We start from the raw sequence: 115,343 nt of genomic DNA on the forward strand, positions 1-115,343 counted from the left end.
AGCTTTTATGGCATAATAATTAATTGATGAAGTAACAATGTCCATTATGGAGTCAACTGCTGAAGTGACAATGACCAGTGAGTTTATCATAAGCCCGGTTACAAGTTTGATTACAGCCAGAGTACCTGCCACAAAAGCTGAAGTGAGGGCGGCTCCCGTTTTTCTGGTCACTTTTTATCCTTTTTTAAGCGCATTTCATCAAAATGAAACCAGTTATCAAAAAGACCGAAAAGTGCAACTACAACCAGCATAAAAGGTTCGGAAAATATTATAATATAGACTAAAAGCCTTAAAAAAACGAAAATATTGAACTTCTGCATGAAAAAATTTACCAGGTCGAGCCCCTGAAAAAAGAACAATGTCGAAAATATTACGGTTGAATTGTAGGAAATCATTTTTAGCGTGGTGGTTTCAGTTAAAATAAGAAATCCACCCACTAAGAAAGGTATTATCAGGATATCAGGAACTTTGAACAGCTTTATGGGCAGATTCCTGAACTTATAGGCAAAGTTTCTGCTGACAAAGCTCAAAAGTGAAGTGTATGAGTAGCTTAAGCAGGGCAGCAGGAAGATTCCAAGTTGTGCAATTTTCTCTTTATTGTTCGAAATATAAGCAATGTATCCGCGCTCTTCCAGAGGGACATTGTTTTGCTGAATTTGCTTCGATATTGCGTCAATATTTTGCACTATTGCATCATGAAGCATCTGTCTGTATTCCGGCAGAGCCAGCAGTGCTATCACTGTGACAATTAAAACAGGTATTCCGGAGGTGATTACCGGGTACAGTTTTTTCTCTGTTACAGTGTCATAATATAGCAGCAACGCAGGTACAGCAACGATCAGTATAAAATAAAAGGCAATTATTGGGCTGTAAAAAGCTGCTATAGCTAATGCGACTAAATTATATGCATCGCTCTTCTTATCTCTGTCTGTTCCATTTAGGTAAGTAATCACTATAAGAGGAAGAAAAAAAGTCAGAATAAAACCTATCTGCGGAGAAAAAACATTCGATGTAAATAAAAGCAGAGCGATTAATGGTAAAAGTCTGAACGGAATGTAAGAATATTTTTTGAAAAAATTCTGAGACATATCTTTTATTAAAAAAAGGCAGGCGAATTCAGCCCGCCTTTCGTTATATTATCTGTTCAACGTGTAGGGAAGAAGTGCAATATTTCTTGCCGTTTTTACTGAAGATGCCAACATGCGCTGATGTCTTGAACATGTTCCCGTCAGCCTTGAGGGCATGATTTTTCCCCGTTCTGTGATATACTGTTTAAGCAGTTTAGTATCTTTATAGTCAATATCCAGTTTATCAGCACAAAATTTACAAACTTTTTTTCTTTGAAATCTTCTTCTCATTGCCATTTTGTATATTCCTCCTTATAAAGTTTTAGAAAGGGATGTCGTTTTCATCCATTGTATCATTGCCGGAATAATTATCCGTAATCTGTGAATTTTCAGAAGATGCAGTTCCTTCAGATCTGTTGCTCTGACCGGAAGGGCGGGATATCATTTGGATGTTTTCTGCAACTATCTCATGCTTGCTTCTTTTTACACCATCCTGCTCCCACGTTCTGAAGGTCAATCTTCCTTCTACCAGCAGCGGCATACCTTTGGTTACATATTCTCCGGTAATTTCGGCGAGTCTTGCAAATGCAGATATATCAATGAAGAGGGTTTCATCTTTATACTCATCACCGCTTTTGTATCTTCTGTTAACTGCAAGACCAAACTTAGCAACCGGCGTTCCTGATCCTGGAATATACCTCACTTCCGGATTTCTTGTCACGTTACCAAGTAAGATGACTTTATTTAAGAACCCCATATTTTATTCCTTCTCTTTAGTATTCTCTTCTTTCGGTGGATTTTCTTCGGCTGTTGGAGTCTTTTCTTCAGCCGCCTCTACATTTTCTTCCTTAGGAGCGTTTTCCTCTGTGTCTTTGGGGCTCCCTTTTCTCGCTCTCTCTTTTTTCTCTTTTTCGTCAGATTTCTTTTTCAGTTTGAATTTTTTGCCGTCGATTCTTACCAAAGCTTGTCTTAGGACGTTATCATCGTATTTGAAACGTTTTTCCAGTTCCTGAAGAACCGGTGTGTCTGATTTGAATTGAATGAGGAAATAGAGACCTTCTTTGTGTCCTTCAACTTCATAGGCCAATCTGAGTTTGCCCCATGCCTCAGTGTTTACAATTTCTCCGTTTTGCTTCTTAATAAGCTCCTGATACTTTTCCGATAACTCCTGTGCATCCTTTAGGGGCAGCTCAGGGTTAACAAGTAATACCGTTTCGTACAAATTCATTATACATGTTCCTCCTTTTGGATTAATAGCCGAACACTTTATGCGCACAGCAAGGTAGTTGATTTTGATAACAATTTAATTTATATATGTCAACTGAAATGTTGGTTTAACTTGACGGTGTAGGGATTTTATAATTGAGAGAAGGTTTGCATAAGCGCTTTGCTTCAGATAAGTATTTTAAGAGACTGGATATCTGTCTTTCCGAGAACTTTGATATATCAAGGTCATTCAGCTCAGAGATTGTCAAAGATGGACGTGTTTATCTAAATAGCAATGAAATTAAAAAGGCATCTGCTTCTGTACAAGAGGGAGACGTTCTGGATATTTACTTCCCGGAAGAAAAAGAAAAAATACAATTGAGACCAGTGGATTTAAACCTGAGAGTAGTATATGAGAATGAATGGTATGCTGTGGTTGACAAACCGGCCGGAATCGCCGTGCACCCCTCAGAGTCAAATAATAACATTACTTTGGTAAATGCTTTGCTCTATTCACTGGAGAGTGTTGCAAGCGAGGGGGAGGGAGACGACAGACCAGGCATTGTACACCGTTTGGATAAAGACACATCAGGCTTGTTGATTGTTGCAAAAACATTTGATGCCAAGAAAAAGCTTCAGGGGCTTTTTAAAAATAGAAAGATCAGTAAAAAATATATATGCATATGCGCTGGAAATCCTATTGAAAATATCTATGAAATAGAAAATATGGTGGGTAGACACCCTGTGACAAGATATAAAATGGCGGTTTTGAAAGAAGGCGGGAGGTTTGCAAAAAGCAGGGTTGTGGTTATGGAGAGGTATGAAAGTGCGTTTAAGGCTGAAGTGAAGATTTTTACAGGAAGAACCCACCAGATTCGGGTACATATGGCGCATCTCGGTTTTCCAATTATCGGGGACAGTCTGTACGGCGGCAAAAAAGCCACAGGCTACCCTATACAGAGGCAGGCTCTTCACTCATTCAGCCTGAGTTTTTTCTGCCCCTTTGAAAGAAAAGAGGTTTATTTTGAAGCTGAGCTGCCTGCAGATATGAAAAAACTGTTAAATGTGTTGGCTGAATGAAAGACGTGATGCAGTTTTACATGTTGAGATCTTTTAATGGCTTAGGAAAGCACCCGATTTTGCGATCATATATTGTGTATTCCTATGAACAAAATAGGCAAATGAAATAACTATTGAATAATTTTATATTGTTGTGCTAAAACGATGTTTATTGTTGACAGGGCATGAGCGGTGTGTTAAGAAATGCATACTGTATACAAAATACAGAGGTGATATTATGAGTCCTTATTTACCAATAGTAATTATGCTTTTTGCGGCAGCTTTGATCGGCATTATCAGTATGGTGGTCGGGGTACTTATACGTCCCAGCAAACCAGACGAATCGAAGCTCAGTGTTTATGAATGCGGGATGCCCGAGTTTAGTGACGCCAGGAAACGTTATAATGTACGTTTTTATGTCATTGCCATGTTGTTTGTAATATTCGATGTGGAGCTAGTGTTTTTGTTTCCATGGGCCGTGGCTTTTGATAAAGTCGGCCTGCTTGGACTTACTTCGGTTTTCGTGTTTCTGATTATACTGATAGTAGGTTATTTCTATGACTGGAAAAAAGGAGTGCTGGAATGGGAGTAATGGAGCATAAGTTTTCGGATAATATTTTAACCACATCTGTTGACGGACTGGTCAACTGGGCAAGGCGTTCTTCGTTGTGGCCTCTGACTTTTGGGCTTGCTTGTTGTGCTATTGAGATGATGGCTACAGGTGCTGCCAGATATGACCTTGACAGGCTCGGAGTTATTTTCAGGGCCACCCCGAGACAGTCGGATGTTATGATTGTTGCAGGTACTGTGACAAGAAAGATGGCACCCGTTCTCAGGAAGGTTTACAATCAGATGCCTGAGCCGAAATGGGTTATTGCTATGGGAAGCTGTGCCACAAGCGGTGGGATTTTTGATACATATGCAACTGTTCAGGGAGTTGATGAGATAGTACCGGTGGATTTTTACATTCCCGGATGTCCTCCCAGGCCTGAGTCTCTTCTGGATGCTATTGTTGCACTGCAGCAGCAAATTAAGACAGAAAAAATACTCAGGAAATAGTGGGGTGTGATATGAATTTTGAGGATATAAAAAAGAAAGTAGGGGCAGAATTCCCTGAAGATGTTACTTTCAGCGAAAAGCATGGTTGCAGATTTTTGGACACAAAGCCTTATGCTTTTAAGAAAGTTTTAAATTTTTTGAAAGATGGATGTGATTTTGAATATCTTGTCGATGTTGTTGCTGCACATTGGCCGAAAAGAAAAGAGAAATTTGATGTAATATACAATGTGTTTTCCATAACAAATAAAATAAGAGTTTTTGTGAGAGTGAAAATTGAATCTGATTCCCTGGAAACAGTAACGGATCTCTGGAAGTCAGCACTGTTTCTTGAGAGGGAGCAGTATGATCTGGTCGGAGTGCGTTTTGAGGGGCATCCGGATTTACGCAGAATACTTATGCCTGAGTACTTTGAGGGTAACCCTTTGAAAAAAGATTACCCGCTTAAAGGGCGTAAATGGTTTAATGACGTAGATGAGCAAAATCTCGGCATAAGCTTTAGTAAATAAGTTTGGGAGTTATGCTATGCAGAATACAGAAGTGAAAGATAGAGAACAAAAACAGGTTAGCGAACTTATTACTGTTAATATGGGTCCTCAGCACCCCAGTACTCACGGGGTTTTAAGGCTGGTTGTGGATCTCGACGGTGAGACAATCGCGGATGTAAGGCCGGATATAGGTTTTCTTCACAGGGGTGTAGAGAAACTGGCAGAAAACAGAACGTACCACCAATTCATCCCTTTGACAGACAGGCTGGATTATCTTTCCCCACTTTCCAACAATCTGGGTTACTGTCTCGCTGTTGAAAAGTTTTTTGATGTTAAAATACCTGAGAGAGCGGAATATCTCAGGGTTATTCTGGCTGAACTGTCCCGTATAGTAAGCCACCTTGTATGGATAGCTACCCATGCTCTTGATATAGGCGCTATGACCGTTTTTATCTATGCTTTCAGGGAAAGGGAGTATGTTCTCGATCTTTTTGAGATTGCAACAGGTCAGAGGATGACCAGCTCCTGGATGAGAGTGGGAGGAATCAGAGACGATGTGCCTGAAGAGTTTTTTAAGAGGCTGGGTAAATTTGTTTCGATTCTCGATGAAAGGGTTGATACATATGAAAGATTACTTACCAAAAATAGAATTTGGCTGAAAAGAACAAAAGGAATTGGATATCTCTCAAAAGAGGATGCTCTTAGTTATGGTGTGAGCGGCCCTATTATGAGAGGCTCCGGTATAGATTTTGACTTAAGAAGGGACGAACCATATGGTATTTATGACAGGTTCGATTTTGAGGTACCCGTGTATGAAGACGGGGACGTATATGCCAGATACCTTGTTCGTCTGAAAGAGATCAGGGAAGCAAAGAAAATCATAAAACAGGCTATGGAGGGTATTCCTGAAGGACCCACCATGACTGATGATCCCAGGGTTGCTTATCCTTCACATGAAGAAGTTTATGAGAAGATGGAAGCACTTATCAGAAGATTTTACATAGTTTCGAAAGGCTTTAAACCGCCCAAAGGGCACACATACGGATGTGTCGAAGCTCCTAAAGGTGAGCTCGGTTACTACATAATTAGTGACGGGGATGCGAAACCCTATAGATTAAAGATCAGGGCACCCTCGTTTGTTAACCTGGGAGCATTGCCTGAAATGTCCAGGGGGTATATGCTTGCCGATCTTGTGGCGGTTATAGGCAGCGTAGATATTGTACTTGGTGAGATAGACAGGTAAAAGGAGGCATTTATGGATGAAAATGCTGTAGCTGAAGAGCTTGATCTTTCTAAAATAGATAAAATTTGTGAAAAATATAAAGGTAAAAAAGGTTCGACAATACCTGTATTACAGGCTGTTCAGGAAGAGTACGGATACCTGTCCAAAGAAATGCTCGAAAGGATGGGTGATGTTTTAAATGTATCACCTCATGAGCTTTATGGTGTGTTAACATTTTATGCACAGTTTTATACTAGTCCCCGTGGCAAGTATGTGATAAGAGTCTGCAGAGGAACCGCATGTCATGTTAAAGGTTCCGGCAGAATTTCCGAGGTTGTTAAAGAAGAGTTTGGAATAGGGGACGGAGAAACAACTGAAGATTATGGTTTCACTCTTGAAGAGGTTTCCTGCATAGGTGCCTGTGGTATGGCGCCTGTGATTATGGTTAACGATAAAACGCATGGAAATTTAACACCTGAAAAATCCAGAGAAATTTTTAAAGATTACGCAGAAAAATTTAAAGAAGAAGAATAGGGGCAAGTTATGAGTGCTGTTAAATCAGACATAATAGAAGTGCATATTTGCACAGGGACGGCAGGTGTTGCATCCGGTGCTTATGAAGTTATGGATGCATTCAATGAGGTTTTTAAAAGCAAGAATGTCCCTGCAATTGTCAAGGAACGGGAGTGCAAAGTAAAACAGACAGGCTGCCGGGGGCTGTGTGAGCGCGATGTGCTTGTGGATATTTATCTACCCGGCGAAGAAGCTGCTACGTACGAGCATGTTACTCCGGATATGGTTCAGACGATAGTTGATGAGCATATTGGAGAAGGCGAACCTGTAAAAAAATGGGCGGCCAAAAAGAGTTATTACGATTTCTATAGATTGCAGAAACGTTATGTACTTAAGGACTGTGGCGTTGTAGACCCTGAGGATATAGATGACTATATTCAGCTCGGTGGTTATGAGGCAATAACTAAAGTAATCAAGGAAATGTCTCCTGAAGATGTTATTGAAGAGGTTAAAAAAGCCAATTTAAGAGGACGCGGGGGCGGTGGCTTCCCTTCCGGTCTTAAGTGGACTTTTTGCCGGAAATCACCCGGGGATCATAAATATCTTGTTTGTAACGCAGATGAGGGGGACCCCGGTGCTTTTATGGACAGAAGTATTATAGAGGGAAATCCCCATGATGTTATCGAGGGTATGCTGATTGCCGCATATGCCATAGGCTGTAATGAAGGATACATCTACTGCAGGGCTGAGTATCCGCTGGCTATAGCCCGTGTGAAAAAAGCGCTCAAAGTGGCTGAGGAGCGAGGCTATCTCGGTGATAATATACTGGGCACTGACTTTAATTTTAAGCTTCATCTTAAAGAGGGGGCCGGTGCGTTTGTATGTGGTGAAGAAACAGCTTTGCTGGCATCAATTGAAGGTGAAAGAGGGATGCCCAGGCCCAGACCTCCTTTCCCGGCTGTGAAAGGCTTATGGCAGAAACCAACTAATGTTAATAATGTTGAGACCTTTGCTAATCTGCCGATGATAATACTTAACGGAGCTGACTGGTATACGACAATCGGTACTGAAAAATCCAAAGGGACAAAGATATTTGCACTCAGTGGAAAAGTCAAAAGTACAGGACTCGTGGAAGTTCCTATGGGGATTACAGTAAAAGAGCTTATATATGATGTGGGCGGAGGTATCCCCAAGAAGCGTAAATTCAAGGCTGTTCAAATGGGCGGACCTTCCGGCGGATGTCTGCCTGAGGATTTGCTCGATACACCGATTGACTATGATTCATTGACAGCAGCCGGTGCTATGATGGGCTCAGGCGGTGTTGTTGTAATGGATGAAACAAATTGCATGGTTAATATTGCCAAGTTCTTTCTGACGTTTACGCAGCGTGAATCCTGCGGCAAATGCATACCCTGTAGAGTCGGAACCAAGACAATGCTCGATATCCTGGAGCGTATAAGTGACGGTAAGGGCAGAGAAGGCGATATTGAGCTGTTGGAAAGTTTAGCTGAAGACATTAAGATTTCATCACTTTGTGGTCTTGGACAGACAGCCCCGAATCCTGTTTTGACCACTATCAGGTATTTTAGGGATGAGTATGAAGCCCACATATATGATCAAAAATGCCCTGCCAGGGAATGTCCTGAGCTTATAGAGTTTGTTGTTATAGATGAAAAATGCAAAAAGTGCGGGATATGCTATAAAGTATGCCCGGTTGATGCTATTTCCTGGGAGAAAGGGAAAGTTGCTTATATAGATAAAGAGAAGTGCGTTAAATGTCGTGAGTGTATTGTTAATTGTCCATTTAATGCAATAGACTAACCGGAGAGGAAGAGCTATGCTAACCCTTACAATAGACGGAATTGAGGTTAAAGTAAAAGAAGGTTCCACAATTCTTGATGCTGCCAAAGAAGCAGGTGTGGATATACCGCTTCTTTGCCATCATAAAATGCTGCATCCTTTCGGTGCCTGCCGAGTGTGTCTTGTGGAAGTGGAAGGCAGCCCAAAACTCATGACTGCCTGTACAACGCCGGCAGCCGATAAAATGAACATTTTTACACAGACTGAGAAATTGCAGAGGGTGAGAAAAACTGCTATTGAGCTTCTACTCATTAACCACCCACTCGATTGCCCTGTTTGTGATAAGGGTGGCGAGTGCACGCTGCAGGACTTGACATTTGAGTTTGGTATAAATGATGAGCGTTTTGATGCTGAGCCTAACGATACTCCCGTGGATCATTCAAATCCTTTTATTGAAAGAGATATAGACAGGTGTGTTTTATGCGGAAAGTGCGTAAGAATTTGTGATGAAGTCGTTAACATACAGGCAATCAGCTTTCAGAACAGGGGCACGGATACTATAATCGGAACCTCGTTTGATCAACCGTGGCATTGTGAATACTGTGGTCAGTGTATGAGTGTTTGCCCGGTCGGATCACTTAATAACAGGGTATACCTCTTTAAGAACAGACCGTGGAATTTGGAAAGCACTTATTCTACATGTGGCTTCTGTTCATGCGGCTGCACTGTTGTTGTAGATCATCAGGACAATGAAGTATTCAGAATTTCCGAAGATCCGGAAGCAGGTATAAACCACGGTTTTCTGTGTGCCAAAGGCAGGTTTGGGTTCGAGCTTTTTAACTCAACCAAGCGCAAAAGCAAACCTATGATAAAAGGGAAATCCGGTTTTAGCGAAAAAGAATACACCGATGCTATTGATTTTAGTGCTGATAAAATTGTAAAAATAAAGGAAGAACACGGTCCGGAGTCTATTGGTGTGATTGTTTCACCGAGACTTACCAACGAAGAAGCTTTTCTGGCTCAGAAATTCGGAAGAGATGTTATCGGCACAAAGAATATTTATTCATTCGAAACAGCAGATGCCCTTCCGGAAGGAACTTATGAAGATGTGGAAAACAGTGATTATATATTGGTGCTTAATAATGATGTAACCGAATCAAATCCAATACTGGGACTAGCCGTAAGACGTGCTGCAAGGCACAACCCGGCGAAACTTAATGTTTTCTACAGTAAATATACTGCCTTAAGAAGGGTTTCCAGTGAATTTATCAAAGATAACCCGAAGAAAATTTATGAGGAAATTGATGATTTGGTTTCCACAGTAGAGAGCGGAAAAGGTAACTATAAAGCGATGGCTGAAGAGCTTAGCAAAGCTGAAAAACCTGTGGTTATTTATGATCCGTATGCAAGAAAAGATATAGAATTTGCCAAAAGGCTGAAAAACTCTGTGAATAATCTCATAACAGTGCCATGCAAATGGAAAAATAACTCTCAGGGCATAGCTGACATGGGATGTGTTAACGGATTGAAGCCAGGATACAAAGAGGCCGAAAAAGGCGAAGGCCTGAGAGAAGCTCTGGAAACAGACAAATTAAAGGCACTTATTGTTTTTGGTGAAAATCTTGCAACAAAAGCTGAATTCAAGGATCTCACAGGTTCTTTCAAAAAGTTAGATTTTGTAATGGTAAGTGACCCGTTCTTCAGTGAATCTGCCGAATTGGCAGATGTTTATCTGCCTGTGGCTACTTTTACCGAAAAGGATGGCAGTTTTACCAACCTGGAAGGTCGTGTTCAGCAGATTTTTAAAGCTGTGGAAAAGGGGTTACCAACGGATGCTGATATAATAGGTGATTTATCCGCTAAGTTGTCAAAGGAACTGCCGAGGGATATTGAGTCCGTAAGAGATATGATTAAAAAAGAAAATAAACTATACTCTTCAATAAATTTTGACGGTGAGGTAATAAGTTATCCATACTTGTTTGCAGAAGACATAAAAGATGAAAAGATGGAGCTTGCCAGTACCGGTAAATATTATCTGGCTCCCGCTTCGCTTAGACTGCATTCCGGTTCATATACGAGACATTCACCTGATTTATCCAAAGTATATAGTGAGGCAATGCTTGAGATAAATCCGGAGGATGCAAAAGCGTTGAATGTTGAAGAAGGTGAATACCTCGCTGTTAAGGTGGGTGATATGACCCGTAAATATAAGGTTAATATTGATAAACATGTGGACAAGGGAACTGTTTTTCTCCCGAACGACTATAATGAGACGGCGGCGGTATTTCATAAAGGACGCTATCTCAAAGTGGACCTGGTTAAACACGAGGCATAGCGCTTAAATGCGCCGGGATTAGAGATTTAAGTATTTAATATAAAAATTTTAACGAGGTTAGCTATGCTAATTGATGTGGTTTTGATATTAATCAAAATTTTACTTGTAATCACAGTACTGTTACTCGGTGTTGCCTATATGACATGGGCAGAGAGAAAAGTAGTCGGGCATATGCAGGTAAGGCTCGGTCCTACGCATGTGGGATGGAAAGGTCTTTTGCAGCCTATTGCAGATGGTCTGAAACTGGTGTCCAAAGAAGATGTTGTCCCTACAATGGTGGACAAACCGGTGTACATTCTTGCTCCGCTTTTAAGTCTTATTCCTGCTCTTGCCGCGTTTGCGGTGATCCCCTTTGCCGATAAATTTATGTTTATGGGAAGGGAAATGCAGCCTTATATTACGGATGTCAATATTGGATTGTTATATGTTCTGGCGATTTCATCTGTGGGCACTTACGGAATAATCATGGCTGGTTGGGCTTCGAATTCAAAATATGCTCTGCTTGGTAGTCTTAGATCTTCAGCACAGGTTGTCAGCTACGAAACAGCTATGGGGCTTGCGCTTGTCGGCCCGGTATTGCTTGCAGGAACACTTAGCCTCAGGGAAATCACTCTGGCGCAGGGACAGACTGTATGGTTCATTGTCCCCCAAATTGTTGCTTTTGTGGTTTACCTCATTTCTGCTGTGGCTGAAACAAACAGAGCTCCTTTTGATTTGCCGGAAGCGGAAACAGAAATTGTAGCCGGCTTTCATGTAGAGTATTCAAGTATGAAATTTGCTCTGTTTTTCCTGGCTGAATATGCCAACATGTATGTCGTTTCCTCCATTGCTGCAATTGTTTTTCTTGGAGGATTCAGCGGACCTGTTCTGCCGGGATTCATATGGTTCGTGCTGAAAGTTTTGCTGTTCATGTTTTTCTACCTGTGGCTGAGAGCTACATTCCCGCGTTTACGTTTTGATCAGCTTATGCATCTTGGTTGGAAGGTGCTGATACCTGTTGCTCTTGCTAATATAGTGGTAACGGCAGTAATAGTTTACATTGTGAGGTAAGGAGTTGGCTATGAAAAATATATTTAACACAATATTATTTACTGAAATGCTGCAGGGGATGGGTGTCACACTTAAACATTTTTTCAAGAAGCCCGTTACTTATAAGTACCCTTATGAAGCGACGCCTATTTTTCCGAGATTCAGAGGTTTGCACTATATGAAGACTAACGAGAAAGGTGAATCTTTGTGCGTGGGATGCTACCTCTGCGAAGCAGTTTGCCCTTCGGATTGTATTCATATAGAAACCGATGCCGGTCCGAAAGGCGAGCGTCTTGTAAAAAAATATGAACTTGATTTAGCAAGGTGTATATACTGTGGATTCTGTGAGGAAGCCTGTCCAGTGGATGCTATACATATGGGTAACAGATTTGATATTGTACAGTCCAGAAGAGATACATACACAGTAAACATGAAATATTTGGTACAAAATTATAAAGGAGAATAGATTATGGAACAGTTGGCATTTTACGTACTCGCATTTGTAGCGATAATTTCAGCCCTGTTCATGATTACACGGATTAACCCGGTACACTCGGCACTGTGGATGCTTTTGACGTTTTTTGCCGTGGCTGGGATATTTGTGCAGCTTAATGCTGAATTTATCGCGGCAATCCAGGTGCTCGTTTATGCGGGTGCAATTTTGGTTTTGTATTTATTCGTTGTAATGCTACTGAATCCGAAAAGCCGCGGATTTATCAAAGTGCCTGTAAGGTACACATTAGGCACACTAGTGGCTCTTGTGGTGGTTATCCAGATTTTTGCCACACTCCGAAGCACTAATGTCATCGGAAAGCAAGGAACTATAACCCCTGAAATCATGAAAGAATCCGGAAATGTGTTTCTTTTTGGTAAAGAGCTGTTTACCACTTATCTGGTGCCTTTCGAGGTATCATCAATATTGCTGCTTGTGGCAATGATCGGGGCCATAGCCCTTGCGAAAAAAGATTAAGGGGGAAGGCGATGTTATTGCAGCATTATTTGATATTAAGCGCGGTATTGTTCGGGATCGGTATCACCGGCGTGCTTATACGAAGAAATCTGATTGTTATGTTTATGTCAATGGAACTAATGCTTAATGCGGTCAACATAAATATGGCTGCTTTTTCCAAATATTTACATGCAATGAGCGGACAGATATTTATCGTTTTCATTATGTGCGTAGCGGCTGCTGAGGCGGCAGTAGGTCTTGCATTAATTATTTCACTTTTTAGGAACAAACAGACGATAAATGCAGATGAGTTTAATTTAATGAGTAAATAGGAGAGGAAAATGATTGAGTTAGGGATACTATTAGGACCTCTTGCAGCAATAATTATAAACGCCTTTTTCGGTAGGCTTTATTTGAAGGAGAAAGCAAGTTATGTATCCATTGCAGGTGTACTCATATCACTTGTGCTCTCCATTCTGACTTTTGTGAGAGTTGCCGGCGGATATCACCTCGATACAGTTGTATACGAATGGGTAATAGCCGGAAATATACACATACCGTTTGGAATTCTTATTGACCAACTAACGGCGATTATGCTTATAGTCGTGACCTTTGTAAGTACAATGGTTCATATCTATTCTCTAGGCTATATGCATCATGATCCTGGTCACTGGAGATTCTTTACATATCTTTCCATTTTTACATTATCGATGCTTATTCTGGTACTTGGCAACAATTTCCTGATGCTTTTTGTTGGCTGGGAACTTGTTGGTCTTTCATCATACCTACTGATCGGTTTTTGGTTTCATAAAGACAGTGCAGCTGATGCCAGTAAGAAGGCTTTCGTGGTCAATAGAATTGGTGACTTCGGTTTTTATATAGGACTATTACTGGTTATAATTACATTTAACAGTCTCAGTTACAGCGACGCATTCAATATCCATGCGATAGAACAGGCAAAAGAGATAACTTATCCGATATTCGGCATCCAGATGAGTCTTCTGGATATAATGACTTTTGGACTTTTCTGCGGTGCAATTGGAAAATCTGCTCAATTTCCCCTGCATGTATGGCTGCCGGATGCTATGGAAGGTCCTACTCCGGTTTCAGCATTAATACACGCAGCTACAATGGTTACAGCCGGTGTTTACATGGTAGCACGCTGTAATCCTCTTTTCGCTCAGGCTGAGGTTACCAGTGTAATTGTAGTGTATGTGGGTGCAATTACAGCCTTTTTAGGGGCAACAATCGGTTTGACACAGTTCGACTTCAAAAGAGTACTGGCTTATTCAACAGTCAGCCAGTTAGGATATATGATAATGGCTGCAGGTGCGGGAGCATATGTGGCGGCAATATTCCACCTGTTCACACATGCATTCTTCAAAGCTCTGCTCTTTCTCTGCTCAGGTAGTGTAATGCATGCTATGCAGGATGAACTGGACATCAGAAAGATGGGCGGGCTTATTAAGAAGATGCCTATTACCGGCTATACCTTTTTGATTGGATGTATTGCAATAGCAGGTATTCCACCGCTTGCAGGCTTCTGGAGTAAAGACGAAATTCTTGCTATGACCTTTTCCGCTGATTTTAAGTTTGCATGGTTTATCGGTGCAGTGGTTGCTTTTATGACTGCATTTTACATGTTTAGGCTTTGGTGGATGGTCTTCAAAGGTGAACCAAGGGATAAGCACCTTTACGATCATGCTCATGAATCACCGTCTTCAATGACAGTACCGCTTATTTTGCTTGCGATACTTTCGGTTGTTGTGGGTGCTATATTCGGATATCCGCTTGAAAACGGTTACATACATTCTTTCCTCGGACCGGTACTTACACCGGCTCATGCCGGAGCACATCATATGAGTGCTGCACTTTCAACCGGCTTGATGATTTTATCAATTGTTCTTGCAGCAGCAGGTATATATGTATCGTATCTTTATTACATTCAAAAACCCGAACTGCCCGGTAAAACGGTTAAAGCCTTTAAGCCGGTGCATAACTTCTTTTACCGTAAATGGTACTTTGATGAAGTGTATGATGCAGTTATTATCCAGCCGATTGTGCTTATTTCAAGATTCCTGTGGAAAGGATTCGACAACAATGTGATAGATTTTATAGTGAATGGTGTCGGATGGATTGCAAGATCACTGGGAAGCTTTCTCAGGATTATTCAGACCGGCCGTATGCAGACTTATCTGTTCACAATGGTGCTGGGTGTTGTGATTTTACTATCAATATTTTATATGGGATATTAGGGGGAAGGTCATGATAGATAACATTTTGACTACACTTATATTTTTCCCGCTTCTGGCTGCATTTCTGATCTTTTTGTTCTTCAGAAGCGGAAAAGCCACAATGTGGGCTACTTTTGTGGCCAGCGTTATTGAACTGATAATGACAATGCCCCTGATGTTTAACTTTAACAAGGGGACTGCAGCTATGCAGTTTGTTGAAAAAGTAGACTGGATTCCGGCTTTTGGTATTCAGTATTATCTTGGCGTTGACGGTATATCAGTACTAATGATTTTTCTTACAACTCTTCTTACAGCGATTGCAATACTGGGGTCTTTTACGTATATACAAAAAAGACAGAGAGAATTTTACCTTTCCATGCTGGTATTAGAAACAGGTATGGTAGGGGTTTTTCTTGCTCTTGACTTCTTTCTCTTTTACATCTTCTGGGAAGCAATGCTTATTCCCATGTATCTGATAATCGGTGTATGGGGCGGCCCAAGACGTATATACGCTGCAGTTAAGTTTTTCCTATATACATTGGGCGGTTCCCTGTTGATGATGCTGGCAATTATTGCACTTTACTTTAAACATGGTGCTATTACCGGAGTATATACATTTGATATCTTACAAATTGCATCTGTTACTTATCCCGCTGAATTTCAAATATTTGTATTCCTGGCGTTTTTCCTTGGGTTTGCTATTAAGGTTCCCATGTTCCCGTTTCATACATGGCTTCCGGATGCACACGTGGAGGCTCCAACAGCCGGTTCAGTCATACTGGCAGGAGTACTGTTGAAAATGGGTACTTACGGCTTTCTGCGTTTCTGCCTCCCCATTACGCCTCTTGCGTCAATAAAATTTGTTCCATTGATTGCAACACTTTCCGTAATTGCAATTATTTACGGTGCATTAGTGGCAATGGTGCAGGATGATATCAAGAAACTTGTGGCGTATTCTTCAGTCAGTCACATGGGTTTTGTTACATTGGGAATTTATGCCTTTAACCCTGCCGGAATTGAAGGTGGCATACTTCAGATGTTTAACCATGGGATAATTACAGGGGCCCTTTTCCTTTTGGTGGGGCTTATTTACGAAAGAACTCATACACGTATTATCAACGAATACGGTGGTATTGCTGCGAAAGTGCCGGTATTTGCGACATTTTTTCTTATTTTTACTATGGCATCAGTAGCTCTGCCGAGTATGGGCGGTTTTATTGGTGAATTTCTCATACTGGTTGGTAGTTTTCAGGCATTTTCAAATTATGCGATAGTAGCTACAATCGGTGTTATTTTTGCAGCAGTTTATATGTTGTGGATGTATCAGCGGGTGTTTTTCCACAAATTGAACCCAAAATGGGAGAAACTGCTGGATGTGAATGTCCGGGAAGTAATATATATGGCACCGTTGATTATACTGGTGTTCTGGGTAGGTCTATATCCGGAAACTTTTACCTCATACATGCATGAGAGCGTGGCAAAATTGGTTGAAAATATCCAAGCTGTTAAAGTAGCGATGAAATAAGGAGGAGATAATGGGTCAAAGTATAATTGCGATTATGCCTGAAGTTCTGATGACTTTTTTTGCAATTGGCCTTCTGGTTATAGATTTGGTTGCAAGTGATGAGAAAAAGTCAGGCATAGCATATTTCGGAATAGCCTTTATATTGATAACACTATTATTAACAATACCGGTCAGCGGATTCAAGGTAGTTGGTTTTGACGGAATGCTTGTCTGGGATTCTTATGCTTATGCATTTTTTGTAGTATTCAGCATAGCTTTTATACTTGGTTCCTTAGGTGCTGTGGACTATATGAAAAGACTTGGTATTAATAAAGGTGAATATTACATAATTATGTTCCTTAGTATCATAGGGATGCTGTTTATGGTCAGTGCAACTGATTTGACCATACTCTATCTTGGAATGGAGACAATGGCTCTTTCAATGTATATTATAGCCGGATTTAATAAATGGAATATGAAATCCAATGAATCCGGAATAAAATACTTTATTATCGGTGCATTTTCATCAGCTATATTTCTATTTGGTCTATCCTATGTATATGGATACACAGGCAGCACAAAATATGCTGAAATTGCACAGATGATATCAGCAAACGGTCTGGATCACTTAAGCTTGAAACTTGGTTTGGTAATGATGCTTGCCGGTCTCGCATTCAAAATCTCGGCTGTTCCTTTCCATATGTGGGCTCCTGATGTTTACTCAGGTGCACCTACACCAGCTACAGGATTTATGACTGTAGCACCTAAGGCTGCAGCTTTCGGCGCTCTTATTAGATTTATCTGGGTAGCTTTAGAGCCCGCTACAGCTTCATGGCAGCTGTTTTTCAGTATATTAGCTGTTCTGACTATGACTTACGGTAACCTTGTTGCTATAGCCCAGAACAATGTTAAAAGAATGCTTGCTTATTCAGCTATTTCTCATGCTGGTTATATGCTTATAGGTGTTGTGGCTGCAAATGATTTGGGATATCAGGCGATAGCACTGTATATGATTATATACGGCTTCATGAATATAGGAGCTTTTACAATTCTGGCTCAGATGAAGAATAAGGGCGTTATTGAAGATGAAAGGCTGGAAAGTTTTGCAGGTCTGTCTAAGAGTAATCCTCTGACGGCTCTGGCTATGCTGTTATTTATGTTTTCACTTGCGGGCATTCCTCCTCTGGCTGGGTTTATAGGTAAATTTTATATTTTTGCCGCTGCGATAAAGAGCAATTTTGTGTGGCTGGCTATTGTCGGTGTACTGAACAGTGCTGTAGCATGCTATTACTACATGCGTGTCACAATCTTCATGTATTTTAAAGAGCCTGAATACGAGGTTGAAGCTGACTTACAACCAGCAGGTGCCATTGTCACTTTTGTTGCCACTGTTTTTGTTATACTTATAGGAGTCTTCCCAACATTCTTTGTGAATTTAGTAAAGAATATGGTAATATAGTAAAAAAGGGTGTGATATAATGGCTGAGATAACGATTAAGAAAGCACTTGAAGATGCTAAAGAGAAAGAGATTCTGGCTTATGAATTTTACAAAAAGCTGGAAAACATAGTGTCAGACTTGGGTGCAAAATCCATAATAAGAGAGCTTGCCGAGGAAGAGGTCAAACACAAAGAATTTATTGAAAAAGTTATTGAAACCGGAAAAATCGATGAATTTACGATGAATACCAAATGTTATTATACTGACCTGGGTATTTCCAAAATAGTAATTCCTGAGGTCATTACGGAGGATTTGTCTGTACAGGATGTTCTCAGAATTGCAATGAAACATGAAGATAATTCCAGAATATTTTATGAAAAAATGGCTGAACGCTTTAAAGGGGAAGAAGCCGAGGAAGTTTTTCAAAAACTGGCAGTTGAAGAGTCATGCCACAGAAATAATATACAAGAAATTTATGACAATATAATACTTAGTGAGAATTAAAAAAGCCGGCTTAAGCCGGCTTTTTTATTATCTACCAAAATATCGTGAGAATCAATGTCCAATACTTATATTAATATAACAGTATCAAAGTATATCAAAATTTTTACAAATTATTTCATATAAGTCCAACAATGCATCTTACATTGATTTTGAACTCAAAAAAAATTATAAATTAATATATGAGACTTTTGAATAACTCTATTTGCCATGCTGAATTTATTTCAGCATCTCGTATTATCAATAAGTTATGAGACCCGAAACAAGTTCAGGGTGACAACATCCCAAATATTCAAAAGTCTCTATATTCTAAATGGGCACCGGAGGAAATTATGAGTGAATGTATCAGTATAATCGGTGGTGGAAGCTGGGGAACTGCTCTTGCTGATCTTATAGCCGGCAATGGATACGAAGTGACTGTTTTTGCTAAGGAAAAAGAGGTTGTTGAGGGTATAAATAAAGATAATGAAAATGGTCTGTTCCTTGCGGGGCACAAACTGCACAGTAGTATTAAGGCAGAGGCTTTGGAGAAAATTAAGGAGAGTAAAGTCCCCAGAGCTGTTTGGGCTGTACCAACGCAATTCAGCAGGGATGTAGCAGCTATGGCACTGCATGCACTTGAAAACAGCTCAGTAATGATTGCAACAAAGGGAATAGAAATAAGTACCGGTGAGCTGATATACGATATTTTGAATGAAGAGCTAAACAGTAACCTTACGATTTTGTCAGGACCCTCCTTTGCTAAAGAGGTTGCCGCTAAAAAGCCGACTGCAGTCAGTATAGCATCAAATGAAGAAACGGAGAGAATTTACTGGCAAAAGGTGGTCTCAAACACATTCTTCAGGGCTTATACTTCTGAAGATGTTATTGGTGTTGAAGTCGGTGGAGCAATCAAAAATGTCATTGCTATAGCTACCGGCATATCAGATGGATTGGGATTTGGGCTTAATGCGAGGGCTGGTCTGATTACCAGAGGTTTGGCTGAGATAACCCGCCTGGGGCTTTCACTTGGGGCAAAACATGAAACGTTTATGGGGCTGAGCGGCATGGGTGATCTTGTTCTAACAGCCACCGGTGATTTAAGCAGGAATAGAAATGTAGGGCTGAAGATTGCAGAAGGCTTGAGCTTAACAGAAATAACGGAAAACATGAAGATGGTGGCTGAAGGTGTATATACTGCTAAAGCAGCACATTTTTTATCAGATAGAATAAAAGTTGATATGCCGATTACAAAAGAGGTTTATAAAATATTGTATGAAAATAAAAAACCTTACCAATCAGTGATGGACTTAATGAGCAGAGACCTTAAGTCTGAAAGTGTAAAATAACATAAATAATATTTGAGAGGTTATATATGATTAATCTGATTCTTTGTGGAGGAAGCGGGACACGGCTGTGGCCTCTGAGCAGAAAACATCTGCCAAAACAGTTTGTTAAAATTTTTGATGGAGAATCGCTTTTTCAGAAAACAGTAAAAAGGAATATGCATCTCTGTGACGAGCTGTTCATAATTTCCGGTGAAAACCAGTATTTTCTTGCGGTGGATCAACTTGAAGAACTTGATATTTTAAAAAATAAAAAAGTCAGGTTTTTTCTGGAATCGGAAGGGAGAAACACAGCGCCTGCAATTGCATTAAGCTGTTTTGATATGGATCCTCAGGAAACTGTATTAGTTTGCCCGTCAGATCACATAGTCTCCGATCCCGATGTATATGAGCAGGCTGTTGCCCGGGCAGCGGAGCTTGCGGAGGACGAAAATCTTGTTACTTTCGGAATTTCTCCTTCATATCCTGAAACAGGATACGGATATATACAAGCAAAGGGTGAAGATGTCAGAGCATTCAAAGAAAAGCCTGATGCTGCGACTGCCCAAAAATACTTAAAAAGCGGAGATTATTTATGGAACAGCGGAATGTTCTGTTTTAAATCCAGCACTATTCTTAAAGCGATGGCTAAACACGCCAAAGATATTTTTGAAGCCAGTGAAAATGCATACAATAACAGATCAATAATTGGAGAGAATCAGTTTAAAATAAAAAAGAAAGACATGCAGAGTATTCCGGCTGAAAGTATAGATTATGCAGTTATGGAACGGACTGATAATGTTAAGGTAGTCTACGGAGAGTTTGGCTGGAATGATGTTGGAAGTTTTAAGTCATTGTTTGATCTGTCTGAAAGGGATATTGTAAATAATGCAGTACTGAATCTTCAAACTGAAAAAGCCTTGGAACCGGTGGTGATAAACGCCCGCAATAACCTTATAATAAACAATAAAAGGCAGATTGCGATAATAGGGGAGGACAATCTCGTGGTGGTGGACACAGATGATGCTCTGCTTATTGCCAACAAGTCGGAAAGCCAGAAGGTTAAAGAGATTGTTAACCAGCTAAAGGAAAGAGGTTCTGAACTCGCAGAAATTCACAAAACGGTCATAAGGCCATGGGGGTCATATGCGATACTTGAGGAGGGTCCGCAGTATAAAATTAAAAAGATTACAGTAAAAGCTGGTAAACGCCTCTCTCTTCAGAAGCATTTCCACAGAAATGAACACTGGGTGGTTGTGAGCGGAACGGCGAAGGTAACTCTGGATGATGAAGTTTTTCTGCTGAGGCAGAACGAATCCACATTTATTAAAATGGGAGCTGAGCACAGGTTGGAGAATCCCGGCAATATAGAATTGGTCATAATTGAATCGCAGGTGGGGGAGTATACCGGTGAAGATGATATCGTCAGAATCGAAGATGATTTTAAAAGGAACGAATAATAATTATTTTTTCCAAAAGTACGGAGTAAAGATTATTATAAATGAATAAAGCTCTAACCTTCCGGCAATCATTGCAAAGCTTAAGACCCATTTAATGTAGCCGCTGAAACCGGCATAATTGTCCATAGGCCCGGCTGAGCCGAATGCGGGACCTATGTTGCCGATAGTTGCAAGAGAGGCGGTGAGTGAGGTCATAAGGCTGTTACCGCCAGAGGCAACTATAACTGTTACAATAATATTTGTTGCTATATAAAGAAAAAAGAATCCCGATACTGCATAAACGATGTCTTTTTTAACAGGCATCTTGTTTAATTTGATTGTAAATATACCGCGGGGATGCAATAAAAATTTCATTTCATTCAAGGACTGCTTAAAAAGAAGCAAAATACGAACTACTTTGATTCCACCGGCGGTTGAACCTGAACAACCTCCAACAAACATAAGTGAAAACAGAATTATTTGGGACAAAAACGGCCAGGATTCGTAATTATCAGTGACAAAGCCTGTTGTTGTTATAAAACTAAGAGCTTGAAAAATGGCAAGTCTGAAAGATTCTTCTCCGCCTGACTCAAAATTATAATACAAATTCAAAGTAACGATCACAGTTGAAGTGAGAATAATAATTATAAAAGCTTTTATTTCGGAATTATTAAAAATATTTTTAAAATTGCCTGTAATTAAATTAAAATGAAGCGCAAAGTTCGCACTGGCAAGAAACATAAAAAAGGCTATCACATACTGAATAAAAGGTGAGCCGTAGTGGGCTATGCTGTTCTGTTTGGGTGAGAAACCGCCGGTTGACAGGGTGGAAAATGTATGGGTAACGGAATCAAAGAAAGTCATGCCGCCAAATACAAGCAAAACAATAAGTACAACTGTCAGTGATAAATATATAAGCCATAAATATTTAGCAGTAGTGGTAATGCGGGAGGAAATTTTATCCACAGATGGGCCTGGAGCTTCAGCTTTGATCAGTTGTAGCCCCCCGATACCCAGCAGAGGTAGAATTGCAACAGTCAGAACAACAATTCCCATTCCCCCGAGCCATTGTGTTAAAGACCGCCACATCAAAAGTGATTTGGGCAAGCTTTCTATATCCCCTAAAATTGAAGCACCTGTTGTTGTGAATCCGGAAGCAGTCTCAAAAAAAGCGTTGGTAAACTGCGGAATATCACCGCTTAAATAAAAAGGCACAGCCCCGAAAAAAGAAGCTGTGATCCATGCAAGGCTCACAAGTAGAAAGCTTCCTTTTGTTGATAATATTTTTTGATTTGACTTTTTGTTTAGGAGTAAAAATAACAGGGAGATGGAAACAATTATTATAATGGTTATTTGAAAAGACTTGAACGCAGAGATTTCATTGTAGTAAAGAGAGGTCAAACTGCACAAAAACATAAAAAAAGCGAGTATGAGCCAGATTACACTAAGTGTTTTGAATACAAGTGAAAATCTCATAAGCCTATTTTGATATAAATTCTTCGATTTTGTCTATTGCACTTTTCTTTGCGAAGAGAATCAAGTTGTCACCTTCATCCAAAATGAAATTGCCGTCAGGAATAATATTTTTATTGTTTCTGTTTATTGCAACAATAAGAGAATTTTTAGGTAAAGCGAGATTTTTTATGGGAACATTTTTGTGTTTGCTTTTTGGTTGGATTGTAAATTCTATAATCTCGGCTTTACCGTCAAAAAGGCTGTAGACACCCTTAATATTGCCTTTGCGTATATGTTTTAAAATAGCATTTGCCGAACTGATTTTCGGGCTGATAGTTGAGTCTATGCCAAGTTTTGCCGCCATATTCAGATAATTGACTTTGCTTACAAGCGAAATTGTTTTTTTTATGCCACTCTCTTTGGCATAAACAGATGTTAAAATATTAAGTTCTTCATTATCGGTAACCGATAGCATCAGGTCAAAAGAACCGAGATCCTCTTCATCAAAAATACTCTCGTCAGATATATCTGCATGTATAACTGTAATATCCGGTATCTGTTCTGCAATTTGTTTGCATTTGTTATAATCTTTTTCGATCAGCTTTACATTTTTATCTATAGAAGCCAGATATTCGGCTACAAATTTTCCAGTTCTTCCCCCGCCTACGATAACAATGTGCTTCAACCGCTTAAATATTACACCGGATTTGGAGAGAAATCTGTTCACCCCGACCCTTTCTCCGGTAACAAAAAGGTGATCGCCTTCATAAACTTTTGTATCCCCTTTGGGAATGATGATATCATTTTTTCGCAGGATGCCGGTAATCAGGTATTCTTCGCTTATTTTTTGTCTTATATCTTTTACGCTTGCCCCGTTTAGAATGGAATCCTTGTGAATGAAAAGGTCCCGAAGCTGCAGGTTTCCGCTTTCAAAAGTTGTGGTGCCTGCGGTCACGCCCTGTTGAATAGTATTTACTATCGAACGGGCTGCCTCCAGTTCAGGATTTACTACAAAATCAACACCTACATAATTATTCTGGAGAAGATTACTTCGTGAGTAGTCAAGACGTCTTACACGAGCTATCTTGGTTTTAAGCTTAAGCTCACTGGAGACCAGAAAACATGTAATGAGGTTGACTTCATCTGAGTCGGTTACTGCAATAAAAATATCATCCTTCTCTATATCAAGAGATCTGATAAGATCCATGTCCGTGCCTTCACCTTTGACTACCATGCAGTCAAGATGAGTCTGGGCATATTTCACTTTATTGATATTTTTGTCTATCAGGACAACGTCTTTGTTTTCCTTTATCAGCTGCTCAGCAAGGTGATAACCGACTTCGCCTGCTCCTACTACTATTACTTTCATTTTTAACTCTCAAAAACAATATTTGATGGAATCTTATAATTTAATATTAATACACCGATTTTGCAAATTATTTTGTCTCCGGTGTTAACTTAAGTTCATAAGATATCTTAACAGCTTGGCGCAAAAAAGCCAGGTTTTATGAAGAGGGAGATTATTATATCTTTTATAACCAAATTTCAACAAGTTTTTTACTATTGATTTTTAATATCAACAGCTTTATTTGTAAATGACTGTTTATGAATGAATTATTCTTTATTGGACTACTTATTATAATCGGTTATTTTGCCGGTCTGCTTTTGGAAAAAGCAGGAATTCCTAAAATCATAGGATATATTGTCACCGGCGTGATTTTCAGTCCGTATACTTTTGAATTTGTCCCTGAAAATATATTAAGAAGTACAAGCCCTTTAATAGATACCTGCCTGGGATTTATTATATTTGAAGTGGGCGGCTCACTTAAATGGTCTAAACTTAAAAATTATAAAAAACAGCTTGTCAATATATTACTTTTTGAAAGTTTAACCACCTATATATTAATTATTTCTGTACTTGTTGCAGCAGGCTATATTTTTGCGGATCTTTTCACAGTTGAGTTTCTGTGGATCTTTATCCTTGCGCTTTTGTTAGCCCCCATGGGAGCTCCCACAGATCCCACTGCAACTTTTGCCATTATTCATGAATACGGTGCAAAGGGTAACGTTTCAAATACAATTATTGAAGTGGCGGCACTGGATGATGCAATGGGCGTTTTTTTGTTCAGTTTGTCAACCAGTGCAGCTTTTATATTGGCAGGAGACAGCGGCAGCAGCATAAGTATCTCCTTGTTAAAAGCCTGTTATACGATTATGGGAGCCCTGGGGTTTGGATTCCTGTGCGGATGGTTAACGCGAAAAATAAGTAATTTTTTAAATATAAGAAATGAAGGGCAGTGGATAGTTTTGCTGGCAGCGTTTATAATCTTTACTTTTGGCTTATCATCAATGCTCGGACTGGACGAAATTCTTGCTGTGATGGCTTTTGGGGCTTATACCACTAATTTTAACGAGCAGCAGGAGCAGATATTTAATATTATAGAGCGATATACGGAAGAATTGATTATTTTGTTTTTTTTCTTATTGTCCGGTTTACACATAGACATAACGGCAATAGCAAATGCAGCCCCTATTATCGGGATTTTTGTGATTTTCAGAATATTGGGTAAATATTTTGGTGCAAGAACAGGGGCGTACTTCGGCGGTGCTCCGAAGGAAGTGAGGAAATGTATCGGTGGCGGACTTTTGCCTCAGGGAGGTATCGTTATCGGTTTGGCACTGATGATATCTCAGGATCCTGCGTTTGCTGTAATATCTGATACTTTGCTGGCAACAGTTATGGGCAGTACTGTTTTAAATGAAATTATAGGTCCTTTTGGTGCTAAGACAGCCTTAAAAAAAGCAGGTGAAATTTAAGCAAATTGAATGTGTTTATAACATTTAATCAATAAATTTCGTAAACAGCGACTCGACCGTCAAGGTTGGCGTTTCTTAATGGAATTTTGCGTGTCGTTCTAAGCCCCACACTTTTTATCAGCTCCCTTCTGCCAAAATATATATAAGCTGTCGAACCTTTACAGTTTTGTTTCAGGAAATCACCCATCTGCTTGACAAAATCTTCCATTCTCAAATTTTTACCGATACGTTTTCCATAGGGCGGATTTGTGACTATTGTTTTATTCTGAAGTTTTAAGTCTCTGAAATCGGAATTTTGTATTTCTATATTTTCTCCATTGGGAAGAGCGGAAAGATTTTGCCGGGTGAATTTGACAGCCGTTACATCTATGTCATAACCGCTTATTAGATTTTTGTCCAAAGGTTTTATGTTTTCACTGGCATTCTTTTTTATTTTTTGCCAAACACTATTGTCAAAATCGGGCATATGCATAAATCCGAAATGCTTTCTCAGATATCCTGCAGGTATATTACAGTGCTTGATTAACGCCTCAGCCAGGATTGTACCCGAGCCACACATAGGATCAATCAATGGTTTTTCACCATCCCACCCGCTTATATCTATCAGAGCGGCTGCCACATTTTCCATCATGGGCGCTTCTACTGCATTTTTTCTGTATCCTCTTCTGTGAAGAGAGCCGCCTGAAGTTTCCAGACTGAGAACAGCTTTATTGTTGTTGATTAGTATATGAAACCATACATCAGGAGTCTTGGGGTTGACGTCGGGGCGTTCGCCATACTTTTTTCTGAACTGATCGACAATTGCATCCTTAACACACAAACCAGCATATTGGGAATGGTTTATAATACTGCCGGCAACGTTTGCAAAAACGGCAAATGTATCATGCAAATCCATGAAATCACTGAAATCGATTTTTCTGACAGTATTGTAGAGATATCTTGTGCTGTGGCAGTCAAAACTGATTAAAGGTGCAACAATCCTGGTTGCTATTCGTGTATAGTAATTGATTTTATATAGAGTTTCAGGGCTGGAGGTGAAAAAAACGCCTTTGAAAGATTTCTCTATATCTTTTGCACCAAGTTTTTCTGCTTCTGCCGAAAAAAATTCTTCCAGCCCCTCGGCAGTTTGTGCAAAATATCTGTTGGTTTTCTGATATTGATACATTATGTCTCCTTGGAAAGACGGTGATGTTATAGTCTACAGGAAAAATTGTCAATATTTATACTGCTCTGCCGCTACGTTGTTTTTCAGTAAAAAAACATTTTCTGAAAAAAAGTCTTGCACAATGTATAATATGGTGTATTATACACATCAAAGTAGTACAGAAGTATTTAGAAGCGTGCTGTATTCTTTCTGGATACGGTTTCTTGTTTTCGATTAACTTCCACTACTCAAATAAAATATCCCGGAAAGGGAACGAGAGGTTATGTTATGGAATTAGGAACAGTCAAATGGTTTAGTGATGCAAAAGGATTTGGATTCATCACAAAAGAAAATGGTGATGATGTGTTTGTTCACTATACCGCAGTGCAAAAAGACGGATTTAAAAGCCTTAGTGAAGGCGAAAAGGTTCAATTCGAAGTTGAAAAAACACCAAAAGGTGCTTCAGCTGTAAACGTTCAGGAAGTATAAACCTATTTAATTCTAAAAAAGCACAAAGCCCCGTCTTTATAAGGCGGGGCTTTTTATTTTCTCTTTTAATTTCATGATTTTTCTGTAGGAATTTTCAATATTTTCTTTATCTACGACTTTATTCTTAACCGCCTGCTTCAAAATTGATATTACTTTGTTTGGAAGATATTTATCCGGATTAAAGTAATTGGCAAATATCAGAATGTCACATCCGGCATTTACTGCTTTTATGACAACCTCTTCCATGGAATAATATCTGCTCAGAGCTTTCATCTGTAAATCGTCAGAAATTACTGCACCGCCAAAGCCGAGCTGTTTTCGTAAAATATTGCCGATAATTTTCTGTGAGAGGGTTGCAGGATATCTTTTATCTAAGTGCCTGTTAAACAGGTGCCCTACCATAACGCTGTCAGCCAAATTATCTTTTATGAGGCTCTTAAAAGGTTTTAGCTCATTCTCCGACCATGTTTCTGTTATGTCAGTAATACCTTTATGACTGTCTTTAAGAGCACTGCCGTGTCCCGGGAAATGTTTTAAAGTGGTTAATATATTAAATTCGTGATGGGCTGTGATAAATGCTCGGGCATATTTTATCACTGTATGAGGGTTTTTAGAGAAGCTGCGCTCCAAAGCTCCGATAGCGGGGGAGTTTTCGTTAATATTAAGATCAACCACCGGCGCCAGATTGAAATTAATCCCTGTTTTTTTTAGCTGGGAAGCCATCTTTTTGTACTGTTTTAAAGCTTTATTTGTTGTCAGCATATCGGCTGTATCTTCCGCAGTCTTGTAATCAGTGAAACCGTTTGTTTTACTAAGTCGCTGTACATTGCCGCCTTCCTGGTCGACTGCAATAAACAATGTCTCTGAGGAAATATTCTGCAAATAGGAAGTGAGCTGTTTAATCTGGGAAGGGGAAGTTATATTTCTTTTCAAAAGCAAAATACCGCCCACCCGTTTTTCTTTTATCTGTTCTGCAACTGTTTCTGTCCATCCGTTATTTACCGCTGTTCCTTTAAAACCGATCATTATCATCTGGCCTATCTTTTCTTCAAGAGTTACTGCAGAGGCATTAGAAGTAATGGTAAAAAACAGCAATAAAAGTAATCGTATCATATTCACACTCTGACTTTTTTGTTTTCAGCTGCATTATAGATTAATATTTTTATCCGGTAAAGATAAGCTGACGTCACCCCATTTTTCGCAGTGCAAATATTTTTCAATGTAATTTGCACGCATTTCACAGCCGAAACTCGAAACTACTGCCGCTAACCGCCTACACCCTCCTCTCATAATTGTTTTTATTTGCAGATAGTTATCCACTTTGCATTCCAACACAGGGTGTGACCGCTAACCGGCAGTACGTTTCTCTAGCACCAGCCGAAAGGCTGGTAAATATGTGGAACACATTCGACATCGGCTGCTTCATTTGTGCAAATTACATTGAAATCAGTGTCATGTTAACTAAGTATATGTAAAACAATATTTTTATATAATTTTTGGGGTGATATCAATAAAGATAAGCCCTTGTAAATTCTTTTTTAATTCGTTAGCCTTGGATAAAACAAAACACAGGAGCAGTAATATGAGCAATAATTCTCCGGAAAAGATTATTTATTCGATGAACAGGGTGAGTAAAAGATATCAAAATAAGGAAGTAATTAAAGATATTTCCCTGTCGTATTTTTATGGGGCTAAAATCGGCGTAGTCGGTTTGAACGGTGCAGGCAAAAGTACTGTTCTTAAAATTATGGCAGGGGTCGATAATGATTTTGAAGGCGATGTTTCCATTTCACCCGGCTATTCAATAGGCTATCTTGAACAGGAGCCGGAGCTGGACAAATCCAAAACAGTGAAGGAAATTGTCAGTGAGGGAGCCGGGGAAGTGGTTGATTTGTTAAATGAGTTTAATGAAGTAAGTGAAAAATTTGCAGAACCTATGTCTGATGATGAGATGAACGACCTCATCACAAGGCAGGGTGAGCTGCAGGAACAGCTGGACAGGCTGGACGGCTGGGATATAGATTCAAAGCTGGATATGGCTATGGACGCTCTCAGGTGTCCTCCGCCGGAAACTCCGGTGGATGTTATATCAGGCGGGGAAAAAAGAAGGGTTGCGTTATGCAGACTCCTTTTGCAAAAACCTGACATTCTTCTCCTTGATGAGCCCACTAACCATCTGGATGCGGAAACGGTAGCATGGCTTGAACAACATTTAAAGCAGTATCCCGGTACTGTTATAGCAGTTACCCACGACAGGTATTTTCTGGACAATGTGGCTGGCTGGATACTGGAACTGGAAAACGGTTACGGTTTGCCCTGGAAAGGAAATTACTCCTCCTGGCTTGAACAGAAACAGGAAGAGTTGCGCCAGAGCAAAAAGAAAGAAAGTGAGAGGCGGAAGACTCTGGAGCGTGAACTTGAATGGATTCGGATGTCAAAAAAAGGAAGACAGTCCAAATCCAAGGCAAGAATCAATTCATATAATGAACTTCTCACTCAGGACAGCAGTGTAAAATCGAAAGATATGCAGATATATATTCCTCCCGGCCCCCGTCTTGGTGATGTTGTTATCGAAGCTGAAGATGTGAGCAAGGTTTATGATGACAGAATTATTTTTGAAGGGATGAGCTTTAAAATGCCAGCCGGGGGAATTGTCGGCGTAATCGGTCCTAACGGAGCAGGTAAAACCACTCTTTTTAAAATGATTACCGGTAAGGAAGAACCCGACAGCGGCTCTATAAAAGTCGGAGACACTGTAAAACTTGCATATGTTGACCAGGAAAGGGATACACTGGAGCCTTCCAAAACCGTTTGGGAAATTATTTCCGAAGGCAACGATGTCATGAATCTGGGTAATGTTGAAGTCAACAGCAGGGCATATGTGGCAAAATTTAATTTCTCCGGAGCAGACCAGCAAAAGAAAGCAAATATGCTTTCCGGGGGAGAAAGCAACAGGGTCCACTTAGCATGTGTTCTAAAAGAAGGAGCAAATGTTCTTTTATTGGATGAGCCGACAAACGATCTGGATGTAAATACTATGAGGGCGCTTGAAGAAGCTCTGGATAATTTTGCCGGGTGCGCCATTGTGATTAGTCACGACAGGTGGTTTCTTGACAGAATTGCCACCCATATCCTTGCTTTTGAAGGGGACAGCAGTGTCGCATGGTTTGAAGGCAATTATTCGGAATATGAAGAGGACAGAAAGAAACGTCTTGGAAACGATGCACTGCAGCCTAAAAGGGTTAAGTACAGGTATCTTACACGTTAATTAGTGCTTAGTTAAGGATTGTAGTAAAAATAAGGGTTGAAATAGTTGCAACACAACAAATCGCCTGAAATATTTAAAGAACGTGAAAGGGTATATTTTGCAACCTTCTTAAATCTCACGAATTTGTAAGAATAATATCGTATCCGGGTATTTCAATCCTTTTAATTCCGTCTTTAGTTAATATGAGACGCACTTTGTAAGAAGAATGTTCTTCATCGGACTTGAACTCGATTACCAGATTGACGTGATAGACTTTGGATGCTGTAATCTTTTTCATGCCTTTTTCGAGAGTGTGCAGAGTAACTGAAGGGTCATCCATCTTTCTGATAAAATGATTGACATTAAATCGGATAATGTCGTTCAGACCTTCTATTTTGTCATTAAATGATTTTAAGATTTTTTTGTTGTTTAATTTTATCTTTTTCTCGTATTTCATTATATCTTCGCCGGTGTACCATGTGGAAAGACTGCTGTCTGCCTTTTGCAGTCGGGTCTGGAGAATTTTTTCGGGGATTTGGTTTTTATTAATAAATCTTACCCGCTCTTTATAAAATCCAAAAAGATTGTAACGTTCAGGGTCGTATATTTTATTTCTGAAATCAAAAACTTTCCTGAAAAATAGTTTGTTTTCAAATATTTGCCTGAACAAATCCTTTATCCTGTCCTTAAACATATAACTGATTACTAAGGCTACGAAAAAGGACAGAGTGAAATTTCCGTATTTTTTCTGAGACAAAAAAGCCACGGTTGTAGCAAAAATCATTGCTATACCTGCTGCTATTGCATAAAGAAAATGCCTGAATTCCACCGCATCCTCTCTTCTTTTTTGAAAAAGAAAGAGTATGTTATAAAAATATTTTTTGAATACCGAATATTTGTAAATTAATTCTTCATTTTTTGAGTCGTCTTCTGATGCGTATGACATTCCCCGGAGTTTTCTGTACTCAATTTCATTGTTGATCATGTTTAGAATTTGGGCATTGATGTCAGATTTATTTTTCGATAAAAAGTCATAGATTCTGAATATATACATTACTGTTAACAGACTGCTGTATTCATCGGTAAATATAAGCAAATCTTTTAAAGGCTGCTGGTTTGTGTTTTCTGTAAAGGCAGGTAATTTCTTAATTTCATGCCTGAAAGCTTGTATTTCTTTGACTAAATTGTTTATGTTTTCATTGCTGTAATGATTTTTTTTTACTTTTTTAGCAAAATCTCTCAAATATGCCCGATATGAGCATATGGTTATTTTGAGTTCGTAGTTTATGTATCCGAAGTGTTTATCAATATTATCTTTTTTTAAATTCATAGAGTTAATTATACTTTTTATTCTTTCAGTTAAATCCGGCAGACTGCTTTTAGGAGTTATTAATCTTACATATCCGTACAAATCTTCGAAAAACTGACTGTTTGAATAGTTATATCTGTTTATCCCCAAATTATTCGGCAGAAAAAAATACAGATTAATATCGTATTCGGTCTTTTTCTTTTTATGATTAATGAGGTAACCCAGTTTTATCTCAAATTGGTTTCTGTCGTGAATTCGTATGAGCTCTTCTATATTCATCAATGCCCCTTATTATTGTTCTGCTTTAAAAGATACTTCCAATATAATATTTTTCTCAGATATTACAACATCATGCAACAGTTTGCTGGATAGGGACTTATTTTAGAAATCTTTTACATTGACTTAAAGTTGTGCTTGTCTATTTTACGGTAAAGCTTCTGTTTGCTATTTAAGCAGGTTGGTGTTATAAGCTATCGGTCAAAAAATTATAAAGAAGGTAAAAAGTAGAATGAGTAAACGTAAAGTAAATGAGAAAATAAGAAATATTGCAATTATTGCACATGTTGATCATGGTAAGACTTCACTGGTTGACAGTCTGTTTAAACACAGCGGACTGTTCAGGGAAAATCAGGATGTGGACGATAGAATTATGGATAATATGGATCTTGAAAAGGAGCGGGGGATCACCATTGCCGCCAAGAACTGTTCCGTGTTTTGGGACGATGTTAAAATAAATATTATAGACACTCCGGGGCACGCTGATTTCGGCGGAGAAGTTGAACGTGCACTCTCTATGGCTGACGGAGCAATTCTGCTTGTGGATGCGTCTGAAGGCCCCTTACCTCAGACAAGGTTTGTGCTGCAAAAAGCTTTTACTGCCGGACTTAAGATGATGGTGGTGGTAAATAAAATTGACAGGAAAGATGCAAGGGTGGACGAAGTTCTGGATGAAATATATGAACTGTTCTTCGATCTTGATGCAAATGATGAGCAGATAGAGTTCCCGGTTGTTTACGCTGTGGGAAGGGATGGTATTGTTAAAAATGAAATGAATGAGCCAGATGGTAATATGGGTATTCTTCTGGATAAAATTGTAGATGAGATGCCGGGTGCTGAATATGAAAGTGATGAGATCCTGCAGATTCTTGTATCAGATCTTGGTTATTCCGATTATCTTGGCAGACTTGCCATAGGAAAAATTTTTAACGGCACTATTAATAATAACGAACAGCTTGTCTGTATCGGGGCGGGCGGTGAAATAAAACCACTTAAAGTAAGTAAGCTGCAGGCCTATGAAGGATTGTCGCTGAAAGAAGTAAACCGTGCTGAAATGGGAGATATTGTTTTAATATCAGGAGCCGATGAGATAAGAATTGGCGATACGATAAGCAAAAAGGATGCTCCAAAAGCTCTGAAAAGAATCAAGGTGGACGAGCCGACTGTTTCCATGAAATTCAGTGCCAACACATCTCCCATGGCAGGTAAAGAAGGCAGTATTGTACAGGCCAGCAAAATTTATGAAAGGCTTTATAAAGAGACATTGAGAAACGTCGCGATAAGACTTGAAGAAACAGATGACAAAGATGCCTTCCTTGTGAAAGGGAGAGGAGAATTTCAACTGGCAATTCTCATCGAAACCATGAGAAGGGAAGGATTTGAGCTTTCAGTGGGCAGACCTGAAGTTATAGTAAAAAAAGATGCAAACGGCAAAGTTCTCGAGCCGGTGGAACATCTCTTTGTGGATTGTGATGAATCTTTTGTGGGTGTTGTTACAGAGAAACTCTCTCTGCGAAAAGCGAGAATGTCTAACTTGGTAAACAGGGGCAGCGGCCGCGTCAGAATTGAGTTTTATATTCCTTCCCGGGGACTCATCGGTTATCGTGACGAGTTTTTATCAGACACAAAAGGGACAGGGGTTCTGAACTCATATTTACATGATTATGAGGAATTCAAAGGGGACATTCCTACACGTTTTACTGGTTCGATAGTTGCCGACAGGAGAGGCAAAGCTGTACCTTATGCCCTTTTTCATCTTGAACCCAGAGGCAGACTTTTTATAACACCCGGAACGGAAATTTATGAAGGTATGATAATTGGGGAATACAATAAAGCAGGTGATCTGGATGTGAACGCCTGCAAGGAGAAAAAACTGACTAATGTCAGAGCTGCGGGCAAGGATGACAATATTCTCCTAAAACCTGTGTCTCCGTTGACACTTGAGCAGGCTATACACTTTATTGCAGAGGATGAGATGGTGGAGGTGACGCCGCAGTCAATAAGATTAAGGAAGTCTTTTCTCCCTTTTCAGAAACGCCAGACGTTGAAATCGAGGAAGCTAAATAATAATTAATGTAACTCAGGTTTCTGGTAGAGCTCTTCTTTGTCGATAAGCTTCAGCCACCCCTTTACGATACGGTATATTAACCATATGTTTGCTGCTGCCAAAATTACAAAGCCTATACCTACCGGGATTAAGATCCCGCCGAGAACTGTCCATAATAATGTATACCAGAATGATCGTATCTGCCATTTTATGTGTGATGCCAACCAGGTATTTTCTGCATCCCCGCGTTTTACATAATCGATAATAACGGCAATGATCAACGTTATTCCGAAAACAAAATAAACAGCCTGAAGTATATAAACAACGTTAATAACAGTTTTCAACCGGCGCAGCTTTTCAGTATCACCGGTTTTTTCCATACTTTCAACTTCGCTCATTTTGCCCTCCGGAAATCTGTATGGCTTTTTTTGATAAGAATAACACGGATAATAAATTTTAACAACAAACTGAATTTCATTTTGCACCGAGAGTTTCGTGTATGTGTACTACTTATGTAAAACTCTTAAAACCGTGCATCTAAATTTAAAATACTAAATAAAGCTTCGCACTTAATTTGGTCAATGCGAAATCGAGCACTTAAATTCTTAAGTGCTCGGCTGTGGCAATTTCAAAATAATATAAAAAGAGAGATTATCTTGTTGTTGTAACTCCTCGCAAAGACTTATAATATGCGCAAGTGCGAAACTTGAATATTAATTTGTTTTGATAACCCCTTTTAAATCAAAGTTGTAAGTGGTATATTTTATCTATGAAGAAGGTTTTATATCTCTGGCTTTTGTTTTTTTTCATGGGATTTGTTATGATAAATTTTCCTTTTCTCCTTATTTTTGACAAATTTCAGCTTATTTTTAATATCCCTTTAATTTATTATTATCTGATAATAGGATGGCTGTTTTCGATACTGATAGTGTATGTGTTTGTTAAAAAAATAGACAGAGACGAAAATGATTAGTCCGCCTGTTCTGGCAAGTGTGACATTCAGTTATCTTATTCTACTGTTTGTTGTAGCGTATTATTCTGAGAAAATTTATAAAAATAATCCTGCATTCCTGAACAATCCTTATGTGTATACGTTAACTCTGGCAGTATACTGCACCAGCTGGACCTATTATGGTTCTGTGGGAAGGTTTACTACTCACGGGATTGAGTTTCTGGCAATTTATCTGGGGCCTACTCTTGTAATTTTTACGTGGTGGTTTCTGCTCCGGAAAATGGTACGGATTTCTGAAGAGTACAGCATAACATCATTGGTGGATTTCATCAGTTTCAGATATGGGAAATCCAATATCCTTGGTATTGTTGCGGCTATATTTTGTTTACTGGGAGTTATTCCTTATATTTCTCTGCAGTTGAAATCTATGAGCGATACCATTCAGATAATGCTCGGATATGAGCTTGTCAGAGAGGCTAATATTTTTAAAGACGAATCGTTTTACGTAGCCCTTTTTATTGCCATTTTTTCAGCTGTTTTTGGTACGAGGCATTTTGGAGATAAACGTAAACACCCTGCCTTAGTTGGTGCAATTGCCTTTGAATCGATTCTCAAACTGTCCATTTTTCTGCTGGCAGGATTTATGATCACCTTTGTGATGTTTAATGGTGTTTCCGACATCTTCACACAGATGATAAATAATGACAATATCGAGGTTCAAAGAAAGTTTTATTCCCTTGCCACTATTCAGGGAGCAGCCGCTTCACCCTCCGAGTGGCTGGCTGTGATTCTTATGAGTATGATGGCTGTAATGTTCCTGCCAAGGCAGTTCCACATGGCTGTTGTGGAAAATCTCAATGAGCGTCATATACCCAAATCAATGTACTTGTTTCCATTGTATCTTTTTCTTATAAATCTGTTTGTAATACCTATTGCTTTTGCGGGCATAATTATTTTTCAGAATTCGGGTAATGCCGATTATTATTCTTTAACGATATTTTTAAAAGAAAAACAGTTCTTCTGGGCAATACTGGTATATCTGGGCGGAATAGCTGCCAGTACAGGAATGGTTATTATTGCTTCGGTCAGTCTTGGGACGGTGTTTGTGAACAATATACTTTTACCGTTTTTCGTCCGTATTCTTGTTAGAAAAAAGATCGGCTCTATTCTTATTAATTTAAAAAGACTTATGATAATTGTGATTATTCTGCTTGGATATTTGTATTATTATTTTGTGGGCAACTCATTTTCACTTGTGAGCCTCGGTCTTACATCTTTTGCGGCGGTAACTCAACTTGCTCCGATTATTATATGCGGCATGTTTTTCAAAACAGTAAATGAAAAAGGTGCAATTGCCGGGATTATTGCAGGATTTGTGATATGGTTTTACACACTTATTATTCCATTTGTTGTAAAAGCCGGGCTTCTGCCTGACAGTATTCTTTACGACGGGTTATTCGGAATATACCTGTTTAATCCGACAGCCTTATTCGGGCTTTCCGGGTTTGATATGTGGTCGCATTCACTTTTCTGGAGTCTGCTTCTTAATATTATCTTCTTTTTCGGAGTTTCCATATTTTCAAAACAGAGTGAATCGGAAAAAGAAACCGCTACAGCATGCGTGGAAGCACTGAAACTGGAGCGATTTATCAGGTCCAAAGCGGTGATTTCGGGACTTGGTGTGGATGATATGCAAAATATTCTGAAAGATTTCTTTGGTGAAAAATATGCTGCTAATAAAATCGATGAATATCTTGAATCCATTGATAAAAAGCGTGGTGAACTGAATGCTTTTGAAATTACAGAGATTAAGTCATTGACTGAAAAATATCTGTCAGAAGCTGTTGGACCGGGTGCCGCCAGACTGATTTTAAATTCATATATGGATATGATCGGTTCAAAGGAACAGAAAGTAATGGATGTGTTTAAGGATCTTGTTTCACTGAGTGTCACAGAATCGCGGGAAACACTCATAAAAAGATTATCAGAGCTTAATCTCCTGCTTGATGTTTCAAAGGTTTTTGCCGGAGTGGGAGATTTGCAGTCAAAGATTGACAGAGCACTTTCACTTATCAAGGAAACATTCCGTTTTGACCTTGTAATTCTGAGAAATATCAGAGAGGAAAAGCTTGTTGCTGTATCTTATGTGGGTGATATGACCGGAGGGCTTATTTCCAGTTACAGGGTACTTGAGCCTGAGCATTCTTATATAGGAAAAGCTGTAAAACTTAGAAAGCAGTTTGCTGTTAATGATATAGACCATATAGAGCTGAATCAGTTTTCTTCTGAGTTAAAAAGACACGGTATAGTTTCTTTCTGTCACACCCCTATTATTATCGGGGGCAGGTTGCAGGGGATGCTTTCATTTTTCTCAAAGGAATATAAAGGGCTATTTACGGATGAATTCCTTGATCTTCTGCAGAGTGTTGCAAACCAGATGGGTTTTTTGATTGATAACAGTAAACAGACAGAGCAGCTTATAAAGATGCGCGAAATTTCCAAAGAGCTCCAAATTGCCAAAGAGATACAAAACTCACTCCTGCCGGATAAATTTCCTGAAGTAAGAGGACTTAAGGTTGATGCAACCTGTATTTCTTCTGAATATGTGGGTGGGGACTATTTTGATTTTTTCAATGTTACGGAAGACGGTTTTGATTTTGTTGTGGCTGATGTTTCCGGGCATAATATTGCATCCGCTCTTGTCATGTCCGAAGTGAGAAGTCTTATAAAAAGCATTGTAAACAGCAGAGGAGAGTTATCTCCTGCGGAAATTCTCGGACACATTAACAGGGGAATGTACGATGATTTGGCAAAACTGGAATTCATCATTACCATGATTTATATGAGAGTGGATACAAAGAACAATAGGATTATATATGCCAATGCCGGTCAGAACCCTCCTATAATATGTGACAAAGGTAAAGAAGCTTATGAAATTACCGGCGGAGATCCGCTTCTGGGGGTATTTTCCGAGTATTCATTCAAAGAATTTACGGTTGAGCTGAAAGGTAATGAAACAATTCTTGCTTATACCGATGGCTTAACGGATACACAGAATATTTATGGAGATTTTTTCGGTATTGAAAATCTGAAAAAGACACTATGCGGAGTGATGTTTAAAGACCCCTCTGAACTTAAGTCATATATTCTGGATACACTCATTGAATTCAGGGGAGACAGAGACCAGACGGACGATGTAACCATGGTTGTGATAAGTCTTAAATGATTTTAACTTCCCAGCCCCATTATTACTGCTGATACAATTATACACAGCACTGTAAAAGAAAAAATAATCATAGGAATATCTTTGGCTATCAAGAAAAAGAAGGTTAAATATATCAAACTGGCTACCGGGGTAAAAATTATCACCAGAAGTGCGCTGTACAATGTATCTGTGGGATTCATTGAAAAAAGTCCGTTGAGAATGGGGAGAATATCAACCGATGAGTAGGTTTCAATGGATGTATGCAGTAAAAGCATTTCAATCAAAGCCAAAACAATAAGAAGAAGACTCAGAACTGTTCCGTATGTGAGAATTTTTGACGTAGTAATATGAACTTTTTTCATTATTAACCCAGCGACCTTATAAGCATCTGAATTGCCACAAAAACTATGAATATCAAAAATATGTTCTTTATTGTAGCATCTTTTATTTTGCCGACTGTTCGAGCCGAAATATTTGAACCAAGAACCACTCCAATAACCATCATACCCGAAGGCAAAGGCTGGACATAACCCGATTTAAAATATATCAGAGCTCCTGCCGAAGCAGTCATGCCTATCATAAAATTACTTGTGGCTGTGGCTGTTTTCATAGGTAACTTAGACACAGCGTTCATTGCCGGTACTTTGAAAATACCCCCTCCAAGCCCCATCGAACCGGAGATCAAGCCTGCAAAACCTGACAGAAGTGTGGTTAAAGGAATATTTTTTGCTTTGTAAGTTACATAATCCTTCTTTTGGGTATCGTAAAACTTTGCCTGAAATACTCCGGAAGTGTCTTTTTGTTGATATTCCATAACATCTTTGGCTCGGGTTCCTTTGTAAAATAAGAATGCCATTATCAAAAGGAAAATGGAAAATGAGAGCATAAGAGGTTTTTCAGGGAGATTTGTACTGATTAAGCCGCCTGCAACAGCACCGGCAGCTGTAATCATTTCAAGATATATACCAAGGCGTATATTTACCAGTCCTTTTAGGACATTTACAGAAGCTGCACTTGAGCTTGTTGCAACAATTACTATAAGACTGGTTGCAATAGCCGTATGTATGGGATAACCGAATACTATCACCATTACCGGAATAATTAAAGCTCCTCCGCCGATTCCCAGCAGAGCGCTGAGAAAACCTACGCAGATTCCTGTAAAAACAAGAGCAAAGGCTGTAATCATTGCTGAAGATTATAGGAGAAATGCTGTAAAGTCAATGTGTATAGCTGTTTTACCTTCCCATTTTTTATTGTGTACACAAATTTATCGGTTTTCGACCGATGCTAGCAGTGCAAATATTTTTCAATGTAATTTGCACGCATTTCGCAGCCGAAACTCGAAACTACTGCCGCTAACCGTCTACACCCTCCTCTCATAATTGTTTTTATTTGCAAATATTTATCCATATTTACATTCCAACACAGGGTGTGACCGCTAATCGGCAGTACGTTTCTCAAACATCGGCTGCTTCATTTGTGCAAATTACATTGAAATCAGTGTCATGTTAGCTAAGTATATGTAAAACAATACTTTTATATGATTTTTGAGGTGATGCCAGACAAGACCAAAATATGTTTCAACAACTGATGTGGCCAATGTTTTTTGAACTTTTTGTGCGGTAAAACCAACTTATATTCAGGCAATTTTATTTTGCATGGTTTTATGAAACATGTTAAAGATATGTATAATATTATTGAAACGAGGTTTAATATGAAAAAGATCATTACGATATTTCTGCTGATTTTGCCGGTCATGGCTTTTGCCAGATTTGAACCGGTTATAAAAGATATTGATGCGTTCTTTGCCGGCAAAAGCGGTTATATTATAGAGGTTTCTTCCGATGAGGTTTATACTGATCTTACTGCAGAAGATGGTGCTTATCCGGGGAAAGTGTATAATGTTTATAGAGAATCTGAAGTCATCAAGCACCCTATTACAGGGGAAGTTCTTGGAAAGAAGAAAGAAAAGGTCGGAAAGATAAAGATAGATAAGTTGTTTGAGAAATACAGTACAGCTGATATTGTGAGCCGGGAAAAACCTTTTAAAAAAGCGGATCTTGTTATGGTTAATCCCCCTTTTGATGTTTCGGTTACTTTTGAGAATTTTGGTCAGCGATTGCAGCTTTTGTTAAAACAGGAGATGAGTGGTGCCAAAAACATTAGAATATCTGAAAACCCTGAATATGGCATAAAATTCATTCAGGATAAACAGGGTGGGATTACCGCTGACATTTACGCAAATCAGCAGGAAATCAGATCTTTTTACTATGCAGATATTGCTGCAACTGCAGAATCCGGCAAATCCTCCACAGTGGATTTGCTTAGAAGCAGCCCGATAGATGCTGAATATAAATCCATTGCAGTGGGAAATATTTATAAAGACAATTTTGATTATATTGTTGCTGCCGGGGATGAAAAGATTGATATTTACAAGTTTAAAGCCAAAGGCTTTGCCCGTGCAGATGAGATAAAAGGTGACTTTGATGAAATTGTCAGTATTGAAGTAGCAGACCTGAACAAAAACGGACATGATGAAATATATGTATCCAATATTTCAAATACACGGTCGATAAAATCGATGATATTCGAGTATTCGGCAGAAGAAGGGAGATTTAAACTTCTTAAATCGGATATTCCGTTTTTATTCAGAACAGGTCTTGTAAATGACGAAAAGAAAATCTTTTGCCAGCGTGTTTCATATAAGGGCGAGTATTATGGCAATATTTATGAATACGCATTTGATACCGGTTTCCACAGAGGTGAATCCATACCGAACACTTCCGAATTTGGTGTGTTTGGATTTGGAATGGGTAATATCGACGGTGATAAAAAGTTGGAAAACTTTTACGTCGACGATGATTATAATCTGGAAATATACGAGTCCGGAAAGAAAATCTATGAAAGTAACGTCCGTTTTGGTGATACACCAAATTATTTTGTGATTTCTGAAGAGATAAAGCAAAAGCTCAGCAGTGAAGATTATGCGGACAAACCTTTTGAATTGGCGAAATACAAAAATTATCTGAAAGGAAGGGTTTTTGTTACTAAAGATAAAGTGCTTTATATGATTAAAAATAAGCCTTTTGCCAGTTTTCTTCCCAACTTTGATAAGTTTACCGATTCCCAGTTCGGCGGTTACAAATGGGAAGGCAATATGCTTCGGAGAGTGTGGGAATCTGATGTTTTTAAGCCGGTTATAGTGGATTATTATTTACAGGAGCGTTTCGGCAAGGTTTATGTTTTTCTTCTTCGCACATACAGCGGAGGGCTGTTCGATGGGGAAAAGAGTGAGCTTATATATATGGAAATTAAATAATTTTTCAAATTTTACATTAGGATTGGATAGCGATAAATGATTTAATATGTTTTGATATTTGGATTTTCTTGACATTTTAAATATCGCTTAATAATATTCAATAGCACAAAAATATATCCGTTTTTTTTAAACGATACAGGAGCATAGCTTTATGAAAATTGCATATAATCTAAAATCCTCAAATGAAAGAAGAAATAATCAGTTGAAGCCTGAAAAAACTCTTCCCTTTGGACAGCTGAGAACTGACCATATGTTCCTTATGGATTATAAAGATGGTGAGTGGGAAAATGCCCGTATCGTGCCCTATTCTGATTTCAGTATTTCACCAGGTGCTACTGTTTTGCATTATGCACAGTCCATTTTTGAGGGTGCGAAGGCATTTATGCATGAGGATGGAGAGATTTATACATTCAGGTTTGACAAAAATGCAAAAAGATTAAATAAATCTGCCGGTGTTTTGTGTATGCCTGAAATCCCCGAGGATATCCAGATGAAGGCTGTTCATGCACTGATTGATACGGACAGATTGTGGTTTCCAGTGCAACAGGGAGCTTCACTTTATATAAGACCTTTTGTTTTTGGCACACAAGATTCACTTGGCGTGTTTCCCAGCTCGTCTTATACTTTTGCAGTAATTCTTTCTCCAAGCGGACCGTACTATCCCCAAGGCTTTACTTCTCCAATAAAACTATTGATAACTAAAAAGTATCATCGTGCTGTTCCCGGAGGCACAGGGCATGTAAAAGCTTCCGGCAATTATGCTGCCTCACTTCAGGCTGGCGAATATGCCTACAAAAACGGTGCCAATCAGGTATTGTATCTGGATCATACAAATACTTATATCGATGAAGCCGGTTCCATGAATCATTTTCATATTAGCCGTAATGATAGTGTTGTTATTCCTGAGTTTACAGACACAGTCCTGCGTTCCATTACTTCCGAGTCTGTCATAGAATTGCAAAAAAGACTTCAGCTGGATATTGTCCAAAAACGGGTTAAGGTGGATGATTTTATTTCAGAAATTAAAAACGGTGATATTAAAGAAGCCGGTGGATTCGGCACAGCAGCTGTGGTCTCAGCTGTTGGGGAATATCTGCTTGAGGACGGAGGTAAGCTGACAGTGGGCAACGGCGAAGTGGGCGAGATTACCAAATACATCTATGATTTATATACAGGAATTCAGACGGGCAAATATGAAGCGCCTGAAGGCTGGCTTCAAAAGGTGGAAAGAAATATCTAACGGTTATCCAGTATATATTTATAAACCTGTCCCAATGAAATCCCCCCATCATTTGGGGGGATATTTTTATGGATATAAACGTTGAAACCGTTTTTCTGCAGAAGTTTTTCCGATTTTTCCAAAAGATATATATTCTGAAAAACGCCGCCGCTTAAAACAACACTTGTGCATCCGCTTTGCTGCCGGATTTTGCTGCATATATCTGTTATCATCATTGCTACACTGTTGTGAAATTTCTTTGATATGACTCCGGGATGAAGATCTTTATCAAGGTCGTGCAGCATTCCTTCAAAGAAATTTTTAAAGTCAATTTCGTCTTTCTTTAAATCCCACGGATAGTATTCGGATGCTTGCTTATCTTTAATTATATTTTCCAAAAGAATAGCGGTGAAACCCTCGTACTCATTTACTGTTTCGCCGGTCAAAAGAGTTCCGGCAGCCTCAAAAAGCCTGCCTGCGCTTGAAGTGGGGATACTGTTGAGTTTTCTGTCTGTCATCTTTTTTATCAGAGTTATCTCATTTTGCCGGATTAAAGGTGTAATTTTATCGATATGCTCATTTAACAGATTCATCTGATGCAGATAACCTGTAAGCATGCGGACAGGATGTTTTGCTGCAGAGTCCAGGCCCGGCTGAAGATAATTTTTCAGATGAAATTGCCTGCTGAGACTTTTTTGGAGAAGAAAAAACTCACCACCCCAGATGCTTCCGTCACTGCCCAAACCGGTTCCATCAAATATAACGCCTATAACATTGTCTGTAATACCGTGTTCAGCCATGCATGAATATAGATGCGCATGGTGATGCTGTATGGTTACAATTTTTCCTGTACAGATTTTTTTGGCAAATTTTGAAGAAAAATAATCCGGATGGAGATCTGTCAGCAAAATTTCAGGTTTGAGGCCGAAAAGTCGCTTCATCTTTTCATAAACCTCTTTGTAAAAATCTGTTGTTTTGCTGTTGTCAAGGTCTCCTATGTATTGACTTGTGAAAGCGTAGTTGTTTTTTGCCAGTGTAATGCTGCTTTTAAGATGGGCTCCCATTCCCGCAATGCACAAATGTGTCTTCTCAGGCAAGATAACAGGGAGAGGCGCATACCCCCGTGCTCGTCTGAGCATATACTCTTTGCTTCCGGCCGTTGTGATGACTGAGTCGTCTACTCTGGTGTGAATTGGTCTGTTATGGGTGAGAAAATTTTTGCTGAAATGAGATAATTTATCGTATGCTTCCTGCTCATTTATACAGATGGGCTCATCCGCCAGGTTGCCGCTGGTTGCTACTATAAAGTCCGTTTTCAGATAATTGAAAAGAATGTAATGAAGCGGCGTGTAAGCTTTCATAATGCCGATTTTCTCCCCAGAAGGATTTATGAATCCCGATACTGGGAGTTTACCCCAATTTTCTATAACAATAGGTGCAGAAGGTGTATCAAGGATTTTGATGGTTTTTTGGCTGTCAATGCTGATATGTTTTCTCAATGTATCGGCATCTTTTACCATTAAGGCTAAGGGTTTGTTTTTTCTGTTTTTTAGTTTTCTGAGTTTTTTTGCTGCCTTATCATCAGCGGCGTTGCAGATGATCTGATAGCCTCCGAGACCTTTTAAATTGAGAAGTTCGCCTTCATTTATTATCGCGGCAGCAGCTTTAAAAGCATTCTCACCTGCTTGCCCGTTTAACATGATCTGAGGACCGCAAACATGACAGCAGACAGGCTGAGCGTGATATCTGCGGTCGAGAACATCTTCATATTCGATCAGACACGATTCGCACATCTGAAATTCCGCCATTGTCGTTTTGGATCTGTCATAAGGTATGTTTTTAATGATGGAATATCTCGGTCCGCAGTTTGTACAATTTGTGAATGGATACCTATAACGTTTGTTGTCAGGTTCAGAAATATCTTTTATGCAGTCAAAACATATAGACAGATCAGGAGGAATTGCCGTCAGTCCTTCGGAGTGTTCTGATTTTCTGATTTTAAATTCTGAATAATTGGTATTTTCGCACTGTTTATACTCAATATCTCTTATTATTGCTCCAGCCGGGGATAAATCTTTAATATCCCGGCAAAAAAGCTCTAATTGATTTATAGTGGCATCAGATACAAGAATTTCCACACCGTTTTTCGTATTTTTGACAAAACCGTTAAAATTATATTTTCTGGCAAGTTTATAGATAAAGGGTCTGAATCCTATTCCCTGAACTACACCTTTTACAATTATTTTAAATGACTGTTTAGCCAAAAAATTCCCCGCATGCAGCCTTCACGGCTGATTATTATTGCAATTGTTTCAACAATTATCTATTAATGAATTAATATGTCCATTATCAATTTAAAACGATTTGAAGATAAATACAAATATTTATTGGGTGAAAAGTTCAGCGGATTTCACGAGGCTTTACAGCTGCCGCCCTTGAAGTATTTTAGAATCAATTCTGTCAGAAATATTAATTATTTAAAAGAGCTGAACGACAGGGGAATTAAATATTTACCCGACCGTTATTTTGGTGATTTTTACAAATTAACGGATGATATTCCTGTTTCTGATACGATAGCTTTTTTAACCGGAGGCATATACATACAAAACCCCTCGTCAATAATACCTGTGGATATGCTTTCCCGTGCTTTAAAAAACAATGAGGAGCCCGTTTTACTGGATATGTGCGCTGCACCCGGCGGGAAAACTACCGGTCTAAGTGAAAAAATTGCCCGAAGAGGCTTGATTGTGGCAAATGAGGTTTCCAAATCCAGATTAAAATCACTTCATTTCAATCTGGAGAAATACGGTGCATGGAATGTTAAAACCACTTCTGTCGATGGAAGGGTGGTTGGAAAAATGTTCCCAGAAACTTTTGACGGCATTCTTCTTGATGCACCGTGCAGCAATGAAAATAAAATATTCAGGAATCCTGAGGTCAGCCGGAATTGGTCTGAAGATTTAGTGAAAAAAATGCAAAAGCTGCAGACTGAGTTGATTTTTAGCGCTTATGAGGCTCTGAAGCCTGGCGGCGTTTTGGTGTATTCCACCTGCACTTTTTCCGTTGAAGAGAACGAAGGTGTGATCAAAAGCCTTTTAGACAAATACCAGGATATCGAATTTATCAGGTTTGAGGCTGATTTTGCATATAAGGGACTCAGCGGGGATGGGCGAATTGATGATAATGTATTTCGAATTCTTCCCGAAATAGAAAATATGAAAAATAACATGCAGCGAACCACTTATGACGGATTTTTCTCTGCTGCTTTAAGGAAACCGGGGGCAATGCAGCAGAAGGCCAGTAGAAAAGAGTCAAAAAACAAATATACTCAAACTTTTCAGAAATTTTTTAATAAAGAACTGCCACCGGGGGTGTTTAGAGAAGTAAAAGGTTTGATTTTTATGGAGAATAACATTGATCCCGGCATAAAATTTTTCAAAACAGGCTTAAAATCGGGAAAATTTGCAGGAGATGATATTGAGGTTTCTTCACAGTTTTTATGGGAATTCGGTTGCTCGGCAAAGGAGCCTTACATAGTAAGGCTGAGTATCGATGAAGCCGATAATTACCTTAAGGGCCATGATATCAATAAAGTACCTCCGTTAAAAGGGAATAATCTGTTTGCATTTTATGACAACTTACCTGTGGGAACCGTTAAGGGAGTTAACGGCAGACTGAAAAATAAGCTAGACAGATATTTTCTGTACGGGAAATAAGTGTTTTGTCACACTTCCAGCTTATCCGCTATTTCGGATAATGATTTTATAACGAACTCAATATGCCCGTCCTTATCCACATCAAGTTCTATTATTCCTTTTTCAATATCGTCTCTATTGACGCCTTTTGCGAACGATTTATCCTTTAGCTTTTTCTTTACGCTTTTTGTTTTTACATTCTCGATTTTTCTATCAGGTCTCACGTAAGCACATGCCATAAGAAAACCGCATAGTTCATCCACAGCAAAAAGTGTTTTTGCCATGAGCGATTCCCTTTTAACATCTGTATAGTCAGCATGAGATAGAACAGCATCGATAACATCCTGAGGATAGCCGTTGTTTTTAAGTATTTCAGCACCTTTAAACGGATGCTGGTCAGCAGAAGGATACTGTTCGTAGTCAAAATCGTGCAGCAGACCGGTGATACCCCATTTTTCAACATCCTCACCGAATTCTGAAGCATATGAGCGCATAGCCTGCTCCACAGCATAAGCATGTTTTAACAGGGAATCGGATTTTGTATATTCTTTTAAAAGTTTTTCGGCATCTTCTCTTGTTTTCATGTATTCCTCCTTTTAACCGCTATTATTATAATACCGCTTATAATCATAACAAAGCTTGCCACATGCGGCGCTCTGAACATCAACATCATAAGATCATCAGCCCTGAAAAATGAAACAAAGAAACGTATAATACCGTAAAATATTAGATAAAGTCCGGTTATGAAACCTTTACCGATATTGTCGTCATTCTTCCAGAAGTAAATCAGTATAGATGCAAATATAACATTCAGAATCATTTCATAAAAGAATGTCGGGTGTACAGCCAGTGTGCCGAATTCCTGGTATGCCGGCGGGTTGTATTTTGGAGGAAAGCTGATCCCCCATGATACATATTCCTTTAACTCATACATCTTTCCCTGAAAATTGATAAAGATTTCCTTATTCTTATCAATCATTGCTGCCAGTTTGTTCATCCCTTCAGGAGTGTTTGACAGATTCAGCGTATTTAATACTTTTTGCCAGAATTCAGGAAAAATGTTTTGCATTCTGAAAATAATGGAAGGAGGTGTTATTACAGGTACTCCGTGAGCTTCTCCGTTGGCGAAATTTCCAAATCGCCCTATCCCCTGTCCCAGCAGTAAAAAGGGAAGTATTATATCACCAAATGTGAACAGTTTTATTCCATAGTGTTTTCCAACCAAATATGCAGTAATAATTCCACCTATGATCCCACCGTGTATTGCCAGACCGCCGTGCCATATTGCAATGATTTCCGAGGGAAACTGCGAGTAATACTCCCATTTGAACAGAACATAGTAAATCCTTGCCCCTAATATACCCCCCAGGAAAGCAAAAATAACAATATTTTCCGTGTAATTGGGATTTATTTGCATTTTCTTGCTTTTTTGGCGTGCAAAGTACAGTGCAATTAAAACGGCTATCAGATACATTACGCTGTATACACGGATCTGAAAACCACCGATTTCAAAAAGATATGGAAACATTTAGCTTTCCTTTGCTCCTCTTCTGGAAGCTGTTATTATAGCGGCAAAAATCAGTATCATACCTGCCAGCTGAAATATACCCAGCTTTTCTTCAAATATAAAATAAGCAAGAATGGATGCTCCTATAGGCTCGCCTAAAATAGATATAGCAACCATACTTGTCTTTAAATGCTTCAGCGCCCAATTGAAAGAAGTATGTCCTAACAGCTGGGGCACAACTGCCAGTAAAATCATAAAAATATATGAAGACGGATTATAGCCTGTAAACGGAGTTTGCGTCAACAGTGAGGTAACAATTAGTGTCGCTGCACTGAATCCGTATGCAATGGTGATATATGTCAGTAAGTCCACATTTTCCCTTACTTTGCTCCCCAGTATTAGATAGCCGCTTGCAGCTATTGCGCCAAGCAGCGCAAGTCCGTCACCTATAAGGGCTGTTTTGTCTGTCATAGCCAGATTGTGCAGTCCGCCGTCACCCACAGCAAGTATCGCACTGCCCAGAAAAGAGAGAACTATACCGGCAATTAGAGCAGGACTCTGTTTTTCTTTCAGTATGAACCATGAAAAAATTCCAACGAAAATAGGATTTGTGGTAACAAGTACCACACTGCTTGCCACTGAGGTCATTTTTATAGAAGCAAACCAGCTGACAAAGTGAATTGAAAGAATGATGCCGCTCAGCATAGAGAGTAAAAAATCCTTTTTGTTCAATCTGCCGAAAGTATGCCCTCTTAATCTGTATATTACCGCAAGAATTATTGAGGCAATTGTTAAACGGTAAGTGGCAATCATAAGGGAAGGAACATCGGCGCAGAATCTGACGAATATAGCGGCAAATGATATGGAAACAATTCCCACAAGAAGTACGGAAAAGGTTTTCAGCATTTTTTCTTTCTCCATTTAAGAGATGTTCCTGTTTCAGCGATTATCATAGCAGAGAACATTAAAAATGCACCAATATATTGTTTGATTTTAAGTATTTCCCCGGCTATGAAATATCCGAAAAACGGGGCTGAAACCGGTTCCATGGACAGGATTATGGCAACTTTTGTGGGCGTTGTATATTTTTGCATGGATGTTTGTATAAAAAAAGCGACAACTGTTGCAAAAACCCCTGTTAACATCAGTGCGAAAATGTTCTGAACATCAGGAATGAAGTTGAAATTGCCTGAATCCATCAGCAGGATCAGTATAAAAGATGCAAAGGCGATAAAAGTCATCTGAACCGTTGTAAGCTCAAAAGCACTGAATTTTCTGGAATAATAATCTGTCAGTATCACATGAACAGCAAGAAAAAAAGCGTTAAGCAGCAGAATAATTTCACCTTTACTGAAAGAGAAACCGCTGCCCGATGTTATATAAAACAGTCCGGCCAGTGATACGCAAACCCCCACCCAGGACATTGGATGAGGATACTTTTTGAGGAATACCGTTGAGAGTATCGGGACAAAAACAATGTTCAGACCTGTCAAAAATCCGGCTATTGATGCCGGGGCAAGACCTATTCCAACTGTTTGGAAAGTAAAAGTAAGAAAAAGGGCACTTCCGAGAATGCAACCGCCTTTGATAACACCCCGTTTATATTTTCTTTTGAATATAATGGAAAGTATTATAAGTAATACAGATGCAATCAGAAATCTGTAAAAATTAAAGAGGTACGGGCTCATACTCTCAAGGGATTCCTTGATTATGATAAAAGTACTTCCCCACAAAAGAGCCACAAAAAAAAGGGAGGTATCAGCAAAATACTCCCAGGTTTTTCCTTTTAAACGGTTTATCATTTACTTTCCGCCTTTGAAAAAAGCCAATATTATCATTTTAAAATTCTTTTGCAACATATAAAAAAGCGGGTGAAATGGTGAATTAGTATTAAGTGTTAAGGGCTAAGTGCTAAGATTAAGGTAGAAAGTCCAGGTTGAGGTTGAGATGGTTGAAGAGGTTGATAAAGTTGAGAAGGTTGAAAGGGTTGAGTGGTACATGGGTTTGGGTTACGTGTGATGGCACGTTTTACGTTTCACATTTTATCTCTCACGTTTTCACTAAAACTGAAAAAAATATAAAACCGCTTGACATTGAATATATATGATTTTATAAGAGTAAAAAATAAAATACTATTTTATTTAGGAGGCATATTATGTCGCTTATGGATCAGTTTTGGGAAATGGCAAAGTCGGCAAAAAAGACTATTGTTCTGCCGGAAGGAAATGATGAGAGAACAATTGATGCTGCACATACTATTACGGAAAACGGTTTGGCTAAAGTAATTGTTTTGGGTAATGAAGAAGATGTCAAAGATCTATTTAAGCAGAAGGGTTATCCTGTAAACTGCGAAATAATGGATACTGAAAGAAGCTCATATCTTGATGAATTTGCAGATGAATACTACATGATAAGAAAATCGAAAGGGATCAGCAGGGATGAAGCCCTCGAAACAATGAAAGACGTTTTATATTTCGGCAGTATGCTTATCAAAAAAGGTATTGCTGACGGCTGCGTTACGGGAGCCTGCCACACTACTGCGGATGTGCTTCGTTCGGCAATTAGGATTATCGGCACAAAAGAAGGGATGAATACTGTATCAAGCTGTTTTATCATGGTTACAAATAAAAAAGAGTTTGGTAAAGACGGCGCTCTTGTTTTTGCCGATTGTGCTGTGAATCCTAACCCGGATTCTTCACAGCTGGCAGATATAGCGCTTGCTACGGCCGAGAGCTGTAAATCTTTTCTGGAAGAAGAACCGAAGGTAGCTATGCTTTCCTTTTCGACCAAAGGCAGCGCAAGTCACCCTGATATTGACAAGGTTAATGAGGCATTAAAAATAATCAAACAAAATTCGCCTGATCTGAAAGTGGATGGAGAGTTACAGGCTGATGCAGCACTGGTTAAAAGTGTAGGGGAGAGAAAAGCAAAGGGCAGCGAAGTGGCAGGAAATGCCAACGTACTAATTTTTCCCGATTTGGATGCAGGTAACATAGGTTACAAACTGGTGGAAAGAGTAGCCGGCGCAGAGGCGATTGGTCCGATTATTCAGGGTTTAAATAAACCGGTTAATGACTTGTCCAGAGGATGCAAGTATATGGATATTGTAAATGTAGCGGCTATTACCGCTGTACAAGCTTAGTTTCAGGAGGTTTATGGATGAAAATTTTAGCATTAAACTGTGGAAGTTCTTCGGTAAAATATCAGCTCTATTACTGGGAAGAGCATAGGGTTATCGCAAAAGGTGTTGTTGAAAGAGTCGGTATCGGCGATTCTTTTATTGTTCATGAAGTACCCGGAAGGGATACTTATAGAGATGAATATGAGTGTCACGATCACAATACGGCAATAAATCTGATAGTTGATACGCTCGACAGCGGTGATACTGCTGTTATAGATAAGATTACCGATATATCAGCGGTTGGGCACAGAGTTGTACATGGCGGAGAAAAATTTGCGAAAAGCGTAATGCTTGACGATGATGTTATTAAAGCTATTGAAGAGGTTCAGCATCTTGCACCGCTGCACAACCCCCCTAATCTTGCAGGGATTAAAGCAGCCAAAAACGTTTTACCTGATGTACCTCATGTGGCTATTTTCGATACAGCTTTTCATCAAACAATGCCTGATTATGCCTATACTTATGCTGTACCTTATGAATGGTATGAAAATTATGGTGTAAGGCGCTACGGTTTTCACGGTACCAGCCATTTATATGTTTCAAAAAGAGCGGCTGCATTACTCGGTAAACCCGCCAAGGAATGTAATATTATCACAATGCACATTGGAAACGGTGTTTCCCATACTGCGATTAAAAACGGAGTTTCTGTGGACACATCCATGGGACTTACACCCCTTGAAGGGGCGGTTATGGGAACGCGCTGTGGTGATCTGGATCCTGCAATACCGCTTTTTATGCAACAGCAGCTTAATATAGGACCGAAAGAGATGGATACGATTTTAAATAAAAAATCCGGTATTTTAGGCATTACCGGAAAATATACCGACCGCAGGGATGTATTAAAGCACTGTGACATGAATGAAAAACGCTGTCAGGTTGCAGTGGATGTAGAGTCGTACAGGCTGAAAAAATATATAGGGCAGTATTGTGCAGTATTGGGAAGAGTTGATGCTATTGTTTTTACCGCAGGTGTCGGAGAAAATGCCGGTATAATCAGACAAAAAGCATTGGAGAATTTAGAAAATCTTGGGATAGTAATTGATAAAGAAAAAAATCTTTCCACCTTCAGCAAATCAGGTGAAACTGAAATTTCTACCCCTGATTCCAAGGTAAAGGTTTTTGTGATACCTACCAATGAGGAGCTTGTTTTTGTGGAAGATGTTGTTGCAATTCTGAACGGAACATATAAAGATCACACGGAATATCCGTATACATTTTTAGATTAATTTTTATGAGGGGTTTTAGCCCCTCTTTTTTCAAATCCTTCCTTCCTCCACGCCGTGACAGGCTATTTTTCTGCCGTCTTTCTCAATAAGAGCGGGGACTTCGTTTTTGCATCGCTCGTTTGCATATCTGCATCTGCCGTGGAATACGCAGCCGGAAGGCAAATTTATAGGTGTCGGCACTTCCCCCTTGAGTGGGATATGTTTGGTTGAGGGGGTACCCAGCTTTGGAATTGCACTGAAAAGTGCTTTGGTGTAAGGATGCCTGGGATCGGAAAATAACGTTCTTGTATCTGCAAGTTCGCAAATTGTCCCCAGATACATCACCATCACTTTATCGCTAATATGCTCCACCACTGATAAATCGTGGGCAACAAAAAGGTATGTCAGCCCTCTTTTATTTTGCGCTTCTATCAGAAGATTGATTATTTGAGCCTGAATGGATACATCAAGTGCTGAAATAGGTTCGTCAGCCACTATAAATTCAGGTTCTACAATCAAAGACCTTGCAATGCTGATTCTTTGTCTCTGCCCTCCGGAAAATTCATGTGGAAGCCTTTTGAACCACGCTGTGTCACCACCCACCAGCTCCAGCACTTCTGAGGCTTTATCATTTATTTCAGAATCGGATAAATCCGGAAAATGAAATTTCAGGGGTGCCGTTAAAATACTTTTAACACTTTTTCTGGGGTTAAGAGATGCGTAGGGATCCTGAAAAACCATCTGCATTTTTTTTCTGTAATCAAGCATCTGCTTTTCACTTAAATTATCAATCCGTTTGCCGGAGTAATAAATCTCACCCTGATTGATTTTATATAAGCCTATAATACTCCGTCCCAAGGTGGATTTACCGCATCCGCTTTCACCAACAACGCTGAACGTTTCACCGGTATTTATATCAAAAGAAACATTGTTGACGGCTTTTACATAAGTTTTGTTAAGATAAGGCTTGCCCTTTTCAAAGCTGAGCTTATCGAGAAAACCGCCTGAAATATCAAAATGTTTGTAAACTCCTTTTACTTCCAATAACGGGGTTTCCGGCATTACAGCTCCTTTTCATTGTAAAGATGACACGATATTTTACGGTGTAATTTTTTATATTCTTTTAATTCAGGCTCATCCGTTAAACAGATGTCCATCATTTTAGTGCACCGTGGATGGAAACTGCATCCCTCAGGTATTTTGCCCAGTCCGGGCATATTGCCCGGTATTTGATTAAGTTTCTCTTTTGTATCTGCACTTTCAGGCAGCGCTGCAATCAGTCCTTCAGTGTAAGGGTGCTTGGGACTTTCAATGATTTCCAGAGTTTTGCCTTCTTCAATAATTTTACCTGCATACATCACAGCCATTCTGTCGGTAACCTGGGATACAACAGCCAGATCGTGTGTAATGAGAATTAATCCCATACCCATGGAGTCACACAGCTGGAGAAGCAGTTCCATAATTTCAGCCTGGATTGTTACATCCAGAGCTGTCGTAGGCTCATCTGCTATAATCAGTTCCGGATCAGTGAGCAGTGAAATAGCAATAATTATACGCTGTCTCATTCCGCCGGAAAACTCATGGGGATACTGCTCAAGCCTTTTTTCCGGAGAAGGGATATGGACTTTTTTTAGTTTTTCAACGGCAATTTTTCTGGCTTCAGATTTTGATATATTTTTGTGTGCCATCAGTGTTTCCATCATCTGGGTTCCGATGGTAAGCACGGGGTTAAGTGTCATCATCGGATCCTGGAATATCATGCTGATACGATTACCTCTTATTTTTCTGACCGATTCGTAATCCAATTTTGCCAGGTCTTTGTTTTTAAAAAGAATTTCTCCTGATTTTATGTATCCGGGTTTACTGATAAGGTTTATTATCGAAAAGCCCGTCACAGATTTACCGGCTCCGCTTTCACCAACCAGTCCGAATTTTTCACCTTTTAGCAGAGAGAATGAAACATCGTTAATTGCCGTCACCTCACCGCTGCGCATTTTGAAATTCACAACAAGATTTTTAACATCAAGCAACTTTTCGGACATTGAGTCTTTACCCCTTGTAGAGTTTAGGATTTAGTGTATCCCTCAGCCAGTCACCCAGCATGTTTACAGATAATACAAGAATTACCAGCACGATACCCGGAAAAGCCGTGATCCACCAGGAACCGCTGAAAATATATTCGAAACCTGAATTTATAAGTGAGCCAAGGGAAGGTCTTGTTACAGGCATACCGAGTCCCAGAAAAGAGAGGGCGGCTTCGCTCATTACTGCATTTGCAACCTGAATTGTTGAAAGTACAAAAATTGGGGATAAACAGTTGGGCAGTATATGTGACCACATAATTTTTACAGATCCAAAACCTGTAACCCTCGCTGCCTGCACGTATTCTTTCTCTTTCTCAGCCAATACAGAAGCCCGTACGGTTCTGGCATACTGAGGCCACTGGGCAAGTCCTATAACAATTATGAGAAAGGGTACAGCTACTTCACCGAAAGTGCCGACACCAAAAGCGGCTTTGAATATTGCACTGAGAAAAATTGCCACCATAAGATATGAAAACGAAAGCTGAACATCGGCCAAACGCATAAAAAAAGAATCTATTTTACCGCCTACGTAGCCTGAAATTAGTCCTATTATTATTCCCAGTACTGCCTGCAAAAGCACTGCACCTATGCCAATGATTATTGAAATTCTGAGTCCGTAAATCATTGTGGAAAGTAAATCCCTTCCCTGATCGTCTGTACCCAGCAGAAATTCTTTGCTTCCCCCGTCAATCCAGAAAGGAGGCATTTCGGCATTGAGAATAAAAATATTGTCAGGGCTGTAAGGGTTATAAGGTGAAATAATCGGTGCAAATACTGCTATAATTAACAGTAACATGAAAACCAAAAAACTGGCTATTGCAAATTTGTCGTTTTTAAAACTGTACCAGAGGTATGAGTTTCTGAATTTGCTGATTTTGTCCATCATTTTCCCGACCCCGTCACTCTGATTGTGGGATTTACAAGTCCGTATATTATATCAACCAATGTATTTACAACAACCATTACGATACCTACGAACATAAGATATGCAATGAGCAGGGATGTATCTGAACGCTCAACCGCTTCCATAAAAAGAAAACCCAAACCCTGCCACTGAAATACGGTCTCAGTAAGTATTGTAAAAGCTATTGTTATCCCCAGCTGTACACCGCCCACAGTTATCACAGGCAGAAGTGTATTTTTGAAAGCATGGACGAACCAAACCCGGTATTTATCAAGCCCTTTAGCCCATGCGTATTTTATGTATTCCGACTCGAGAACTTCCATCATTTCCGAGCGTATCAGTCTGATGAAAAGCGGAAGCATGATTGAAGAAAGTGAGATGCTGGGCAGGATTAGATGTTTCCACCCGCTAACAGTTAGAAAACCTGTCTGCCAGCCGTTTATATTAACCAATTCGCCTCGTCCGTAAGAGGGGAGCCATCCCAGCTGAATGGAAAAGATATAAATTAAGACGATAGCCGTAAGAAAAACAGGTATGGAAACACCGACAATACTTCCCCCCATCAAAAATCGTGAGAAAAGTTTTTTCGGATAAATTGCCGAATAAATACCCAGAGGCACGGATAGAAAAACTATTATAAATGAGCTGACCAATACGAGCTCAATGGTTGCCGGGGCTTTTGAAATAATAACATCCACAGCGGGTTTTCTGTAGAAATAAGATACCCCGAAATCCCCCTGAACAGCTTTTTTCATAAATCTAAAATACTGGATATGAACGGGATCATTTAATCCGAGCTTCTCCCTCAGCTCATCCCTTTCTTTTTCCGATACGGATACACCTGTCATCTGCCTGACTGGATCACCGACATTACTTTTAATGGCAAATGAAATGATGCTGATGACGAAAACCACAATAAGAGCCTGTACAATTCTTCTTACTACAAAAGCAAACAAAATATTCCCCTCAATAAATTTTTCATAAAGAAGCGGGCATTAAAGCCCGCTTTCTGATTATTTTATTACGAGATCACTAAAATATGGGAAATTCATTACATTTACAATAGGTTTTATCTGCAGATTGTCTTTTCCTGCCCATGATAAGTGCTGCCAATGAAGAGGTACGTAAGCTGCATCTTTATAAACAATACGGGCTGCTTCTTTTAACAGCTTGGCACGTTTTTTTGTGTCTGTTTCACTTTGGGAAGCAAGTATAAGCTTGTCGACCTTTGGGTTACAGTAATTTCCGCTGTTATATTGTCCGTATCCTGTTTTTTTGCTCGGACACATAAGAAGAAATTCAAAATAATTTGCCGAATCCTCGGTATCAGGGTGCCAGCCTATCATTTGCATATCTGCCACCTGTTTATCAAATTCTGCCCAATATTGGGCTTTGGGCATGGTTGTGAGATTGACTTTTATATTGATTTTACCAAGCATGGCAACAATTGCTTCTGCAATTTTTTCATCATTAACATATCTGTTATTCGGTGCAATCATACTCAATTCAAAACCGTCTTCATAACCGGCTTCTTTCATCAGTTTTTTTGCTTTTTCCAAATCATATCTTGGCTTCAGCTCAGGTACGTGGCCGAGAAAGCCTTTCGGGGACTGTTGCCCGGCTGCAGTTGCTTTTCCTTTCATGAGTATTTTTGCAATGCCCGGGTTATTGATTGCATGTACAATTGCCTGGCGTACTTTTGTGTTCTTCAGTTCCTCTTTGCGTTCCTGATTCATCTGGAACGTGATGATTCTACTGCCGGGCATTGTTACCAATTTTACACCGTTCGTACTATCAATTCTGGCATAATCCTGGGGAGGAACAGGCATGATAAAGTCTACATCCCCTGATAACAGTGCAGCTACTCTTGTGGCATCCTTTTTGATAGGGGTTAAAACAATTTTGTCCACGTTGCCGGGGGATTTTTTATCCCAATAATAGCCGGTGGCTTCCAAAATCATCTTTACTCCCTGCTCACGATATGTGACCTTGTACTTACCGGTTCCTGATTCATGGGAATTTGCAAAAGATGCGCCCACTTTTACAATGGCATCCTTTGGTTTGCCGTTTTCATCCACACCGGAATAAAAGTCTTTATCCATGGGAAAGATGTATGTAGCCATATTCAGCAACAACGGATAAGGTTTTTTGGTAATAATATCCACCGTGTATTTATCCACCGCCTTTGCACCTTTAAACGGTTCAAAAAGACCTTTGAAGTCAGGGCTTCTTTTTAATCTGTCCAGTGTCCAGACCACATCTTCAGCGGTGAACTCGTTACCGCTGTGAAATTTCACTCCTTCTCTTAGGTAAAATCTCATTGTCGTATCATTGAGTCTTTCCCACTTTTTTGCCAATCTGGGTTCAAAAGTCATATCCTGAGTCCATCTGACAAGTGGATCGAAGACCATATGGGAATATTGAAGCATTCCCCCTGAAAGCTGGGAGTGCGGATCCAGAGAAACGGGATCAGCATCCATGGCAAGCTCAAGTGTTTTGGCGTTTGCACTTAGTGCAAATATGCCGGTGATGAAAAAAACTGATAAAAAGGTAAAAAGCTTCTTCATAAAATCCTCCTGTAAAATTTGCCTGAACAAAAATAAGCTAAACTTAAATTTTGCTTTATTAGCAATTACATACAGATAAGAAAAATTTTATAACGTGTCAATATATTTATTAAGGTTTAATAATTGTGTTAATTTTTATGTTTTATTGTGTATGAAATGGTTTGGTAACAAAAAATAAAATAAATTTGCTTGCAAAATGCGAGTATTTTTGCCAACAATAATTAAGTATCAGATTGTTTTAAGGTGGTGACGTATGGAGATGATTGATCCTTTTGTGGCACTTGAAACAGTTTTAAGGGAATCTGAAACAAAAGGTTCCGAAATAGTAAGTGTTTTTGATTCACTTAACAGAGTAGTTGCAAAAAAAGTTCAGTCAGGCAGAAATCTCCCTCCAAAGGATAATTCAGCTATGGATGGTTTTGCTGTTCGGCATGAGGATATAGACACAATTCCCGCTGCAGTTAAAATCAAGGGGCTTATAAAAGCGGGGGATAACATAGATTCCCTTAAAATTGATAAGGGTGAATGTTACAGAATCATGACCGGAGCTTTTGTTCCTGAAGGTGCGGATACAGTCGTTGAGTTGGAAGCAACAGAAGAAGAGGGAAACAGTAAAGTAAAAATTGTCAAAGAGAAAAAACGGGGAGCCAATATAAGAAAGAGGGGAGAGGATATAGGCAAAGGCGATCTGATTGATATGTCAGGCTATCCCGTAAATGCATACAGGCAGTCCAGGCTGATTTCCGTTGGTACCACTGTATTGCCGGTTTACAGAAAACCAAAAGTAGCCATTATTGCAACAGGTGATGAGTTAGAGTATCCTTCGGCCGGTGTTAATGAAGATAAAATTATAGATTCGAATTCATTTTTTATCAAATCCACATTGGATAATATGGGAATAGATGCCCAATACATCGGAATATCCAAAGATAACGTGGAGGATCTGATTGATATATTTTCCGGTTTGGAAAATTATGATGTGATCGTTACTTCAGCCGGCATATCTTTCGGTGATTATGATGTTATGACCAATGCCGCCGAAAAACTGGGGATCAACTGGCTGTTTACAACTGTTAATCAAAAGCCGGGCAAACCTTTTTCATTCGGAAAAAGGGATGGCTCTCTTATATTTTCACTTCCGGGCAATCCCGTAAGCTCTGCTTTCTGTACTTATTTTTATCTTCAGCCTGCTTTGCGCAAGATGATGGGGTATAAAATGTATCACAATAAGCAAATTACAGCCGAGCTGAATGGAAAATTTCACAAACGTAATGAGCGTGTTCATTTTAACAGGGTAAATATTGTGTATGACGATAATCGTTTTTTTGCTGTTCCTTACGATTCCCAGGGCTCTCATCTTATTTCCTCTTTGGTTGTGTCAAACGGTTTCGCAGTCATTGATGCTGATAAAACAGGAGAAATACCATCCGGAAAACAGCTGAAAGTGTATGTGTATGATTTCGAATCCATCTTTTAAAGAATATTTAGTATATGAAGATGAAAGTATAGTTGTGCTGGACAAACCCCATGGCCTGCTGGTAACGGAAGATAGGTATGATAAAAATATTCCTTACTTGAAGAAAATACTTTCTGAATATTACGGAAATATCTATGTTGTCCACAGACTTGATAAAGGCACCGGAGGACTCCTGGTTTTTGCCAAAAATAAGGATGCCCACCGATTTTTGTGTTCAGCTTTTGAAAAAGCAGAGGTACGTAAAGAGTATCTTTGTATTGTCAGGGGGAAATTTGAATATGCTGTGACCTGTATGCTTCCATTATCGGCAAGAGCTCAGCGGGGTAAGTATAAAATCAATTTTAAAAGTGGCAGGAAAGCTGTTACATCCTTTTATCCGGTAAGAATCGGGGAAAAATCCAGCCTGGTGAAAGCGGAATTGCATACCGGCAGGACGCATCAGGTCAGAATACATTTAAAAGCACTGGCACATCCCCTCTTTCAGGATTTTTTGTATAATGAAAAGATAGAGGATAAAAGGTTGACTCTCTATTGCAGCAATATTTCGTTTAAACATCCTTTAAGAGGAGTTACAATGCATTTTGAAAGACCTTTGAGCAGTTTCATGCAGGGTATAAGTGAGAGATATTTAAATAATTCTGAATTAAAGGTTAAGACATTTGAATAATGCATTCTTATAAATTTCACCACCCCTTAATCCCCTCCTAACTCTTTGATAGGAGGGGAGATAAAGCTCTTTCCCTAAATTAGGAGAGGCTGGGTGGGGTACTTATTCAAAACTCTAAGGTTTGCTATTGAGTTAGCTTTGAAATAAATACTTGTTAACTGCAGCTGAAACTATTTTTGTGATTTATTGTGGCAGTTCTGACACGTTTCAAGCGGGGCATGATAGCCGTCTTTGGGCCACTGGTCATGGCATTCAAAACAATTTTCTCCGCAGCCTTCATCCCCGCGGGGCATATTTAAAAGTGAATCTGCAGACAGATCAGGTTTTTTTTCGGCGGGGTCGTGACAATCGATACATGTTTTAAGGGATTTGTGTTCCTCTGAATTTTTAAGTTCCGCATGGCAACTCATGCAGTCACCGGCGCATCCGGCATAAGCCTTATTGCCAACAACTCCAAAAACTACAATTCCCAGATATATTGCTGCACAGAGTCCAATAAAAGCGAGCCTTTTTGTGAAAGACATATGTTATCTCCATTTACAGTTAATAAGTTTTCATCAATAAGAAGCTGTATTTCGTTTATAAATACGGAAAAATTTTTATCGTATTTTTTTGCAATAAAATCAAGATTAATTCCTTCTGATTTTCTTAAACCAAAGATGATATCTTCTTTAAACATTTCCTCTTCTGAAATATGATTGACTTCCTTGCTGAAAGTTCCCGAGAGATATGTGTTTAGATCGGCCGGGTTTGAATAGCGGATTCTGCAGCCGTTTTCATTATAGAGCATGGAATGGGCCGCAGCCCCAAGGCCAACATATTCATTCATGTCCCAGTAAAGGAGATTGTGTCTGGAATGATACCTCTGTCTGCTGTAATTGGATATCTCATACTGGGTGTAACCGTTTCGTGAAAGTGTATCTTTTACCAGCATGTATTCCTCTTCAGAGTCTTTGGATTCTATATTTTTAAAATAATCGGTATCGGTGGAGAAAGAGTATGCGGAAATATGTTCCGGCTGAAGTTTTTTTAAATAATGCAGTGAATTTTCTGTGTTTTGTCTGGAAATACCGGGAATGTCAAAAATAATATCAAGGTTTATTGCAATATGATCGCTGAAACTCTTTATCATTTCATAAGATTTCAGTATGTCATCTTTTTTATGAATTCTTCCCAGGTATTGAAGTATGTAATCATCAAAAGATTGTGCACCGAGACTTATTCTGTTAAGACCATACTCTCTCAACACCTGCAATTGTTCAAAAGTAAAAGATTCCGGGTTAACTTCAAAGGTAAATTCGGTATTTTTATATTTAACAATTTTGAACAATTCACTGAAAAGCTTGCCCAGCATTGTTGGATCTATTATACTGGGAGTGCCGCCGCCTATATAGAGTGTATCGAAGTTTTTGGTTTGAATTTCAGAAGCTTCTTTTATAAGTGAGTCAATGTATTGTGAAATATAACCGTTATAGTTTGACAGGGAATAAAAACCGCAATATTTACACTTGCTTTTGCAAAATGGGATATGTATATATAAGCCTCGCATGCAATCAATAATTACAACAGTTTATGAAATATGCAAGAGAATTTTTCTAGGAGCAAATTTTGGGTAATCTAAAGCGTTTATGGGTTTACTTTAAACCCTATAAATGGCTGATTTTGTTATCTGTCGTAGCATCGATTTTTGTAGCAGCTACCAGCGGTGCAACAGCCTATATAGTAAAGCCAACTTTGGATAAAATTTTTATTAATGAAAACAGAACAGGCTTAGTACTGATGCCTTTTATTATAGTTATTATTTATTTTATAAGAGGAATTTTCAGATTTATTCAAACATTCAGTTTGAAATATATTGGACAAAGGGTCATTCAGAGTCTCAGAAATGATTTGTATGTAAAGATAGTGAAGTTACCGTTGAAATTTTTCAATGAAAATTCAACAGGAATACTGATGTCACGTATCACAAACGATGTAAATATGATGCAATCATCCATCCCCGCATTTGTCAATATTATCAGGGATTCTTTCACAATTGTAGGTCTCGCCTGTGTATTAGTGTATCAAGATTATATTATGGCAGTCTCTGCTTTTGTTGTTTTGCCTTTTATTGGCATAATTATTGTAAAAGTAGGTAAGAAGGCTAAGAAATATACAAAGAAAGGTCAGGAAAGGATGGGGGATTTAAATTCTGCTCTTCAGGAGACTTTTACAGGGGTTCGAGTAGTAAAATCATTTGTTGCAGAGAACAAAGAAGTTGATAAATTTGAAGGGCATAATGAAAGGTTTGCGAAATATCAAATAAAAAAAGCATTTGTATCTGCGTTAAGTTCACCCTTTCTTGAGCTTATTGGGGCACTAGGTTTAGCAGTTATTATTTACTACGGAGGATTAAAGGTTATTAACGGTGTGTCGACACCGGGGACTTTTTTTTCATTTATGACTGCACTAATTATGATGTATGAACCTTTTAAGAAAATAAATGAATCAAATCAAAAAATACAGTCAGCTATTGGGGCAGCAGACCGTGTTTATGAAGTGCTGGATACCTATAATGAAATATTGTCTAAAGATGGATTTATGGAGTGTAACGCTAGAAATAAAAAAATTTCTTTTAATAATGTATTTTTTAAATATTCGAAAAATGATGAGTATGTTCTTAAAGACATTAATGTGGAATTTCCTTTTTGTACTACAAATGCCTTAGTCGGAGCAAGTGGAGCTGGTAAAAGTACTTTTGTTAATCTTATACCAAGGTTTTATGATGTAAGTGAAGGTTCAATAAAGATAGGTGATGTGGATATAAAAGATTTTAAAGTGTATTCACTCAGGAAAAATATCGGTATTGTATCTCAGGATGCTTTTTTGTTTAATGACAGTGTTAACAATAATATAGCTTACGGTACAGGTGATGTGAGCCAGCAGGAAATTATTAATGCTGCCAAGGCGGCGTTCGCACATGAATTTATAACTGATTTGCCTGAAGGATATGAGACGATAATAGGTGAAAGAGGTGTCAGGCTTTCCGGCGGCCAAAAACAAAGGATTACCATAGCAAGAGCTATACTTATGAATCCGCCTATTTTGATATTGGATGAAGCAACAAGTGCTTTGGATACAGAATCAGAAAAAATTGTTCAAAGGGCTCTTGAAAATCTTATGCAGGATAGGACAAGTTTTGTTATTGCGCACAGATTATCGACGGTGATAAATGCCGATAAAATAGTGGTTTTGGATAAAGGCGAAATAGCTGATACGGGAAAACATTCGGAACTTCTGGAAACTTCTGAAATCTATAAAACACTTTACAGAATGCAATTTAAGGATAATGAGGTATGAAAGTACTGCATATAGATACAGGTTCTGAATGGAGGGGCGGGCAGCGTCAGGCCTTGCTTCTGCATGAGGGTTTGCTGGAGAATGGTGTCGAAAGCTACCTGTCTGGAAATGAGTCAGGAAAACTGATGAAAAAATGTAAGAAAAACTGCCTGCCTTATACATATAAAGGAGAGATTAACCCAATCAGCGTTATCAATCTGAAAAAGATTATAAAGTATGTAAAACCTGATATTGTGCACTCCCATGATGCTCATTCACTCACCCCTCCATTAATATTAAAATATTTAGGTTTTGAATATAAACTGGTTCATACCCGCAGAGTGGATTTTCATATCAAAAATAGTTTGATGAGCAGATGGAAGTACAATAATAAAAATATCGATTCTTTGGTTGCAATATCAGATGCTGTAAAAAATATTCTTATCAGTGACGGGATAAAAAGACCTGTTGAGAAGATTTACAGCGGATTAGACAGAAATTTTGTTGTTAAGTTCTCAGATAATAAGAAAAATGATTTAAGAAGAAAGCTGGATATAAATCCCGGAGATTTTGTAATAGGCAGTGTTGGAAATTTTGTTCCGCATAAGGATTTTGAAACACTAATCAGAGCTTTTAAATTGATTTATGATGAAAAAAAGAATGTTAAGCTTTTGCTTGTTGGAGATGGAGAACTGTTAAATGATATGAAAAAATTGTCCGAAAAGCTTAATATATCCGCCAGTGTTATTTTTACAGGTTATGCGGAGAATGTTGGTGAACTGATGAATATTATGGATTTATATGCCGCCACTTCCCAGGAAGAAGGTCTCAATACCTCTGTGATTGAGGCAATGATGCACGGCTTACCTGTTGTTGCTACAAAAGCAGGTGGATTACCGGAGCTGGTGAAAGATAATTATAACGGCTATCTGTGTAATGTTAAAGATTACAAAGGCGTAGCGGATAAGTCCGTTATTCTTTTAAATAATAAGGAAAAGATGCAGCGGTTTTCCTTAAATTCTCTCGAAATTTCTGAAGAATATGGTGATAAGAACATGAATGAAAAATATAAGAATCTTTATCAGAAGATTTTAAGTGTTTAACAAAAAATCATATTAACTTTTTTTTCAACTTTTCCTCAAGGTATTTTTTAGAAAAATATACTTTAATAGAAAAATTCTTAATTAATTCTTTCATACTCTCTAAATTCAAATAATAACTGTCATGCTTATCAATCACCTTATAATAGGCCTTTTTATTTAAAATTTTTTCAAAGGCATTTACTATTTCAAAAATGCTGTATCTATAAGGGTTAGCAAAGTTGATAACCTGCCGGGGTGGCATCTTATAAATAAATTGTGTTGTGAGCAATCTGACATCGCTAACTTCAATAACATATCTAAAACCATTTTTGTAAATGAAAAACGATTCTTCGTTGATTATTTTGTGATATAGAAAATTAAATAAAGTGTTGTGCTCTTTGAAAATATTGCCTATTAGCTGGGGCAGTCTTATGATGTAATAATTGTCCGATTTTGTTCTTATTATACTTTCCATATTTTGTTTGTGGAGATAGTATTCATTTAAAGGGTAATCTTTTGCAGACAGGACACAGCTGCTGAAATATACAAATTTTTTATTTTCTGATAGTTCAAGGTTTTTTTTAAGTAATTTTTCTTCTCGAATAAACTCATTTTTATCTTTGCATTTTGAATTGGCAACACCACTTGCAAAAATTAGTACATCTTCAGTATCGACAGGAAGAAAAGCTTTTGCAATTTGCCCCGAGCCTATTATCATCTCTCACCTCGCACTGGATACCCCGTCATTTATGTCTGGGAGGAAAATTAGATATGATATCTATTGAAATACATATATTAATACTATATAAAATTCTATCAATATTTATAAGGGATTTTAAATAGAAACCAGAAATTATTATAATATAGAGACACTGTTGTGTTATTTGACAAGAGACCTCTCCATTTCTGTCTAGGTGACAGGAAATTGTGATGGTATCCAGAGGTGTCATGGCGAGGGCGGTAGACTGTGGCGCTCTCAAGTTCCAAATGGTGTCATTTCGACCGGAATGGAGTGGAGTGGAGAAATCTCCACTGTGAGGAACAGTATAGCAAATAAATATGCGAGTATACTTATGAGCGCCGAAATTACAGGAGTTGTACTGACTTATAATGGCGAAAAATATATTGATGAGTGCCTGAACTCTTTAAGATCCTGTGTGGATGAGCTTGTTATAGTTGACTCAGGCAGTGTGGATAAGACATTAGAAATAGCTAAAAAATATTCTGAAAAAGTTATTCATCACGATTTCGAGAATTATGGCAAACAATGTATATATGCCATTGAACAGGCTCCCAATAGCTGGATTTTTATTTTGGATCAGGATGAAATTCTGGAAAGTAAATTAATTGATGAAATTAATGATTTAAAGAAATCTGGATTTAAGCACGATGCCTATTCTATCGGACGGAGAAATTTCCTTTTTAATAAAGAAATAAAACATGGAGGATGGGGAAATGACTTTGTCATAAGGTTATTTGATAGAAATAAAGCTTTTCCAACGGATAACAATTTTTCTGTAGTTAAGACTGAAGGAAATGTAAAAAGGTTAAAAAACAAAATAATTCATTACCCATGTGACTCGATAGATAAATATTTTGCCAAGATGCATAGTTATGCGAGGATTTCTGCTAAGGAGATGCTGGAAAAAAACAGGAAGTTCCGACTTCATAATCTGTTGTTTAATCCTTTATATAGAGCTTTTAAAAAATATTTTTTTCAAAAAGGTTTTCTTGACGGTATGCATGGGTTTATTCTGGCTGTTATCTCGTACTATTTTGTATTTCTTAAATATCTTAAACTATGGGAGCTTACAAATATTAATCATGAAAACAAAAATAATGGTGATATATGAAAGGTATTGTTTTGGCGGGTGGAACCGGCTCAAGACTCTTTCCAGTTACAAAAGCTGTCTGTAAACAGTTGTTGCCTGTTTATGACAAACCCATGATTTATTATCCCCTTTCCGTATTAATGCTGGCTGGTATAAATGAAATTCTTATTATATCAACTCCGGAAGATGTCCCGAGGTTTGAAAACCTTTTAGGGGACGGCAGCTCTTTTGGATTAAAATTAAAATATAAAGTGCAAACAACTCCGAGAGGGCTGGCAGAAGCGTTTATTCTTGGCGAAGAGTTTATCGGAGATGACGATGTTTGTTTAATTCTCGGAGATAATTTATTTTATGGAGACAGGCTTACTTCACTTCTTAAAAACAGCATTGAGCATGTGCGCAATAAAAGGGGTGCCAGGATTTTTGGTTATTGGGTCAAAGATCCTCAAAACTACGGGGTAGCTGAGTTTGATAGTTTTAACAATGTTACAAGTCTTCAGGAAAAACCGGAAAATCCAAAAAGCAACTACGCTTTGGTGGGGCTTTATTTTTATGATAATAAAGTTGTAGATATAGCAAAAAAAGTTGTACCTTCTGAAAGGGGAGAACTTGAGATTACATCTGTAAATGAAAAGTACCTCAATGAAAAAAAACTTTCTGTGGAGCTCTTGGGCAGAGGGTACGCCTGGCTTGATACTGGTACACATCATGCTCTGTTGGAGGCTGGTAATTTTATCAGGACAATTGAAGAAAGACAGGGACTTAAAATAGGCTGTATCGAGGAGATTGCATTTCACAATAAATGGATTGATAAAAAGCAACTGAAAAAACATGTCCATTTAAACAAAAACAGCCAGTACGGTAATTATTTAGAAATGGTTATGACACAGTGGAATGACTGATATGACAGAAAACAAATATAATAATATTCTGGTAACGGGTGGGTGCGGGTTTATCGGAACGAATTTTATCAAATATAATTTCAATCAAACTGACTTCAAAGGCAGAATAATAAATGTAGATGCTTTAACCTATTCGGGAAATGAAGCTAATCTGGGAGATATATATGAGGCGTACGGGCATGAAAGGTATTTTTTCTATAAAGTTGATATATGTGATAAATTGGGGATTGAAAAGGTTTTTGAAAAGCACAATATCGACTGCATTATACATTTCGCAGCTGAGAGCCATGTGGACAGGTCTATTTCCGGTCCTTCCCAGTTCATCAAAACAAATGTGGTGGGGACGCATAATTTATTAGAAGTAGCACGAAAGTTTTGGATAAAAAAAGATGATTTTAACAGTAAGAGATTTCATCATATTAGTACAGATGAAGTATACGGTTCCTTGAGCAGTGAAGGGTATTTTTATGAGGATACATGTTACAATCCAAGGAGTCCTTACTCTGCCTCCAAAGCTTCTTCTGATCATTTAGTGAGATCTTACTATCATACTTTCGGTTTACCGGTCACTGTTTCCAACTGTTCGAATAACTACGGTCCTTATCAGCATCCCGAAAAGTTAATTCCTCTTATGATTACAAAGATGCTAAATGAAGAGAGATTGCCAGTGTATGGCAAAGGGAAAAATATACGGGACTGGCTTTATGTTGAAGATCACTGTTCAGCAGTATGGAAAATAGTACATGAAGGTAAAGTTGGTGAAACTTATAATGTTGGTGGAGATAATGAATTAAAGAATATAGATTTGGTTTATCTGCTCTGTGAAACAGTTGCTAAATATAATGATAAAAATCCTGATTACTATAAAAAACTGATAAGCTTTGTGAAAGACAGACCCGGACATGATTATAGGTATGCAATTAACTGTGAGAAAATCAAAAAAGAGCTTAAATGGAATCAGAAAATGACGTTTGAAAAGGGACTGGATTTTACTGTCGAATGGTATTTGAATAATTGGGATTGATTTAAAAGGTTTTGCTAAATCTCAAAACGTGATTTTTCAGGAAACATTTTTTTATAAGTATCAATCAGCAATTTTCTTTCATAACCTGAAGCTTTGGGTGCGTCATTGAAGCAAAAGCTTAAAGGCTTTAAATATTTTGCTGTTAATAGTTTTTTCCTAAAATTTTTATCCCCTAAAGATGCTCCAATGTGAGGGAGTTTAAATCCGAAATACCTGAATGACGGGACAATTTTATTTATTGGCAGTATTTCATTGAGGTTATTATAATATGCAAAATGCGGGAAAAAAGTTATAATTCTTAAGTCGGTACTCGATCTGAAGCGGTGCTTTAATGTTAATCTTACCTCATCTTTAAATTCCTCCCATATTTTTAACATAATTGTTTTCTTAAAAACTTTTGGATAGTGTCTTACTTTGAATAAAAAAGGGGAAGACATTTTCTTTTCAATTATTTGTTTTGTATAATAATCATGCGAGCTTTTTTTGATTTTAGAAGATTTTTTTTCTATCGCCCATGATCTGGGTGTTCCGTTTTTGTTGAAAAAATAGTCGGGATAAACAGCGTTTCCCAAAATAAAGTCATCATTGAATAGCATATAATGCTCATTTAAATTTTTTATACGGTGACTACATAATTCGATAGCATTGGAGTTGAAATTTGGCAAAGTCGCCCAATCAGGAAATATTTCTTTATGATCTATAATTTGAATTTCTTTCTCGTTTATCCATGAAGGCTTTTGATTATCTGCAATAATAAATACATTGTTTATCCAGGGTGCGTATTTTTCTAATGATCTTAGAGAATATCGCAGCTCATCATTGTCTCTGAAACGGCATTCATGAACGGCAGCAGAGTTATTTTTTGAGTTTGAAGAACAATAGAAATTCTTTTTCTCACGCCACTCTGAATCATTATCATCCACCCATAAATAAACCGCATCAATTTTTAAGCTTTTACTTATCATATTATTAATTTTTTGCTTAATTTATTTTTTATATTAGTGTAAGAATATTTAATTGACATTTTAGTACATTACAATAGGTTTTTTTAAATGGTATTGAAAACATCTTATTTTGGTAAGTTCGATGTAAATTTTTTATATATTTTTGGATTCTCTTTATTTATATTGTTTATCCCTATTTCTGTAAGTTTAAGGCAATCAGGAATCGGGATATTATTTTTTGCTTTTTTAATTGATTACATTCAATTTAAAAAAAATTCTTATAATAAAGAGTCATTTATACAAATTGATAAAACAATTTTGTTTTTAATTTTTTCTTTTATTTTTATTATGCTTATTAATGTATTATTTATATCTTATTATCCCAGCAGAAGTTTTGAAGTGTTTTTTCGCATATTATGGAAAGCTTTTCCTTTATTTTTTATTGCTGCAAGATTTGTTCAAAGGAAAAGCGAGAATATTCGTTATTTATCATTGATATATGTTGTGTCTATGACTGTTCAAGGTATTGATGCAATGTACCAGCTTAACACAGGAGTAAGTTTTATATCCGGAGATCCAGGCTCTTTGGTGAGTAGATTAACGGGTACTATGGGCGACCCGCGGGTCACTGTTTATATTGCTATCGGTTTGTTTTCATACTTTGTTTTGTTTGATATATTTAAGAAAAAATTTAATTATTTTACTTCATTTATTATTACATTTTGCTTATCTGCGCCTGCTATGTTGTTTTTAATCCTTTCAAAAACCAGAAGTGCATGGTTTGGAGCAATCGCCTTTATTGTCTTTTTGATAATTTTTAAAAGAAAACTAATTCTTCCTTTTGTTTTCACTATAATAATTATTGCCAGTATTTTTATTAAAACGATTATCGCAAGATTAAACTTTGAAACAATTGCAAGTGATTACAGATGGGATTATTGGACTATAGGACTAAAACTTTTGAAAAAAAAACCTTTCATAGGTCACGGATTAGGCATTTACGAGCAAGCGTTCACTAAATACGGCTTGATACCTCCAAGTCCATATGAACACGTTGGTCATCCTCACAATATATACATTCAGCTGCTTGTAAATGTTGGTTTAATTGGGACAGCTATTTTTCTGTTGTTTGTTTCATTACTTTTTTATTGTGGAATAAAAAGATATTTAATATCAAAAAATCACTATATAATCTTTACTTTGGGGGCATGTTTGGCTTATTTGGTATCTGCTTTTTCTAATGCATCATTTTACCTACCATGGTGGCTTGGTTTGGCAATGATAATGTTTGGTGTTTCAGCTGGGCTAACATTTACTAATAATTTTAAGGAGTAACAAAAAATGAAGTTTAGGCATATATTTTCTAACTTATCAAAATACATTTTGGTGAATTTGCTGGTGACAATTATTATATTTTTCTTTTATTTGGTTTTTACAAGTAAAAGTGAAAGTGCTTTAAGTTGGATTTTCTTACCAACTGCATTAATTTCGACAGCATTTATGCTCCAGTTTGTTATTTTTATTGTTTTAGCTATAATAGCTTTTATTTTGCCCAGAAAAAAAATTGTTTATTTTATTTTTATAGTAGCACAATCTGTCTTTGTAATTTTTTGTGTTGTGGACTTATTTATATTCAGACTCTATAATTTCCACTTTAACGGAATGGTTGTTAATATGCTTACTACTGATGGTTTCTGGGATTCTGTCAGTCTTGGCTCTGGTACATGGCTTGGGGCATTTGTTATTATAGCTTCAGTGTTATTTATTCAGCTGCTATTGTTTGTTTTGAGCACCAAAATTCATATTAAAAAATCTATAATTTTGAAAGTTTTTGTTTTGTTGCTTATTATTACTACTTTTGAGAAATTTCTTTATGCCTATGCGGACATTTATAACAAAATAAGTGTTACAAGATATTCAGAGTTGTACCCTTTATACCAACCTCTAACTATGAAAGGGTTTGCAAGTAATTTTATAAATATTAATAAAGAAAAAAGAATAGATTTTAATAAGGAAAACTCAAGGCTGGATTATCCCAAGGAAAAGATTGAAATTTCAGACAACAAATCAAATTTACCAAATATAGTGCTTATCGCGATTGATGGCTGGCGTTTTGATATGTTTAATAAAAGTGTGAGTCCTAATATTACAAATTTTGCTGAAAAAGCTCTTGTTTTTAAAAATCATTACAGCGGTGGGAATGCATCCCGTTTTGGCATTTTTAGTATATTTTATGGGATACATGGCTATTATTGGCATTCCTTTTTAAATGAAAGACAAAGTCCTGTCTTTATTGATACACTGCAGAAGTTGAATTACAATTTCAGAATAATTTCCAGCACTCGATTAACCTTTCCGGAATTCAGGAAAACCGCGTTTGTTAAAATTCCAGAATATATTGAAGATTCTTTGCCAGGCAAAGATACCATATACAGAGATGCTAATGCAGTAAAAGACTTTGTGAATTGGCATAAAAATTATAATAGTAACGACCCGTTTTTTAGTTTTATGTTCCTTGATGCCCCGCATGCCAAAGAATTTCCCGAGGAGTTTAATAAATTTAAATCAGAAAGCGAAGATCCCAATTACCTTTTTATTAATGAAAAAAATATTACAAAATTAAAAAATGCTTATATGAATGCTGTACTTTACGATGACTATTTGATAAGTAAGCTTTTGGATTACTTGAAAAAGTCGGGCTCTTTAAAAGACACTATCATTATTATTACAGCAGATCATGGTGAAGAGTTTTATGAAGAGGGCAATTTTGGACACAATAGTGCATTTACTGAGTATCAGCTGAAAGTTCCGTTTGTAATGTATATCCCCGGCAGAGGACATGAAGAAGTTAAATACATGACAAGTCATCTGGATATTGTCCCAACTCTAATGAGAAAACTGGGAGTAAAAAATAATATCTATGATTACAGCTTAGGCACCAATATGCTTAATAAGACTGAAAGAAATTACATAGTTGCCTGTAATTGGGACAGCTGTGCTACATATGACAAAAATTATTCTTTTGTATTCTCATTTGAAACATATAAGTCAACTTTTGGTGCGTTGTACGATAAAAATTATAATCTTATTGACAATAATACAATCAGGCAAAAGCAGACCAAAAGGGTATTGTCAATTGCAAAGGATTTTGCTCATTTTTTTAAATAGGGGATTTTGTTGAAAGTTTTGTATGTAATAGGGGCTCTACCTTACGGTGGTGTGGAGAATCTTCTTTTTGAAACTGTAAATAATATGAAGCATTATGGCGTGACTCCTTACATTGTAAATCTGGCAGGAATAGGTGAGCAGCACCAAGCTTTTGTAAATAGCGGAATAGAGACAATAAGTGTTGGAAAGGGAAATGGATATATAAAAACTCATAGATTAGATACAGCATGGAAACTTAGAAAAATTATCAAGTCAATTGCCCCAGATGTAATACATACTATGCATTTTTCTGCTGATTTTTTCGGACGTTTGTCTGCGTTGTTTATGAATATTCCTGTAATTGTGCATATCCACAATCCTAGAATAGCCGGAAAAATTCACCGGAAGATCCTAAATAGAGCTCTTTCATACAAGACGTCTGCTTATATTTCTGTATCACAGGAAGTTAAAAAACAGGTCGAATTATATCATAATCTTGCTGTTAAGCCAAACAAAGTAATTTATAATGGTATTAATAGAGATAAATTTGCAAACTTACAAAAGGATAAAAACAGTAAGCAGATTTTTGCCTGCGGCAGACTTGTAAAACTTAAAAATTTTGATATTTTAATTAAAGCATTTGGAAAAATATATGATTATCATCCCGATTATCAATTGGTAATTGCCGGCGACGGTCCGGAGAAAAATTCTTTAAAAAAACTTATAAAAGACACTGGTCTTGAAAATAATGTCTTTTTGACTGGCTACAGAACTGATATCCCTTATCTGCTGTCAAAATCCAACATCTTTGTCATGCCCTCGGAAAGTGAAGGTTTTGGAATTGCACACCTTGAGGCAATGTTTATGGGGGTACCGGCCATTATTTCTGAAAATGTCGGGACAAAAGAAATTGCTGCTAACTGTTCATTGATTTGTGATAAAACTGAAGAAGATATTGCAGAAAAAATTGATTTGCTTATTAAAGATAAGAAATTATATGAGAAACTTTCTTTTGAAGCAAAAAGGCTATCGGAAGATTTTACAATTGATAATTATTGTTCTCAGCTTGTAAATTTGTATAACCAAGTGCTAAAAAATGGTTTATAGCATTAATCTTTCTCAAGTCTTTTGTAAACGTATTTTTCTATTTTGTTTTTTGTATAATTATTAGCTTTTAGATTTTGAATGTATTTTCTAAAAATTTTATTTGTGCTTTTATAACCGATAAGTTTTTTTGTGTTTTTAAAAAGGTCATATACTTCCCTGGCTGCCATATATCTGAAAAATTTAAACTGAGAGCTTTCAAAGTCAAAAAGCCATACGTTGTTATCTATTACAACAAATTGTCTCAAGCCCAAGTCCCCATGCCTGACCCCTAAACTGTGCATTTTAGCAACTTTTATAAATGCTTCTTCTATATATTCTATTTTTTTCTCATATTTCATATTTATCAAAAAGCTACCAAGAGGGGTAAAGTCAGCTATTCTATGCATTACTACAACAGCTTTTTTTCTTTTAAAATAAAATTTTAACGTTTTGGCAGGTATTCCGGAAACGCTCTTTTTATAAAGTATTTTTGAAAACAAATATTCCATTACCGGCTTTTTATACTGGTATACATTATTGCAGTAAAAAATTTTATAAAAATTATTTCCTATTGATTTGTTACTTTTTATGATTTTCATAATTTTTGATAAAAAATATTTGCAATTATTCAACTAACCTTTATTATTCTTAAAAAATAAAGGTATCGTATTTTATGACAAAAAGCAAAAAAATTTATCTTTTTATACGCACTTTTTCAGAATATGGTGGTGTGGAAAGGATTTGCTACAGGTTTTACAATTTTTTGAAAAGTAACAATTATGATGTTTATGTCGTTTGCGGTGAAAATAAAAGCAATGTAAATGAAAAGTATATTATACAGACTGGTCTTTGGAGGCCTGGACGTTTTTTAAAGACATTAAGTTTTTTCCTGAAGGCAAAGCATATTTTGCGGAATTTGGATACTGAATACACATTTGCCTTCGGCAAAGTATCTGATTGCAAAATTTTCAGAACCGGTGGTGGATCACATAAAGGATATTTGCGTACATCTATACTTGGTTATCAAAAGATATCTCAAAAATATATAAAACAGATGAAAAGACTTGTTTCACCTGTTAATTATCTTAATCCATGGATCGAAAAAAAGATTTTTAGCAGTGATCAAACAAAATGTTTTGTTGCGATATCGTCGTTTGTAGCAGAAGAGATTAAAAGTGAATTTGACTTAGAGCAATCAAAAATTAAGATAATAAATAATAGTGTAGATATAGAAAAATATAATCCTGACATTAAAGCTAAATACAGGCATTCTATGAGAGGCAGTTTGAATATTTCTGAAAATAATACACTTGTAGGTTTTAGTTCAACCAATTTTGAGCGAAAGGGGTTTGATAATTTGTTGGAAGCAATGAGCCTTTTGCCTGCTGGCTTTCATTTGGCTGTTGCCGGCGGGAGAAGCAGTAAAAAGTATAAAGCTCTTGTTGAGAGTTTACAATTAAATGATAGGATTCATTTCCTCGGTAAAATCGAGGATATGCCTTGGTTTTATGCGGGGCTGGATGTTCTTGCTCATCCTTCGTACCATGATACATTTGCCAATGTAGTTTCAGAAGCACTGGCAATGGATATTCCTGTGGTTGTTTCAAAGCAGACAGGTGCAAAAGATATTGTGATTGATGGTGAAAATGGATCCATACTGCATGATTTGTCACCCTCAACTATTGCTGAGTCAATAAAAATAACAGCACAACTTCAAAATGTCAGAGAAAAAAGCAGTTGCTTAATGACTGATGAAGACATATTTACTAAATATCTTGAACTTCTTCACTCTTAGCTTCCTTTTTTATACAGAACCGGATTGAGATTTGGATCGTTGTACATTTTCATTTGCCTGTAAACTTTGAAAAATTTATTCCCTTTTATTAAATCTTCCATAAGTTCATTTAAACATTTGGACAGGTCATCTTTTTGCATTTGTAAAATTTTGAGCTTTGATTTGCAGCTTTTTATATGTTCTGCTGTCGCATCTTTTCTTTCCGTTTGTTCTTCCATATGATAAATTTTTAACATGTTTATGGAAAGTCTGTCTATTATGCTGCCCGGCGTTTCACTGTTCATTGATGCATTTTCACTTAATTCAATGACTTTTTCAGACAGCAGCTCAGAAATAATTTCATCCACCTCCTCAATCATATTATTACGTTTTTGATTCAGCTTATCTATATTTCTTTTTACCTGGGCTATTTCAGAATCATTCGCATTGGGATCGCGGGCTATATCCTCCTGGTGCCAGAGTTCATAATTATATCTGACTAAAAGAACTATCGCATCATCCAGGCTGCTGTTGAGTGATTGCTGGTTGAAATTATCTTTGATATGCCACTCAGATATTAGTTTGTACATCTTATCTGCCAAGTTGTTTGTATCAATCATAATAACGCCTCTCTTCTTATTATATTGTTAATTTCACTTATTACTCTCTCCGTTTTAATTGATTTCAGGCATTCCAGACCGCATTCAGGATAGACACAGTTTTTCTTGCATCCGGGGTCATGGTCAATCCCTATATTAATATTAGAATTCGGGGGGGTCCAGCCTGCTGCTGATGGTTTGCCGAAAACTGCTACAGTTGGAATGCCCGAAGATATTGCTATGTGCATTGGACCGTTGTCATTGCCTATATGCATCACAGCTTTTTCAAAAACCGCTCTGGTTTCTGCAAGGCTGATAGGTGGATAGAGCGGAAGCGTATCATTGTTCATCATCGATTTTACATCTTCAACGAAATGCTCTTCGCCGGGGCCGTAAATGAAGAGAATTTTTGCATTGTGCTTTTCTATGATATAATCGCAAACTTTTGCAAATCTATCCAATGGCCATACTTTATATGGTTGCCTTGAAACCGGGGATACTGTGATTAACCTGTCATTTTTTTGTGCTCCCAGTGTTGATAACAAATTTGAGGCAGCCACTCTTTCTTTTTCGGAGATAAAAAATTCAATTTTACCGAAATCTGGAGTAATGCAGACAGTTTCTAAAAAGCTGAACTTAGCATATCCTGCATATTTGTATTTGCCAGGTTTAGCAGTTTTTGTGTAAAGAAACCTTCTGGCTTTATGGTATTCTCCTATCCGTTTCTTTGATCCTGAGAGTAAAGAAAACCAACCGGTAGTAGGGTTGCTGTGGAAATCTATCACCATATCATATTTTTCATTTCTTAATCTTAAAATCATTTTTATTTTTTCGAAAGTAGATTTATTTTTCTTAAATGTAATCAATTTATCTATATGGGGATTGTATTGTAAGATTTGATCAGCCGGCGGCTCTGTAAGAAAATGTATAACGGCATCCGGATAAGCTTTTCTCACAGACCTCACAGCCGGAGTGCACATCATAACATCACCGATTCTTCTGAGCTGTATTAAAAGTATTTTCATATATTAACCCAAATAGTATTTGAAAGAGAACTAAAGTATTTTTCACAAAACTTCAAGTATTTTAGATTTCTGAAGTTGAAGTTCAATATTTATTGACACGGCCGGCAGTATCTATAAAATAACTTAACAACCGAGGGGGCTTTATGGATAGAAATTCTAAACTAATGCTTGTTGGAATATTGCTGGTAATAGCTTTTACCGTTTTTATTTATTACAGGTTAAATGTAAGTAAAAACAGCATGAATAATATTGATCAGAAAACAGAGCAATTGTTTTCAAAAGAATTAAAAACTTATAGTTTTGAGAATATAGGGCTCAAAATTAAGTCACCGGCTCCTCTGAAGGAATTGGATTCAGGACTTAATACTAAAAATGAAGCTGTTATAAAAAGTTTCGGTGCATACGGATATAATATGGGTTTTTTCAGTATCAGAGCTTCAAAAGCGGTATTTAGGCAAGAGGGGATGACCAGTTTGTCCCGTATAAAAGATTCTCTGATTCAACAGGTTTCAGGTGTACAGGGAATATCGGCACCTGAATTCAGCTATGAAAGAACCACTTTTTCCGGTATGCAGGCTATGATGATAAGCGGCAAGGCTGATATTGATGATTATAAAAAACAGCTGGGCGTGAGAAGTTTGCTTTTTGTTGATAACAAAACGTTCTGGCAGGTGGTTGTCACTTATGCTAAGGCGGATAAGAGTGTTGCAGATAAAATTAATGAAATAATGGATTCCATTGCGCTGATTAAAAAGTGAAGTCATTGAAAAATAAGCGGTACATTAATCTTCAAATTAAGATAACAGTTCTGGTTTTTGTTATTCTTCTTTCTCTGTCTTATCTTATCGGGCTTTACTTATCCTCAAATGTAAAAAACAAAGCTCTAAGCATTTCTAAAACATATCTTACAAGCCTGCCTTCTCTGATAGATAATTCTATAAATAATTTTATGGTAGCCGGTGACAAAACTGTTGTTAAACAGCTTGTAAAGGAATTGTCTACGGATGAAAATATCATCGGTATTCATATTTTTGATGCGGAAGGTGATATTTCCTGTGCTTTTTCTGACTTTGAATCGCGGTATCCCAACAAATATCTGCATATGATATATTCCAACTATACGAAAAAAGAGACTTTGAAAGAAATTAAATCGGAAAAGATTGACATGCTGGCATATTACAAACCTTACGAAAATAAAAAAGAATGCAGAAGGTGCCACCCTTCCGAGAAAAAGATTATCGGTGTATTAAATATTAATGTTGATATGAGCCAGTTTACAGGAGAGTTAAAATCTGAAGCTAATACTGTTCAGGCTATACTGATGATTTCTGCCTTTGTTTTGGCGGGCCTACTCTCTTATGTTATCAATTATCTCATTACCAGGCCTGTCAGAAAGCTTGAGAATGGGATGAAAGAAGTATCCAACAATAATCTTAACACAACCGTTGAGGTAAATTCCCGGGATGAGCTTGAAAAGCTTGCCGATTACTTTAACCAGATGGTAAAATCTTTGAGAAAAGCAAACAAAGAAATAGATTCATTTCAGAAAAGTCTTATCCATACGGACAGATTAATGACGGTAGGTCAACTTACAGCTTCCCTGAGTCATGAGATAAAGAATCCTCTCAATTCTATCTTTATAACGGCAGATCTTCTTCATGAAAAATGCGAACAGTTTGATGACCCCTATTATACCAGGCTAATAGATAACATTGTAAGTGATTCGGAGAGGATAAGGGATATTATCAGTCAGACGCTGAATTTTTCAAAACTGGACAATTCAGGTTTAGAGGCTGTCCCTATAAAAGATCTTCTGAACAATATCTTAATTTATGCCGGCAGGATACTTTTTGATAATGAGAGAATCAATTTTGAGCTGGATGCAGATGACAGGCTTATGCAGTGTAATTTGAAGGTTAACAAAACGAGTATGGAGCAGGTGTTTATCAATCTGCTGAAAAATGCGGTTGAAAGTATTCCTGATAATGAGGAAGGTGAAGTAAGGCTTGTCATTAAAAGGGATGAGGTTAATTACGTCACTTTTGTTATTAGTGACACAGGAGTGGGAATTCCGGAATCTGTTCAGGATGATATCTTTAATCAGTTTTATACCACCAAAAAGCAGGGCACCGGTCTCGGACTTTCCATTGTGAAGGAGCTTGTTGAATTCCATGACGGTGAAATCTATGTGGAGTCTGAAGAGGGAAAAGGAACAAGTTTCATTGTCAAGCTTCCGGTGGCTGACTGTGAACAGGCTGCTTCCCGTAACGGGGAGCAAAAAAATCATTGATTTTTAAATGGATGAGGTTTATAGGATGTGTGCTGTTTAATGTAGAATATTTTTAAATGCAAGCAAAATTACGCCTTCTCTTCACTAGGCAATCACATATTCTTCGGAGGCATTCTAATTGCAGGAAGGTTATTCTGTTGTTGTACCGGTTTTCAATGAGGAACGAAATATTGCACTGCTTTACAAAGAACTGAGTACTGTATTAAAATCTCTAGATTTGCCTTATGAAATAATTTTCATTGATGACGGAAGTACAGATAACAGCCTACAGGAAATAAAGAGTCTAACGTCAAAAGATGTTTCAGTAAGATACATCTCTTTTAAAAAAAATCTCGGGCAGTCAGCCGCTTTAAAGAGCGGTTTTCAGCATTGCAGATACAGTGTTACAATAACAATGGATTCAGATCTGCAGAATGATCCGGCAGATATTCCCGGGCTTTTGCAATTTTACGGCGAGTATCAGATGGTTAACGGCTGGCGTAAAAATCGGAGAGATAATTTTTCCAAAAAAATCGGGAGCAAAATCGGAAATTTAGTCAGGAATCTGTTTGTTCATGACAATATAAAAGACACAGGATGTTCCCTGAAAGTAATGGATACGGCGATGCTTAAAAGAATAAAAATTTACAAGGGTCTGCACCGTTTTTTACCGGTTTTGATGATGAGTGAAGGAGCAAAAGTAAAGGAGGTGCCTGTTAACCACAGACAGAGAATGCATGGAACTTCAAAGTATAATAACCTCGGAAGGGCTTTTGCCGGATTATATGATTTGATATGTGTCAGATGGATGATAAAACACCAAATAAATGAAGAAATAAAGGAAAAAAATGTCTAAAGCAGAAGTTATTATGCTGACAATAGGCTTTACAGGTCAGTTTATGTTTTTTATGCGGTTTTTTGTACAATGGCTTTATGCGGAAAAGCACAGAAAGAGTATAATCCCGGTGGCGTTCTGGTATTTCAGTCTGGGTGGAAGCTTCTGTCTTTTAACATATGCTATTCTGCGTAAGGATATTGTTTTTATTGTAGGCCAGTCCACGGGATCCATAATATATCTGAGAAATCTTTACTTTATACATAAGGAAAAGGAAAAGAAACTTTATGAAAACGATTAGTAACAAAAATATAGTATTTTTTTTGCTTTTATACTTTTTTGTTCTTTCTCTGCCCGCTTACAACCTGCCTTTATTGGAAACAACTGAAGCCCGTTATGCCGAAGTTGCAAGGGAAATGATTGTTACAGGCAATTATCTGGAGCCTCAGTTTGAGGGTGTAAAACATTTTCATAAACCCCCCTTTGCCTACTGGATGATGGCAGCCGGCATGAAGATTTTCGGTACAAACGGTTTTGGTGTCAGATTTTTTGGTATTGTTGCAGCGGTTTTTTCGGTGTTCTTTCTGTACAAAACCGCCGGACTGTTTTTCAGGGAAAGAGATGACCGGTTTTTAAATTCACTGATTCTGGCATCCTCTCTGCTTTTTCTTGTCATAGCCAGGATTGCATCCACTGATATATATCTGACCTTTTTTACTCTGTCGGCTCAGTATTTTCTGTTTAAACAGATATTTTATGAGAAATCCGTCATTAATGCTTCAATCTACGGGATTCTGCTGGGGCTCGGTTTTATTACAAAAGGACCTATAATATTTCTTTTTACTGTCCTGCCGTATTTGACAGGGAAAATATTTTTTAAATCCCACCGGCAAAATTTTACATTAAAAGAGATTGTATATTCGGTTTTGCTTTTCTCAGCCGTATCACTTCCCTGGTATATAGCTGTTATAGTTAAAAATCCCGATTTGCTGTACTATTTTATTAAAGTGCAGACTGTTGACAGGGTTGCCACCAACAGATTTGACAGGGATAAAGATTTCTATTACTTTTTTATGATATTTCTTGTCTCTTTTTTTCCCCATATCGTGTATTTTATCAAATCGCTTATAAATTTCAGAAAGCTGGAGAGTTTTTTAAAGTCTCAATTTTTATATATTTTGGTACCGTTTATTGTATTTCAGATTTCAGTGAGTAAGCTTGCGACCTATATCCTTCCCTTTTACGGTACAGCCTCTTTGGTCGCATATTATGGGTACAAAAATTTCAGTTCCACCGTTTTAAACAGAACAATAATATTTATTTCATTTATTTTTCCTGCAGCATTGGCTCTTTCGGGATATTTTTATGAACCGTTATACGATTTTCGTTATTATGCCATGTTATGTGCTCTGATTTTGATTGTTTTTCTTTTTTCTCTTTTTAAGCATATTTATAGCTTTAAAAGCTTTTTGACAGGTATCGCTTTCTTTTATATTATGCTTACCTTATTACTCTATCTTTTCATTCCATATATTGGTCCGAACATAAAAGGGTATAAACAAATGAGCCATAAACTTAACAGTATTGATCCGGAAAAAAATATTCAAACACTGCTTTTCAGGACGAGCAAACCTTCTGTATCTTTCTACAGAAATAAGCTTGCAGTGACTGCATTGGAAGATGACAGATATTTCGGTTTTCAGAAAACGGATGAATATGAAAAATATTATTATACATCAGAAGAGCAAGTGCAGCAATTTGTGGGTATCCATGAAATGTTTTTCCTGGTAACAAAGCCGGAAAAATATCTTGACTTTCAAAAGAAGTATGGAACACAATGCGAGGCAGTGTTTGAACAGAGAAAATACTCAGCTTATAAGTGTACCAACAAGGGGTTAAAATGATTGAACTGTTAAGAAAAAGAAGAAGTGTTCGTAAATTTAAGGATGAAAGTATTGAATCGGAAAAAATTGAAATATTGAAAGAGGCGGTTCTCAGGGCGCCCACTTCGAGAAATATCATGCCTTGGGAATTTATTTTTGTTACAGATAAGGATAAATTGAAAAAATTGTCCGAAGCAAAACAGCACGGCTCTGCTTTTGTTGCAGGTGCTCCTTTGGCTGTTGTAGTCTGTGCTGATACAGACAGATCTGATGTTTGGGTGGAAGACTGCAGTATCGCTTCTATAATACTTCAGTTAACCGGGCTTGAGCAGGGGCTGGGCAGCTGCTGGGCACAGATCAGGAATCGTAAGCACAATGAATCTGAATCTGCAGAGGAGTATATCCAAAAATTGTTTGATATCCCTGAGCGCTTTGCAGTGGAAAGTATTATTGCTTTGGGTTATCCCGATGAAGAAAAAGAGCCTGTACCGTATTCAGCTTTGCCGCTGGAAAAAATTCATATGCAAGAATTCTGAATTTCTTTATAACGTAATAGGTAACAAAGATCTATAGTTTTGGTAAACAAAATACTACTTCTTTATTTCACTACTTTACCAGCTGTCCTATTTCCCAAAATCCAAAACCTAAAACCCAAAACCCATATTCAAAGTTTTCTCCTTTAGAAACCATGCGAAAATAATAAGTATTTATAAGGGGGTACAATAAAAAATTAACAATAAATTATGATATATATTTATACTTAAAATACTTTATGATGATTAAGCATGTGGTGCAAATCAACGCAGAAGTTGTGATAAAATATAATTATATTTTTTATTGACTTGTAGGCTAAAAAGAGAGATTATAGTAATATGAATAATAAAACTGTATCCGCATTTAACAAATCTGCTGCAGTAAAGGCCTATATCATAAAAATGATATTTGAGAAGCGCAGCGGCAATATCCCCACTTCCGAAGAGCTTGCCGCGAAATTCGGCGCCAATGTTAACACCGTCAAAAAAGTCATAAAGGATTTAGCCAAAGAAGGCTACATAAAAACAAACAAAAAAGCCGGAACCGCTATAAAGACTCCGATTCCAACAGAGGCTTCCAGCAGTTTCAAGATGTATATGGAAAATCTTATAAGTCTTATAATGGAGATGAAAAGCAGCGGATTGGGCGAAACTGAAGTTGAATCAATTTTTATAAACGCCTTAAGCGAAAACAAGAAAGCCGAAAGCAATATTATTTATATAGATACATCACCGGAATCTTTGATTGTCGGCAAAGCAGAGCTGGAAACCAAGCTCGGATTTAATATAACAACCATGCTTCTTGAGGATTTTCTGCGCAAATACGAGAAGATTAAAGGTGATGACAAGATTTTTATCACCACTTATATCTGTTTCCAGCATCTGGTAAATAGAAATATTAATGAAAATATTATCCCTCTCAAAATTACACCGCCTTTGGACCTGCTGGTGAATTTTGATAAAATACCAATAGATACCAATGTCGTTTCGGTTGTGCTGAGTGAACAGATTCAGGAGCGCATATATGATGTTTACGGCTTAATTCTGGAGAAATTCAGAAATTTTAAGATTTATACTTTGTCTGAAGTTAAAAGAAAGCCCGTTCTGCTGGATAACTGCGATTTGCTGTTAACACTGAAAAGCATTTACAGAGCAAATGAAGAGTATTTTTCAAAAGTTTCAAATGTTATTACCTATAACAGGTTTCATGATGATGAGGGGATCGAGCTGATTAAAAGTTATTTGAAAAGACCATAATTTATGGAGGGTTGGTAATGGAGATCGTAGGTGTTGATACTGGAGGCACATTTACTGATTTTATATATAAGTCGGGAAAAAAATGGGGAGTGTTTAAGCATCTCTCAACTCCCGAAAATCCTGCGGAAGCCGTTCTCGGCGGCTTGAAAAAAGTCCTGAAAAATGAAAATTTTCAGGTGGTTCACGGATCTACTGTGGCGACTAATGCCATACTGGAAAGAAAAGGCGCCAACACTGCTTTAATAACCAATAAAAAATTTGAAGATGTTTTTGAAATAGGCAGGCAGAACAGAAGCGAGTTGTATAACCTGAAATACAGAAGGGAGAATATGCTCGTTCCCGCCACTTTAAGATTTGGTCTTAACTGCAGAATAAATGTGGATGGTGAAGAGATTGAACCTTTTGATGAGCAGGAAGCCAGAAGCATTATAGCAAAGCTGAAACAGGCGGAAGTTGAGTCAGTTGCGGTTTGTTTCCTTTTCTCATATCTGAATCCCGCCCATGAAATCCAAATGGGAGAGCTTCTCAGAGAAGCTGAAATTCCTTTCTCACTCTCACATAAAGTTTTATCAGAGTTCAGGGAATATGAAAGGACATCCACTACTGTGGTAAATGCCTATGTGTCCCCCAAAATGAAAAGATATATAACTTATATCATGCAGAATTTCGGCGGTAATGAATTAAGGGTTATGCAGTCCAACGGCGGAAGTATTTCAGCCGATACGGCAATGGAAGAATCTGTCAGAACCATTCTCTCAGGCCCTGCAGGCGGTGCAGTTGGAGCTTATGAGATAGCAAAAAAAGCGGGTTTTAACAAAATTATTACATTCGATATGGGCGGCACTTCCACCGACGTGGCTCTTCTGGATGAAGGACTGCCCCTTACGATGGAATCCACCATATCCAACTTTCCTGTGAAAGTTCCCATGATAGATATCCATACCGTGGGCGCAGGTGGCGGATCGATTGCATATATTGACAAAGGCGGATCACTAAAAGTCGGTCCTGAAAGTGCCGGAGCCGATCCTGGCCCCATATGCTACGGTAAAGGGAAGGATATAACGGTGACGGATGCCAATCTTTTTCTGGGAAGACTTGTCCCTGAGAATTTTCTGGGCGGCAATATGAAACTTAACACCGATAAACTTAAAAAAAGCTTCGGTGAAATGTCAAATAAAATAAATCTGAGCTCAAACGAAGTGGCTGAAGGTATATTGGCGGTTGCCAATACAGCGATGGAAAGGGCTATCCGGGTAATATCCGTTGAGCGGGGGCATAATCCACAGGAGTTTGCACTCTTTTCTTTCGGCGGTGCCGGTGGAATGCATGCGGTTTCACTTGCCAGACTGTTGAAAATACCAAAAGTTATAATACCGATGAATCCTGGGATTTTATCAGCAATCGGTATGCTTATGGCGGATCTTATAAAAGACTACTCACTGACAGTAATGCTCAAGAATGAAAATATAAGCCGTGAAGAAATAGACAGCAGGTTTGTGCCGATCCAGGGCAAAGCTTATGATGAAATGAGACTGGAGGGGATTGATAAAGAGGATGTTATCATCGAAAAGTATCTTGATATGCGCTATCAGGGACAGTCTTATGAAATACTTGTACCTTATAAAGATGATTTTGAGGATGAATTTCACAGGCTGCATGAGCAAAACTACGGGTATTGTAACAAAAATAAACCTGTTGAAGTTGTAAATATCAGATTAAGAGCCCGGGGAATGCCTGAGAAACCGGTTTTTGAAAAAATACAAAAGGGTGCAAAAAAACCTGAAAGCAAAGCTTATCTGGGAAGCCAGGATGTTGTTTTTGATGGTGAAACTTACCGGACAGCGCTTTATGACAGAAAGGAGCTTAAGAGTGGAAATGTAATAGAAGGAGCAGCTATACTTCTGGAATATTCTTCCACGATTGTTCTGCCGCCTCATTCAAAAGCGGAAGTTGATGATTACGGCAATTTAGTCATCGATACTGAAGGAGGCATTTAATGAAAGTTAATCCTATTCTTTTGGAAGTTTTTAAGAACCGGTTTTCCTCGATTTCCGAGGAAATGGGTGTGACACTTAACAGAACTGCATTTTCACCTAATATCAAAGAAAGAAGGGATTTCTCCTGTGCTGTGTTCGATGAAAACGGCGAAATGGTGGCTCAGGCTGCCCATATACCTGTTCACCTGGGCTCAATGCCTATGTCGGTAAAATCCGCCATTTCAAGCTGTGATTTAAAACCGGGTGATATGGTAATGCTGAATGACCCCTATAAGGGTGGAACTCATTTGCCGGATATAACGATTGTTGCTCCCGTTTTTATCGAAGGGGATAAGCCCAGTTTCTATGTGGCAAACAGAGCTCATCATTCAGATGTAGGCGGGATGACTGCCGGCTCAATGCCGCTGTCCACATCTATATTTCAGGAGGGTGTTATTATACCTCCTGTTAAAATTATGGAAAATGACAAAGTGGACGAAAAATTGATGCAGTTTTTCCTGAACAATGTCCGGACTCCTGTTGAGAGGGAAGGGGACTTCGCAGCCCAGATTATGGCAAATATTACTGGAATCAAAAGGATTAAGGAATTAGTAGAAAAATACAGTGAAGAGACCGTTTGTTTTTACGCTTCTGCGCTTATGGAATATTCGGAAAAAATCACAAAAAATACGATAAAAAATATACCCGACGGAAAATATACGTTTGAAGACTTTATGGATGATGACGGCAAGACAAAGGATAAAATCCCTGTAAGGGTTAATCTTATTATCAAAGGGGACAAGGCTGAGCTTGATTTCCGCGATTCCGGGGATCAGGTTGCCGGCAGTGTGAATGCCGTTTATTCGATAACACTATCTGCCGTTTTGTATGTTTTCAGAGCCTTAACTGAAGAAAATATTCCCACAAATGCCGGATGTCTGAGACCAATAAACGTCAAAACAAAAAAAGGTACAATTGTGGATGCTGAATTTCCCTCTGCAGTTGCCGGAGGAAATGTCGAAACATCACAGAGAATTGTGGACGCCATTCTCGGAGCACTTTCAGAAGCAATCCCGGATAAAGTGTGTGCAGCCGGACAGGGTACGATGAATAATACAGCAATAGGCGGATTTGATAAAAGGAAAAATTCACCCTTTACATATTATGAAACCCTCGGCGGCGGGATGGGAGCATCCAGCGAAAATCATGGAGAAAGCGCTGTGCATTCGCATATGACGAATACCTTAAATACTCCGGTGGAAGCTCTTGAATACAGCTTTCCTTTTCTTGTTACCGAATACTCCATAAGAAAGAATTCCAGCGGAGGAGGTAAATTTAAAGGGGGTAACGGCATGGTCAGAGAAATTAAACTGTTAGCCGATGCCGAAGTCAGTGTCCTTTCGGAAAGACGTTCATTTCCGCCATACGGTTTGTGCGGAGGCAAGCCCGGAAAGTGCGGCAGGAATATTATAATTTCCGGTAAAAGCAGAAAGGAGATGCCCGGCAAATTTCATGCTGAACTGAAAGAAAATGATATAATAAGGATAGAAACTCCTGGTGGCGGAGGTTATGGAAAAATAAAAGGTAAATAAAAGCCACAAAAAAAACAAACAAACGGGAGGTTTGTAATGAAAAGGTTACTTTTGTTCCTAATTTTTACTTGTTTTATCACTTCAGGCGTTTTCGCCGCCGATGTGAAAATGAACCTCAATGCTATTTATGGTCAGAACAGTTTTCATACCCAGGGTGCAATGTATTTTGCCGATTTGGTTGAAGAGTATACCGACGGTAGTGTTGATATTACCGTTCACCCCGGTGGCAGCCTTGGTTTTAAAGGGCCTGAGCTTTTGAAAGCGGTCAAAGATGCCCAGGTACCGATGTCAGACATCCTTATGGGTGTTGTTGCGGGCAGTGAGCATGTTTTTGGTATCAGTTCTCTTCCAAGACTGGCTTCATCATTTGACGAGGCAAAAGAGCTGTATGAAGACACCAAGCCATTGTACAAAGAAGCGGCTGCCAAATGGAACCAAAAGTTTCTCTATGCAGCACCGTGGCCGCCGAGTGGTCTTGTTACAAAAAACAAGGTGGAAACAGCTGCGGATATTAAAAATGCTAAGATAAGAACATATGATAAAAACGGTGCAAATTTTCTCAGGGAATTAGGAGCTGCCGGTATATCTATGCCCTGGGGTGAAGTGTATTCTGCGCTCAGAACAGGTCTGATCGATGGTGTTCTCACTTCTGCCGAATCAGCCAAAAACGGAAAATTCTGGGAAGTATTGGGACATTTCAACAATATTAACTATGCCTTTCCTCTTAATATGGTTACCATTAACAAAGATTACTGGGATTCATTGAGCAATGAACAGCAGAAAGCTATGCTTAAGGCCGCCGCTGAAACGGAAAAACATCAGTGGGAAAGCTCAGAGGCAAAAACCAAAGAAGCACTTGATGTTATTGAGGAGAACGGCATTGTAATATCCCAGCCCAGCGGGAAATTTGCAGAACAGATGGATGCAGCGGCAAAGGTTATTGTAAACAACTATCTTAAGGATGCATCATCAGAGACGGAGAAAGTTCTGGAGAAGTACATTAAATGATCGGGAAGCTAAACGGTTTTGTAAGGAAGGTATCGGATTTCGGTGCCTTCCTTTCTTCAGTATTTATGATTCTGATAACATTGCTGATAGGTCTGGAAGTGTTGCTTCGTTCTGTTTTTGATACCACAACTCACATTTCAACCGAGTACAGTACTTATTTTTTCATAGCTCTTGTTTCATTGGGGCTGGCTTATACTATGAAAGAAAACGGTCATATAAGAATCACACTTCTCACCGGAAGACTGAAAGGCAAAGCAAAAATGATACAGGAAATTTTCACAACTGTTTTAGCTTTAATTATTTCTCTGTTTTTGTTGTATTTTTCTGTATTGATGACTTATGAAACTTATTCATTGGGAATGCAGGCCGACACTGTATCGGAAACTCCGTTGTATATATCTCAATTAGCTATCCCGGTAGGGGTTTTATTATTAACTTTTCAATTAATCGGCAGAATCTTGAGGATAATTTATGATTTCAGATCCACTGATACTTAGTATTGTTCTTTTCGGTTTCATGTTTTTACTTTTGTTTGCCGGCTTGTGGATCGGTTTTTCACTGTTTGCCGCCGGTGTATTCGGCATGTTTATATACGATCTTAATCTTCCTCCTGTACTTTCCATTTGGGATAAGATTGGAAGTCTCATGGCTAATTCCATGTACAACAGTCTTAATTCATGGTCATTAACCGCTCTGCCTCTTTTCATTTTTATGGGCGAAATTCTTTTTAGAACAAAAATTTCCACAAAACTCCTTAACGGACTGGTTCCGTGGTTATCTTCAGTGCCGGGCAAGCTCCTGCATATAAATGTGGTTGCATGCTCCTTATTTGCAGCTGTTTCAGGCTCAAGTGCGGCCACAACTGCTACCGTTGGCAAAATTACGCTTGAGGAGCTAAAAAAACGTGGTTACGACAGGCAATTAGCTCTCGGGTCTCTGGCTGGTGCAGGAACGCTTGGCTTTTTAATCCCGCCGAGTTTAATTATGATTATTTACGGTATACTTTCAGATACATCTATAGGAAAACTGTTTATAGGCGGTATCATACCGGGTGTGATACTGGCTGGTATGTATTCGATTTTCATCATTGTCAGAATTTTATTGAACAGGAATCTGGTTCCCCAATTGAAAGAAAAGTATACATTTACAGAAAAAATTAAAGCTTCTTACGAACTGATACCGGTCTTGTTTTTAATAATTATTGTACTGGGCGGCATATATATGGGGGTAACTACCCCGACAGAGGCTGCTGCAATAGGTGTGATCGGTTCTTTTATACTGGCTGCACTGTTCAAGAATCTTTCATGGGAAAATTTCAAAAGCTCCCTAACAAATGCTGTAAAAACTTCCTGCATGATTTGTTTTATTATAGCAGGTGCCGGATTTTTGTCCCAGGTGGTTGCTTTTATAGGGATAGCCAGAGCACTCAGTGAATTTATAGTATCTCTGGGGCTTAATGCCTGGATGCTGATCCTTATTGTGGGGCTTATGTATTTTCTTTTGGGGATGATTTTGGACGGAATTTCCATTGTGGTTATGACTCTGCCTATAGTTTTGCCAATCGTTTTGGAAGCCGGTTATCATCCGCTCTGGTTTGGAATCTTTCTGGTTATTATGGTTGAACTTTCACAGATAACACCCCCTGTGGGTTTCAGTCTTTTTGTGATCGAAGGTATTTCCGGTGAAAATATTACAACAATTCTTAAAGCCACTTTCCCGTTTTTCATCATTATGGCTTCGATGGTTTTGATTCTGCTCCTTTTCCCTGATGTTGTATTCTTCCTGCCGTCTAAAATGTGATTGGGTGTAATTCGAGGTAGTATGGGTCGTAAAGGCCGTAGGGGTAGTAAAGGCATTAGATAGGTTAAGATGTAATCGTACAAACAACTATATCAACTTCCTAAATATTTACTCCAATAAGCAGAAACGCAGAAATTGTTAATATATAGATAGAGATTCCTCGATTCCACTTCGCTCCACTCGGAAGAATGCCTACGGCTAACACCGGTCTTTTAGACTGGTAAATATGTGTAACATTCTATTTAGCTATCGCTGTTAGACATAAAGTCCTGTCATTTCGAACGAAGTGAGAAATCTCTACTGAAAGAAACGATATAGCAAGCAAATATGCGGGTATGATTAGTCTCACTTAATTCTTCTTCCTGCAGACTTAGCGCTTAGCACTTAGCACTTAAAGCTGTCCTGTTTATTTTCCACTTTGGAGTGTTATTGTAACAAGTGTAAAAGATCCTTCTTTTGATTTGATTTCCAATTTACCGTTTAAGTCATCAATAATACGTTTTACAATACTTAAACCCAAGCCGCTTCCTGCATATTTTTTCTTGATATTTTCCACTCTGTAAAAACGCTGAGTTATCTTCTGAATTTCGCCGCCTGGAATGCCTATCCCTGTATCATAAAAGGATAATATGATTTGCTTATCTTTTTCTTCTGCTGATATTTCAATGAGACCTTTTTCTTTGTTATATTTTATGCTGTTGCTGATCAGATTATTTACAACATAAGATAATGCTTGTGAGTCTGCATAAAAGTGAAAATTTTCAGGAATATTTATTCTAACTTCTAGATTTTTAAGGTTAATTTCTTCCTCAAAAAATTCCATTTTCTCTTTTATAAAGTCATAAAAGTATATCTCTTCATTCTGATACTCGTAACCGAAATGCTCAAGTTTGGTAATTGTTATCACCTGGTTAAAGAGCATGTTTAGTGTTTTTGAATTTCTTTTTATCACTTTAACAGCCTTTTCAAGCACCTCCTCATCATTTTTCATATTTGGGTCTAAGAGAATCTCCGTGTAGGAGAGTATTTTGGTCATAGGAGTTCTTACTTCATGAGCTACCGAGTCCAACACATCTGTTTTAAACTTGGTTGTTCTTCTCAGCTCCTGATTCTTTTTTCGCAGTTCTTCATTTAGTTTTACATATCCGGATACAGCATCTTTAAGACGGCTTTTGAGATTCTCTTCGCTTTTTGCCACCCTTTTGCACATTAGCTCAAAAGCATCCGAAAGCTCCTGTATTTCATCGTTTGTTTTTATATCGGTTTTTATATTGTAATTTTTATTGAATACGGAATGTGCAGCTACATTAAGCTTTTTCAGGTGTTTCAGTATCAGGTTATTCAGGAGTACGATAACGGCGAACATAATCCCCGTATAAATGATAAAACCAGAGATATAAAAAAGAAAATTGGTGGACTGCATTGCAGCTTCAATGTTTTTCAAAGGGACATATACCGATATTCCGCCCCGGAATTCCCCCACTTCATATCCCTGGTAGTAGTGGCACTTAAGACATGCTTTGTTTATATAAAGGGGAGCCATATACCTGTAAATTTTCTCTCCATTGTCATTCTCAATTATTTTTGCATATTCTTCAGCCCGACCCTCTTTAAAGGCCTGCATCGCCTTTTTTTCAAATTTATCGGGGGCATTTTCCGGATTTACCAGCTTGTCGCTTGTTATATGAAATCTGAAATCGGCCATTCTGTTGGCATATTGGGATAGCTCTTTAGTTGCCACTGCAGGCACTGGGTCTATACGTTTGTCGTTCTCAGCCACCCACTGCCTGGTGATAACAATCATCTTGAATAACGTTTTTGCTTGAATTTCTGCCTGTTCCATCAAGGTGTTGCGCTGATGGTTCCATATAAGCAGGGAAGCCGGAATGAGAATTATTAAAGTGATAAATGAAAGAAAAGTGATAATCTTACCGGTTAATTTCATGACTCAACTTTGTATCCTACACCTGAAACGGTTTTAATAAAACTGGGGTTCTTTGGATTGTCCTCTATCTTTTGCCTCAGATGCTGCACATGTACATCAAGGCTGCGTGAGAATTTGTACAAAACATCCTTGCCCCAAAGCTCTTTTATTATCTTATCTCTGCTCAGTGTTTGTCCTTTATTACGAATAAAATATAGCAGAAGTTCATATTCTTTCGGTGTCATATCAATATATTTGGAGTTTTTCTGTACATTTCGCTCATGTGTGTTAATTATCAGATTTTTATAATGTATCTCCCCGTTCTCATTTTCATCTTTTTCCCCTTCCGGACAACACCTGCGCATGATTGCCTTTATTCTGGCAACCAGTTCGATGTTTTCAAAAGGTTTTGTCAGGTAATCGTCAGCACCGTATTCAAAACATAATACCTTGTTTGTAGCGCTTTCTTTGGCGGAAAGAATCAGAATCGGTGTATTGTACTGCTTTCTGATTAGTTTACAAAGCTGCTCTCCGTCGATATCCGGTAAACCGAGATCCAGTATTACCAGCGAATAACTGTTGTTTTTTAAAAGCTCCAATCCTTCCAGACCTGAAGTGCTGGTAACAACTTTAAAATCCTCCATTTTGAGGAGTATTTTTACCAAATCAAGTATTTCAATGTCATCGTCTATTACAAGTATTCTGCATTTCATTTAACAATAATATCATACACATATCATAATTCAATAGAATTTAAATTTAATGTTTTTGATAAAGGGTCAAGGGCCGAGGATCAAGAGGAAAACAGGTTGAAATGGTTGAGGGAGTTGAGATGGTTGAAAAGCTTTATGTGCTCGGTGCAACGCTCGGTCAAGGTTCTACGTTCAATGTTCAACGTTTAGAACCCATGTTACCCTAACCACCTCAAATACCTTAACTACCAAGCACACAAAGCTTTAATACCTATAGTTATTAGAATCGTTAATTCCGAATGTTTCGCTTCAGATAACCAATGCAAAATCTTGTGTGCTCGGCTGGCGCCTTAACTACCTCCAACTACTTCTAACTACCCCAAAATTTAAACCTAAGCGTGTTTCTTTTTTTGTTGTCCGGACAGGAATCTATACATATCCCGCAGTTGTGACATAACGGATTGTTTCCTTCATTCATAGGATTTATTACCATTGGGCAGGATTTGATGCAGGATTTGCACATGCTGCACTCCGGCTGGATTTTTGTGACTTTCATGGCTTTTTTCCGGTCGATCAGGGATAAAAAAATCCCTGTGGGGCACAGCAGCCGGCACCAGAAAAAGTAAAAGAAAAAAAACTCCATAATCAGCAGAAAAAGTATAAATACAATTTCAAATGTAAAATAGTGAAACTTTACCAGAACAAGTGCCTGTGAGGATATTATGCCTGGAGCAGAAATAAGATTGAGTAAAGGGATCCCCGCTATCCCTGTGATAAACAAACCAATAAGCAGAAAAAGCAGTCGTATGCGGTTACTTCTGTTAACCAAGCTTTCTGAATATTCAGGCTTTATTGATTTGAGTTTTAATAAATTTCTTAATTTTTGCAGCATCTCGACCAAAAAATGGTAGGGGCAGAACCAGCTGCACCATACACGCCCGAAAAACATGGCAAGCAAAACCGGTATGATTACAGAAATCAACATTACTGTATTTATTGTCTCAGACGTAATTACAGACTGGAATACAGCCAACGGGTCAGCCATAGCTACATCACCGACATCAATAGAGTAAAAGGTTCCTTTTATGAAATAAATTTCAAGGATATTAAGCAGGGGAATCATAAATATTCCAATCATGACAACAAGCTGAACGATCCTTCTGTAAAATGAAATTTTCAACAGATAACCCTCTCCTAAAAAAGCTTAATACTAATACTTACTAAAACCCAAAACCAATAAACCAGTTCAACTTTCTCAACCTTCTCAATCCCAGCCTTCTATATTTTTTTGTATTTCAAAGTCATATTCAAAATCGGGCTCCGATCCGAAGGACGATATATTTTCTTTTCTCTCAATTGTTTTTTTATGTTTATTAATCGCTTTTTTGTCCATCTCTTCTGCAGGTTTTATGTTATATTTCCGGTAAAAGAATCCAGCTTCCTGTTTATTTATCATCCCTTCAGGAATAATGTTTATCGCTTTTTCCGGTTTAGTGGGGCATTTTTCCGTACATATGCCGCAGCCCACACACTTTTCCGTTGTGACAGGGAGAATAAATTTTTCCATTACTATTGCTTCATCCATAAGCGGGCAGGCGTTATAACATGTAGAACAGAGGAGTGCTTTGCCGCTGACTTTCCTTGTTTTTTCTTCTTTATAATAAATGTAATTATAGCATAGTTCCTGATCTATAACGGCTTTGCCCATTGTTACCTCTCTTTTGTCAGTAACGTCGGGATCAAGAGCCTTAGTGGGGCAGACTTCCGGACATTTCATACACAGATAACATGCTTTCTCCTCAGCAAATATATACGGTGTGCCGATCTGGAGTCTTTCATAAAGATCAGCACGCTTGATGGAATCGTACGGGCATACTTCTATGCATCGTGCACAGCGGATGCACAGCTCCATAAACCGTTTTTCTGGAACTGCCCCGGGCGGTCTCAGCCTGTTGATTTTGTAATAACCTTTAAAAGGGTTATTATTAAGTAAATTTCTTAAATCCTCCAGGATGCTCATAATTGCTTTTTATTCTTTTTACCAAAGCCTTTAAGGCTTATATTCCGTTTGTTTCCTTTTTCAATTTCTTCCACCTCTTCTTCAAAATGAAAATAATGATGTGCAATATTTATAATATTTTCATTACTGTTTAACGTTTTGCTCAGTTCTTCCAGCTCTTCATCACTTTCTGCTTCAATAGCCACAACAATATTTTGTTTATCTTCAGCAGAGGTATAAATTTCAACCTGAGGGTAGTTTTTTAAAAATTCTGTAACATCACTCAGTTTGTTTTCCTTTACGGTAATCAGGCTTCCCGAAAAGATCATTTTGCCTCCTGATATTGATTTAATTAAGGGCGGTATTATACCGCCCCTGTAAACTTTTATACTCCGGGAAACTCAGAGTCTATATTTTCAATGACAAATCTATCCGCAACATTCTTGGGACCGGATATACGCTCGATCTTAACGGCAGCTATTTTGAATTCCGGCTCTTTTGAGCCTTTATCCACAGCATCATTGCAGACAAAGTTTATCATCCTGTCAATATGTTGATCATGCCACGGTACAAAAAGAATTCCGGGCATCGAGTTTTCAACTATTACTGCAGGAAGGATGTTTGTGCCTCGTCTGCTAGTAACTTTTATCATATCACCACTGGTAATATTATATTTTTTTGCATCATCCGGGTGGATTTCAAGGTAACCGTTGGGGTGTGCTCTTGCTATTTCAGGCACTCTCATTGTCATGGTGCCTGTATGCCACTGTTCAATCACTCTTCCGGTTGTCAAATAGAAAGGATACTCTGCAGAAGGGCTTTCAGCAGGTCCTGCATAAGGTCTCAGGAAAATATTAGCTTTGCCTTCACCTTTTTTATCCATATAGAAATAAATTTTCTCATCCGAAGGGATATCCTTGTTAAACAATTTTTTGAATCCTTCGTGATTGAACATCGGGTCCATTCCACGCACATATCTTTTATAGGTGCCGGGATGATCAATGGAAGGGCAGGGCCACTGAAGACCGGCAGGTTCCTTTTTCAGCCTGTCGTATTTTGCCCCCCACAGGGTATGGTCTGTATCTTTGGTTACAGTAATATATTCGGTCCAGGCTTTTTCGTTTGCGACCATTGAATCATCATCGTTCCACGGGATAAGCTTTTCCAGCCCCATCCTTTTAGCCAGCTGGGCTGCAATCCATACATCAGGCTTTGCCTCTCCCGGAGGGTTCACGCATTTTTCTGTCAATTGACTTCTACGTTCGGAACATCCGTATACCCCGCCCTTTTCATAAATGAACGCTGCAGGCAAAACTACGTCTGCAAGCTGCGTAGTTCTTGTTGGAAAGATATCCAGTACCACCAAAAAGGCATCTTCCATCCCTTTTAGATAGTTATTCAGATTTGGCAGTGATTGAGCAGGATTTGTGGTGGATGTAAGCATCCCTTTGATCGGTTTATCCGGGTTGTTCTCTCCGCCTAAATTGTCAAACATCTTAATTGTGTGAAAACCAGGCTTCGGATCTATTGTACCCTCGGGTATTTTCCATGCTTTTTCCACGTAGCTGCGCCACATGTCACTGGCTACAGGCTTTGTGCCCGGCAACAAATGACACAAGGAGCCTGTTTCCCTGACACCGCCGCAGGCATTCGGCTGACCTGTTAAAGAAAATGAATCAGCTCCCGGTTTTGCTATGTTACCTGTTATCAGATGCAGATTATGTATAAGATTATTTGCCCACACACCTCTGATCCTCTGATTCAGCCCCATTGTCCACATTGTATAAGTTGCACCGCTGTTTGCGAACCATTCAGCAGCCTTTCTTATGTTTTCTGCCGGACAGCGGGTCAGTTTTTCCACTTTTTCAGGAGTGAACTGCTCGACAAAGTCAGCGTATTTCTTAAAGTCATAAGTGTTTTTTCCGTCGGTAATTCTGGCATTGTTTTTTACAAAATCTTCATTGTGCCAGTTGTTTTTTATAATTTCCCTTGCCATGCTGTGAAATACTGCTAAATCTGTGCCCGGATCCACCGGCAGCCATAAATCGGCAATTTTAGCCGTGTTTGTTTTCCTCGGCTCACAAACGATAACTTTTACATCAGGGTTGTTTAACTTATGCCTCATGACACGCCGGAATATGATTGGGTGGCATTCGCTGGTGTTGGATCCCACAAGAAAGATGCAGTTAGATTTTTCTATGTCGGCATAACTTCCCACAGGCTCATCAGAGCCGAATGTCGTAACATATCCGCCTACTGCACTGGCCATGCAAAGTCTTGGATTCCCTTCAACCATGTTACTTCTGAATCCTCCTTTCCAGAGCTTGTTAAACGTATAGCTCTCTTCTGTCATGCATTGGCCGGAGCCGTAATATGCCACTGCATCTTTACCGTATTTGTTCTGTAAATATTTAAACTTATCTGCAACATGATCCAGGGCTTTATCCCAGCTTACCCTTTCAAAGTTTCCGTCTTTCTGTCTGATCATAGGATATTTCAATCTGTCAGGGTGATACATTACTTTATAGGCAAGGAACCCTTTAACGCATAAAAATCCGAAGTTCGTTTTTGCATCCGGATTGCCTTTTATTGCTACCGCCTTGCCGTTTTTTACACCAACGTAAACGCCGCATCCTGTACCGCAGAATCTGCATGCACCTTTCACCCATCTGTCCACACTCTCCTGAGCATTGGCTTTTTGTGGAAAATTTATTCCTACTGAAGCAGCAGTAGCCGCTGCAGCACTTAACTTTATAAAATTCCGTCTGCTTACATTCATATTTCTACCTCCTAATAAAATTTAAATGTTATTTGTGAAATGTGAAACTGTGTTCCAGGTGACATGAACTGCAGCTTTTTTCAGGTTTAGGGTTATGTGAGTATTCTTCTGCATGGCACCCTCTGCAGGTTTCATTGGGTGTTGCTACAACAAAATTATCCTGGCTTCCGTGGCAAACCTGGCATTTTACCATTGCAAGGCCGTGCAGACTCTTCTCCCATTCTTTGTATAAATCGGGAGTCATTTCGCTGTGGCACTCACTGCAGTCTTTACTCCCCATATCAACAGGGTGTTCAGCCGCTTTTTTCATTTTAACATCAGAGCTTTTTCCTGAAACACTTTGACTGTTCATTGCACAGGCGGATATAAGCAAAGCTGTGCAAAATATTAATAGAACAGAAAAATAAAAATTTTTGGAATACATGTTCACCTCCAAGGTTTGTATTACTCAAATTTTATAGGCAATTTTGTTAAAGTGAGGTAAAAAGAAAAAAAAACGGGCAAATTTTGTAAATAAATATCTTAACATTTTTTACATTCCAATAACTTATTTTACCGAACATTAACAAGCAACTGAGTTATATTTTAATATCAAAACTTTTCGGAGGTGTATGTATGAGGAAGTTTTTATTCTTGTTTATTGTGGCGGCATTAACAATGCTGTTTGCCGGTACAGTATCCGCTATTACCATTAAAGGTGTGCAGGTGGATGCTGAAACGGCCAAGTGTATAAGCTGCCACGAAGACCAGGTTATTGCTCCCAAAGTTAATGAGCAGTGGTCTCACAGTGCTCACGCAAAAAACGGCATAGGCTGTCTTTCATGCCATATGGCTGAACAGAGCGATTTTGATGCAATGGATCACTACGGGCAGTATGTTGCCAAGCATCCGACTCCAAAAGACTGTTCAATGTGCCACCCACAGGAAGTTGAAGAAAACACCAAAAGTAAACACGCTTATCCTTTCTGGCTGTATGCATCTGCAGACAGGTCTGTTTTCGAACCTATTGTAGGAACCAAACAGGGATGCGAATCATGCCACAATATTTCAGCAATGTGGCCGGATGGAAGTGTAGGTGAGTGTGATGTATGTCACTCCAAGCACACTTTTGATGTTAAACAGGCAAGACATCCAAATACCTGCGGTGAATGCCACCTTGGACCTGATCATCCCCAGAGGGAAATTTACTATGAATCCAAGCACGGAAATATTTTCAGGGCAAATGAAGCACAGGTAAATCTTGACTATGATTCATCAGAAGTGGATGGAATTCCTCTTCCCTCACCTGTATGCACAACATGTCACATGGATGATGTTCCGGGAGTAAAAGGTACACACAATGTCAGTGCCAGATTGGCATGGGAATCACAGGCTCCATGGAGTTACAGAACTATTTGGTTTGAAGAGGAGCTGGGAACCTGGCAGGAAAAGAATGAGAGAATGAAGAGAGTTTGCAGGAACTGCCATGCTCCTGATTTTGTTGGAGACTATTTCATGATGTATGATCTTGTAAACCTTCAGTACAACGAAATCAGACGCCAGTTTGTTAAATGGGCAAAACTGTATGTAAAAGAAGGTCTGATCAAGCCCCTTAAAGAAACAACTGTTGACGGGCATACAAAAACATATTCCGGTACAGTTATTAATGCCAGCTGGTACACCAAAGCCAGTGAACTTCTTTACAATTCATGGCATCATGAAGGCAGAAGATTCAGAATGGGTGCGGCTATGCAGGCGCCTGATTATGTCCAGTGGCACGGTATCTGGGAACTTCAGCATAATCTTCAGGAAATGATAGCCTGGGGAGCTGAAAGAGGAGTTGAAGAAGCCAAAAAGATATACGAAAGCAACTCTCCCACAAAATTTTTCACCTATAAGATTTACGATGTCCCCGGTGGTTTGTATTCACTTGTGACACCGGAGCAGTTTGATGTGCCTATGCTTTATCAGGTAATACCCAATTATTGGGAAAAAGCAAAAGCAAATGTTAAAGCCGCTTATGAGCAGGGGCTTATTACTAAAGAAACCTGGGAAAGATGGCTTACAAGGTATGAAAACAAAGATAAATACCTCGGCAAAGATTATGCCGGTCATGATATTTTCCAGGCGTACCAAAAGAGAAAAGCAATGGAGCTTGCAGCTCCGGACGGACCTCTGCAAAATGTGATAGGTCTTGACCTTCCTTCACCGGCACCGTTTGCAGAAAAAGAGAAATAACATTTATCAGGGGGCGGAAAGCCGCCCCCGCTTTAAGATATTCATCTCGATTTTCACCTAAACCTTTTTGGGTGATTTTCCGGCTGAATATAAAAGATTAGGAGGAGATTTATGAAAAAAGTTTTTGGTGTTTTACTTGTGATTATTATGGCGGGAGTTTTATCAACAGTCAGTGCGGAGCAGAAAATTGCCCGTCTTGATGATGAGATTATAACAAAAACAACGTTAGAAAAGTATGTCGATAATTTTTTGGGTAAAGAATATGAAAAAATGCTTAATTCCGATACCGGTTTGAAAAAACTTGCGGATTTTTACATCAACAGACAGATTATACTGGAAAAGGCAAAGAAAACGATAAAACCTGAAAACGAACTGCTGAAGGGGCATATGCACGGTGAAAAGGAAAATAAGAGAACGGAAAATACCATGTATATTACCGCATTTTTAAAGCAGGAAATAAATGACAAACTTAACCTTACAAAAAAAGAGATGCAGCGTTATATGAAACAAAACAATATCGACTCAAAGAGGGAAGCTGAAATAAAATTAAGTAACGAAAAAAGAAAAAAGATGTTCGGTGAACTTATTGCGGGTTTGAGGGCGGAACACACGATAGAGTATTTCTAAAAAAATTTAATAATTCGGGAAATGGTTTTGAATACTGAGTCCTGAACGTTAAGAGTTAGGCAGAGGCAGAGGCAGAGGCAGAGGCAGAGTTAAAGGTAAAGGCGGTTTGTTTATCTGTTATTAAGTAGGTTTTCAAGATCTACAAATGTAAAACAGGTTTCTCTGAAAATACGTTTCATTAATATACGAAAAAAAACGGAAGTAGCTTCAGCGTCGTAAAGCGCCCTGTGCCTCTGATAAGGCCCTTTGATTTTTATGTTATACATTTCTGTGATATCATCCAGATTGTGTCTGGCTGCAGTTGGATTCATAATGCGGGAAAGTTTCAGTGTGTCCAGGACGAACCGGAAAGGGTTTGTGATACTGTAGTCTTTCATTTCATTTTTTAAAAAAGCGAAATCTTTCCGGGCGTTGTGCGCAACAATTATGCTGTCTTTTGCGAAATCAATAAAATTATAAAGTGCTATGCATATGTCCGGAGCATCGCTGACTTTCTCATTTGTAATCCCGTGAATTTTCGTGGAGGATTCTGGTATTGCTATTTCAGGATTTACCAGCGTGTGAAATTTGGGATGCTGGATTCTGAAACCGGGTGCTATTTTTACGGCTCCGATTTCAACAATTTTATCCCCCTCCTCAGGGTTAGTGCCGGTGGTTTCCAGATCAAAAACAACGTAGCTGAGTTTGTTGAGCGGTGTATCCAAAATTTCAACCGCCTTATTGTCCAAATGCTTCATAATATCCTTTTATATTTGAGTATTTTGATAAAAAATCCCCGGTTGTTTTATAATATCACTGTCTGCTTCATATTTGCATTTTTGGTTAAGGAAATAATTTTTGTCATACTACCATTTATCGGTGAAAAAGTGAATTAGGCAGAGGTAAGGGTTGAGAAAGTTGGATAGGTTGAAATTTTATAAAATTATGTGCTTTGTTGCATATTAAATATTTACTACCTCTACTACCCATAATACCTCAACTATTCCAACAGACTACCCCATCAGGCGTTGCCCATATAAATGCAAAAATTTTAGGAAGTTGTCCAAAAAGTTTTTTATTTTTCAACCTGACCTGATTTTAATATGCGGAATGCAGCCATTGCAGCTCCAAAACCGTTGTCTATATTTACCACAGTTATTCCGCCTGCGCAGCTTGAAAGCATCGACAACAAGGCACTGTATCCGCCTGCTGACACACCGTAACCCACTGAAGCAGGTACAGCCACCACAGGCTGGGCAAACATGCCGCCGATCACTGTGGGAAGTGCTCCTTCCATCCCGGCGATCACTATCAATACATTTGATTCGGCAATTTCCTTTTTGAAGTGAAATATTCTGTGGATCCCCGCTACACCTATATCTATAAATTTTTCACAGTTTACACCGAGACAGTTCAATATCTCTCCCGTTTCGTGCGCCACTTTTGCATCGGAAGTTCCTGCCGTTATTATAGCCGCTTTGCCTTTTATTTTAGTCGGAACGGATGAAATATTTTTCATGATGCCTGCTTTGGGAATAAATTCGAATTCGGGATACCGTTTTTTTAAAATGTCCATTTTTCTATCATCCAGACCGGTACAGATAAAATCAAGTTTTTCCTGTTTGTATTTATCCGTTATCTTAGCTATCTGATCCACCGTTTTGGACATTCCGAAAATTATTTCATCAAAACCAAGCCTTTGCTTCCGGTGTCTATCGATGAAATAATCGTCCCCGATCATTTCATTCTTTTTTATAAGATTCAACGCCTCATCTGCAGATAATTCACCGGCTTCAATTTTGGTAAAAAGTTCTGCAATTTTATTTTCCATCTGTGTATCCTTTGCATATAAGATAAATTTCGAAAGAGTTTTTTCTTGTGGATTGAGGTCTGTAGATAGAAACCTTTTTGAATGACTTTTTCAGATTATCCACAAAATCTTTGGTATCTTCCCCGTCGAAAAGTTTAGCAACAAAATTACCGTTATTTTTTAAAACTTTTCTGCTGAAAGCATATATATTTTTGACAAGTTCGATACTTTTTGCATGATCGGCAAATTTCTGTCCGGAGGTATTGGGAGCCGCATCTGATGCCACAACATCATAAGAGCTGCTTATGCTAAGAATTTTCTCAAGAGTATCATCCTCAAAAAGATTTCCTTTAATGAATGTAAAATTATTACAGCTGATCCCTTCCACATCAAGTAGATCAACCCCGACAACCATTCCGCCCTTGTCGACGGTTTCAAGTAAAATTTGAGACCATCCGCCCGGGGCAGCACCGGCATCCAGGACATAATCATTTTTTGATATAATGTTGTGTTTGTCGTTGATTTCTTTCAGTTTATAAGCAGCTCTGGATTTGTAGCCTTCCTGTTTTGCCTTTTTATAAAACCTGTCCTTTCTTTTGTACATTACATCTTTTCCAGTGGAATGACATCGAAATGTTCCAGATGATATTTATCGTTCGGTTTGATTTCTATATCTATGCTGTACGTAAGCTCTATTTCGTCGATGCTTTCCTTTTCATAGTTTAGTATATTGTCAACCACTTCTGAATGGGCTTCCACAAAAATTCTCTTCTTGCTAAAATAGGGGGCAATTCTCCTGACTTCTCTAAGGATATCGTAACATGTTGTTACTTTTGATTTAACCAAACCTCTACCCTCACAATAGGGGCAGGCTTCACTCAATGTTTTTGTCAGGCTGTCCTGAACACGTTTCCTGGTTATTTCAAAAAGCCCGAGCGGGGAAATATTTACCACCGAGGCTTTTGCTCTGTCGCTTTTCAGTTCATTTTCCAGCGTCTGAAGAACTTTCTGCTTATGTTCTTCTTTTTCCATATCGATAAAATCAACTATGATGATGCCTCCGAGATTTCTCAAACGCAGCTGCAAAGCTATCTCTTTGGCTGCCTCCAGGTTTGTTTTCAGGACTGTTTCGTCAAAATTTCTCTTGCCCACATAACGACCCGTGTTTACGTCTATCACTGTAAGCGCTTCAGCCTGGTCAATAACGATATAACCGCCCGATTTTAACCATACCCTTCTGTCAAGCAGTCTGCTTATTTCAATTTCAATATTATAATAATCGAAAATCGGCATATCATTTTCATAAAGCTGCAAATCCACTTTTAAATCGGGCAGGTATTCGCGTATAAAGGATTTCATATTCATAAAAGTGGATTTATTGTCAATAATAATGGATTTTACATCATCCGTGGTCATATCCCTTAATATCCTGTAAACAAGATCCAGGTCTTCATATATCAGAGATGGAACTTTTCCCTGTTGTGAATGATTCTGTGTTTTCGACCAGATACGCATAAGATAATCCATATCCTGTCTTAACTCCTGTTCCTCGGAGCCTTCACTTACCGTTCTTGCAATCAGACCGATATTATCAGGCTTGATTGAGAGCAGTATATTTTTCAGCCGCTCCCTTTCCTCCTCGCTTTCAATCCTTCTGGATACCCCGATATGATCGTAAGTGGGCATCAGTACAAGGTATCTTCCCGGTATTGTCAGGTGGGTGGTTATACGGGCACCTTTTTGTCCGATGGGTTCTTTTGCCACCTGAACAACTATTTCCTGTTCTTCCTGGAGAAGCTCTTCTATAGGAACAAAAACTTTTTCCTTTATGCCTCCGTTTTCATCCACATCCACTTCATCATCTATCTCATTGGCAACCCTGTCTTCCATTAGTGAAAAATGATCCATGTCGCTTATATACACATCTGCCACATGCAGAAAAGCCGCTTTGTTCAGTCCGATATCCACAAAAGCAGACTGCATACCGGGCAGAACTTTTACAACTTTCCCTCTGTATATGTTGCCTGCAACGCCTTTGTTTTTAGTTCTTTCTATGTAGATTTCAGATACGCTGCCGTTATCCAGGACAGCGATGCGTGCCTCGTTTACTGTCGAATTTATTATTATGTCTTTTGCCAAAATTTACCCCTTAATCTTTTTGATCACATCCTTGGCTATGCCCTTCAATGTGTCAAAAACGCCCTTTCCCTGAATGGCGATAGCTTCGTAAGACTTTATATTTCTGTAATTAAGTGCTTTCTCCAGTTCATTTACAGGGACAATATCCGCAAGATCTCTTTTATTATATTGCAGTGCCAGCGGCATCTTATCCAGGTTGTAGCCGTGCTCCTGGAGGTTATCACGGAGGTTTTCAAAACTGTCCATGTTTGCATCCATTCTGTCAACCTGCGAATCTGCCACAAAAACAACACCGTCTGCACCTTTGAGAATCAGCTTTCTGCTGGCATTGTAAAATACCTGACCAGGAACGGTGTAAAGATGAAAACGCACTTTAAATCCTTTGATTTCTCCCAGTTTGAGGGGCATGAAATCAAAGAAGAGTGTCCTCTCTGTTTCGGTGGCAAGAGAAATCATCTTCCCCTTATTTTTTTCATCCGTTTTATTGTAGATGTATTGTAAATTTGTGGTTTTGCCGCATAAACCCGGACCGTAATATACGATTTTACAGTTAAGTTCTTTGGTGGAATAGTTAATAAATGACAATGTGCACCCCTTTATTGCTCAGATTCTTTTGGGTCGAACAGGCCCTCTATTTCATCATCGGTTATATCTCCAAAAATATTTTTTGGATCATTGTCAGTATCTTGGAAAGAAGATCTCAGAAATTCCTCTATTTTCGTTATAAATTTCTTTACCCGCAGTCTTATAAGACCCAGTGATGTTGATTCATCGAAGATAACAACAAGAATTATAACATTAAAAATCAAGCTTATGTGTACGTGCTCATTCTCACCTTCGTGGAAAAGAAGAGAGAATTCTTTTTCCCCGAGAAGTTTTGCCAGACCATCGGTAGCAGCTACATTGCCCGCCACTAGTGCTGCAATTGAAGTAGTATCATACTCGGACACCGACGTAGAAGTTGCAACAGGCTGCCCGTTTTTGTCCACAAGGAAGGCGGCTGTTGCACCTGACTCATTTTTCAGCAGCTCAACTTCTTTTTCCAGTCTTTTTATGATTTTCTCATTATAGATCCATGAACTATCGCTCATAATATAATCCTTAGTCAATAAATATATACATCCAAGAGATTTGAACAATTATTTTCATTAACCGGCAGACGGTCAGATGAAAATATTAAACAACTCCCTTCATATTAATATTTTTAATACATTTCCCTTCTGTTCTCAATAGCTTTTAATATGGTGATATCATCAGAAAACTCCAGCAGTCCGCCGGTGGGGACACCGCTGGCTATCCTTGTCATTTTAACATCGAAGTCTTTTAGCAGTTTATACACATAAGTTGCGGTGGTTTCTCCTTCAATATCAGGGTTTGTGGCAATGATAACTTCATCAACCTTGTTTTCACAAGCAAGGTCGATAAGTCTCTGAAGATTCAGCTCATCAGGACCTATCCCGTCCAGCGGTGCAATCTTGCCGCCAAGGACATGGTACACACCTTTATACCTTCCGCTGGATTCGATAATAAATATATCTTTGGGCTCCTCCACAACACAGACTACTCTTTTATCCCTGTATGAGTCTGCGCAGATACTGCATAATTCACCATCGGACAATCCTCCGCACTCTTTGCAGAACTTTATATTCTGTTTCAAATCGACAATGCTGTCTGCAAGCTCTTTGACATCCCTCTCATTCATTTTCATGATATACATGGCAAGTCTCAGTGCTGTTTTTCGTCCGATGCCGGGCAGCTTGCCCAATTCGAAAACGCATTTGTCAAAACTCTTGATTTTTAGCATTTTTTAAAACATGCCGGGGATATTCATCCCCATTCCTCCGGTTATTTCTGACATTCTCTCCTGCACCATATCATGAGCCTTTTTCATCCCCTCATTAACAGCGGCAATGATAAGGTCGGAAAGCATGTCCTTATCCTCTGGGTTTATCACGTCATCTTCAATGTTGATTTCAATAAGCTCCTGTCTGCCGTTAACCTTTACAGTAACCATGCCGCCGCCTGCTGATGCCTCTACAACTTCCTTGGCAGCTTCTTCCTGGACTTCTTCCATTTTCTTCTGCATTTTTTGTGCCTGTTTCATCATTTGCTGAATGTTCATTTTGTATTCCTCCTGAAATTTTACATAATATTTGTTCAATTCTATTTTGTCCAATCTCGTCATTAAACGTAGGTACGATTTAATTTTAAAATATAAAATTTAATCTATTTGTTAGCTTTGTAAACTTTTATATTCGTTATTTTGCCGTTAAATTCATTTTTAATTTTACTTATCATCTCATTTTTATTTATTTCTTCTTTGGTTTTTTTCTCGTGATAAGTCTCAAGTTCCTCTTTTTTCTCACTCAGGCCTTTTTTTTTACTGCCGTTTTCAAGTACGATAGACAGTTTTCTGTCATCACCGAAAAAATTCCTGACAACGTTTGTTATTATATCCATATGCTCTTTCTTGTTCACAATGTCGTAATGAAAACGCTTTGCCTCACTAAAGCCCACTTTAAAGTTATTGCTGTCTGAAGTTATGATATAACCGTGGCTAAGGTTTGCCGAAGTTGAAGGATTATATTTGCTTATTTGATCAAGCAGCTTATCCCACATCTTATCCGTGTCGTTTAAATCTATCTTGCTGTCAGTGCTTTTACCGTAAGTGTCAGAAGTTTTTGCGGCAGTTTTGTTTTCCGGTATCGGGGCTGATTTGGAAGCAGCTGCAGAGGCATCTATAATTTTCGATATATTTGCAGCCTTGTACAGACCGAATTCGAAAACATATTGCTGCATATCATAAAACTTTAAGTCCTGCAGCAGTTTCTGAAAAAGCTGAAACAGGACAAAAGCCCGATTTTCATCAATCTTTTCCATGATTTTTGTAAAATATTTGATTTCTTCCGAGGTGAGTTCTTTCTCGGGGAAATATCCCGTGGCTTTGGCAAACATAATATGTTTCAAATATTCTATAATGGTTTTCGTAATAAAGATGTAGTCCAGTCCTTTCAGGTTAATTTCTTCCGTGTGTTTGACTACAGCTGTAATATCCTCGTTCAGCACCAGTTCAAACAGCCGGTTTATAATAGTATAATCCGAAAGACCAAGAAGATAGGAGGTGTCCTGGATGTTAACAGTACCTCCGGAATAGGCGACAATTTGATCCACCAATGAGAGGGCATCCCTCATGCAACCTTCTGAATTGCGCATGATAACACTTACAGCGTCCTTGTCGTGCTCTATTTCTTCCTTCTGCAGTACTCCGCTTAGGTAGTCATACATGAAGTCCGCAGGTATTTTCTTGAAATCGTAACGCTGGCACCTTGACAGTATTGTTGGCGGGATTCTGTGTGCATCAGTTGTTGCCATTATAAAAATTACATGCTCGGGGGGCTCTTCCAGTGTTTTCAGAAGTGCGTTGAAAGCCGGCTCAGTGAGCATATGTACTTCGTCGATAATATATATTTTGTAATTACATTTGGCTGGTATGAATCGAACGGACTCTCTGAGTTGTCTTATCTCATCTATGCCCCTGTTGGATGCTCCGTCGATCTCCATGACGTCCATAGATGAACCGTCTGTTATTTCTTCACATATTTCACAAGTGTTGCATGGGTTTACACCATCGGGAGTTTTGCAGTTAACGGCTTTTGCAAAAATACGAGCCGTACTTGTTTTGCCGACACCCCTAGGACCGGTAAAAAGATATGCGTGCGATATTCTTCCCAGTTCGATTGCATTGCTGAGTGTTTTTACCACAAAGTCCTGTCCGACTATTTCATGAAAATTCTGTGGTCTGTATTTTCTTGCTAAAGCCAAATACGCCATCTGATTTATTCCTTTAAATTAGCTGATATGTTTCATTTTCGGGCTAATTACCCGGTTTGATGCGTTCCACATATTTACCAGTCTTAGTCTGGGGTTAGCATATAAAAAATTACACATTTGTAAGATTTATTTATGTAAGTTAATTTAGTTTAACAGAATAATCAATCATATTTTAGTATCTTTTGCAATAACGAAACGTTTTAGAAACCTCCCCAAGTTTTTGTAATTATGCTATTTACAATACTTTATCTTAATATCGGGTTTTTCACGTATAAAGATATCCCAATATTAAGCACAGTTGTATATTTATTCGTTATGTCGTTACATATGGCAGAGATCTCTCCCTTCGTTCGGAATAATGCCTGCGAATAGCACCAGTCTTTTAGACTGGTAAATATGTTTACATTCTATTTATCCGCCCAAGGCGGATGCTAGACAGCATTTTGTCATCCCCAGCGAAGCCGAGGGATATCTATCTATATACAGTGCTGCTGATTTAGCGGGAAGAAAAGGATAAATAAAAAATATCTTTATTTTTATTAAATCAAAAAATGCTTGAAAAATAAGAGATATCCGAGTAAGTTGGAATACATTTATTTATTTAATTCAGCAGGTGGATGATGAAAAATAAAAAAGATAAAGTGGAAGCCGTTGAAGTCAAGTGTGTTAAGTGCGGCAGGACACAGATTATCTATATCCCCAGAGAAGATATTCCCAAATGTCCCGAATGCAAAGTAAATATGATAATTAATGAGCTTTTGGACGAAGGTAAGTCCTATTAATAAAATTTTGTGGAGGATAGCATGAGAAAAGTATTACTAAGTATTGCTCTGGTTTTTTTGATGGCATTTTCTGTATTTGCCAATTCCAATGAACTTTGGGAACAGTCAACACTTAACAAGGTTATGAAACGGGGTGTTCTTCGTGTGGGAATGGAAGCGGGTTACATGCCTTTTGAAATCAAAAACAAGCAGGGTGAGATAATCGGATTTGATGTTGATATTGCAAAGCTTATGGCAAAAGAGATGGGTGTGAAACTTGAGCTTGTAAATACGGCCTGGGATGGAATTATTCCGGCACTTCTCACCAAAAAATTTGATATCATTATGTCCGGTATGACTATTACGCCCCAGAGAAATCTGCAGATTAACTTTGCCGATCCGGTTGTTGTTGTCGGTCAGACTATTCTCATTAGAAAAGAGCTGGCTGATGAGGTGGACAGTTACAGAGATCTGAATGATCCCAAATATACAATAGCTACAAAACTGGGCGTTACAGCAGATTTCGCCACAAAAAAGTATATGCCGAAAGCTAAGCTGAGACTTTTTGAAACAGAGCCCGAGGCTGCAATGGAAGTAATAAACGGTAAAGCCGATGCATTTGTTTACGACCTTCCTTACTGTTCGATTTTCTATTCTCAGTATAAAGATCAACTTGTTTTTCTTGATGAGCCTTTCACATATGAGCCGCTTGCCTGGGCTGTAAGAAAGGGTGATCCGGATTTTATTAACTGGCTTAATAATTTCCTTGCCCAGATCAAAGGTGACGGAAGATATGATATGATTTATCAGAAATGGTTTGAAAGCGACGCCTGGTTAGAGCAGGTTCAGTAGGTTTAAGGACTTTAAGTAAATGCAGGGTAAAAAATACAATCTGTTCTGGAATTTTATTTTTGTACTGATCATCGTTTCCGTCTGTTTCGGAGTTTATTATGCATCCAAAAGGGTGGATTACATCTGGCGTTGGGAACGGTTGTTGCAGTATTTTGTTTATGAAGATGTCACCAATATAAGAACTCCGGTGGCTGGTAATGTTAAAGTAACTGATGGGAAAATAAAAGTAATCCCCATGCAGGCAGGAGAACCGTACACTGTAAAAAAGTTTGAGACGAAGCAGGTGAGTGATGGTGACCTGGTCTTCGAAGGGGATATATTAGCTTCAAATTCAAGAACAAGGGCCGGTCCGCTGTTGACCGGTCTTTATATGACCATAAAGCTTTCCATTGTGGCAATATTTTTTGCCATAATTATCGGTGTACTTACAGGTATTGCAAGAATATCCAGTAATCCTGCTCTAAAAAAGCTGGCAGTCACCTATATTGAACTGATAAGGGGTACCCCCCTTCTTGTTCAGATTTTCATTTTTTACTTTTTTATAGGTACTGTACTTCATCTTAACCGTTTTACGTCGGGTACTGCAGCACTTGCTGTTTTTACAGGAGCTTACATTGCTGAGATTGTAAGAGCCGGCATTCAGTCCATACCCAAAGGGCAGATGGAGGCTTCCAGGAGTCTCGGCATGAATTATTTCCAGGCAATGAGACACATAATTATGCCTCAGGCTTTAAAAAGGACACTGCCGCCTATGGCAGGACAGTTTATTTCGCTTATAAAGGACTCTTCGCTGGTTTCGGTAATTTCAATAACGGATCTTACCAAATCAGGAAGGGAGATTGTCACATCAACCTTTTCACCTTTTGAGGTATGGTTTAGTGTTGCTCTTTTATACCTGGTATTAACGTCATCGCTGTCGTTTTTTGTTCAAATTTTGGAAAGGAGATTATCAGAGAGTGATTGATAGCAAAAAGATTATTATAGCCAAAGATGTTGTAAAAACATTTCGCAATGGTGTCAAAGCGCTTAAAAAAGTTTCAATGGATGTAAGCTACGGAGAGGTTGTTGTCGTTATCGGTCCCAGCGGCTCAGGTAAATCAACGCTCCTTCGGACGCTGAATTTTCTGGAGCCTATTAATGAAGGGGAAATTATTATCGACGGTATTTCCCTGACAGATCCGAAAACCAATATCAATAAGGTCAGGGAAGAGGTGGGGATGGTTTTCCAGCAGTTTAATCTGTTCCCGCATATGAATGCATTGGAAAATATTACAATAGCTCCCACAACGGTAAGAAAAGTCTCAAAATCCGAAGCCGACAAGACAGCAATCCAGCTGCTTGAAAAAGTCGGGCTTGCAGACAGGGCAACGAGTTTTCCATCCCAGCTTTCAGGTGGACAGCAGCAGAGGGTGGCCATAGCCCGGGCATTGGCAATGAAGCCTAAGATTATGCTTTTTGATGAGCCTACAAGTGCCCTGGATCCTGAGATGATTGGTGAGGTGCTTGAGGTAATGAAAACACTTGCCAAAGAAGGTATGACTATGGTAGTTGTAACTCATGAAATGGGTTTTGCAAGAGAGGTTGCCGACAGAGTAATTTTTATGGATGAGGGTGAGATAATAGAGACGAACACACCTATAGAACTTTTTAAAAACCCGGATAATGAGCGGCTTCAAAAATTCTTAAGTCAGATACTTTGATATGTTATTCAATAAAAAATATAATGTAACAATAAAAAACAGAAATATTACACTGGAAGCAAAGTCCGGTACCAATCTTTATAAACTTTTGAAAGAAAATGATATTCCCATATCTTCCCTTTGTAACGGAAACGGTCAGTGCGGCAAATGCAAGGTGAAAATATCATCTCCGGCCGGAGGGGAAATCAATAAACCCACCAAAAAGGACCGTCTGATTTTAGCGCTGATGAATCTGGAAAACGGCTACAGGCTTGCCTGTGAATATATCATCAGATCAGATATTGTTGTGGATACCGAAGAGTGGAATGTTTCTTCCGGCAAAGATCCGGATATACTTGGAGTAAAAAAGAAAAATAAAGATGCGGCTGAAGAGGAACAAAAACCTGCTGAGGAAATCAAAGTGAAAGATGAAGAGCCAGGCCCGGAGGAAGATTTTGAAAGCGTGGAATCTTCCGAATCCCAAAATCAATCTGAGTATAAGGCAGATTATGAGCCTGAGGTTAAAGAAGGTGAAGAGGGGGGAGTTTCGGTTGAAGAGGATGAAGATCAGACTTACGGTGTCAGGGATGGCTTGCTTCTTATCCAATATCCCGGCGGTGTGAAATATTATGTGTATGCAGCAGGGATAAACAATATCGCATCCGAAGGTCTGGTTAAAATAAGTGAGCCGCTTACCGATATTCTTGACAATAACATACTGTCTGACTTTATTCACGATAATATAGATATTCCCGATTTGGACAGAGTGATTATAATTCTGGACAAGGAATACTTTAACGGTGAAATATTTTTTAAGCTTGTCAACTACCATTCTTTTGAAATCGGAACACTAAAATGTGAAGTGTTGCAGCCCTACAATGACCCTAAAAATCTGCTGACATTTTTAAGGCTTCTTAATTCTGTTAATGGGCAGAATCTTCAGGTTGCGCTGGATAATCTGAGGTTTTCTTATTTTTTGAAAGACGGCATTTTTTACTTTTTAAATTCTGAGTACGTTTCCGATACTATAGATATAGACAGACTGCTCACCACAGGCAAAAATCCCATTATTGATATTGCAGACGATTTGACTCATGTAACAATGAAGGACGATTTAAAGGAACCGGATTCCATCGCTCTGCCCGCATTGCTGAAAACAATCAAAATTCTCATGAGAATAGGAGCAGTCAATAACAATTTTGTTCTAAAAGACAGAAATGAATTGGTGGATGAGCTAAAACTGGAGCATCTGGTCAAGTTTTCAAAGAGAAATGAAGGTAATATGTTTTATATCTACAGGAAGAAGGATGTTGAAATATTTCTGAGTCAGCAGATGCTTGACCAGCTGAGGGAGCTGAAAATATATCTGATGACACTGACTGATTTTGTTCAAAAAGAACTGGGCAATATCGAAAACATAATAATACAGAATCTTACCCACTATGATTATCTGGTGAACAATCTCTTCGATTTATCAATACTGCCCAAATATTATTCCAAAAAGACAAAATTTTATTCAGGGGATCCCACTATTCTGGCTTCCAAGTTTTTTACAGAGCAGGATGTTAAAACGTTCATTGAATCAAGAATAAGCGATATGAGAGAAATTGAGCTTTATAAAAATGAAGAGTTTAACAAAAGGTATGATAAAATAGAGCGCAAACTTACTTCTTAAGTATATCTGCCACTGCTTCCTTCAAATCCCTGGCTCTTACTGGTTTGTTCAGAAATGAAACCACGCCCATCTCTTTGGTCTTTTTGTATGTTTTGAATGTTCCGAATGCCGTGATAACAATAACCCTTGCTTCCGGGTCGAAATTTCTGAGTTTTTCTATAAAAGTCATGCCGTCCATTTCAGGCATACGCAGATCCGTGACAATTACCTGGTATTCTTTTCTTTCAGCCTTTTTGAGACCTTCAGCGCCGTTTTGGGCAACGTCCACATCATAGCCGTCAATTCTCAGAACTTCCGCATAGCCGAGTCTGGTGTGCTCCTCATCATCTACTACCAAAACGCTGTAATCGTTCATATCACTCATCCGGGTTACCTCTCACCGTCATATTTTATTATTTCACCGCTTTGATAGAGAGGGTATATCGTTGAGATAGCGGTCTTGTAAATCAGTTGCTGCCTGTCCTCATATGTCGTAAGAAGTGTATAATCATCAAAGCCCACAAGCAGACCTTTAACCTTTACACCGTTTCTCAGGAAAGCCGTTATCGGAGACTTGGATTTCCTTACCTCATTGAGAAATATATCCTGCATAGGCGGGCGCATGTGCTTGGGATGCTTTCCCTGGTGCATCTGATAGTATATTTTGCTGATATATTCTATATCTATAACATTTCTTGCAGCGGCTATTGTAGCCAAATCCTGTTTGTAAATATTTGTTTTGATATCGCAGTCATCTATAATTATATTGTACTGATCAAAACCGACGATTTTGCCTCTGAATCTCTCTTTGTTAGATAAAATAAAGAGTAAAGGCACATCACGGGTGCGCGCATTTTGCAAATAAACAAACTCAACCTGAGCGTATAAAGACATTTCCCCACCTATTAAATATCTCTATACTATAGACTTTTGTGTTTTTTGTCAACAAAATATCGTTATCAGCCGGATTGCGCCCTGTTGCCAACATTTAGATTGAAAATTCCGGCTGAAAAACTCTTTTATTTATTGACTTCATTATTATTTATTAGTATAAACTTCCTGTAAATTTCTTTCCTGCCGAGGTGGCGGAATTGGTAGACGCGCATGATTCAGGTTCATGTGGGCTTAACGCCTGTGGGGGTTCGAGTCCCCCCCTCGGCACCATTATTCTGGATACTCCTTAATATAAATTAATAAAAAATATTATTGAATTATGTTTCATTAATAATGTTATTTCCAATGGTGAAAAACGAAAATTGCAGTTTTGGTTTCGTCAACAGACGCTATAAAAAGAAGATGTCAAATATAACAATTAATAACAAGGAATTACAACAAATACACTATAAATTACGACCAATAAAAATCAATAACCACGATTAACTATGAAGTTAAGGAACCCACAGACTTCCTCAACCGTCTCAACTTTATCAACCACATCAACGGTTTCAACCGTCTCAACCCCCTCAACTTTTTCAACCTCTTCAACCTATACCTATACCTTTGCCTCTACCTCAACCTCAACCTCTGCCTTTCCCCGCCTTTCCCCTTGCAATCCCCTGCCGGTATTACTATAATTATTATTAACCTCCACAACAAAGGAGCTCTTATATGGTTTCTGCAAAAAATGAGCTGACAAAAGAGCAGATTCTTCAATACTTACGTGAACATAAAAAAGAATTATATGAGAAATATGGTGTCCGGAAAATCGGACTTTTCGGCAGCTATGCATATGGAGCAGCAAATAGTGACAGCGATATTGATATAGCAGTGGAAATAACCAGAAATAACAAAACGCTTCATAATTTTCTGAGCTTAAAAAGGGACCTGGAAGAAACTTTTGGCAGACAGGTTGATCTGGGCATTGAAAATAATTTAAAGCCATTTATTAAGGAAAAAGTTGAGCGGGAAATTATATATGTCTAAAAGGGATATAAGGCTTTTTCTCTTTGATATTAAAACCTCTGTGGATGCTGTCCAAAGTTATGTTGAAGGCATGAGCTACGATGACTTTATTAATGACAGGAAAACTTACAATGCCGTAATCAGAGAATTTGAAATTATTGGTGAAGCAGTAAAACACCTGCCTTCTGATCTGCTTTCAAAATACAATGAAGTGGAATGGAGTGATATAAAAGATTTTAGAAACCTGCTTATTCACGAATATTTTGGAGTTGATCTGGAAATCGTCTGGAATACTGTATGCTCCGATGTACCTATGCTAAAACAGGCTATAGAGACGATTATTACAGAAAATACCTAAAACATAATAACCCAATAACCAAGAATAACAACAAATAACTATTAATACACAATGAATAACCAGCAATAACTAAGAATTAACTACGAATAACTATGAGATTACTTAAATCATAAACATTCTATACTTCCCCAAACCGCACTCTCTCAACCATCTCAACTTTATCAACCACATCAACGGTTTCAACCGTCTCAACCACCTCAACTTTTTCAACCTCTTCAACCTATACCTATACCTATACCTGTACCTGTACCTGTGCCTTTCCCTCTACCTCAACCTTTGCCTCTGCCTTTCCCCGCCTTTCCCCTTGCAATCCCCTGCCGGTATTACTATAATTATTATTAAC

General features: G+C 38.3%; 109 protein-coding genes and 1 tRNA gene (1 of these 110 cut by a window edge). 62 read left to right on the forward strand and 48 right to left on the reverse strand.

The window, feature by feature from the left end:
• The 5 genes in view from UMU13_RS02230 to rpsF are tightly spaced (at most 48 nt apart) and all read right to left on the reverse strand, a layout consistent with a single transcriptional unit that may run on beyond the window.
• Positions 1-171 carry the start of a cation diffusion facilitator family transporter gene (locus tag UMU13_RS02230; RefSeq protein WP_328216909.1) on the reverse strand. It extends 744 nt beyond the left edge of the window, so the window shows 171 of its 915 coding nt (coding positions 1-171); its start codon is at positions 169-171; the stop codon falls past the left edge of the window.
• On the reverse strand, positions 168-1,088 hold the full coding sequence (locus UMU13_RS02235; RefSeq protein WP_328216911.1) for a DUF2232 domain-containing protein: 921 nt from the start codon (positions 1,086-1,088) through the stop codon (positions 168-170). Before UMU13_RS02235 ends, UMU13_RS02230 begins: the two co-directional genes overlap by 4 nt.
• A 48-nt stretch (positions 1,089-1,136) precedes the next feature.
• Positions 1,137-1,364 (reverse strand): 30S ribosomal protein S18, encoded by a 228-nt coding sequence (gene rpsR / locus UMU13_RS02240; protein WP_013885399.1) that lies wholly within the window; start codon positions 1,362-1,364, stop codon positions 1,137-1,139.
• A gap of 25 nt (positions 1,365-1,389) precedes the next feature.
• Positions 1,390-1,824, reverse strand: a complete 435-nt coding sequence (locus UMU13_RS02245; RefSeq protein WP_328216913.1) for a single-stranded DNA-binding protein — start codon at positions 1,822-1,824, stop codon at positions 1,390-1,392.
• A 3-nt stretch (positions 1,825-1,827) separates the two neighbouring features.
• Positions 1,828-2,295 carry a 30S ribosomal protein S6 gene (rpsF, locus tag UMU13_RS02250; RefSeq protein ID WP_328216916.1) on the reverse strand — a complete coding sequence of 156 codons (468 nt, stop codon included), beginning with the start codon at positions 2,293-2,295 and terminating at the stop codon, positions 1,828-1,830.
• A 146-nt stretch (positions 2,296-2,441) separates the two neighbouring features.
• Between rpsF and UMU13_RS02255 the strand changes: the two genes are divergently transcribed.
• The 18 genes from UMU13_RS02255 to UMU13_RS02340 all read left to right on the forward strand — a co-directional run bounded on the left by UMU13_RS02255 (position 2,442) and on the right by UMU13_RS02340 (position 21,166).
• A complete protein-coding gene (locus tag UMU13_RS02255) occupies positions 2,442-3,353 on the forward strand; it encodes an RluA family pseudouridine synthase (protein ID WP_328216918.1) in 912 nt (303 codons plus the stop codon).
• Positions 3,354-3,570: 217 nt separating this feature from the next.
• Positions 3,571-3,924, forward strand: a complete 354-nt coding sequence (locus UMU13_RS02260; protein WP_328216920.1) for an NADH-quinone oxidoreductase subunit A — start codon at positions 3,571-3,573, stop codon at positions 3,922-3,924.
• Positions 3,915-4,391: a NuoB/complex I 20 kDa subunit family protein gene (locus tag UMU13_RS02265; RefSeq protein ID WP_013885404.1), complete on the forward strand. Its 477-nt coding sequence runs from the start codon at positions 3,915-3,917 to the stop codon at positions 4,389-4,391. The genes UMU13_RS02260 and UMU13_RS02265 overlap by 10 nt, the downstream gene beginning before the upstream one ends.
• A gap of 11 nt (positions 4,392-4,402) precedes the next feature.
• A complete protein-coding gene (locus UMU13_RS02270; protein ID WP_328216923.1) occupies positions 4,403-4,897 on the forward strand; it encodes an NADH-quinone oxidoreductase subunit C in 495 nt (164 codons plus the stop codon).
• A gap of 16 nt (positions 4,898-4,913) precedes the next feature.
• Positions 4,914-6,119, forward strand: coding sequence for an NADH dehydrogenase (quinone) subunit D (gene nuoD / locus UMU13_RS02275; protein ID WP_328216924.1), 1,206 nt, complete (start codon positions 4,914-4,916; stop codon positions 6,117-6,119).
• Positions 6,120-6,131: 12 nt separating this feature from the next.
• Positions 6,132-6,632: an NADH-quinone oxidoreductase subunit NuoE gene (gene nuoE, locus UMU13_RS02280; protein ID WP_328216925.1), complete on the forward strand. Its 501-nt coding sequence runs from the start codon at positions 6,132-6,134 to the stop codon at positions 6,630-6,632.
• 9 nt (positions 6,633-6,641) lie between these two features.
• A complete protein-coding gene (nuoF, locus tag UMU13_RS02285) occupies positions 6,642-8,432 on the forward strand; it encodes an NADH-quinone oxidoreductase subunit NuoF (protein WP_328216926.1) in 1,791 nt (596 codons plus the stop codon).
• Between the two features lie 16 nt (positions 8,433-8,448).
• Positions 8,449-10,746 (forward strand): NADH-quinone oxidoreductase subunit NuoG, encoded by a 2,298-nt coding sequence (nuoG, locus tag UMU13_RS02290; protein WP_328216927.1) that lies wholly within the window; start codon positions 8,449-8,451, stop codon positions 10,744-10,746.
• Between the two features lie 63 nt (positions 10,747-10,809).
• Positions 10,810-11,796: an NADH-quinone oxidoreductase subunit NuoH gene (gene nuoH, locus UMU13_RS02295; RefSeq protein ID WP_013885410.1), complete on the forward strand. Its 987-nt coding sequence runs from the start codon at positions 10,810-10,812 to the stop codon at positions 11,794-11,796.
• Between the two features lie 10 nt (positions 11,797-11,806).
• Positions 11,807-12,241 (forward strand): NADH-quinone oxidoreductase subunit NuoI, encoded by a 435-nt coding sequence (gene nuoI, locus UMU13_RS02300; protein ID WP_013885411.1) that lies wholly within the window; start codon positions 11,807-11,809, stop codon positions 12,239-12,241.
• A gap of 3 nt (positions 12,242-12,244) precedes the next feature.
• Positions 12,245-12,745, forward strand: a complete 501-nt coding sequence (locus tag UMU13_RS02305) for an NADH-quinone oxidoreductase subunit J family protein (protein ID WP_328216928.1) — start codon at positions 12,245-12,247, stop codon at positions 12,743-12,745.
• An 11-nt stretch (positions 12,746-12,756) separates the two neighbouring features.
• Positions 12,757-13,056, forward strand: coding sequence for an NADH-quinone oxidoreductase subunit NuoK (gene nuoK / locus UMU13_RS02310; protein WP_328216929.1), 300 nt, complete (start codon positions 12,757-12,759; stop codon positions 13,054-13,056).
• 9 nt (positions 13,057-13,065) lie between these two features.
• Positions 13,066-14,979, forward strand: a complete 1,914-nt coding sequence (gene nuoL, locus UMU13_RS02315) for an NADH-quinone oxidoreductase subunit L (RefSeq protein ID WP_328216930.1) — start codon at positions 13,066-13,068, stop codon at positions 14,977-14,979.
• A gap of 10 nt (positions 14,980-14,989) precedes the next feature.
• Entirely contained in the window at positions 14,990-16,483 is a 1,494-nt protein-coding gene (locus UMU13_RS02320; RefSeq protein ID WP_328216931.1) for an NADH-quinone oxidoreductase subunit M, read from the forward strand.
• A 10-nt stretch (positions 16,484-16,493) separates the two neighbouring features.
• Positions 16,494-17,921 carry an NADH-quinone oxidoreductase subunit N gene (locus UMU13_RS02325; protein ID WP_328216932.1) on the forward strand — a complete coding sequence of 476 codons (1,428 nt, stop codon included), beginning with the start codon at positions 16,494-16,496 and terminating at the stop codon, positions 17,919-17,921.
• Positions 17,922-17,940: 19 nt separating this feature from the next.
• The gene (locus tag UMU13_RS02330; RefSeq protein WP_328216933.1) at positions 17,941-18,405 is read left to right on the forward strand and encodes a ferritin family protein; all 465 of its coding nucleotides are present in this window, start codon (positions 17,941-17,943) and stop codon (positions 18,403-18,405) included.
• Between the two features lie 329 nt (positions 18,406-18,734).
• A complete protein-coding gene (locus tag UMU13_RS02335) occupies positions 18,735-19,730 on the forward strand; it encodes an NAD(P)H-dependent glycerol-3-phosphate dehydrogenase (RefSeq protein WP_328216934.1) in 996 nt (331 codons plus the stop codon).
• 26 nt (positions 19,731-19,756) lie between these two features.
• Complete coding sequence (locus UMU13_RS02340; protein WP_328216935.1) at positions 19,757-21,166, forward strand: mannose-1-phosphate guanylyltransferase/mannose-6-phosphate isomerase; 1,410 nt, start codon at positions 19,757-19,759, stop codon at positions 21,164-21,166.
• 3 nt (positions 21,167-21,169) lie between these two features.
• Here the strand turns inward: UMU13_RS02340 and UMU13_RS02345 are convergent, their stop codons facing one another.
• On the reverse strand, positions 21,170-22,621 hold the full coding sequence (locus UMU13_RS02345) for a TrkH family potassium uptake protein (RefSeq protein ID WP_328216936.1): 1,452 nt from the start codon (positions 22,619-22,621) through the stop codon (positions 21,170-21,172).
• Between the two features lie 4 nt (positions 22,622-22,625).
• Positions 22,626-23,969 carry a Trk system potassium transporter TrkA gene (trkA, locus tag UMU13_RS02350; RefSeq protein ID WP_328216937.1) on the reverse strand — a complete coding sequence of 448 codons (1,344 nt, stop codon included), beginning with the start codon at positions 23,967-23,969 and terminating at the stop codon, positions 22,626-22,628.
• Between the two features lie 236 nt (positions 23,970-24,205).
• Here trkA and UMU13_RS02355 point away from each other — a divergent pair, with 236 nt between their 5' ends.
• Complete coding sequence (locus UMU13_RS02355; RefSeq protein ID WP_328216938.1) at positions 24,206-25,417, forward strand: cation:proton antiporter; 1,212 nt, start codon at positions 24,206-24,208, stop codon at positions 25,415-25,417.
• 28 nt (positions 25,418-25,445) lie between these two features.
• On the opposite strand, the gene UMU13_RS02360 is transcribed toward UMU13_RS02355, so the two are convergent.
• Positions 25,446-26,582, reverse strand: coding sequence for a THUMP domain-containing class I SAM-dependent RNA methyltransferase (locus UMU13_RS02360; RefSeq protein ID WP_328216939.1), 1,137 nt, complete (start codon positions 26,580-26,582; stop codon positions 25,446-25,448).
• A 267-nt stretch (positions 26,583-26,849) separates the two neighbouring features.
• Here UMU13_RS02360 and UMU13_RS02365 point away from each other — a divergent pair, with 267 nt between their 5' ends.
• Positions 26,850-27,050 (forward strand): cold-shock protein, encoded by a 201-nt coding sequence (locus UMU13_RS02365; RefSeq protein WP_328216941.1) that lies wholly within the window; start codon positions 26,850-26,852, stop codon positions 27,048-27,050.
• Between the two features lie 36 nt (positions 27,051-27,086).
• Here UMU13_RS02365 and nagZ read toward each other — a convergent pair whose 3' ends face one another.
• On the reverse strand, positions 27,087-28,163 hold the full coding sequence (gene nagZ / locus UMU13_RS02370) for a beta-N-acetylhexosaminidase (protein ID WP_328216942.1): 1,077 nt from the start codon (positions 28,161-28,163) through the stop codon (positions 27,087-27,089).
• Positions 28,164-28,632: 469 nt separating this feature from the next.
• Here nagZ and ettA point away from each other — a divergent pair, with 469 nt between their 5' ends.
• Positions 28,633-30,318, forward strand: a complete 1,686-nt coding sequence (gene ettA, locus UMU13_RS02375) for an energy-dependent translational throttle protein EttA (protein WP_328216943.1) — start codon at positions 28,633-28,635, stop codon at positions 30,316-30,318.
• Positions 30,319-30,433: 115 nt separating this feature from the next.
• Here ettA and UMU13_RS02380 read toward each other — a convergent pair whose 3' ends face one another.
• Positions 30,434-31,885: a hypothetical protein gene (locus UMU13_RS02380; RefSeq protein ID WP_328216944.1), complete on the reverse strand. Its 1,452-nt coding sequence runs from the start codon at positions 31,883-31,885 to the stop codon at positions 30,434-30,436.
• 229 nt (positions 31,886-32,114) lie between these two features.
• Between UMU13_RS02380 and typA the strand changes: the two genes are divergently transcribed.
• Positions 32,115-33,956, forward strand: a complete 1,842-nt coding sequence (typA, locus tag UMU13_RS02385; RefSeq protein ID WP_328216945.1) for a translational GTPase TypA — start codon at positions 32,115-32,117, stop codon at positions 33,954-33,956.
• Here the strand turns inward: typA and UMU13_RS02390 are convergent.
• Positions 33,953-34,327, reverse strand: a complete 375-nt coding sequence (locus UMU13_RS02390; protein WP_328216946.1) for a DUF4870 family protein — start codon at positions 34,325-34,327, stop codon at positions 33,953-33,955. The genes typA and UMU13_RS02390 overlap by 4 nt on opposite strands.
• 371 nt (positions 34,328-34,698) lie before the next feature.
• Here UMU13_RS02390 and UMU13_RS02395 point away from each other — a divergent pair, with 371 nt between their 5' ends.
• Together UMU13_RS02395 and UMU13_RS02400 are read left to right on the forward strand one after the other, a co-directional pair.
• On the forward strand, positions 34,699-34,902 hold the full coding sequence (locus UMU13_RS02395) for a hypothetical protein (RefSeq protein ID WP_328216947.1): 204 nt from the start codon (positions 34,699-34,701) through the stop codon (positions 34,900-34,902).
• On the forward strand, positions 34,895-38,107 hold the full coding sequence (locus tag UMU13_RS02400; protein ID WP_328216949.1) for a SpoIIE family protein phosphatase: 3,213 nt from the start codon (positions 34,895-34,897) through the stop codon (positions 38,105-38,107). The genes UMU13_RS02395 and UMU13_RS02400 overlap by 8 nt, the downstream gene beginning before the upstream one ends.
• A 2-nt stretch (positions 38,108-38,109) precedes the next feature.
• On the opposite strand, the gene UMU13_RS02405 is transcribed toward UMU13_RS02400, so the two are convergent.
• Both UMU13_RS02405 and UMU13_RS02410 read right to left on the reverse strand, forming a co-directional pair.
• Positions 38,110-38,448, reverse strand: coding sequence for a DUF1634 domain-containing protein (locus UMU13_RS02405; RefSeq protein WP_328216951.1), 339 nt, complete (start codon positions 38,446-38,448; stop codon positions 38,110-38,112).
• A gap of 2 nt (positions 38,449-38,450) precedes the next feature.
• Complete coding sequence (locus UMU13_RS02410) at positions 38,451-39,272, reverse strand: sulfite exporter TauE/SafE family protein (RefSeq protein ID WP_328216952.1); 822 nt, start codon at positions 39,270-39,272, stop codon at positions 38,451-38,453.
• A gap of 528 nt (positions 39,273-39,800) precedes the next feature.
• Here UMU13_RS02410 and UMU13_RS02415 point away from each other — a divergent pair.
• Together UMU13_RS02415 and UMU13_RS02420 are read left to right on the forward strand one after the other, a co-directional pair.
• Positions 39,801-41,405 (forward strand): hypothetical protein, encoded by a 1,605-nt coding sequence (locus UMU13_RS02415; protein WP_328216953.1) that lies wholly within the window; start codon positions 39,801-39,803, stop codon positions 41,403-41,405.
• A 151-nt stretch (positions 41,406-41,556) separates the two neighbouring features.
• On the forward strand, positions 41,557-42,645 hold the full coding sequence (locus UMU13_RS02420) for a branched-chain amino acid aminotransferase (protein ID WP_328216955.1): 1,089 nt from the start codon (positions 41,557-41,559) through the stop codon (positions 42,643-42,645).
• Here UMU13_RS02420 and hypF read toward each other — a convergent pair.
• The gene (gene hypF, locus UMU13_RS02425; RefSeq protein ID WP_328216957.1) at positions 42,642-44,888 is read right to left on the reverse strand and encodes a carbamoyltransferase HypF; all 2,247 of its coding nucleotides are present in this window, start codon (positions 44,886-44,888) and stop codon (positions 42,642-42,644) included. The two genes, UMU13_RS02420 and hypF, sit on opposite strands and share 4 nt — an antisense overlap.
• Positions 44,889-44,963: 75 nt before the next feature.
• Between hypF and UMU13_RS02430 the strand changes: the two genes are divergently transcribed.
• Positions 44,964-46,340 (forward strand): RsmB/NOP family class I SAM-dependent RNA methyltransferase, encoded by a 1,377-nt coding sequence (locus UMU13_RS02430; protein WP_328216959.1) that lies wholly within the window; start codon positions 44,964-44,966, stop codon positions 46,338-46,340.
• A gap of 8 nt (positions 46,341-46,348) precedes the next feature.
• Here the strand turns inward: UMU13_RS02430 and UMU13_RS02435 are convergent, their stop codons facing one another.
• Genes UMU13_RS02435 through UMU13_RS02450 form a run of 4 tightly spaced genes read right to left on the reverse strand, consistent with a single transcriptional unit; the run spans position 46,349 to position 49,628 of the window.
• On the reverse strand, positions 46,349-46,903 hold the full coding sequence (locus UMU13_RS02435; protein ID WP_328216960.1) for an HD domain-containing protein: 555 nt from the start codon (positions 46,901-46,903) through the stop codon (positions 46,349-46,351).
• Entirely contained in the window at positions 46,900-47,847 is a 948-nt protein-coding gene (lgt, locus tag UMU13_RS02440; RefSeq protein ID WP_328216961.1) for a prolipoprotein diacylglyceryl transferase, read from the reverse strand. Before lgt ends, UMU13_RS02435 begins: the two co-directional genes overlap by 4 nt.
• The gene (locus UMU13_RS02445) at positions 47,848-48,747 is read right to left on the reverse strand and encodes a DMT family transporter (protein ID WP_328216963.1); all 900 of its coding nucleotides are present in this window, start codon (positions 48,745-48,747) and stop codon (positions 47,848-47,850) included.
• Positions 48,726-49,628: a DMT family transporter gene (locus UMU13_RS02450; RefSeq protein WP_328216965.1), complete on the reverse strand. Its 903-nt coding sequence runs from the start codon at positions 49,626-49,628 to the stop codon at positions 48,726-48,728. Before UMU13_RS02450 ends, UMU13_RS02445 begins: the two co-directional genes overlap by 22 nt.
• A gap of 353 nt (positions 49,629-49,981) precedes the next feature.
• Here UMU13_RS02450 and pta point away from each other — a divergent pair, with 353 nt between their 5' ends.
• On the forward strand, positions 49,982-50,968 hold the full coding sequence (gene pta / locus UMU13_RS02455; protein ID WP_328216967.1) for a phosphate acetyltransferase: 987 nt from the start codon (positions 49,982-49,984) through the stop codon (positions 50,966-50,968).
• A 17-nt stretch (positions 50,969-50,985) separates the two neighbouring features.
• Positions 50,986-52,233, forward strand: a complete 1,248-nt coding sequence (locus UMU13_RS02460) for an acetate kinase (protein ID WP_328216969.1) — start codon at positions 50,986-50,988, stop codon at positions 52,231-52,233.
• 30 nt (positions 52,234-52,263) lie between these two features.
• Here UMU13_RS02460 and UMU13_RS02465 read toward each other — a convergent pair whose 3' ends face one another.
• From UMU13_RS02465 to UMU13_RS02485, 5 genes are read right to left on the reverse strand one after another with little or no spacing between them, the layout of a single operon-like run.
• On the reverse strand, positions 52,264-53,274 hold the full coding sequence (locus UMU13_RS02465; protein WP_328216970.1) for an ABC transporter ATP-binding protein: 1,011 nt from the start codon (positions 53,272-53,274) through the stop codon (positions 52,264-52,266).
• On the reverse strand, positions 53,274-54,254 hold the full coding sequence (locus tag UMU13_RS02470) for an ABC transporter ATP-binding protein (RefSeq protein ID WP_328216971.1): 981 nt from the start codon (positions 54,252-54,254) through the stop codon (positions 53,274-53,276). Before UMU13_RS02470 ends, UMU13_RS02465 begins: the two co-directional genes overlap by 1 nt.
• Before the next feature lie 7 nt (positions 54,255-54,261).
• Positions 54,262-55,182 (reverse strand): ABC transporter permease, encoded by a 921-nt coding sequence (locus UMU13_RS02475; RefSeq protein ID WP_328216972.1) that lies wholly within the window; start codon positions 55,180-55,182, stop codon positions 54,262-54,264.
• Positions 55,179-56,156: an ABC transporter permease gene (locus tag UMU13_RS02480; protein WP_328216973.1), complete on the reverse strand. Its 978-nt coding sequence runs from the start codon at positions 56,154-56,156 to the stop codon at positions 55,179-55,181. Before UMU13_RS02480 ends, UMU13_RS02475 begins: the two co-directional genes overlap by 4 nt.
• A 57-nt stretch (positions 56,157-56,213) precedes the next feature.
• Positions 56,214-57,767 carry an ABC transporter substrate-binding protein gene (locus UMU13_RS02485; RefSeq protein ID WP_328216975.1) on the reverse strand — a complete coding sequence of 518 codons (1,554 nt, stop codon included), beginning with the start codon at positions 57,765-57,767 and terminating at the stop codon, positions 56,214-56,216.
• A 253-nt stretch (positions 57,768-58,020) separates the two neighbouring features.
• Here UMU13_RS02485 and UMU13_RS02490 point away from each other — a divergent pair, with 253 nt between their 5' ends.
• Together UMU13_RS02490 and UMU13_RS02495 are read left to right on the forward strand one after the other, a co-directional pair.
• Positions 58,021-59,244 carry a molybdopterin molybdotransferase MoeA gene (locus UMU13_RS02490; protein ID WP_328216977.1) on the forward strand — a complete coding sequence of 408 codons (1,224 nt, stop codon included), beginning with the start codon at positions 58,021-58,023 and terminating at the stop codon, positions 59,242-59,244.
• Entirely contained in the window at positions 59,222-59,911 is a 690-nt protein-coding gene (locus tag UMU13_RS02495; RefSeq protein WP_328216979.1) for an RluA family pseudouridine synthase, read from the forward strand. The genes UMU13_RS02490 and UMU13_RS02495 overlap by 23 nt, the downstream gene beginning before the upstream one ends.
• Positions 59,912-60,081: 170 nt before the next feature.
• Here UMU13_RS02495 and UMU13_RS02500 read toward each other — a convergent pair whose 3' ends face one another.
• Both UMU13_RS02500 and hemW read right to left on the reverse strand, forming a co-directional pair.
• Positions 60,082-60,435, reverse strand: a complete 354-nt coding sequence (locus UMU13_RS02500) for a hypothetical protein (protein WP_328216980.1) — start codon at positions 60,433-60,435, stop codon at positions 60,082-60,084.
• Positions 60,372-61,460, reverse strand: coding sequence for a radical SAM family heme chaperone HemW (hemW, locus tag UMU13_RS02505; protein WP_328216981.1), 1,089 nt, complete (start codon positions 61,458-61,460; stop codon positions 60,372-60,374). The genes UMU13_RS02500 and hemW overlap by 64 nt, the downstream gene beginning before the upstream one ends.
• A gap of 59 nt (positions 61,461-61,519) precedes the next feature.
• Between hemW and UMU13_RS02510 the strand changes: the two genes are divergently transcribed.
• Positions 61,520-63,250 (forward strand): ABC transporter ATP-binding protein, encoded by a 1,731-nt coding sequence (locus UMU13_RS02510; protein WP_328216982.1) that lies wholly within the window; start codon positions 61,520-61,522, stop codon positions 63,248-63,250.
• Positions 63,247-64,332, forward strand: coding sequence for a glycosyltransferase family 4 protein (locus UMU13_RS02515; protein WP_328216983.1), 1,086 nt, complete (start codon positions 63,247-63,249; stop codon positions 64,330-64,332). Before UMU13_RS02510 ends, UMU13_RS02515 begins: the two co-directional genes overlap by 4 nt.
• A gap of 7 nt (positions 64,333-64,339) precedes the next feature.
• Here UMU13_RS02515 and UMU13_RS02520 read toward each other — a convergent pair whose 3' ends face one another.
• The gene (locus tag UMU13_RS02520; RefSeq protein WP_328216985.1) at positions 64,340-65,029 is read right to left on the reverse strand and encodes an NAD(P)-dependent oxidoreductase; all 690 of its coding nucleotides are present in this window, start codon (positions 65,027-65,029) and stop codon (positions 64,340-64,342) included.
• A gap of 355 nt (positions 65,030-65,384) precedes the next feature.
• Here UMU13_RS02520 and UMU13_RS02525 point away from each other — a divergent pair, with 355 nt between their 5' ends.
• The 3 genes from UMU13_RS02525 to rfbB are packed head-to-tail and all read left to right on the forward strand — an operon-like array spanning position 65,385 to position 68,069.
• Positions 65,385-66,164 (forward strand): glycosyltransferase family 2 protein, encoded by a 780-nt coding sequence (locus tag UMU13_RS02525; protein ID WP_328216986.1) that lies wholly within the window; start codon positions 65,385-65,387, stop codon positions 66,162-66,164.
• Positions 66,161-67,045, forward strand: coding sequence for a glucose-1-phosphate thymidylyltransferase RfbA (gene rfbA / locus UMU13_RS02530; protein WP_328216987.1), 885 nt, complete (start codon positions 66,161-66,163; stop codon positions 67,043-67,045). Before UMU13_RS02525 ends, rfbA begins: the two co-directional genes overlap by 4 nt.
• Positions 67,038-68,069, forward strand: coding sequence for a dTDP-glucose 4,6-dehydratase (rfbB, locus tag UMU13_RS02535; RefSeq protein ID WP_328216988.1), 1,032 nt, complete (start codon positions 67,038-67,040; stop codon positions 68,067-68,069). The genes rfbA and rfbB overlap by 8 nt, the downstream gene beginning before the upstream one ends.
• A 14-nt stretch (positions 68,070-68,083) precedes the next feature.
• Here rfbB and UMU13_RS02540 read toward each other — a convergent pair whose 3' ends face one another.
• The gene (locus UMU13_RS02540; protein ID WP_328216990.1) at positions 68,084-69,034 is read right to left on the reverse strand and encodes a stealth conserved region 3 domain-containing protein; all 951 of its coding nucleotides are present in this window, start codon (positions 69,032-69,034) and stop codon (positions 68,084-68,086) included.
• Between the two features lie 87 nt (positions 69,035-69,121).
• Between UMU13_RS02540 and UMU13_RS02545 the strand changes: the two genes are divergently transcribed.
• From UMU13_RS02545 to UMU13_RS02555, 3 genes are read left to right on the forward strand one after another with little or no spacing between them, the layout of a single operon-like run.
• The gene (locus tag UMU13_RS02545) at positions 69,122-70,348 is read left to right on the forward strand and encodes an O-antigen ligase family protein (RefSeq protein WP_328216992.1); all 1,227 of its coding nucleotides are present in this window, start codon (positions 69,122-69,124) and stop codon (positions 70,346-70,348) included.
• 6 nt (positions 70,349-70,354) lie between these two features.
• Positions 70,355-72,181: a sulfatase-like hydrolase/transferase gene (locus tag UMU13_RS02550; protein WP_328216994.1), complete on the forward strand. Its 1,827-nt coding sequence runs from the start codon at positions 70,355-70,357 to the stop codon at positions 72,179-72,181.
• A gap of 9 nt (positions 72,182-72,190) precedes the next feature.
• Positions 72,191-73,267, forward strand: a complete 1,077-nt coding sequence (locus UMU13_RS02555; protein WP_328216996.1) for a glycosyltransferase — start codon at positions 72,191-72,193, stop codon at positions 73,265-73,267.
• Positions 73,268-73,269: 2 nt separating this feature from the next.
• Here the strand turns inward: UMU13_RS02555 and UMU13_RS02560 are convergent, their stop codons facing one another.
• Entirely contained in the window at positions 73,270-73,845 is a 576-nt protein-coding gene (locus UMU13_RS02560; RefSeq protein ID WP_328216998.1) for a lipopolysaccharide kinase InaA family protein, read from the reverse strand.
• 74 nt (positions 73,846-73,919) lie between these two features.
• Here UMU13_RS02560 and UMU13_RS02565 point away from each other — a divergent pair, with 74 nt between their 5' ends.
• Positions 73,920-75,041 (forward strand): glycosyltransferase family 4 protein, encoded by a 1,122-nt coding sequence (locus UMU13_RS02565; protein WP_328217000.1) that lies wholly within the window; start codon positions 73,920-73,922, stop codon positions 75,039-75,041.
• Here UMU13_RS02565 and UMU13_RS02570 read toward each other — a convergent pair.
• Together UMU13_RS02570 and UMU13_RS02575 are read right to left on the reverse strand one after the other, a co-directional pair.
• On the reverse strand, positions 75,038-75,640 hold the full coding sequence (locus tag UMU13_RS02570; RefSeq protein WP_328217002.1) for a DUF4254 domain-containing protein: 603 nt from the start codon (positions 75,638-75,640) through the stop codon (positions 75,038-75,040). The two genes, UMU13_RS02565 and UMU13_RS02570, sit on opposite strands and share 4 nt — an antisense overlap.
• Entirely contained in the window at positions 75,637-76,644 is a 1,008-nt protein-coding gene (locus UMU13_RS02575) for a glycosyltransferase family 9 protein (RefSeq protein WP_328217004.1), read from the reverse strand. The genes UMU13_RS02570 and UMU13_RS02575 overlap by 4 nt, the downstream gene beginning before the upstream one ends.
• A 143-nt stretch (positions 76,645-76,787) precedes the next feature.
• On the opposite strand from UMU13_RS02575, the gene UMU13_RS02580 reads away from it, so the two are divergent.
• From UMU13_RS02580 to UMU13_RS02635, 12 genes are all read left to right on the forward strand, one after another.
• The gene (locus tag UMU13_RS02580; RefSeq protein ID WP_328217005.1) at positions 76,788-77,402 is read left to right on the forward strand and encodes a hypothetical protein; all 615 of its coding nucleotides are present in this window, start codon (positions 76,788-76,790) and stop codon (positions 77,400-77,402) included.
• A gap of 5 nt (positions 77,403-77,407) precedes the next feature.
• Positions 77,408-78,934 carry a sensor histidine kinase gene (locus UMU13_RS02585; protein WP_328217006.1) on the forward strand — a complete coding sequence of 509 codons (1,527 nt, stop codon included), beginning with the start codon at positions 77,408-77,410 and terminating at the stop codon, positions 78,932-78,934.
• A gap of 118 nt (positions 78,935-79,052) precedes the next feature.
• Positions 79,053-79,769: a glycosyltransferase family 2 protein gene (locus tag UMU13_RS02590; RefSeq protein WP_328217007.1), complete on the forward strand. Its 717-nt coding sequence runs from the start codon at positions 79,053-79,055 to the stop codon at positions 79,767-79,769.
• Complete coding sequence (locus UMU13_RS02595) at positions 79,762-80,049, forward strand: lipid-A-disaccharide synthase N-terminal domain-containing protein (RefSeq protein ID WP_328217008.1); 288 nt, start codon at positions 79,762-79,764, stop codon at positions 80,047-80,049. The genes UMU13_RS02590 and UMU13_RS02595 overlap by 8 nt, the downstream gene beginning before the upstream one ends.
• Entirely contained in the window at positions 80,036-81,652 is a 1,617-nt protein-coding gene (locus UMU13_RS02600; protein WP_328217009.1) for an ArnT family glycosyltransferase, read from the forward strand. The genes UMU13_RS02595 and UMU13_RS02600 overlap by 14 nt, the downstream gene beginning before the upstream one ends.
• On the forward strand, positions 81,649-82,167 hold the full coding sequence (locus tag UMU13_RS02605; RefSeq protein ID WP_328217010.1) for a nitroreductase family protein: 519 nt from the start codon (positions 81,649-81,651) through the stop codon (positions 82,165-82,167). The genes UMU13_RS02600 and UMU13_RS02605 overlap by 4 nt, the downstream gene beginning before the upstream one ends.
• A gap of 336 nt (positions 82,168-82,503) precedes the next feature.
• Complete coding sequence (locus tag UMU13_RS02610) at positions 82,504-83,421, forward strand: GntR family transcriptional regulator (RefSeq protein ID WP_328217011.1); 918 nt, start codon at positions 82,504-82,506, stop codon at positions 83,419-83,421.
• Positions 83,422-83,438: 17 nt separating this feature from the next.
• Entirely contained in the window at positions 83,439-85,418 is a 1,980-nt protein-coding gene (locus UMU13_RS02615; RefSeq protein ID WP_328217012.1) for a hydantoinase/oxoprolinase family protein, read from the forward strand.
• Entirely contained in the window at positions 85,418-86,989 is a 1,572-nt protein-coding gene (locus tag UMU13_RS02620; protein ID WP_328217013.1) for a hydantoinase B/oxoprolinase family protein, read from the forward strand. Before UMU13_RS02615 ends, UMU13_RS02620 begins: the two co-directional genes overlap by 1 nt.
• Before the next feature lie 36 nt (positions 86,990-87,025).
• A complete protein-coding gene (locus tag UMU13_RS02625) occupies positions 87,026-87,997 on the forward strand; it encodes a TRAP transporter substrate-binding protein (RefSeq protein WP_328217014.1) in 972 nt (323 codons plus the stop codon).
• Entirely contained in the window at positions 87,994-88,494 is a 501-nt protein-coding gene (locus tag UMU13_RS02630; RefSeq protein ID WP_328217015.1) for a TRAP transporter small permease subunit, read from the forward strand. The genes UMU13_RS02625 and UMU13_RS02630 overlap by 4 nt, the downstream gene beginning before the upstream one ends.
• Positions 88,469-89,797: a TRAP transporter large permease gene (locus UMU13_RS02635; RefSeq protein WP_328217016.1), complete on the forward strand. Its 1,329-nt coding sequence runs from the start codon at positions 88,469-88,471 to the stop codon at positions 89,795-89,797. The genes UMU13_RS02630 and UMU13_RS02635 overlap by 26 nt, the downstream gene beginning before the upstream one ends.
• A gap of 406 nt (positions 89,798-90,203) precedes the next feature.
• Here the strand turns inward: UMU13_RS02635 and UMU13_RS02640 are convergent, their stop codons facing one another.
• From UMU13_RS02640 to UMU13_RS02670, 7 genes are all read right to left on the reverse strand, one after another.
• Positions 90,204-91,640 carry a c-type heme family protein gene (locus UMU13_RS02640; protein WP_328217017.1) on the reverse strand — a complete coding sequence of 479 codons (1,437 nt, stop codon included), beginning with the start codon at positions 91,638-91,640 and terminating at the stop codon, positions 90,204-90,206.
• 98 nt (positions 91,641-91,738) lie between these two features.
• Positions 91,739-92,434: a response regulator transcription factor gene (locus UMU13_RS02645; protein WP_328217018.1), complete on the reverse strand. Its 696-nt coding sequence runs from the start codon at positions 92,432-92,434 to the stop codon at positions 91,739-91,741.
• A 349-nt stretch (positions 92,435-92,783) separates the two neighbouring features.
• Positions 92,784-93,593 carry a 4Fe-4S binding protein gene (locus tag UMU13_RS02650; RefSeq protein ID WP_328217019.1) on the reverse strand — a complete coding sequence of 270 codons (810 nt, stop codon included), beginning with the start codon at positions 93,591-93,593 and terminating at the stop codon, positions 92,784-92,786.
• 84 nt (positions 93,594-93,677) lie between these two features.
• Entirely contained in the window at positions 93,678-94,433 is a 756-nt protein-coding gene (locus tag UMU13_RS02655) for a 4Fe-4S dicluster domain-containing protein (protein WP_328217020.1), read from the reverse strand.
• The gene (locus tag UMU13_RS02660; RefSeq protein WP_328217021.1) at positions 94,430-94,741 is read right to left on the reverse strand and encodes a chaperone NapD; all 312 of its coding nucleotides are present in this window, start codon (positions 94,739-94,741) and stop codon (positions 94,430-94,432) included. The genes UMU13_RS02655 and UMU13_RS02660 overlap by 4 nt, the downstream gene beginning before the upstream one ends.
• Before the next feature lie 56 nt (positions 94,742-94,797).
• The gene (locus UMU13_RS02665; RefSeq protein WP_328217022.1) at positions 94,798-97,191 is read right to left on the reverse strand and encodes a molybdopterin oxidoreductase family protein; all 2,394 of its coding nucleotides are present in this window, start codon (positions 97,189-97,191) and stop codon (positions 94,798-94,800) included.
• 28 nt (positions 97,192-97,219) lie between these two features.
• Entirely contained in the window at positions 97,220-97,615 is a 396-nt protein-coding gene (locus UMU13_RS02670; RefSeq protein WP_328217023.1) for a cytochrome c3 family protein, read from the reverse strand.
• Positions 97,616-97,806: 191 nt separating this feature from the next.
• Between UMU13_RS02670 and UMU13_RS02675 the strand changes: the two genes are divergently transcribed.
• Entirely contained in the window at positions 97,807-99,408 is a 1,602-nt protein-coding gene (locus tag UMU13_RS02675) for a multiheme c-type cytochrome (RefSeq protein ID WP_328217024.1), read from the forward strand.
• Between the two features lie 111 nt (positions 99,409-99,519).
• A complete protein-coding gene (locus UMU13_RS02680; RefSeq protein ID WP_328217025.1) occupies positions 99,520-100,035 on the forward strand; it encodes a hypothetical protein in 516 nt (171 codons plus the stop codon).
• A 110-nt stretch (positions 100,036-100,145) separates the two neighbouring features.
• Here UMU13_RS02680 and UMU13_RS02685 read toward each other — a convergent pair whose 3' ends face one another.
• From UMU13_RS02685 to dnaX, 9 genes are all read right to left on the reverse strand, one after another.
• Positions 100,146-100,772: a 3'-5' exonuclease gene (locus UMU13_RS02685; protein ID WP_328217026.1), complete on the reverse strand. Its 627-nt coding sequence runs from the start codon at positions 100,770-100,772 to the stop codon at positions 100,146-100,148.
• Between the two features lie 317 nt (positions 100,773-101,089).
• Positions 101,090-101,845 (reverse strand): nickel pincer cofactor biosynthesis protein LarB, encoded by a 756-nt coding sequence (gene larB, locus UMU13_RS02690; RefSeq protein WP_328217027.1) that lies wholly within the window; start codon positions 101,843-101,845, stop codon positions 101,090-101,092.
• Positions 101,835-102,428 carry an RlmE family RNA methyltransferase gene (locus UMU13_RS02695; RefSeq protein WP_328217028.1) on the reverse strand — a complete coding sequence of 198 codons (594 nt, stop codon included), beginning with the start codon at positions 102,426-102,428 and terminating at the stop codon, positions 101,835-101,837. Before UMU13_RS02695 ends, larB begins: the two co-directional genes overlap by 11 nt.
• The gene (locus UMU13_RS02700; protein WP_328217029.1) at positions 102,428-103,963 is read right to left on the reverse strand and encodes an Rne/Rng family ribonuclease; all 1,536 of its coding nucleotides are present in this window, start codon (positions 103,961-103,963) and stop codon (positions 102,428-102,430) included. Before UMU13_RS02700 ends, UMU13_RS02695 begins: the two co-directional genes overlap by 1 nt.
• A gap of 3 nt (positions 103,964-103,966) precedes the next feature.
• Complete coding sequence (locus UMU13_RS02705; protein ID WP_328217030.1) at positions 103,967-104,548, reverse strand: GTP-binding protein; 582 nt, start codon at positions 104,546-104,548, stop codon at positions 103,967-103,969.
• A gap of 11 nt (positions 104,549-104,559) precedes the next feature.
• Positions 104,560-105,054, reverse strand: coding sequence for a roadblock/LC7 domain-containing protein (locus UMU13_RS02710; RefSeq protein ID WP_328217031.1), 495 nt, complete (start codon positions 105,052-105,054; stop codon positions 104,560-104,562).
• Between the two features lie 113 nt (positions 105,055-105,167).
• A complete protein-coding gene (recR, locus tag UMU13_RS02715) occupies positions 105,168-105,767 on the reverse strand; it encodes a recombination mediator RecR (RefSeq protein ID WP_013885494.1) in 600 nt (199 codons plus the stop codon).
• Positions 105,768-105,770: 3 nt separating this feature from the next.
• On the reverse strand, positions 105,771-106,148 hold the full coding sequence (locus tag UMU13_RS02720) for a YbaB/EbfC family nucleoid-associated protein (protein WP_328217032.1): 378 nt from the start codon (positions 106,146-106,148) through the stop codon (positions 105,771-105,773).
• Positions 106,149-106,189: 41 nt separating this feature from the next.
• Positions 106,190-107,794, reverse strand: a complete 1,605-nt coding sequence (gene dnaX / locus UMU13_RS02725; protein WP_328217033.1) for a DNA polymerase III subunit gamma/tau — start codon at positions 107,792-107,794, stop codon at positions 106,190-106,192.
• Between the two features lie 620 nt (positions 107,795-108,414).
• Between dnaX and UMU13_RS02730 the strand changes: the two genes are divergently transcribed.
• Genes UMU13_RS02730 through UMU13_RS02750 form a run of 5 tightly spaced genes read left to right on the forward strand, consistent with a single transcriptional unit; the run spans position 108,415 to position 112,761 of the window.
• Positions 108,415-108,576 carry a hypothetical protein gene (locus tag UMU13_RS02730; RefSeq protein WP_013885499.1) on the forward strand — a complete coding sequence of 54 codons (162 nt, stop codon included), beginning with the start codon at positions 108,415-108,417 and terminating at the stop codon, positions 108,574-108,576.
• Positions 108,577-108,597: 21 nt separating this feature from the next.
• The gene (locus UMU13_RS02735) at positions 108,598-109,407 is read left to right on the forward strand and encodes a transporter substrate-binding domain-containing protein (RefSeq protein WP_328217034.1); all 810 of its coding nucleotides are present in this window, start codon (positions 108,598-108,600) and stop codon (positions 109,405-109,407) included.
• Between the two features lie 19 nt (positions 109,408-109,426).
• Entirely contained in the window at positions 109,427-110,371 is a 945-nt protein-coding gene (locus tag UMU13_RS02740) for an amino acid ABC transporter permease (RefSeq protein ID WP_328217035.1), read from the forward strand.
• Positions 110,364-111,107 (forward strand): amino acid ABC transporter ATP-binding protein, encoded by a 744-nt coding sequence (locus UMU13_RS02745; RefSeq protein WP_328217036.1) that lies wholly within the window; start codon positions 110,364-110,366, stop codon positions 111,105-111,107. The genes UMU13_RS02740 and UMU13_RS02745 overlap by 8 nt, the downstream gene beginning before the upstream one ends.
• 1 nt (position 111,108) lies before the next feature.
• Entirely contained in the window at positions 111,109-112,761 is a 1,653-nt protein-coding gene (locus tag UMU13_RS02750) for a 2Fe-2S iron-sulfur cluster binding domain-containing protein (protein WP_328217038.1), read from the forward strand.
• On the opposite strand, the gene UMU13_RS02755 is transcribed toward UMU13_RS02750, so the two are convergent.
• A complete protein-coding gene (locus UMU13_RS02755) occupies positions 112,751-113,116 on the reverse strand; it encodes a response regulator (protein WP_328217039.1) in 366 nt (121 codons plus the stop codon). The two genes, UMU13_RS02750 and UMU13_RS02755, sit on opposite strands and share 11 nt — an antisense overlap.
• Before the next feature lie 14 nt (positions 113,117-113,130).
• Positions 113,131-113,634, reverse strand: coding sequence for an RNA chaperone Hfq (gene hfq / locus UMU13_RS11780; protein WP_442902124.1), 504 nt, complete (start codon positions 113,632-113,634; stop codon positions 113,131-113,133).
• 182 nt (positions 113,635-113,816) lie between these two features.
• Here hfq and UMU13_RS02770 point away from each other — a divergent pair.
• The 3 genes from UMU13_RS02770 (at position 113,817) to UMU13_RS02780 (ending at position 115,000) form a co-directional block, all read left to right on the forward strand.
• A tRNA-Leu gene (locus UMU13_RS02770) sits at positions 113,817-113,904 on the forward strand.
• Between the two features lie 444 nt (positions 113,905-114,348).
• Positions 114,349-114,663 (forward strand): nucleotidyltransferase family protein, encoded by a 315-nt coding sequence (locus UMU13_RS02775; protein WP_328217040.1) that lies wholly within the window; start codon positions 114,349-114,351, stop codon positions 114,661-114,663.
• Positions 114,656-115,000 carry a HepT-like ribonuclease domain-containing protein gene (locus tag UMU13_RS02780; protein ID WP_328217041.1) on the forward strand — a complete coding sequence of 115 codons (345 nt, stop codon included), beginning with the start codon at positions 114,656-114,658 and terminating at the stop codon, positions 114,998-115,000. Before UMU13_RS02775 ends, UMU13_RS02780 begins: the two co-directional genes overlap by 8 nt.
• The last annotated feature ends 343 nt before the right edge of the window (positions 115,001-115,343 follow it).

Origin of the sequence: Flexistipes sp. (genome assembly GCF_036172515.1) — a bacterium.
Lineage (GTDB): Bacteria > Chrysiogenota > Deferribacteres > Deferribacterales > Flexistipitaceae > Flexistipes.

What these genes read in the sequence shown, in the direction of transcription:
- UMU13_RS02235 (WP_328216911.1), bottom strand. Translation starts at nt 1,088, where the DNA reads ATGTCTCAGAATTTTTTCAAAAAATATTCTTACATTCCGTTCAGACTT.
- rpsR (WP_013885399.1), bottom strand. Translation starts at nt 1,364, where the DNA reads ATGGCAATGAGAAGAAGATTTCAAAGAAAAAAAGTTTGTAAATTTTGT.
- UMU13_RS02245 (WP_328216913.1), bottom strand. Translation starts at nt 1,824, where the DNA reads ATGGGGTTCTTAAATAAAGTCATCTTACTTGGTAACGTGACAAGAAAT.
- rpsF (WP_328216916.1), bottom strand. Translation starts at nt 2,295, where the DNA reads ATGAATTTGTACGAAACGGTATTACTTGTTAACCCTGAGCTGCCCCTA.
- UMU13_RS02260 (WP_328216920.1), top strand. Translation starts at nt 3,571, where the DNA reads ATGAGTCCTTATTTACCAATAGTAATTATGCTTTTTGCGGCAGCTTTG.
- UMU13_RS02265 (WP_013885404.1), top strand. Translation starts at nt 3,915, where the DNA reads ATGGGAGTAATGGAGCATAAGTTTTCGGATAATATTTTAACCACATCT.
- UMU13_RS02270 (WP_328216923.1), top strand. Translation starts at nt 4,403, where the DNA reads ATGAATTTTGAGGATATAAAAAAGAAAGTAGGGGCAGAATTCCCTGAA.
- nuoD (WP_328216924.1), top strand. Translation starts at nt 4,914, where the DNA reads ATGCAGAATACAGAAGTGAAAGATAGAGAACAAAAACAGGTTAGCGAA.
- nuoE (WP_328216925.1), top strand. Translation starts at nt 6,132, where the DNA reads ATGGATGAAAATGCTGTAGCTGAAGAGCTTGATCTTTCTAAAATAGAT.
- nuoF (WP_328216926.1), top strand. Translation starts at nt 6,642, where the DNA reads ATGAGTGCTGTTAAATCAGACATAATAGAAGTGCATATTTGCACAGGG.
- nuoG (WP_328216927.1), top strand. Translation starts at nt 8,449, where the DNA reads ATGCTAACCCTTACAATAGACGGAATTGAGGTTAAAGTAAAAGAAGGT.
- nuoH (WP_013885410.1), top strand. Translation starts at nt 10,810, where the DNA reads ATGCTAATTGATGTGGTTTTGATATTAATCAAAATTTTACTTGTAATC.
- nuoI (WP_013885411.1), top strand. Translation starts at nt 11,807, where the DNA reads ATGAAAAATATATTTAACACAATATTATTTACTGAAATGCTGCAGGGG.
- UMU13_RS02305 (WP_328216928.1), top strand. Translation starts at nt 12,245, where the DNA reads ATGGAACAGTTGGCATTTTACGTACTCGCATTTGTAGCGATAATTTCA.
- nuoK (WP_328216929.1), top strand. Translation starts at nt 12,757, where the DNA reads ATGTTATTGCAGCATTATTTGATATTAAGCGCGGTATTGTTCGGGATC.
- nuoL (WP_328216930.1), top strand. Translation starts at nt 13,066, where the DNA reads ATGATTGAGTTAGGGATACTATTAGGACCTCTTGCAGCAATAATTATA.
- UMU13_RS02320 (WP_328216931.1), top strand. Translation starts at nt 14,990, where the DNA reads ATGATAGATAACATTTTGACTACACTTATATTTTTCCCGCTTCTGGCT.
- UMU13_RS02325 (WP_328216932.1), top strand. Translation starts at nt 16,494, where the DNA reads ATGGGTCAAAGTATAATTGCGATTATGCCTGAAGTTCTGATGACTTTT.
- UMU13_RS02330 (WP_328216933.1), top strand. Translation starts at nt 17,941, where the DNA reads ATGGCTGAGATAACGATTAAGAAAGCACTTGAAGATGCTAAAGAGAAA.
- UMU13_RS02335 (WP_328216934.1), top strand. Translation starts at nt 18,735, where the DNA reads ATGAGTGAATGTATCAGTATAATCGGTGGTGGAAGCTGGGGAACTGCT.
- UMU13_RS02340 (WP_328216935.1), top strand. Translation starts at nt 19,757, where the DNA reads ATGATTAATCTGATTCTTTGTGGAGGAAGCGGGACACGGCTGTGGCCT.
- UMU13_RS02345 (WP_328216936.1), bottom strand. Translation starts at nt 22,621, where the DNA reads ATGAGATTTTCACTTGTATTCAAAACACTTAGTGTAATCTGGCTCATA.
- trkA (WP_328216937.1), bottom strand. Translation starts at nt 23,969, where the DNA reads ATGAAAGTAATAGTAGTAGGAGCAGGCGAAGTCGGTTATCACCTTGCT.
- UMU13_RS02355 (WP_328216938.1), top strand. Translation starts at nt 24,206, where the DNA reads ATGAATGAATTATTCTTTATTGGACTACTTATTATAATCGGTTATTTT.
- UMU13_RS02360 (WP_328216939.1), bottom strand. Translation starts at nt 26,582, where the DNA reads ATGTATCAATATCAGAAAACCAACAGATATTTTGCACAAACTGCCGAG.
- UMU13_RS02365 (WP_328216941.1), top strand. Translation starts at nt 26,850, where the DNA reads ATGGAATTAGGAACAGTCAAATGGTTTAGTGATGCAAAAGGATTTGGA.
- nagZ (WP_328216942.1), bottom strand. Translation starts at nt 28,163, where the DNA reads ATGATACGATTACTTTTATTGCTGTTTTTTACCATTACTTCTAATGCC.
- ettA (WP_328216943.1), top strand. Translation starts at nt 28,633, where the DNA reads ATGAGCAATAATTCTCCGGAAAAGATTATTTATTCGATGAACAGGGTG.
- UMU13_RS02380 (WP_328216944.1), bottom strand. Translation starts at nt 31,885, where the DNA reads ATGAATATAGAAGAGCTCATACGAATTCACGACAGAAACCAATTTGAG.
- typA (WP_328216945.1), top strand. Translation starts at nt 32,115, where the DNA reads ATGAGTAAACGTAAAGTAAATGAGAAAATAAGAAATATTGCAATTATT.
- UMU13_RS02390 (WP_328216946.1), bottom strand. Translation starts at nt 34,327, where the DNA reads ATGAGCGAAGTTGAAAGTATGGAAAAAACCGGTGATACTGAAAAGCTG.
- UMU13_RS02395 (WP_328216947.1), top strand. Translation starts at nt 34,699, where the DNA reads ATGAAGAAGGTTTTATATCTCTGGCTTTTGTTTTTTTTCATGGGATTT.
- UMU13_RS02400 (WP_328216949.1), top strand. Translation starts at nt 34,895, where the DNA reads ATGATTAGTCCGCCTGTTCTGGCAAGTGTGACATTCAGTTATCTTATT.
- UMU13_RS02405 (WP_328216951.1), bottom strand. Translation starts at nt 38,448, where the DNA reads ATGAAAAAAGTTCATATTACTACGTCAAAAATTCTCACATACGGAACA.
- UMU13_RS02410 (WP_328216952.1), bottom strand. Translation starts at nt 39,272, where the DNA reads ATGATTACAGCCTTTGCTCTTGTTTTTACAGGAATCTGCGTAGGTTTT.
- UMU13_RS02415 (WP_328216953.1), top strand. Translation starts at nt 39,801, where the DNA reads ATGAAAAAGATCATTACGATATTTCTGCTGATTTTGCCGGTCATGGCT.
- UMU13_RS02420 (WP_328216955.1), top strand. Translation starts at nt 41,557, where the DNA reads ATGAAAATTGCATATAATCTAAAATCCTCAAATGAAAGAAGAAATAAT.
- UMU13_RS02430 (WP_328216959.1), top strand. Translation starts at nt 44,964, where the DNA reads ATGTCCATTATCAATTTAAAACGATTTGAAGATAAATACAAATATTTA.
- UMU13_RS02435 (WP_328216960.1), bottom strand. Translation starts at nt 46,903, where the DNA reads ATGAAAACAAGAGAAGATGCCGAAAAACTTTTAAAAGAATATACAAAA.
- lgt (WP_328216961.1), bottom strand. Translation starts at nt 47,847, where the DNA reads ATGTTTCCATATCTTTTTGAAATCGGTGGTTTTCAGATCCGTGTATAC.
- UMU13_RS02445 (WP_328216963.1), bottom strand. Translation starts at nt 48,747, where the DNA reads ATGGAGAAAGAAAAAATGCTGAAAACCTTTTCCGTACTTCTTGTGGGA.
- UMU13_RS02450 (WP_328216965.1), bottom strand. Translation starts at nt 49,628, where the DNA reads ATGATAAACCGTTTAAAAGGAAAAACCTGGGAGTATTTTGCTGATACC.
- pta (WP_328216967.1), top strand. Translation starts at nt 49,982, where the DNA reads ATGTCGCTTATGGATCAGTTTTGGGAAATGGCAAAGTCGGCAAAAAAG.
- UMU13_RS02460 (WP_328216969.1), top strand. Translation starts at nt 50,986, where the DNA reads ATGAAAATTTTAGCATTAAACTGTGGAAGTTCTTCGGTAAAATATCAG.
- UMU13_RS02465 (WP_328216970.1), bottom strand. Translation starts at nt 53,274, where the DNA reads ATGCCGGAAACCCCGTTATTGGAAGTAAAAGGAGTTTACAAACATTTT.
- UMU13_RS02470 (WP_328216971.1), bottom strand. Translation starts at nt 54,254, where the DNA reads ATGTCCGAAAAGTTGCTTGATGTTAAAAATCTTGTTGTGAATTTCAAA.
- UMU13_RS02475 (WP_328216972.1), bottom strand. Translation starts at nt 55,182, where the DNA reads ATGATGGACAAAATCAGCAAATTCAGAAACTCATACCTCTGGTACAGT.
- UMU13_RS02485 (WP_328216975.1), bottom strand. Translation starts at nt 57,767, where the DNA reads ATGAAGAAGCTTTTTACCTTTTTATCAGTTTTTTTCATCACCGGCATA.
- UMU13_RS02490 (WP_328216977.1), top strand. Translation starts at nt 58,021, where the DNA reads ATGGAGATGATTGATCCTTTTGTGGCACTTGAAACAGTTTTAAGGGAA.
- UMU13_RS02495 (WP_328216979.1), top strand. Translation starts at nt 59,222, where the DNA reads ATGATTTCGAATCCATCTTTTAAAGAATATTTAGTATATGAAGATGAA.
- UMU13_RS02500 (WP_328216980.1), bottom strand. Translation starts at nt 60,435, where the DNA reads ATGTCTTTCACAAAAAGGCTCGCTTTTATTGGACTCTGTGCAGCAATA.
- hemW (WP_328216981.1), bottom strand. Translation starts at nt 61,460, where the DNA reads ATGCGAGGCTTATATATACATATCCCATTTTGCAAAAGCAAGTGTAAA.
- UMU13_RS02515 (WP_328216983.1), top strand. Translation starts at nt 63,247, where the DNA reads ATGAAAGTACTGCATATAGATACAGGTTCTGAATGGAGGGGCGGGCAG.
- UMU13_RS02520 (WP_328216985.1), bottom strand. Translation starts at nt 65,029, where the DNA reads ATGATAATAGGCTCGGGGCAAATTGCAAAAGCTTTTCTTCCTGTCGAT.
- UMU13_RS02525 (WP_328216986.1), top strand. Translation starts at nt 65,385, where the DNA reads ATGAGCGCCGAAATTACAGGAGTTGTACTGACTTATAATGGCGAAAAA.
- rfbA (WP_328216987.1), top strand. Translation starts at nt 66,161, where the DNA reads ATGAAAGGTATTGTTTTGGCGGGTGGAACCGGCTCAAGACTCTTTCCA.
- rfbB (WP_328216988.1), top strand. Translation starts at nt 67,038, where the DNA reads ATGACTGATATGACAGAAAACAAATATAATAATATTCTGGTAACGGGT.
- UMU13_RS02540 (WP_328216990.1), bottom strand. Translation starts at nt 69,034, where the DNA reads ATGATAAGTAAAAGCTTAAAAATTGATGCGGTTTATTTATGGGTGGAT.
- UMU13_RS02545 (WP_328216992.1), top strand. Translation starts at nt 69,122, where the DNA reads ATGGTATTGAAAACATCTTATTTTGGTAAGTTCGATGTAAATTTTTTA.
- UMU13_RS02550 (WP_328216994.1), top strand. Translation starts at nt 70,355, where the DNA reads ATGAAGTTTAGGCATATATTTTCTAACTTATCAAAATACATTTTGGTG.
- UMU13_RS02560 (WP_328216998.1), bottom strand. Translation starts at nt 73,845, where the DNA reads ATGAAAATCATAAAAAGTAACAAATCAATAGGAAATAATTTTTATAAA.
- UMU13_RS02565 (WP_328217000.1), top strand. Translation starts at nt 73,920, where the DNA reads ATGACAAAAAGCAAAAAAATTTATCTTTTTATACGCACTTTTTCAGAA.
- UMU13_RS02570 (WP_328217002.1), bottom strand. Translation starts at nt 75,640, where the DNA reads ATGATTGATACAAACAACTTGGCAGATAAGATGTACAAACTAATATCT.
- UMU13_RS02575 (WP_328217004.1), bottom strand. Translation starts at nt 76,644, where the DNA reads ATGAAAATACTTTTAATACAGCTCAGAAGAATCGGTGATGTTATGATG.
- UMU13_RS02580 (WP_328217005.1), top strand. Translation starts at nt 76,788, where the DNA reads ATGGATAGAAATTCTAAACTAATGCTTGTTGGAATATTGCTGGTAATA.
- UMU13_RS02595 (WP_328217008.1), top strand. Translation starts at nt 79,762, where the DNA reads ATGTCTAAAGCAGAAGTTATTATGCTGACAATAGGCTTTACAGGTCAG.
- UMU13_RS02600 (WP_328217009.1), top strand. Translation starts at nt 80,036, where the DNA reads ATGAAAACGATTAGTAACAAAAATATAGTATTTTTTTTGCTTTTATAC.
- UMU13_RS02605 (WP_328217010.1), top strand. Translation starts at nt 81,649, where the DNA reads ATGATTGAACTGTTAAGAAAAAGAAGAAGTGTTCGTAAATTTAAGGAT.
- UMU13_RS02610 (WP_328217011.1), top strand. Translation starts at nt 82,504, where the DNA reads ATGAATAATAAAACTGTATCCGCATTTAACAAATCTGCTGCAGTAAAG.
- UMU13_RS02615 (WP_328217012.1), top strand. Translation starts at nt 83,439, where the DNA reads ATGGAGATCGTAGGTGTTGATACTGGAGGCACATTTACTGATTTTATA.
- UMU13_RS02620 (WP_328217013.1), top strand. Translation starts at nt 85,418, where the DNA reads ATGAAAGTTAATCCTATTCTTTTGGAAGTTTTTAAGAACCGGTTTTCC.
- UMU13_RS02625 (WP_328217014.1), top strand. Translation starts at nt 87,026, where the DNA reads ATGAAAAGGTTACTTTTGTTCCTAATTTTTACTTGTTTTATCACTTCA.
- UMU13_RS02630 (WP_328217015.1), top strand. Translation starts at nt 87,994, where the DNA reads ATGATCGGGAAGCTAAACGGTTTTGTAAGGAAGGTATCGGATTTCGGT.
- UMU13_RS02635 (WP_328217016.1), top strand. Translation starts at nt 88,469, where the DNA reads ATGATTTCAGATCCACTGATACTTAGTATTGTTCTTTTCGGTTTCATG.
- UMU13_RS02640 (WP_328217017.1), bottom strand. Translation starts at nt 91,640, where the DNA reads ATGGAACAGGCAGAAATTCAAGCAAAAACGTTATTCAAGATGATTGTT.
- UMU13_RS02645 (WP_328217018.1), bottom strand. Translation starts at nt 92,434, where the DNA reads ATGAAATGCAGAATACTTGTAATAGACGATGACATTGAAATACTTGAT.
- UMU13_RS02655 (WP_328217020.1), bottom strand. Translation starts at nt 94,433, where the DNA reads ATGAGCATCCTGGAGGATTTAAGAAATTTACTTAATAATAACCCTTTT.
- UMU13_RS02660 (WP_328217021.1), bottom strand. Translation starts at nt 94,741, where the DNA reads ATGATCTTTTCGGGAAGCCTGATTACCGTAAAGGAAAACAAACTGAGT.
- UMU13_RS02665 (WP_328217022.1), bottom strand. Translation starts at nt 97,191, where the DNA reads ATGAATGTAAGCAGACGGAATTTTATAAAGTTAAGTGCTGCAGCGGCT.
- UMU13_RS02670 (WP_328217023.1), bottom strand. Translation starts at nt 97,615, where the DNA reads ATGTATTCCAAAAATTTTTATTTTTCTGTTCTATTAATATTTTGCACA.
- UMU13_RS02675 (WP_328217024.1), top strand. Translation starts at nt 97,807, where the DNA reads ATGAGGAAGTTTTTATTCTTGTTTATTGTGGCGGCATTAACAATGCTG.
- UMU13_RS02680 (WP_328217025.1), top strand. Translation starts at nt 99,520, where the DNA reads ATGAAAAAAGTTTTTGGTGTTTTACTTGTGATTATTATGGCGGGAGTT.
- UMU13_RS02685 (WP_328217026.1), bottom strand. Translation starts at nt 100,772, where the DNA reads ATGAAGCATTTGGACAATAAGGCGGTTGAAATTTTGGATACACCGCTC.
- larB (WP_328217027.1), bottom strand. Translation starts at nt 101,845, where the DNA reads ATGGAAAATAAAATTGCAGAACTTTTTACCAAAATTGAAGCCGGTGAA.
- UMU13_RS02695 (WP_328217028.1), bottom strand. Translation starts at nt 102,428, where the DNA reads ATGTACAAAAGAAAGGACAGGTTTTATAAAAAGGCAAAACAGGAAGGC.
- UMU13_RS02710 (WP_328217031.1), bottom strand. Translation starts at nt 105,054, where the DNA reads ATGAGCGATAGTTCATGGATCTATAATGAGAAAATCATAAAAAGACTG.
- recR (WP_013885494.1), bottom strand. Translation starts at nt 105,767, where the DNA reads ATGCTAAAAATCAAGAGTTTTGACAAATGCGTTTTCGAATTGGGCAAG.
- UMU13_RS02720 (WP_328217032.1), bottom strand. Translation starts at nt 106,148, where the DNA reads ATGACGAGATTGGACAAAATAGAATTGAACAAATATTATGTAAAATTT.
- dnaX (WP_328217033.1), bottom strand. Translation starts at nt 107,794, where the DNA reads ATGGCGTATTTGGCTTTAGCAAGAAAATACAGACCACAGAATTTTCAT.
- UMU13_RS02730 (WP_013885499.1), top strand. Translation starts at nt 108,415, where the DNA reads ATGAAAAATAAAAAAGATAAAGTGGAAGCCGTTGAAGTCAAGTGTGTT.
- UMU13_RS02735 (WP_328217034.1), top strand. Translation starts at nt 108,598, where the DNA reads ATGAGAAAAGTATTACTAAGTATTGCTCTGGTTTTTTTGATGGCATTT.
- UMU13_RS02740 (WP_328217035.1), top strand. Translation starts at nt 109,427, where the DNA reads ATGCAGGGTAAAAAATACAATCTGTTCTGGAATTTTATTTTTGTACTG.
- UMU13_RS02750 (WP_328217038.1), top strand. Translation starts at nt 111,109, where the DNA reads ATGTTATTCAATAAAAAATATAATGTAACAATAAAAAACAGAAATATT.
- UMU13_RS02755 (WP_328217039.1), bottom strand. Translation starts at nt 113,116, where the DNA reads ATGAACGATTACAGCGTTTTGGTAGTAGATGATGAGGAGCACACCAGA.
- hfq (WP_442902124.1), bottom strand. Translation starts at nt 113,634, where the DNA reads ATGTCTTTATACGCTCAGGTTGAGTTTGTTTATTTGCAAAATGCGCGC.
- UMU13_RS02775 (WP_328217040.1), top strand. Translation starts at nt 114,349, where the DNA reads ATGGTTTCTGCAAAAAATGAGCTGACAAAAGAGCAGATTCTTCAATAC.
- UMU13_RS02780 (WP_328217041.1), top strand. Translation starts at nt 114,656, where the DNA reads ATGTCTAAAAGGGATATAAGGCTTTTTCTCTTTGATATTAAAACCTCT.